At 36.1% G+C, this 115,343-nt stretch carries 92 protein-coding genes and 1 pseudogene (1 of these 93 running past the window's edge); 46 read left to right on the top strand and 47 right to left on the bottom strand.

Features of this window, described 5'->3' with window-relative positions; genetic code table 11:
- Window positions 1–1,561, bottom strand: the 5' portion of a protein-coding gene (locus BUB91_RS13015) for a bifunctional alpha,alpha-trehalose-phosphate synthase (UDP-forming)/trehalose-phosphatase (protein ID WP_073099728.1). The gene continues 644 nt to the left of window position 1, outside the view; only the first 1,561 of its 2,205 coding nucleotides appear in the window; it begins with the start codon at window positions 1,559–1,561; its stop codon lies beyond the left edge, outside the window.
- Window positions 1,562–1,670: 109 nt separating this feature from the next.
- On the opposite strand from BUB91_RS13015, the gene BUB91_RS13010 reads away from it, so the two are divergent.
- The gene (locus BUB91_RS13010; protein WP_073099727.1) at window positions 1,671–3,482 is read left to right on the top strand and encodes a glycoside hydrolase family 15 protein; all 1,812 of its coding nucleotides are present in this window, start codon (window positions 1,671–1,673) and stop codon (window positions 3,480–3,482) included.
- A gap of 62 nt (window positions 3,483–3,544) precedes the next feature.
- Here BUB91_RS13010 and BUB91_RS13005 read toward each other — a convergent pair whose 3' ends face one another.
- A complete protein-coding gene (locus BUB91_RS13005; RefSeq protein ID WP_073099726.1) occupies window positions 3,545–4,618 on the bottom strand; it encodes a hypothetical protein in 1,074 nt (357 codons plus the stop codon).
- Window positions 4,619–4,754: 136 nt separating this feature from the next.
- On the opposite strand from BUB91_RS13005, the gene BUB91_RS13000 reads away from it, so the two are divergent.
- From BUB91_RS13000 to uvrB, 3 genes are all read left to right on the top strand, one after another.
- Window positions 4,755–5,654 carry an ABC transporter ATP-binding protein gene (locus BUB91_RS13000; RefSeq protein WP_073099725.1) on the top strand — a complete coding sequence of 300 codons (900 nt, stop codon included), beginning with the start codon at window positions 4,755–4,757 and terminating at the stop codon, window positions 5,652–5,654.
- A 7-nt stretch (window positions 5,655–5,661) separates the two neighbouring features.
- A complete protein-coding gene (locus BUB91_RS12995) occupies window positions 5,662–6,492 on the top strand; it encodes an ABC transporter permease (protein WP_073099724.1) in 831 nt (276 codons plus the stop codon).
- Between the two features lie 151 nt (window positions 6,493–6,643).
- Window positions 6,644–8,644 (top strand): excinuclease ABC subunit UvrB, encoded by a 2,001-nt coding sequence (uvrB, locus tag BUB91_RS12990; protein WP_073099723.1) that lies wholly within the window; start codon window positions 6,644–6,646, stop codon window positions 8,642–8,644.
- Window positions 8,645–8,651: 7 nt separating this feature from the next.
- Here uvrB and BUB91_RS12985 read toward each other — a convergent pair whose 3' ends face one another.
- From BUB91_RS12985 to BUB91_RS12970, 4 genes are all read right to left on the bottom strand, one after another.
- Window positions 8,652–9,365, bottom strand: a complete 714-nt coding sequence (locus BUB91_RS12985; protein WP_073099722.1) for a LytR/AlgR family response regulator transcription factor — start codon at window positions 9,363–9,365, stop codon at window positions 8,652–8,654.
- A complete protein-coding gene (locus BUB91_RS12980) occupies window positions 9,358–10,260 on the bottom strand; it encodes a sensor histidine kinase (protein WP_241652610.1) in 903 nt (300 codons plus the stop codon). Before BUB91_RS12980 ends, BUB91_RS12985 begins: the two co-directional genes overlap by 8 nt.
- A gap of 341 nt (window positions 10,261–10,601) precedes the next feature.
- The gene (locus tag BUB91_RS12975; protein WP_073099720.1) at window positions 10,602–11,207 is read right to left on the bottom strand and encodes a DUF1684 domain-containing protein; all 606 of its coding nucleotides are present in this window, start codon (window positions 11,205–11,207) and stop codon (window positions 10,602–10,604) included.
- Between the two features lie 11 nt (window positions 11,208–11,218).
- Window positions 11,219–12,100, bottom strand: coding sequence for an AraC family transcriptional regulator (locus BUB91_RS12970; RefSeq protein ID WP_073099719.1), 882 nt, complete (start codon window positions 12,098–12,100; stop codon window positions 11,219–11,221).
- A gap of 103 nt (window positions 12,101–12,203) precedes the next feature.
- On the opposite strand from BUB91_RS12970, the gene BUB91_RS12965 reads away from it, so the two are divergent.
- Entirely contained in the window at window positions 12,204–12,551 is a 348-nt protein-coding gene (locus BUB91_RS12965; protein ID WP_073099718.1) for a DUF983 domain-containing protein, read from the top strand.
- Between the two features lie 55 nt (window positions 12,552–12,606).
- Here BUB91_RS12965 and BUB91_RS12960 read toward each other — a convergent pair whose 3' ends face one another.
- The 7 genes from BUB91_RS12960 to BUB91_RS12930 all read right to left on the bottom strand — a co-directional run bounded on the left by BUB91_RS12960 (window position 12,607) and on the right by BUB91_RS12930 (window position 24,158).
- Entirely contained in the window at window positions 12,607–15,852 is a 3,246-nt protein-coding gene (locus BUB91_RS12960; protein ID WP_073099717.1) for a S41 family peptidase, read from the bottom strand.
- 68 nt (window positions 15,853–15,920) lie between these two features.
- A complete protein-coding gene (locus tag BUB91_RS12955) occupies window positions 15,921–18,620 on the bottom strand; it encodes a prolyl oligopeptidase family serine peptidase (RefSeq protein ID WP_073099716.1) in 2,700 nt (899 codons plus the stop codon).
- A 225-nt stretch (window positions 18,621–18,845) separates the two neighbouring features.
- Window positions 18,846–19,331, bottom strand: coding sequence for a hypothetical protein (locus BUB91_RS12950; RefSeq protein WP_128759358.1), 486 nt, complete (start codon window positions 19,329–19,331; stop codon window positions 18,846–18,848).
- Window positions 19,332–19,483: 152 nt separating this feature from the next.
- Window positions 19,484–20,779, bottom strand: a complete 1,296-nt coding sequence (locus tag BUB91_RS12945) for a DEAD/DEAH box helicase (protein ID WP_073099714.1) — start codon at window positions 20,777–20,779, stop codon at window positions 19,484–19,486.
- Between the two features lie 215 nt (window positions 20,780–20,994).
- The gene (locus BUB91_RS12940) at window positions 20,995–21,855 is read right to left on the bottom strand and encodes a CPBP family intramembrane glutamic endopeptidase (RefSeq protein WP_073099713.1); all 861 of its coding nucleotides are present in this window, start codon (window positions 21,853–21,855) and stop codon (window positions 20,995–20,997) included.
- A gap of 24 nt (window positions 21,856–21,879) precedes the next feature.
- Entirely contained in the window at window positions 21,880–23,076 is a 1,197-nt protein-coding gene (locus BUB91_RS12935; protein ID WP_073099712.1) for a DUF418 domain-containing protein, read from the bottom strand.
- Window positions 23,077–23,105: 29 nt separating this feature from the next.
- Complete coding sequence (locus BUB91_RS12930) at window positions 23,106–24,158, bottom strand: serine hydrolase domain-containing protein (RefSeq protein ID WP_073099711.1); 1,053 nt, start codon at window positions 24,156–24,158, stop codon at window positions 23,106–23,108.
- Window positions 24,159–24,898: 740 nt separating this feature from the next.
- On the opposite strand from BUB91_RS12930, the gene BUB91_RS12925 reads away from it, so the two are divergent.
- The gene (locus BUB91_RS12925) at window positions 24,899–25,894 is read left to right on the top strand and encodes an NADP-dependent oxidoreductase (protein ID WP_073099710.1); all 996 of its coding nucleotides are present in this window, start codon (window positions 24,899–24,901) and stop codon (window positions 25,892–25,894) included.
- Window positions 25,895–26,026: 132 nt separating this feature from the next.
- Here BUB91_RS12925 and map read toward each other — a convergent pair whose 3' ends face one another.
- The 3 genes from map to BUB91_RS12910 all read right to left on the bottom strand — a co-directional run bounded on the left by map (window position 26,027) and on the right by BUB91_RS12910 (window position 30,686).
- Window positions 26,027–26,791, bottom strand: coding sequence for a type I methionyl aminopeptidase (gene map, locus BUB91_RS12920; RefSeq protein WP_073099709.1), 765 nt, complete (start codon window positions 26,789–26,791; stop codon window positions 26,027–26,029).
- 225 nt (window positions 26,792–27,016) lie between these two features.
- Entirely contained in the window at window positions 27,017–27,994 is a 978-nt protein-coding gene (locus BUB91_RS12915) for an acyl-ACP desaturase (protein ID WP_073099708.1), read from the bottom strand.
- A 241-nt stretch (window positions 27,995–28,235) separates the two neighbouring features.
- Complete coding sequence (locus BUB91_RS12910) at window positions 28,236–30,686, bottom strand: S9 family peptidase (RefSeq protein WP_073099707.1); 2,451 nt, start codon at window positions 30,684–30,686, stop codon at window positions 28,236–28,238.
- Between the two features lie 230 nt (window positions 30,687–30,916).
- Here BUB91_RS12910 and BUB91_RS12905 point away from each other — a divergent pair, with 230 nt between their 5' ends.
- The gene (locus tag BUB91_RS12905; RefSeq protein ID WP_073099706.1) at window positions 30,917–31,924 is read left to right on the top strand and encodes a 3-oxoacyl-ACP synthase III family protein; all 1,008 of its coding nucleotides are present in this window, start codon (window positions 30,917–30,919) and stop codon (window positions 31,922–31,924) included.
- 131 nt (window positions 31,925–32,055) lie between these two features.
- On the opposite strand, the gene BUB91_RS12900 is transcribed toward BUB91_RS12905, so the two are convergent.
- The 3 genes from BUB91_RS12900 to fahA all read right to left on the bottom strand — a co-directional run bounded on the left by BUB91_RS12900 (window position 32,056) and on the right by fahA (window position 35,186).
- Window positions 32,056–33,009, bottom strand: coding sequence for an acyl-CoA dehydrogenase family protein (locus tag BUB91_RS12900; protein ID WP_241652609.1), 954 nt, complete (start codon window positions 33,007–33,009; stop codon window positions 32,056–32,058).
- A 31-nt stretch (window positions 33,010–33,040) separates the two neighbouring features.
- Window positions 33,041–33,643: a nicotinamide riboside transporter PnuC gene (pnuC, locus tag BUB91_RS12895; RefSeq protein WP_073099704.1), complete on the bottom strand. Its 603-nt coding sequence runs from the start codon at window positions 33,641–33,643 to the stop codon at window positions 33,041–33,043.
- Window positions 33,644–33,893: 250 nt separating this feature from the next.
- Window positions 33,894–35,186 (bottom strand): fumarylacetoacetase, encoded by a 1,293-nt coding sequence (gene fahA / locus BUB91_RS12890; RefSeq protein ID WP_073099703.1) that lies wholly within the window; start codon window positions 35,184–35,186, stop codon window positions 33,894–33,896.
- A 109-nt stretch (window positions 35,187–35,295) separates the two neighbouring features.
- Here fahA and glyA point away from each other — a divergent pair, with 109 nt between their 5' ends.
- Entirely contained in the window at window positions 35,296–36,570 is a 1,275-nt protein-coding gene (gene glyA / locus BUB91_RS12885) for a serine hydroxymethyltransferase (protein WP_073099702.1), read from the top strand.
- 56 nt (window positions 36,571–36,626) lie between these two features.
- On the opposite strand, the gene BUB91_RS12880 is transcribed toward glyA, so the two are convergent.
- The 3 genes from BUB91_RS12880 to BUB91_RS12870 all read right to left on the bottom strand — a co-directional run bounded on the left by BUB91_RS12880 (window position 36,627) and on the right by BUB91_RS12870 (window position 38,760).
- A complete protein-coding gene (locus tag BUB91_RS12880; RefSeq protein WP_073099701.1) occupies window positions 36,627–37,070 on the bottom strand; it encodes a hypothetical protein in 444 nt (147 codons plus the stop codon).
- 95 nt (window positions 37,071–37,165) lie between these two features.
- Entirely contained in the window at window positions 37,166–37,765 is a 600-nt protein-coding gene (locus BUB91_RS12875; RefSeq protein ID WP_073099700.1) for an RDD family protein, read from the bottom strand.
- Entirely contained in the window at window positions 37,765–38,760 is a 996-nt protein-coding gene (locus tag BUB91_RS12870) for an alpha/beta fold hydrolase (RefSeq protein ID WP_073099699.1), read from the bottom strand. Before BUB91_RS12870 ends, BUB91_RS12875 begins: the two co-directional genes overlap by 1 nt.
- A 569-nt stretch (window positions 38,761–39,329) precedes the next feature.
- Here BUB91_RS12870 and BUB91_RS12865 point away from each other — a divergent pair.
- A complete protein-coding gene (locus BUB91_RS12865) occupies window positions 39,330–39,698 on the top strand; it encodes a metallophosphoesterase family protein (protein ID WP_073099698.1) in 369 nt (122 codons plus the stop codon).
- Window positions 39,699–39,763: 65 nt separating this feature from the next.
- Here the strand turns inward: BUB91_RS12865 and BUB91_RS12860 are convergent, their stop codons facing one another.
- The gene (locus BUB91_RS12860; RefSeq protein ID WP_073099697.1) at window positions 39,764–40,225 is read right to left on the bottom strand and encodes an Lrp/AsnC family transcriptional regulator; all 462 of its coding nucleotides are present in this window, start codon (window positions 40,223–40,225) and stop codon (window positions 39,764–39,766) included.
- 167 nt (window positions 40,226–40,392) lie between these two features.
- Here BUB91_RS12860 and BUB91_RS12855 point away from each other — a divergent pair, with 167 nt between their 5' ends.
- From BUB91_RS12855 to BUB91_RS12840, 4 genes are all read left to right on the top strand, one after another.
- Window positions 40,393–41,346, top strand: coding sequence for an NAD-dependent epimerase/dehydratase family protein (locus BUB91_RS12855; protein WP_073099696.1), 954 nt, complete (start codon window positions 40,393–40,395; stop codon window positions 41,344–41,346).
- 12 nt (window positions 41,347–41,358) lie between these two features.
- Complete coding sequence (kbl, locus tag BUB91_RS12850; protein ID WP_073099695.1) at window positions 41,359–42,546, top strand: glycine C-acetyltransferase; 1,188 nt, start codon at window positions 41,359–41,361, stop codon at window positions 42,544–42,546.
- A 203-nt stretch (window positions 42,547–42,749) separates the two neighbouring features.
- Window positions 42,750–45,764 carry a SusC/RagA family TonB-linked outer membrane protein gene (locus BUB91_RS12845; RefSeq protein ID WP_083557946.1) on the top strand — a complete coding sequence of 1,005 codons (3,015 nt, stop codon included), beginning with the start codon at window positions 42,750–42,752 and terminating at the stop codon, window positions 45,762–45,764.
- A 10-nt stretch (window positions 45,765–45,774) separates the two neighbouring features.
- The gene (locus BUB91_RS12840) at window positions 45,775–47,376 is read left to right on the top strand and encodes a RagB/SusD family nutrient uptake outer membrane protein (protein ID WP_073099755.1); all 1,602 of its coding nucleotides are present in this window, start codon (window positions 45,775–45,777) and stop codon (window positions 47,374–47,376) included.
- Between the two features lie 832 nt (window positions 47,377–48,208).
- On the opposite strand, the gene BUB91_RS12835 is transcribed toward BUB91_RS12840, so the two are convergent.
- The 3 genes from BUB91_RS12835 to BUB91_RS12820 form a co-directional block, all read right to left on the bottom strand.
- Window positions 48,209–49,522: a rhamnogalacturonidase gene (locus BUB91_RS12835; protein ID WP_073099694.1), complete on the bottom strand. Its 1,314-nt coding sequence runs from the start codon at window positions 49,520–49,522 to the stop codon at window positions 48,209–48,211.
- A gap of 186 nt (window positions 49,523–49,708) precedes the next feature.
- Entirely contained in the window at window positions 49,709–50,731 is a 1,023-nt protein-coding gene (locus BUB91_RS12830; RefSeq protein ID WP_073099753.1) for a LacI family DNA-binding transcriptional regulator, read from the bottom strand.
- Window positions 50,732–50,922: 191 nt separating this feature from the next.
- Complete coding sequence (locus BUB91_RS12820) at window positions 50,923–51,360, bottom strand: hypothetical protein (RefSeq protein WP_073099692.1); 438 nt, start codon at window positions 51,358–51,360, stop codon at window positions 50,923–50,925.
- A gap of 123 nt (window positions 51,361–51,483) precedes the next feature.
- On the opposite strand from BUB91_RS12820, the gene BUB91_RS12815 reads away from it, so the two are divergent.
- On the top strand, window positions 51,484–52,500 hold the full coding sequence (locus tag BUB91_RS12815) for an LLM class flavin-dependent oxidoreductase (protein WP_073099691.1): 1,017 nt from the start codon (window positions 51,484–51,486) through the stop codon (window positions 52,498–52,500).
- Window positions 52,501–52,560: 60 nt separating this feature from the next.
- Here the strand turns inward: BUB91_RS12815 and gloA2 are convergent, their stop codons facing one another.
- From gloA2 to BUB91_RS12800, 3 genes are read right to left on the bottom strand one after another with little or no spacing between them, the layout of a single operon-like run.
- A complete protein-coding gene (gene gloA2, locus BUB91_RS12810) occupies window positions 52,561–52,944 on the bottom strand; it encodes an SMU1112c/YaeR family gloxylase I-like metalloprotein (protein ID WP_073099690.1) in 384 nt (127 codons plus the stop codon).
- Between the two features lie 37 nt (window positions 52,945–52,981).
- Window positions 52,982–53,287 carry a DUF6122 family protein gene (locus BUB91_RS12805; RefSeq protein WP_073099689.1) on the bottom strand — a complete coding sequence of 102 codons (306 nt, stop codon included), beginning with the start codon at window positions 53,285–53,287 and terminating at the stop codon, window positions 52,982–52,984.
- A gap of 8 nt (window positions 53,288–53,295) precedes the next feature.
- Window positions 53,296–53,619 (bottom strand): YbaB/EbfC family nucleoid-associated protein, encoded by a 324-nt coding sequence (locus BUB91_RS12800; RefSeq protein WP_073099688.1) that lies wholly within the window; start codon window positions 53,617–53,619, stop codon window positions 53,296–53,298.
- Window positions 53,620–53,802: 183 nt separating this feature from the next.
- On the opposite strand from BUB91_RS12800, the gene BUB91_RS12795 reads away from it, so the two are divergent.
- The 5 genes from BUB91_RS12795 (at window position 53,803) to BUB91_RS12775 (ending at window position 63,460) form a co-directional block, all read left to right on the top strand.
- The gene (locus tag BUB91_RS12795) at window positions 53,803–55,884 is read left to right on the top strand and encodes a S9 family peptidase (protein ID WP_073099687.1); all 2,082 of its coding nucleotides are present in this window, start codon (window positions 53,803–53,805) and stop codon (window positions 55,882–55,884) included.
- Between the two features lie 85 nt (window positions 55,885–55,969).
- Entirely contained in the window at window positions 55,970–57,010 is a 1,041-nt protein-coding gene (locus BUB91_RS12790; RefSeq protein WP_073099686.1) for a cysteate synthase, read from the top strand.
- Between the two features lie 112 nt (window positions 57,011–57,122).
- Window positions 57,123–58,382: a cysteate-C-fatty acyltransferase gene (locus BUB91_RS12785; RefSeq protein ID WP_073099685.1), complete on the top strand. Its 1,260-nt coding sequence runs from the start codon at window positions 57,123–57,125 to the stop codon at window positions 58,380–58,382.
- 399 nt (window positions 58,383–58,781) lie between these two features.
- Complete coding sequence (locus BUB91_RS12780) at window positions 58,782–61,874, top strand: SusC/RagA family TonB-linked outer membrane protein (protein ID WP_073099684.1); 3,093 nt, start codon at window positions 58,782–58,784, stop codon at window positions 61,872–61,874.
- Window positions 61,875–61,891: 17 nt separating this feature from the next.
- Window positions 61,892–63,460: a SusD/RagB family nutrient-binding outer membrane lipoprotein gene (locus tag BUB91_RS12775; protein ID WP_073099683.1), complete on the top strand. Its 1,569-nt coding sequence runs from the start codon at window positions 61,892–61,894 to the stop codon at window positions 63,458–63,460.
- A gap of 84 nt (window positions 63,461–63,544) precedes the next feature.
- Here the strand turns inward: BUB91_RS12775 and BUB91_RS12770 are convergent, their stop codons facing one another.
- Window positions 63,545–64,687 (bottom strand): TlpA disulfide reductase family protein, encoded by a 1,143-nt coding sequence (locus BUB91_RS12770; RefSeq protein WP_073099682.1) that lies wholly within the window; start codon window positions 64,685–64,687, stop codon window positions 63,545–63,547.
- 186 nt (window positions 64,688–64,873) lie between these two features.
- Between BUB91_RS12770 and BUB91_RS12765 the strand changes: the two genes are divergently transcribed.
- Window positions 64,874–67,249 (top strand): GAF domain-containing protein, encoded by a 2,376-nt coding sequence (locus BUB91_RS12765; RefSeq protein WP_073099681.1) that lies wholly within the window; start codon window positions 64,874–64,876, stop codon window positions 67,247–67,249.
- Window positions 67,250–67,293: 44 nt separating this feature from the next.
- Here the strand turns inward: BUB91_RS12765 and BUB91_RS12760 are convergent, their stop codons facing one another.
- Window positions 67,294–68,499 (bottom strand): Pycsar system effector family protein, encoded by a 1,206-nt coding sequence (locus BUB91_RS12760; protein ID WP_073099680.1) that lies wholly within the window; start codon window positions 68,497–68,499, stop codon window positions 67,294–67,296.
- 57 nt (window positions 68,500–68,556) lie between these two features.
- On the opposite strand from BUB91_RS12760, the gene BUB91_RS12755 reads away from it, so the two are divergent.
- Window positions 68,557–72,267 (top strand): metallophosphoesterase, encoded by a 3,711-nt coding sequence (locus BUB91_RS12755; protein ID WP_073099679.1) that lies wholly within the window; start codon window positions 68,557–68,559, stop codon window positions 72,265–72,267.
- A gap of 32 nt (window positions 72,268–72,299) precedes the next feature.
- Window positions 72,300–73,871: a bifunctional GNAT family N-acetyltransferase/carbon-nitrogen hydrolase family protein gene (locus tag BUB91_RS12750; protein ID WP_073099678.1), complete on the top strand. Its 1,572-nt coding sequence runs from the start codon at window positions 72,300–72,302 to the stop codon at window positions 73,869–73,871.
- Window positions 73,872–73,875: 4 nt separating this feature from the next.
- On the opposite strand, the gene BUB91_RS12745 is transcribed toward BUB91_RS12750, so the two are convergent.
- The 4 genes from BUB91_RS12745 to BUB91_RS12730 form a co-directional block, all read right to left on the bottom strand.
- On the bottom strand, window positions 73,876–75,018 hold the full coding sequence (locus tag BUB91_RS12745) for a pentapeptide repeat-containing protein (RefSeq protein WP_073099677.1): 1,143 nt from the start codon (window positions 75,016–75,018) through the stop codon (window positions 73,876–73,878).
- A 65-nt stretch (window positions 75,019–75,083) separates the two neighbouring features.
- The gene (locus BUB91_RS12740; protein ID WP_073099676.1) at window positions 75,084–75,965 is read right to left on the bottom strand and encodes an SdiA-regulated/phytase-like domain-containing protein; all 882 of its coding nucleotides are present in this window, start codon (window positions 75,963–75,965) and stop codon (window positions 75,084–75,086) included.
- Window positions 75,966–75,969: 4 nt separating this feature from the next.
- Window positions 75,970–76,917: a mechanosensitive ion channel family protein gene (locus tag BUB91_RS12735; protein ID WP_073099675.1), complete on the bottom strand. Its 948-nt coding sequence runs from the start codon at window positions 76,915–76,917 to the stop codon at window positions 75,970–75,972.
- Between the two features lie 33 nt (window positions 76,918–76,950).
- Window positions 76,951–77,442, bottom strand: a complete 492-nt coding sequence (locus BUB91_RS12730) for a Dps family protein (RefSeq protein ID WP_073099674.1) — start codon at window positions 77,440–77,442, stop codon at window positions 76,951–76,953.
- Window positions 77,443–77,630: 188 nt separating this feature from the next.
- On the opposite strand from BUB91_RS12730, the gene BUB91_RS12725 reads away from it, so the two are divergent.
- The 19 genes from BUB91_RS12725 (at window position 77,631) to BUB91_RS12640 (ending at window position 93,866) form a co-directional block, all read left to right on the top strand.
- A complete protein-coding gene (locus BUB91_RS12725) occupies window positions 77,631–78,638 on the top strand; it encodes an SDR family oxidoreductase (protein ID WP_073099673.1) in 1,008 nt (335 codons plus the stop codon).
- Window positions 78,638–79,909, top strand: coding sequence for a nucleotide sugar dehydrogenase (locus tag BUB91_RS12720; RefSeq protein ID WP_073099672.1), 1,272 nt, complete (start codon window positions 78,638–78,640; stop codon window positions 79,907–79,909). The genes BUB91_RS12725 and BUB91_RS12720 overlap by 1 nt, the downstream gene beginning before the upstream one ends.
- Entirely contained in the window at window positions 79,896–81,020 is a 1,125-nt protein-coding gene (wecB, locus tag BUB91_RS12715) for a non-hydrolyzing UDP-N-acetylglucosamine 2-epimerase (protein ID WP_073099671.1), read from the top strand. The genes BUB91_RS12720 and wecB overlap by 14 nt, the downstream gene beginning before the upstream one ends.
- Before the next feature lie 132 nt (window positions 81,021–81,152).
- Window positions 81,153–81,770 carry a recombination mediator RecR gene (recR, locus tag BUB91_RS12710; RefSeq protein WP_073099670.1) on the top strand — a complete coding sequence of 206 codons (618 nt, stop codon included), beginning with the start codon at window positions 81,153–81,155 and terminating at the stop codon, window positions 81,768–81,770.
- Window positions 81,771–81,773: 3 nt separating this feature from the next.
- Window positions 81,774–82,892, top strand: coding sequence for a glycosyltransferase family 2 protein (locus tag BUB91_RS12705; RefSeq protein WP_073099669.1), 1,119 nt, complete (start codon window positions 81,774–81,776; stop codon window positions 82,890–82,892).
- 83 nt (window positions 82,893–82,975) lie between these two features.
- Window positions 82,976–84,307 (top strand): dihydrolipoamide acetyltransferase family protein, encoded by a 1,332-nt coding sequence (locus BUB91_RS12700; protein ID WP_073099668.1) that lies wholly within the window; start codon window positions 82,976–82,978, stop codon window positions 84,305–84,307.
- Window positions 84,308–84,463: 156 nt separating this feature from the next.
- Window positions 84,464–85,240, top strand: a complete 777-nt coding sequence (locus BUB91_RS12695) for a 3'-5' exonuclease (protein ID WP_073099667.1) — start codon at window positions 84,464–84,466, stop codon at window positions 85,238–85,240.
- Between the two features lie 3 nt (window positions 85,241–85,243).
- Window positions 85,244–86,194 (top strand): carboxypeptidase-like regulatory domain-containing protein, encoded by a 951-nt coding sequence (locus BUB91_RS12690; protein ID WP_073099666.1) that lies wholly within the window; start codon window positions 85,244–85,246, stop codon window positions 86,192–86,194.
- A gap of 3 nt (window positions 86,195–86,197) precedes the next feature.
- Window positions 86,198–86,812: a fumarylacetoacetate hydrolase family protein gene (locus BUB91_RS12685; RefSeq protein WP_073099665.1), complete on the top strand. Its 615-nt coding sequence runs from the start codon at window positions 86,198–86,200 to the stop codon at window positions 86,810–86,812.
- 16 nt (window positions 86,813–86,828) lie between these two features.
- Complete coding sequence (locus BUB91_RS12680) at window positions 86,829–87,170, top strand: Hpt domain-containing protein (protein ID WP_073099664.1); 342 nt, start codon at window positions 86,829–86,831, stop codon at window positions 87,168–87,170.
- Complete coding sequence (locus tag BUB91_RS12675) at window positions 87,170–88,417, top strand: competence/damage-inducible protein A (RefSeq protein ID WP_073099663.1); 1,248 nt, start codon at window positions 87,170–87,172, stop codon at window positions 88,415–88,417. Before BUB91_RS12680 ends, BUB91_RS12675 begins: the two co-directional genes overlap by 1 nt.
- Before the next feature lie 79 nt (window positions 88,418–88,496).
- Window positions 88,497–88,736, top strand: coding sequence for a 50S ribosomal protein L28 (rpmB, locus tag BUB91_RS12670; protein WP_009780710.1), 240 nt, complete (start codon window positions 88,497–88,499; stop codon window positions 88,734–88,736).
- Between the two features lie 23 nt (window positions 88,737–88,759).
- Window positions 88,760–88,942 (top strand): 50S ribosomal protein L33, encoded by a 183-nt coding sequence (gene rpmG, locus BUB91_RS12665; RefSeq protein ID WP_028375871.1) that lies wholly within the window; start codon window positions 88,760–88,762, stop codon window positions 88,940–88,942.
- 3 nt (window positions 88,943–88,945) lie between these two features.
- Window positions 88,946–89,098, top strand: coding sequence for a DUF4295 domain-containing protein (locus BUB91_RS12660; protein WP_073099662.1), 153 nt, complete (start codon window positions 88,946–88,948; stop codon window positions 89,096–89,098).
- Window positions 89,099–89,229: 131 nt separating this feature from the next.
- Window positions 89,230–90,183 carry a signal recognition particle-docking protein FtsY gene (ftsY, locus tag BUB91_RS12655; protein ID WP_073099661.1) on the top strand — a complete coding sequence of 318 codons (954 nt, stop codon included), beginning with the start codon at window positions 89,230–89,232 and terminating at the stop codon, window positions 90,181–90,183.
- Between the two features lie 82 nt (window positions 90,184–90,265).
- Window positions 90,266–91,270, top strand: coding sequence for an amidase family protein (locus tag BUB91_RS21305; RefSeq protein ID WP_241652608.1), 1,005 nt, complete (start codon window positions 90,266–90,268; stop codon window positions 91,268–91,270).
- A 5-nt stretch (window positions 91,271–91,275) separates the two neighbouring features.
- The gene (locus tag BUB91_RS21300; RefSeq protein ID WP_241652607.1) at window positions 91,276–91,905 is read left to right on the top strand and encodes an amidase; all 630 of its coding nucleotides are present in this window, start codon (window positions 91,276–91,278) and stop codon (window positions 91,903–91,905) included.
- A gap of 181 nt (window positions 91,906–92,086) precedes the next feature.
- Window positions 92,087–93,394 carry a 30S ribosomal protein S12 methylthiotransferase RimO gene (rimO, locus tag BUB91_RS12645; RefSeq protein ID WP_073099660.1) on the top strand — a complete coding sequence of 436 codons (1,308 nt, stop codon included), beginning with the start codon at window positions 92,087–92,089 and terminating at the stop codon, window positions 93,392–93,394.
- Between the two features lie 31 nt (window positions 93,395–93,425).
- Entirely contained in the window at window positions 93,426–93,866 is a 441-nt protein-coding gene (locus BUB91_RS12640) for a hypothetical protein (RefSeq protein ID WP_073099659.1), read from the top strand.
- Here the strand turns inward: BUB91_RS12640 and BUB91_RS12635 are convergent.
- The 5 genes from BUB91_RS12635 to BUB91_RS12620 form a co-directional block, all read right to left on the bottom strand.
- Window positions 93,829–94,839 (bottom strand): carboxypeptidase-like regulatory domain-containing protein, encoded by a 1,011-nt coding sequence (locus tag BUB91_RS12635; protein WP_073099658.1) that lies wholly within the window; start codon window positions 94,837–94,839, stop codon window positions 93,829–93,831. The genes BUB91_RS12640 and BUB91_RS12635 overlap by 38 nt on opposite strands.
- Window positions 94,840–94,912: 73 nt before the next feature.
- Complete coding sequence (locus BUB91_RS21565; RefSeq protein ID WP_317041347.1) at window positions 94,913–95,776, bottom strand: M16 family metallopeptidase; 864 nt, start codon at window positions 95,774–95,776, stop codon at window positions 94,913–94,915.
- 78 nt (window positions 95,777–95,854) lie between these two features.
- Entirely contained in the window at window positions 95,855–97,765 is a 1,911-nt protein-coding gene (locus BUB91_RS12630; RefSeq protein WP_317041346.1) for a M16 family metallopeptidase, read from the bottom strand.
- Window positions 97,766–97,768: 3 nt separating this feature from the next.
- Window positions 97,769–98,191, bottom strand: coding sequence for a mechanosensitive ion channel domain-containing protein (locus BUB91_RS12625; protein WP_128759355.1), 423 nt, complete (start codon window positions 98,189–98,191; stop codon window positions 97,769–97,771).
- Window positions 98,192–98,351: 160 nt separating this feature from the next.
- Window positions 98,352–100,823: a M14 family metallopeptidase gene (locus tag BUB91_RS12620; protein ID WP_073099656.1), complete on the bottom strand. Its 2,472-nt coding sequence runs from the start codon at window positions 100,821–100,823 to the stop codon at window positions 98,352–98,354.
- Window positions 100,824–101,131: 308 nt separating this feature from the next.
- Between BUB91_RS12620 and bshC the strand changes: the two genes are divergently transcribed.
- Window positions 101,132–102,736 carry a bacillithiol biosynthesis cysteine-adding enzyme BshC gene (gene bshC / locus BUB91_RS12615; RefSeq protein WP_073099655.1) on the top strand — a complete coding sequence of 535 codons (1,605 nt, stop codon included), beginning with the start codon at window positions 101,132–101,134 and terminating at the stop codon, window positions 102,734–102,736.
- A 33-nt stretch (window positions 102,737–102,769) separates the two neighbouring features.
- Here the strand turns inward: bshC and BUB91_RS12610 are convergent, their stop codons facing one another.
- The 6 genes and pseudogenes from BUB91_RS12610 to BUB91_RS20795 form a co-directional block, all read right to left on the bottom strand.
- A complete protein-coding gene (locus BUB91_RS12610) occupies window positions 102,770–103,483 on the bottom strand; it encodes a YqjF family protein (RefSeq protein WP_073099654.1) in 714 nt (237 codons plus the stop codon).
- Window positions 103,484–103,933: a sterol desaturase family protein gene (locus tag BUB91_RS12605; RefSeq protein ID WP_073099653.1), complete on the bottom strand. Its 450-nt coding sequence runs from the start codon at window positions 103,931–103,933 to the stop codon at window positions 103,484–103,486.
- A gap of 1 nt (window position 103,934) precedes the next feature.
- Window positions 103,935–104,774 (bottom strand): phytoene/squalene synthase family protein, encoded by an 840-nt coding sequence (locus tag BUB91_RS12600; RefSeq protein WP_073099652.1) that lies wholly within the window; start codon window positions 104,772–104,774, stop codon window positions 103,935–103,937.
- Window positions 104,775–104,783: 9 nt separating this feature from the next.
- Window positions 104,784–106,244, bottom strand: coding sequence for a phytoene desaturase family protein (locus tag BUB91_RS12595; protein ID WP_073099651.1), 1,461 nt, complete (start codon window positions 106,242–106,244; stop codon window positions 104,784–104,786).
- 7 nt (window positions 106,245–106,251) lie between these two features.
- Window positions 106,252–107,157 (bottom strand): MerR family transcriptional regulator, encoded by a 906-nt coding sequence (locus BUB91_RS12590; RefSeq protein ID WP_073099650.1) that lies wholly within the window; start codon window positions 107,155–107,157, stop codon window positions 106,252–106,254.
- Between the two features lie 200 nt (window positions 107,158–107,357).
- A pseudogene (locus BUB91_RS20795) lies at window positions 107,358–107,593 on the bottom strand (IS1595 family transposase); the annotation flags it as partial.
- A 155-nt stretch (window positions 107,594–107,748) separates the two neighbouring features.
- Here BUB91_RS20795 and BUB91_RS12585 point away from each other — a divergent pair.
- The 3 genes from BUB91_RS12585 to BUB91_RS12575 all read left to right on the top strand — a co-directional run bounded on the left by BUB91_RS12585 (window position 107,749) and on the right by BUB91_RS12575 (window position 109,290).
- Window positions 107,749–108,018: a hypothetical protein gene (locus BUB91_RS12585; RefSeq protein ID WP_073099649.1), complete on the top strand. Its 270-nt coding sequence runs from the start codon at window positions 107,749–107,751 to the stop codon at window positions 108,016–108,018.
- Between the two features lie 226 nt (window positions 108,019–108,244).
- Window positions 108,245–108,703, top strand: a complete 459-nt coding sequence (locus tag BUB91_RS12580; RefSeq protein ID WP_073099648.1) for a mobile mystery protein A — start codon at window positions 108,245–108,247, stop codon at window positions 108,701–108,703.
- The gene (locus BUB91_RS12575; RefSeq protein ID WP_073099647.1) at window positions 108,694–109,290 is read left to right on the top strand and encodes a mobile mystery protein B; all 597 of its coding nucleotides are present in this window, start codon (window positions 108,694–108,696) and stop codon (window positions 109,288–109,290) included. Before BUB91_RS12580 ends, BUB91_RS12575 begins: the two co-directional genes overlap by 10 nt.
- Window positions 109,291–109,294: 4 nt before the next feature.
- Here BUB91_RS12575 and BUB91_RS12570 read toward each other — a convergent pair whose 3' ends face one another.
- Entirely contained in the window at window positions 109,295–114,643 is a 5,349-nt protein-coding gene (locus BUB91_RS12570) for an AAA family ATPase (protein WP_073099646.1), read from the bottom strand.
- 515 nt (window positions 114,644–115,158) lie between these two features.
- On the opposite strand from BUB91_RS12570, the gene BUB91_RS12565 reads away from it, so the two are divergent.
- A partial coding sequence (locus BUB91_RS12565) for a helix-turn-helix domain-containing protein (protein ID WP_317041345.1) occupies window positions 115,159–115,343 on the top strand: 185 nt, incomplete at its 3' end.

Here is a 115,343-nt window from a genome sequence, read left to right as displayed (position 1 = left end):
CATCTTCAGGATTGTTGACAAAGGCTCTTAAAGTGCCGTCATAGTCCAAGAAAAGAATACGTTTATCTGCTTTTTTATAAGCATCAAACATTTCATCTTCCTGATCAGCACGCATACGTATCGCTTTTACAATATCTGATTTGTGAGCAGTGTCTTTTAGAGATGTCATAAAGTCGTTAGCCCATTTCTCTACGTTATATCTTTTTAATCGTTTCTGAAGGAATTTATTGCGTTTGATTTGCTCGGCTTCGGGCATTTCTATTGCTTGTTTCAAAGCATCTGCAATTTCCTCAAAATTATTTGGATTTATAATAAGTGCTTCACTCATTTCTTGAGCAGCACCCGCCATTTCACTTAAAATAAGAACCCCCTTTTTGTCGGTTCTGGTGGCAACATATTCTTTAGCAACGAGATTCATCCCGTCTCTAATAGGCGTTAGAAGTGCGACTTCGCAAGTGGTATATAAATCGATAAGGTTTTCAAAAGGCATTGAGCGGTAGAAATACCAGATCGGTGTCCAACTTACCGAGGCAAATTTTCCGTTGATACGGCCTACCAGTTCATCAACTTCTTTTTTCAGCAATTGATATTGTGGGACGTTAGATCGAGACGGAACCGCCAACATAACCAGACGAACTTTCTCTTTAAACTCCGGATATTTTTCAAGGAAATACTCATACGCTCTGATGCGATTCGCAATTCCCTTACTGTAATCAAGACGATCTATAGAAAGGATCATTTTTGCATCTGGCGTAGAATCTATATGTAGATCCAGGCGGCGCTGTAATTCTGATTGATTCTTTGCAGCGTCGTGTTTTGCTGCAGCTTCAGAAAACTTATCATAGTCAATACCCATTGGGTACGAGTTAACCGTTACAATACGATCCTTGAGTGTGATTTCATTAAAGCTCACTTCGTGTCTTAAAATACGCGAAACCGAACTTAAAAAGTGACGCTGATAATCGTAAGTATGAAAACCGATTAGGTCTGAACCTAATAAACCTTTTAAAATTTCTTCTCTCCACGGAAGCGTTCTGAAAACTTCATAAGAAGGAAACGGAATGTGTAAAAAGAAACCAATTTGTACATCTGGTCGCTCTTTTTTAATAAGCGCAGGAAGCAGCATCAACTGATAATCGTGAACCCAAACCGTATCACCCTCTTCAATATTATCAAGTACTACCTCAGCATATTTTTCATTCACTTCAACATAGCTCTGCCAACTTTCCTTTTCAAACTCGGTATACTCCATAAAATAATGGAAAAGTGGCCAAATAGTACGGTTGGAGAAGCCGTAGTAAAAGCCGTCAATATCTTCTTCTGATAATGAAACAGGAACACATTGTTCTTTAATTGTGGCATCTACAACCTCGTCACGAAGGTCCGCGGGAATCTCTTCTTCGGTTAGACCGGTCCATCCAATCCATATTCCGTTACTGTCACGGTGAACAGATTTCATTCCGGTTGCTAAACCGCCAACACTGGGAGTGGCTTTGATTTTTTTATTGTCGATTTGTAATTGTAAAGGCAGTCTATTTGAAATAATGATAGTTTTACTCATAAAAACAGGTAATCGGAAGGTTAGATTTTTTGTTAATGCTTAAATTTCGGAAAATCGAAGCGGTTACACTAGCCGTTTAATAGAACTTTAGAACTTTTTAAAAACTTTCATGGATAATTTAAACTACGGAATCATAGGAAACTGCAAAAGTGCAGCCTTAATATCAGATAAAGGATCTCTAGATTGGTGTTGTCTTCCCATTTTTGACTCACCTTCAGTTTTTGCAAAATTACTGGATGAAGAAAAAGGAGGATCTCAGAGTTTTGAAGTAAGTGAGGATTATGAGATTTCTCAAAAGTACATGTGGCAGACTAATATTTTACGCACCATGTATGATAACGGGACTGATGCTTTTGAGGTATTTGACTTTATGCCGCGTTATGAAAAAAGAAGTGGATCTTTTTATGCTCCGCCAGATATCATCAGATTTATACGTTTAGTAAAAGGAGCTCCTAAGTTTGTTTGTAATTACGACCCTAAGTTGGAGTATGCCAGCGTAAAAACGATAACCGTAAATAAAGGGGAATATATAGAAAGCTATACCGATGACGGTAAATACGATTCACTCTATTTATATACTAATCTTGAAAAAGAGCATATTCTCAATAAAAAGGCCATAACATTAGACGGAAATGCTTTTTTGTTGATGTCTTATCACGAGAAGTTGATGGAGCAAACGTTAGACCGTGCGTATCTTAAATTTCAGCGTACTAAGGTTTATTGGATGAACTGGAGCGAAGTGACTACCAAATATCCGCTTTATCAGAATGAGATTATGCGTAGTGCGCTAACCTTAAAAGCACTGACTTTTGAAAAATCTGGTGCTGTGCTTGCTGCTGCGACAACCTCATTGCCAGAGACTATTGGCGAAGTGCGCAACTGGGATTATCGTTTTTGCTGGGTGCGTGATGCTTCTATGGTAATACGCGTTATTTCTAATCTGGGGCACACAAAATATGCACATAATTTCTTACAATTTATTATAGATACGTTGCCCGATAAGGATGAGAAAATGCAAATTATGTATGGTATTAATGGCGAAAAGAACCTTGTAGAATATACATTAGATCATCTTTCTGGTTATAAAAATTCTGCACCGGTACGTGTAGGAAATGCGGCGTACATTCAAAAGCAAAATGATATCTACGGAATTCTGATGGAAGTTATCTATCAGCAATTCATTCAATTTGAAACCACACTAGAGAACAGCGAAGAGCTTTGGACGGTTGTATTAGGAATCATCAAAATTGTAAAACAACACTGGAGAGAATCTGATAAAGGAATCTGGGAATTACGTACAGAAGATCGTCATTTTACATTCTCTAAACTCTTGTGCTGGGTTGCGATAGACCGTGCTATAAAAATAGCCGAAGTTTTGAAACGCCACCGTAATTTGGAAGAATGGCAAGCACTGCGAACAGAGATTCATGATGATATCTGCGACAATGCCTGGAATGAAGATATGCAAGCTTATACCCAGTATTACGGTTCGAAAGATTTGGATGCTTCTACCTTACTCATGGAACAGTACGGTTTTATAGATGCTAAGAATCCACGTTTTGTATCAACAGTTGAAGCTACAGAGCGCGAACTGTGTAAAGACGGTTTGATGTATCGTTATAAGAATGAAGATGATTTTGGTGAGCCTAGTTCGTCTTTTACTATTTGTACATTCTGGTTTATCGACAGTTTATTTAAAATAGGGGAGCGCCAGAAAGCGATAAAATACTTTGATCAGTTGTTGTCGTATAGCAATCACTTAGGGTTGTTTAGTGAGGATATTGATTTTAAAACCAAGCGTTTGCTGGGTAATTTTCCGCAGGCATATTCACATTTAGCCTTAATTGAGACTGCTACTAATTTTGCCAAGTATGGGGGGGAAGAGGATGACGAGATTCATTTTAAACCGATATTGTATTAATAGCTATGAAAATAGAAACAAAAACCCCGTACCTGCGGGGTTTTTGTTTTTTATGGCATTAATTAGTATCGCGCTTCCATAATACGCTTCATACTTACATCTTCATAATTACGCTTGACAAAAGCCAGAGCAGTTTTTACAATTTGACCCATAGATTTTGCACGCTTAAATTTCATGTCCATCGTGTAGTCGTATAATTGACTGCGTAGTTGTTTCAGGTTTTCTTCAGAAGAAATTTTGTCTTGAGTCATACATTTCAATAATCGACGTAAGCGGTTTTTAGAAGTGATGATTCGTTTTGCGAGTACAGCACGCTCTTCTTCACGGTATTGTTCTATAGATTTATCTCTAAGTCGGTTAGAAACCAGTTCTACCATTCTAAAGTTTTCTTTAAAAATATGGGGTTTATATACTTTAAAGTTTCCCTCATAGGCTTGCTGATCAAAATCAATCGCACGTATTTTATATTTAATATGATCAAAATCATGCGTTGGGATCACGACGTAATTATACGATCGCATATCACCTAAAAGCAGTATCATACAGCGCTCGTTAAATTTTACAAATTCTTTAGCCAGCTGGGCTTTACCTACATCATCACAATCTTCCAGATAATCAGAAATAAAAACATCACCGGGAATACCCACAATATGTTCTTCTATAAGTGTGTCTTTATAAACCAAAAAGTTGATGCGGTTGGGAGACAAAATATGTTCTAGATCCAAGCCATAAATGCGACTGGCATCTGCTTTTTTTACATAGAAATAAGTATAGTTGTCATTAAAAATATTATTGACTTTTATGCGGAAAGGCTTCGAGTTACCAAAGGTGCAATAGTCAATTGCCGTAACGCTTAAGAAGGGCAATACATTTTCATTACCATCAGAATGTAAAATGGCATAAACACGCTTAAGACTTTCTTCTATCTCTTTGCGTTCATGTTCCGGGTAGTATACACTAATCCATAACGTGTCTTTATCATTTTTATCGTAAATATTTATTCCACCGGAAAAACGTAACAGATCATCATAGAAAACAGGGATTTGTGTAGCTCTGTTGTACTTATTCAAATATTCCTGAAGCTTCTCACCAATAGGATAGGTGGGCTTTTTGCGCGACATTAATTTCTCTTCCATAGACTGCTTATTTATGCTCAAACTAAGATTTTTTGTATCGAAAAAAGCAAAGTAGAGTTGTAAAGGTACTAATGTGATGTAACAAAATAACGGTTCTTCCGTCTTGTTACTGAACGTTAATTCTAAAAATACGCTTTTGGAAACAATTCTTACACTAAATAATCTAACCAAACATTACGGAAAAGTAAAAGCGGTCAACGACTTGAGCTTTACTATTGAGAAAGGCAATGTCTACGGTATTCTGGGCCCTAACGGAAGTGGTAAATCTACAACGCTGGGTATGGTGCTTAATGTTGTTAATGCTACCTCCGGCGATTTTAAATGGTTTGATGGGAGTGATACGACGCACCATGCACTTAAAAAAGTTGGAGCCATTATTGAGCGACCTAATTTTTACCCGTATATGACTGCTGCTCAAAACCTCGAACTGGTTTGCACGATAAAAGATGTTGATCCCGGTAAGATTGAAGAAAAGCTAGAAGTTGTTCATTTGCTGGATAGAAAAGACAGTAAGTTCAGCACTTTTTCTTTAGGGATGAAGCAACGTCTGGCAATCGCTTCAGCTTTGCTTAACGATCCTGAAATTTTAATTCTTGACGAACCCACTAATGGTTTAGACCCTCAGGGAATTCATCAGATTAGAGAGATTATAAAGAATATTGCCAGTGGCGGAACCACAATTTTACTCGCTTCGCATTTACTTGATGAGGTAGAGAAAGTATGTTCTCACGTTGTAATTATAAGAAAAGGAATTAAGCTTTATGCAGGACCTGTAGATGAATTGAATGCCAGTCACGGCTTTTTTGAGTTGCGTTGTGAAAAGCAACAAGAACTCATAGCAGCTCTGGAAGGTCATCCTGATTTTACTTCCGTTAAAGAAGAGAATGGTCTGGTGACCGGATTCCTTAAAAATCCACTTTCTGCGGAAGCATTGAATACATTTTTATTCAATCAGGGATTGGTGCTCTCGCATATGGTTAAACGTAAAGAAAGCCTCGAAGAACAATTTTTACAACTTACTGCCAACCTAAACTAAGCCATACATGCTACGATTAATAACTATAGAATTTTATAAACTAAAACACAGCCGTTCTTCAAAAGTGCTGAGTATCGCTTATTTTGTGATTTTATCATTTATAGCGCTTATCGCTTCGATAGAATTTAATCTTGGGGATTTTCAGATACGTATAGCAGATCAGGGAATATTCAACTTCCCATTTATTTGGCATTTTAATACTTGGGTGGCAGCGACACTTAAGTTCTTTTTAGCGATTGTGATCGTTTCGATGATCTCTAATGAATACAGCAATCGTACTCTCAAACAAAACTTGATTGATGGGTTGAGCAAGAAAGAGTTTATGCTCTCTAAGTTCTATACGGTTGTTGCTTTTGCTTTGCTCTCTACCTTGTTTATTTTTATAATGAGTCTTATTCTGGGATATTCGTTTTCAGACTATACGGAGTTTAGCATTGTAACCCGAGAAATGGAATTCCTACTGGCGTATTTTTTCAAGTTGGTTGGTTTTTTCTCTTTTTGTTTGTTCTTGGGAGTTTTAGTGAAACGTTCTGCTTTTGCATTAGGCTTTTTATTTGTTTGGTGGATTTTTGAAAATATCACCTATGGTATTCTGAGATGGAAAGGAAGTGCTGAAGTAGCCGATGCCATCGTACAGTTCTTTCCTCTTGAAGCAATGAAAAACCTGATTAATCTGCCTTTTCAACGTTTAAATTTTATTGAAACCGCAGCTAACCAATTACAAGCAGATATCGCTATTGATTATGCAGTGCATTGGTATGAAGTAGCAATTGTTTCTGTGTGGATATTTCTGTTTATTTATGGTGCTTACGCTTTGCTTAAGAAAAGGGATTTATAAACGGATTGGCATTAAACTTTAAGTTAATCCTAAGATTGCCGGACTTTAGCTTGAGCCTCAAATAGTTTAATTTTACACTATAATCGTGTTTCAAAATCTTTAGGTAAAGCTGAGGTAATGGAGTCAGAATCAAGTTTAAAATTGCTATACTGTGAAATTTAAGATACAATCAGAATTTAAGCCTACAGGAGATCAGCCATCAGCTATCAAGCAGTTAGTAGGAGGTATTGACGCAGGCGAGCGCTATCAGACTTTATTGGGTGTTACGGGGAGTGGTAAGACCTTTACGGTGGCAAATGTTTTGCAAGAAGTGCAAAAACCAACCTTAGTCTTAGCTCATAATAAAACACTGGCAGCACAGCTTTACAGTGAGTTTAAAGCATTTTTCCCAGAGAATGCGGTTGAATATTTTGTGTCTTACTATGATTACTACCAGCCGGAGGCGTATATCCCAACATCAGGAACGTACATAGAAAAAGATCTTTCGATAAATGAGGAGATTGAAAAATTGCGACTGAGTACAACTTCATCTTTACTATCCGGGCGTCGCGATATCATCGTAGTAGCTTCAGTTTCTTGTTTGTATGGTATCGGTAATCCGGTGGAATTTCAAAAGAACGTTATTGCGTTGGAGCGTGATATGGTGATATCACGAACTCAATTACTAAAACGTCTTGTTCAAAGTTTATACAGCCGTACTACCGCTGAATTTAACCGGGGTAATTTCCGCATAAAAGGAGATACAGTAGATATTTATCCGGGTTATGATGATCATGCATTTAGAGTACATTTCTTTGGTGATGAAATCGAAGAGATCGAAGCTTTTGACGTAACTACAAATGAAATTCTTGAAAAATACGACCGCCTGAATATTTACCCTGCAAATATGTTTGTTACTAGTCCGGATGTACTGCAAGGTGCAATTGATCAGATTGGTTTTGATATGGTGAAGCAGGTAGATTATTTCAAGGAAATTGGTAAACATTTAGAGGCAAAACGTCTGGAAGAACGAACCAATTTTGATTTAGAAATGATTCGTGAACTCGGTTATTGCAGCGGGATTGAGAACTACTCGCGCTATCTGGATGGGAGAGAGCCTGGAACACGACCGTTCTGTCTTTTAGACTATTTTCCTGATGATTATATGATGATTGTTGATGAGAGTCACGTAACCGTTTCTCAGGTAAGTGCGATGTATGGCGGTGACCGTAGTCGTAAAGAAAATCTGGTTGAATATGGTTTTAGACTTCCGGCGGCGATGGATAACAGACCGTTAAAATTTGAAGAGTTTGAAGCCTTGCAAAATCAGGTGATTTATGTGAGTGCAACACCGGCAGATTACGAATTGCAAAAATCTGAAGGGACTTACGTTGAGCAAATCATACGGCCTACCGGACTGCTTGACCCCATTGTTGAAGTGCGTCCCAGTTTGAATCAGATAGATGATTTGATTGAAGAGATACAAAAGCGGATAGAGAAAGATGAACGTACGTTAGTAACTACACTGACTAAACGTATGGCAGAAGAACTTACTAAATATTTGACGCGTGTTGATATCAGAACACGTTATATACATTCTGATGTTGATACGCTGGAGCGTGTAGAAATTATGTCTGATTTACGTAAAGGAATTTTTGATGTTCTAGTGGGAGTGAACCTTTTACGTGAAGGACTGGATTTACCTGAGGTCTCTTTGGTAGCTATATTAGATGCAGATAAAGAAGGATTTTTGAGAAGTAATCGTTCGCTAACACAGACTATAGGTCGTGCTGCGCGAAATATAAACGGACTTGCGATTATGTATGCTGATAAGATCACCCGAAGTATGCAGGAGACTATAGATGCTTCAGAATATCGCAGACAGAAGCAGATTGCGTATAACGAGAAACACGGTTTAAAACCGATGGCGATTAAGAAGTCGCTGGTTAGTGCTTTGGCTAAAAAGGAAAAATTCAAGTTTGAAGCTGAAGAACTTACTAATATGGCTGCAGAGCCCAACACGGCTTATATGAGTAAACCAAAGTTGGAGCAATTGATACGCGATACCCGTAAGAAGATGGAAACTGCTGCAAAAGAGCTCGATTTTATGGAAGCTGCAAAATTACGCGATCGTATAAAATCGTATCAGGAGCAGGTTAAAGAGCTGACATAAACTACTCCTATTTCGTCAAAAATTTTAGAACTGAATCTCGATAGCTACGGCTTATAGGGAGTGTTTGCGACTTAAGTTCTATATGTTCTGCGGTGTAAGCTTTAATCGCTGAAGCAGCAATGATAAAAGAGCGGTGGATGCGTATAAATTGGTTTACCGGTAGTTTTGCTTCAAAATTAGATATGGTTTCCCGGGTAATGTGGGTTTGAGTTTTAGTGTGTATTTTGATATAATCGCTTAGACTTTCAACATAAAGAAGTTCGTTGAAATCAATTTTGATCATTTTACGGTCAGAACGTATAAACACAAAATTGTTGGCGTCTTCCTCTTCAATTATCGATTCCTTTTGGTGTTGCTCAACCTCTTGGCCTACACATTTATAAACGGCTTGTAGTAAGCGGTCCAAAGAGATAGGTTTCAGCAAATAATCCACCGCCTGAAGTTCAAAACCTTCTACAGCATACTCGCGGTGCGCTGTTGTAAAAATGAGTTTGGTTTCCTTTTGAACGAGTTTCCCTAGCGACAAACCTGAAACTTCGGGCATATTGATGTCTAAAAAAATAATGTCTACCGCATTTGTCTTTAGAAAATACAGTGCTTCTACCGCATTTTTAAATTCTTCCTCAATATGTACTAACGCGATATTTTTGAGATGAGTTCTCAGAATTTCGCGCGCAGTGGGCTCATCATCAACAATTATGGCTTTGAGTTGTTTACTCATGAAGATCGATGTTTAATGCTGCAACAAATCCGTTTTTGAATTGCGTCGTCTTTAATTCGTAACGCTTTGGAAATAAGAGATCCAATCGTTTTCTGATGTTTTCTAAACCGATACCGTTCTGCTTATTTTCAATATTTTCAGTGATTGCTGTATTTTCAATTCTGAAATTTAAATGCGAATCTGAAACTTCAAAATGGATTCTGATTTTTAGTTTTCCGTTTAGGATATTCCCGTGCTTAAAGGCATTCTCAACAAACGGAATAAAAAGCATTGGAGGTATGCTGCAATTTTCTTTAATTTCATTTTTATTAATAGTAACATTTAACGTACCCTGAAAGCGAATTTGTTCAAGACTGATATACTCTTCTATATGATCTAATTCTTGTTGAAGCGACACTTGCTTTTCTGAAACCTGATATAAAATATAATCAAGCAAATTAGAAAGTTTTAGAATAATCTCTGGAGTTTGAGCAGATTGTTTTAGCGCAAAACCATAAATCGTATTGAGTGAATTAAATAGAAAATGCGGGTGAATTTGCTTTTTGAGATAGCTCAGTTCTTGTTCTTTTATGTGGAGTTGCGCGTCTAAAATCTTATTCTCTAAAGCCTTATTTTGGGTAAGTGTATTGAAGTTATGATTCAATATATGAATGAAACTCACTATACCTACCACCAGATAAATCAGTATGAGAATGAAAACTAGATTTCTGCTCATCATAGGAGTGTCTTCAACTCGAAGGTTAGAGATGAAAATAAAACTACCTATCATTATTACAGTTACTAGAAAAGCTGTAAAAATCAACATATAAACTGCATATAAACCGAAAAGCCAATAGCGTTTTTGCAGTAAGAATTTTGGGATTAAATAGTAAACTGTTGCGTATGTTGTAGTCATGGTTAGTGGCAGCAATATGCTTGAAAACCAGGTGACATACAGCGTATTATTTGTATTATAACTGAAGAAATACATATAAAAAAACCAAACACAAACCCATAATAGACAGTGGGATGCAAATAGTTTAGTTTGATTAAATTTGAGTAAATCCATCACTGCAAGATGCTAAAAATTATCAAACATCAATTCGCTTTTGAGACGAATGACCGTTTTAAGAGGGTTTTTTGCAGGATGGCTCTCAATCAAAAAAGCTAAGCTAGAACCTGTACTTCTTTTTAAATTTTAAATTAGATTTTACAAATTTTGAATTGATCACCAGAACTGTAATGAGACAGAAAGTTTTAATGCCCTTCCGGCCCATAAATACCTGCTTTTATTTCTGTTTTTAGATCATTGTCTTCCGGAGGAATAGGGCATGAGTAGTTTGGACTATATGCGCAAAACGGATTATAAGCCTTATTAAAATCAATGATAATCGTTTCTCCTTCCGGAATTTTCAAATCGATATACCTACCGGCTCCATAAGTCTCTACACCACTGGTGTAATCGGTAAAAGGAACGAATAAATAATCTTTATATTCTTCCAGTTCTCGTAGTGTATGACTTTGATAAATAGGAAGTTTGAAATGCTTTCCATTTAGTTTAAATTCAGCAATTGCATAAGTGTCGTATTTTTTTAGTGCGCCTGACGAGGTAGGAAATTTGATAGTTTTTGGCTTTTTAATTTTTACAAACTTTGCCACAACTTTATAGGTTGAATCAATAGGATAGAATTGATGCCCCTCAAATTTTTTTTGTTCTTCAGGTGTCAATGGAGATTCCTCTGGATTAACGTATTCCGCATTTAAGTCTTTTTGAAAATCGAGAATTTCAGATTCGTAAGTTGTTTGTGCAGATGCAGTTCCTCCAAGAATTACAATTAAAGTTGATAGGAATCTCTTAATCATAGAAAATGCTTTTAATGGGAATATTTGTTTTTGAAAGATAATGGAGTTTGTTTTGTTTTTGCTTTAAAAATACGGGAGAAATAAGCATAATCCTCATAATCTAAAATTTCGGAAATTTCAGTTAATGAATTTTCGGTATGAACAATAAGTCTTTTTGCCTCTAATAGCGTACGTTCTTTAATTAAACCAGTTGTGGTTTTATTTAGTATAGTTTTTAAAATGCGGTTGAGGTGTTTGGTTGTGATGTTTAGTTTTTCAGCATAAAAAGAAGCTGCTTTTTCACTTTTGAAGTATTCTTCTAGAAGCTTTTCAAAAGCTCTTAGTGTAGCACTGTAAGTACTAGATAATTTACTTTTTTCTTCTTCCTTCTCTGTTGAATAAATACGAGAGAGATCAATATAAGCAAGATTAATCAGGCTTGTGATTTTTTCTGTTTTATAGTTGTTTTCAGATCTGTATTCCGTGTAAATCTCTTCAAATCGAATTTTAATTTTAGCTGTTTCATTTGAATTTAAGTTTAGAACAGGCGAATTATTTACAGAATAATAAAACGGAAAATTTTCAAGCCGCTGTTTTGAAAAAGATACTTCAAACAGCTCTAGGCTGTGAAAAAATATATAGCCCTCAGGTTGTGAATCAAATTGCCAAAAGTGCGTTTGACCCGGATTTAAGAAAAAAACAGAACCGGTCTGAATAGGGTATGTTGCAAAATCAATCTCATGTTTTCCTGAGCCTTCCGTAAATAAAACACACAAATAAAAGTCGTGTGTATGCGGTTTATGAACCAAATTTTTATTGCTAATTATGTGGTTCGCAAAGTCATTGGCATAGAGATCTGATGCATTAAATTTACGTTCAAAGGTTTTAATATTTAAAACAGGGATTCGTTTCATAAAGGTTTAATAATGTCTTAAAAGTACAAAAAATGAAGTCTTAGCTGTAAGTCTTTTAATAAGAGAAGCAATTAATTTTGCATAGTCTTTAAAAGATATTACTATGAGTTTAATTAATATACTAAAGTTTAAATGTCCCAAGTGTAAAGAAGGAGCTATTTTCAATTCAAATCATCAGTTATTTTCATTTCATGTCCCAAAAATGCATACTAGATGTGATAAATGTAACTTGAAGTTTGAGAAAGAATCCGGTTTTTTTATCGGAGCAATGTATGTGAGTTACGGGATTACAGTAGCTGAATTCCTTATGGTTTTTATAATTTTCTATTTTGTACTTAAGGTTTCGTTATTGACCGCTTTTATGGTAGTAGTGGGGGTGATTATTTTAGCAAGCATCCTTAATTTTAAATTGGCCCGTACTTTATGGATTTATCTTTTTTATAATAAATAGCTAACATATAAAGCCTGACCATTGGATCAGGCTTTATAACACTTAAACTTGAGTTTTAATCTCTTGTTTTATTTGGATATGTTGGAGTACTCAACTCTTTAGGCGGATTTTCTTTCAGCTGTTTTAAAATAATATCAATCGCTTTTTCTAATTGTGGATCTTTACCGGAAATTACCTCTTTTGGTGTTTGTTCTACTTCAACATCTGGAGGCGTTCCTACATTTTCGATTCCAAAACCATCTTCATTATAAAAAGCTACGTTTGGAGCCGTTACAATACCACCGTCTATAAATTCCGGATATCCCAAAACACCTACGAGACCGCCCCAAGTGCGTTTACCTACAAGTGTTCCCAGCTTGTTTCTTCGGAATAAATACGGTAAATAATCCCCGCCAGAACCGGCTGTTTCATCAATAAGCATGACTTTAGGCCCTTGTATAGAAGCGCTGGGCGCTTTCATATCCTTACCGTATCTAAAGTTCCAATAACTCTGCATTGGCTTGTTGAGTAGGTCTATGACATAATCAGCCAGTTGACCACCGCCATTAAAACGCTCATCTACAATAATTGCTTTTTTAGTAGCCTGAGGGTAAAAATACCGCTTAAAATATTCGTGTCCTCCTGTTGCTGTGTTGGGCACATAAACATAAGCGACCTGACCGTTTGTGGCTTCATCTACTTTTTTGATATTACCTTCTACCCAATCCCGGTTTCTTAAATCGCGATCAGAAGCAATAGTTGTGACTTCTTCATCGTGGGCATTAGAACCGTTTGCATTTGCAGATAAGGTAAGCGTAACCAATTTACCGGCTTTATTTTCAAAAAAACTATAAAGGTTATCTGCTGCTGTCACTTCTTTTCCATCTACTTTAATGATATAATCACCTACACTAGCCTCTATTCCGGGTTCGGTAAGTGGAGAACGCAGATCTGGATTCCAATTGAGGCCACCGTATATTTTTGAAATTTGATACCGATTGTTTTTTACGACATAATCAGCTCCCAGTAAACCACCGCTGATACTTTTTTTCTCCACTCTATTATCCCCGCGATAATCAAAACGGTGATGTCCTACAGATAGTTCAGCAAACATCCAACTCATTACGCGATACAGATCACTTTTTGCAGCAACATCAGGGATGAACCCTTCATATTTATTTTTCATCGCATCCCAGTCTACACCGTGCATTTCAGGATCGTAAAAGTAATCACGGTTCACACGCCAGGCTTCATTAAAGATGTTTTTCCATTCTTGTTTCGGATCAATTTTAACCTGAATACCATCTAAATTTAAGGGAGCCTTATCAGCTTTTTTTCCAAGGTCAGCAACAAACCAACTGCCGGAATTGGCATACAGCATTTTTTCGCCGTTGGCGGAAATTTCATAGGAGTAGGTTTCAAGCAGTTCTTCATCTTTTTGTTCAGCAAGATTATAGAGATGCATAGTAGTTTCTCCATCGTGAGAAGGATAAGATAAGTAATATAGCATCCCTTCTTTTGGCACTGATAGCGAACCAAATTGTCCCGTTCCCACAGGTACCGAAACCATACGATTCATAATCCCATCCCAGTCTATTTTCAAAGAAGGAGTTTCTTTCTTTTTTTCCTTTTTTTCTTCGGTCTCTTTTTCTTTTTCAGCAATAACTTCAACATCATTTTCTTTAGCAAAAGGAGATTTCACTTCTTTTTGTAAGGTTATTAAATAGAGTGCATTTGAAGATTCCATATCCTGATTAGACTGATCAAACCAATTCACAAGGGGACCGGCATCTGTAGAAGCAGTGAGGTACAAATATTTCCCACTAGGGTCAAACGTAGGTTCAGTGACATTGGAGAGTCCGTCTGAAATAGGATAAGATTTGTTTTCGCTAAGCGAAAAGATATAGGCTTGCTCAAAATTGGTTTCGGTAATCAAAGTATAGGCTAACCAGTTAGAATCTCCAGACCAGCTTCCGAAAAGATCCCGATAATCTGCCGGCTGATACAAAATGTCTTGAGCAACTTTTTTTGTTTTTCCGGTCGCAACTGTCGTGATATACAGATTTCTTCCATTGTCTACGTAAGCTACTTTTTTACTGTCTGGAGACCAGTGCAAATAAGCATAAAACCCGGTGCCGTCTAACGCTATAGCTTTAGCCTCTTCAACACTGTTCTGGTCTTTTATGTGCAAAGCATATTCACCACTTGCATCAGAGAAATAAGCGATAGATTTGCTGTCTGGTGACCATTTTGGGAAGGTTTCGTGAACGCCAGGAGTTTCAGTTAAGTTGGCGACGTCTCCTTTTTCTGCCGGTACAGTAACAATTTCTCCTCTAAAATCTAGCACAACACGAGCACCAGTAGGCGATATCGCTGCACTGCGCACATAACTGCTGCCGCTTACAAAGCGTGGACGCAGCTCGAGCAAATCTGTTGCAATACCGATTTTTAGTTTTTCTAAGCTTTTTGTTGAGGGGTTGAAGGTGTGTAAATATCCAGCTTGTTCGAGAATAATTGTTCCGCTTTCAGATACCGAAACATCTTGTAAGCCATAGTCTTTAAAGTCGGTTAATTGCTCAACTTGTTTGGTATTGATATCATAGCTGTGCAGATTAAATTCTCCATCTCGATCGCTTCTGAAATAAATCTGATCCCCTAAGAATTCCGGTTGGGTGTCGTTACTTCCTGAAGCCGGTTTTGGGATTTCTACAATCTCCTGATTTGCCGTATCAAAAATAAAAATACGACTTTGTGTACCGCCGCGGTAATGTTTCCATTGATTAAAACGGTCGGGTATGGGGGTGTAGGCGATGTATTTTCCGTCATTAGAATAACTCGCCCAGAAGGCATTTGGAATTTCTAATTCTGCTGCCTGACCGCCACTAACAGGAACGGTAAAAAGTTCGGTATATCTATTGGTGAAAATGGCTCGTTGTGATGCAAAAAGCACATGCTTGCCGTCTGGGGTAAAGTCTCGCACATAATCTGGATACGGATGCCAGGTTAAACGGGTGGGAACACCACCTGCGGTGGGAACCGTAAAAACATCCATGTTTCCGTCATATTCTGCGCTGAATGCGATGGTTTTACCATCAGGTGAAAACACCGGATTATACTCCACACCTTCATCTATGGTAAGCCGTCTTGGTTGTGAGCCGTCTTTATTGGCAACCCAAAGGTCTTCTGCATAAATAAAAGCAATATGATTTTTACTGATTGCCGGTTCGTCTAACAAGCGCGTATCTGTTTGATTGATCTGACTGACACCACTTAGAGAGAGGAGTCCTGTGATTAGACTAAAGATTTGATTTTTGATTTTCATATTTTGATTGATTTACCCGATAATCGGGATTAAAAAATTCTTCAAAGTTTATCCGATATTGTTTATAGTTACTCTTTAACAACTCTAAAACCGGTGTGCTTACTGGTTACAGGTTCTGTATTATATGGATCTGCAAAGTCATAAGCACTATAATCGTAAGTTCCATTAAGACTGTATTCTGCTACATTTCCACCCAGATCATATAGTGTTGCATCCTCTATACTTACTCCCTCGTGCATGCCTACAGGTTGTAGTAGGCTGATCGTAAGCGTTTTTATTTTTTTGGTTAACAATGCAGCATCTTCAGGGGTGAGATCATATCCCGCCCAATAATTAAGATTATTCTGTTTATCGATGTTTTTAGCTGCTTTTTTCTGAAGGGCTTCAGCTTCTTTAGCGTCTGGTAATCTATAGGTCTCCCCGGTAAGCGTAGAAAGCCACTCGGTATAGGATTTTGCAGCAACTGATGTGGTTTCCACAGGATAATTCTCTTTACCTGCTTCAAAAGTAAACTCCGGTTTGAAGGCTTTAAACTGCGCATTGGTAACTTCAAATCTTCCTAGACTGATGCTGTCTTTTTTTAATGATACGGTTTCAGGGATGAGGGTTGCTTCAGCTAAAACTCCGTACAGACCATTTTCTTTTTCAGCAGCTTCCAGTTTTAAAGCAGCTGCTAACGGACTCTCTTTTTTAAAGGCTTCGTTATTTTCCGGTTTTTTATCAAATAGGTAGGTGTCAATCCAAGCAATTTCTTCTTTCATTTTACGCAACTGATGGGTGATCTTACTCAAACCGTGAGGTTGATCGGGAAACCATAAAAATTTAACCGGTGTTTCACCTACTTGCTGCAAGCCCCGGTAATATTCCCAACCCTGATCACGGGGTACGGCACGGTCTTCACTACCGTGAAAAATGATCGTAGGAGTCTTTATTTTTTCGATCTCAAAAAGAGGAGATTTTATGAGGTAGTTTTCGTTATAAGGTTTGCCACCTGTATCATCCCATGGAGCACCACCAAAATAACTTTGATCAAAACTCACCCCAAACTGACAGGTCCCAAAATCTGAAGTCCAGTTTACATCACCGGCTCCTGGAGCGGCTACTTTAAACATATCAGGATATTTTACCGTTAACATGGTGGTAATAATCGCACCGTTAGACCAACCCATTGTTCCCATTTGTTCACGATCTACTTTGCCTTCTTTAACGAGTTTGTCTATTCCTTTAGTGATATCTTCTAATTCGGGTTCATAATAATTGCCTTTTATCGCTTCGGTGTATGCTAAACCGTGATTGGTAGAGCCGTGGTAATTGGGCATCAAAACAAACATATTTTTTTGTGTCAATATTGAAGGGTAATATGCCCAGCTACCCGACCATTCATCGATATCCTGACTAGAGGGGCCACCGTGAATATTTAGCATTAACGGATATTTTTTTCCAGCCTCATAATTATTGGGATAATATAAAATACCCGTCACTTCATCGCCGTTATACCCCGTCCAAGTCATCACTTCACTTTTCGGCATGTATTTCTTTTCCAATTTTTTGTTAAGGGTTATAAAAGTGGTTTCATTAGCAGTTTTATTCTTTTTGAGATCTGCGATAAAATACTGTGGCAGTTGAGATGCAGTAGAATAGGTGTAGATAAGTTTTGAAGCATCGTCTGCAACCGCATCAACAGATACATGTTCATTTTTTGAGTCAAAATCCATTTCAGATTTAGACCAGCTCGAACCTTTTTTGGTATAATAAGCAAGTTTCATCGTAGCTTTATTGGCGAGAGAAACCAAAACATCGTTAGCTACCACGGTGAAGCCTCCGCCTAAACCCAGATCCCAGTCGAGTTCTATTTTTATTGCTTTCGCAGAGGCGATATCGTAGAAATACAATTCGGTTATGCCGGCACCATTCCATTGCGGATCTGAAGAAAAACTGGTTGTAAAGTAAAAACCACTATCATCACCGGAAAAGCTGACGTTGCCCACCGGAAATTCAAACTCTTGTAGAATTTGTTTTTGTTCGCCTGTTTTTAAATTCATCAAATAACTATACGGGTCTTTTTGTGCATCAGCGCCATAACTCAGGCTGCGGGTCATATTGTAATAAAGCCACTCGCCTTTATGTGAAAGTTCAAAGCTGTTGATGGGTTTTGGGTTATTTGTGATGCGGGTGGTTTGTTTTTCTTTAAGGTCAAATGCATAAATATGATTGGGTTGCCAATGCAATGAATCTTCAATAACTTCTACATCGTCTTCTTTTTCTTCGGCTTCCAGATCGTAAAGGGTTTTACCATCTTTAGAAATAAAAAACAGCGTGTTTTCATCTTTAAGCTTAATAGCGGAAATGCCGTTTTTAAATTCCTGTATTTCTTGAGCTTCACCACCATAAAGACTGAGTTTCCAAAGTTTTTTACCTTTGTCTCTACTACTTAAAAAGTATAGCGATTTACTGTCTTTAGCGAACACTGCATTGTAATCGTTCTCCTCACCTTGGGTGAGTTTTATAGTCAGAAACGTATCATCTTTTTTAACATTAAGGTGAGTTAGATACAGGGTAGAAATAAATTTGTCTTTTTTCTTTACCGGTTCACGCTTGGTCCAGATCACCTTGGTCCCATCTGGGGCGAAAACCGGAGAGCGCATAGCTTCTGTATTGATTATATCTTCAGGTGTCCATAATTTTGGATCCTTCTTGTCTTCTTGGGCAAATAATTTACCGATTGATAATATGCAGATTAAGATTGAGAAGAATAGTTTTTTAAACATATTTGAATAATTGATATAAAAACAAATTTTGATTTCTTGAATTTACTAAATAATCGAGATTATTAGACACCAAGGCTTGCATAAGGGAATTTACTAAAAAGCCCGTTGTTTTTAGTACAAACCGCTTTATTCAAACAAAAAAGTCCGTTGAAAATAAATTCAACGGACTTCTAAATTTTAGAATAGTTTTTTCAGAAAAGATCAAAATAAGGAGTCCTTAACTGATTATTCTTCTTCGCTTGATTGCTTTAAAGCCTCTTGTTCAGCTTCAATAGTTTTCAATTCTGTTTTAATTTGATTGAGTCGCGCAGCAATTTCTTCGTTATTGACCTCCATATCGGTAAGTTGCTGCTCCATTTGTGTTAAGCTGATGCTGTCTGACATAAAATAGGCTTTGAGTTCGCTATGGCTTTCAATTATGCTTTTCAGTTTTTTTAACGTTTCAGACTGCTGTTTCAAAAGCATCTGATGTTTTTGCAAGTCAGCCATCGCGATAGAGTCGGTTTCTTCTACATCCTTAAGTTTTTGACTTAAGGTTCTTGTATCTGTTTTTAGCTGTTCATGAGAAACTATCATCGCATCATGAACGACCTCAAGACTATCGGTATGCATAACAAACTCTAAGTAATTTTCGTGAAAAGCCTTGCGTGTATCATCACAGCTTAAGCTTAGGGCAGCAACCAAAATGCCGGTAATAACTATCTTTTTCATAGAAAAATTTAACATTGAATTGAAGATTAAATTTAAAAAAGAATATGTCGTAGTTGCTGTTAAATAATCGTTAGATTTTGAGGTATACTCATAAAAAAATCCGCTACAGTTAAACAGGAACGGATTCTATAATAAAACTTCAATAATACGGCTTATTCAGACTTAGGCTTTGAGTTGAAACGCTTATTAGGCCTTCCTGCTGTTTGCTTTTTAGGTCTGCTGCTGCTGTTTTGACTTCTGTTTCTGTTTGAATTACGGTTGTTGTTTTTAGGTCTTGAATCCTGACTGGACTGAGATTCTTCATCTGCAGGATCTACTAAAAAGGGGTGCTCTGCAATAACGTGAATTTTTTGTTTGATGAGTTTCTCAATATCTTTTAGATACGGACGCTCATCTTGAGCGCAAAAACTAAGAGCAATTCCACTTGCTTTTGCACGACCGGTACGTCCTATGCGATGCACATAAGTTTCCGGAACGTTAGGCAAATCATATTGAATCACCAATTCTAATTCTGAAACATCAATACCACGAGCAGCGATATCAGTAGCTACTAAAACCTGGGTTTTTCCATCTTTAAATGCACTTAGTGCTTTTTGACGAGCAGCCTGTGATTTGTTACCGTGAATGGCAGCCGCATTGATACCGGATTTATCTAAGATCTTTACAATCTTGTTTGCACCATGTTTGGTTCTTGAAAATACCAGAACAGTTTCGGGATTTTCGGTCTCAATAAGGTGTTCTAATAATTTAGCTTTACTCTTTTTACTCACAAAATAAACCGACTGGTCTACGCGTTCTGCAGTTGGTTTCTCAGGAGCGATACTTACTTTTTCAAAGTCACCTAAAATCAACTTTGATAAATCTACAATGGCTTTTGGCATCGTAGCCGAAAAGAATAACGATTGGCGTTTGTGAGGTACGAGTTTCAGCACTTTTTTAATGTCGTGTATGAAGCCCATATCGAGCATCTGATCTGCTTCATCAAGTACCAAATATTCGATGTCTTTTAAACTGATAAAACCTTGTTTTACCAAATCGAGTAAGCGTCCGGGAGTTGCTGTCAATACATCAACACCTTTGCGCATCGCATTTACCTGAGCAGCTTGTTTTACTCCACCAAAAATCACAGTATTCTTTATACCGGTATATTTGCTGTATTCGGTGACGTTATCGTCTATTTGTATGGCGAGCTCGCGAGTTGGTGTAATGATCAAAGCTTTGAGCTTTCGGCCGCCTTTACCTGAACCAATATTGTCATAAATCTGTTGCAGGATAGGAATGGTAAACGCTGCCGTTTTACCGGTACCCGTCTGTGCCGAACCCAATAAGTCTTTTCCCTTAAGAAGTACCGGGATGGCTTGTTGCTGAATAGGAGTAGGGTGGGTGTATCCTTTATCGGCAAGGGCCTTAAGGATAGGGTCTATAAGACCTAATTCTTTAAATGTCATAAATTCTAATAAGCGGCAAAGATACGGTTATTTTAAGCACCTCTGTGCTATTTAACTTAAAATACTGGTATTTAATATATTGAGTGTTTTTGGATAGGGTTTTCTAAAAAATTAACCAAGATTTCAGTGCATCCCAATTGGAAAAAATGAGATAGCCAATGATGAAAGCAATACCTAGTAAAAGGAGTTTTTTAGAATCTGGGTTTTCGGTATTCTTATTGGATTGCGACATTGTTTTTAGTATTCTTTTGGTAATAATAAAAAATAGCTGCTATAGCGATAGCTTGAGCAATAATGGATATATACGAACCTTCAAAGCCAAAAGCGCCGCCGTTGAGGTTGTTTGTTTCTATGATTTTAAAGTTGATCAAGTTATAGAAGTTTTGGCCGCTTACATTAAAACCATACAAACCTTGAAATAAATTCCAGCTCCAGTGCAAAGCGATTGGAAACCACAGGTTTTTAGTGTAGGTGTATGAAATGCCCAGCAAAATTCCTGCAAGGAAAATATTTAAAAGTCCAAGAGCACTTACATTAGGATTAAACCCGTGAGCAAGTGAAAAAATCACTGCGGAAATAAGCAGCGCCACATATTTATTAAACGAGAGCATCAGATTACGTTGTATATAGCCTCTAAAGATGCTTTCTTCTACTACGGCAATGATGAGAAAGAAGAAAACAGAAAGGAGCAACTCTTTAAAGTCAATATTGAAGTTTAGAAAAACCAGTTCGTTTACAGCATACAAAATACCATAGCCTAAACTCATAATAAGCAGCCCTAAAAGCAAACCCATTGCAAACTCCTGTAGTCGGTTATTGGTTTGAAAACCCAGTTGTATGAAGGGTTTTTTATCTACAAAGCGCATAAAAATCCATAGAATTAGAAGCGTACCTACCAAGTCAAAAATGTGAATAATCAGACTTTGAGTTGTGGTTTTAGTTTGTGTGGAATCTGTAAAATCTACTTCAGCGACGATCATCCCCAGAAGTTGAAAGATTCCAGCGCAAAAAAAATAGGGTAGGATAAACAGTAAAATACGTTGCCAGCCTTTAAGTCTTGAGGTTTGTTCAGTCATTTTCTATTTTTTAAAAGAATATTATTAATTAGAAATAGGAATTAATTTCTTGTAAGTAAGACAGCGCCAAAGCCATTCTAAAGGTCCATATTTGAAGTGCTTTAGCCAGATTTTGCTCAGCACTATCTGTATAGCAAAAACGATACTAGGAATTATAAGTGTTTCTATTGGTCTCAGAGTCTCATATAATTTGAAACCTATTGAAGAGAACAGCACAACACCTATTGCGCTTTGTAGTATATAGTTTGTCAATGCCATACGGCCAACATATTTTAGCGGACTTACTATTTTTTGCCAAGGCGTGTAATACCAGACCCACCCGATGAGCCATAGGTAAAACAGCCCCATAGCCACATCACAAATAACCATCAACTTGATGAACAGTGTGCGTATGATTTCAGTTTTATAGCTGTTTAGATTAGTTAGCACCTCTAAAAAAAGTACCCGGTATACATTGGTGATCAAAGCGAGTAGAAGCATCGGTTTTTTGATCTTTAGCAGGAACTGATCAAGGCTGTATATGATTTTATTTTTACCTAAAAACAATCCCAAAAGAAACATCGATAAAGCGACAGGAGCGAGAAAACCAAATAACATTGGGAGATTGGTTAGATATTCTAACGAACGCAACTGAACGCCTTCTAAATAGGTTCCGGTTGTGATTATACTATTGATTTTTCTGCCGTCATAATCGCTTAAGTAGGTAAAAGGCTCAAAATGAATAGCATTAAAAAGACTTTCCAGAAGGAAATCGTAAAACGGAAAGCAAACTAAAAGTACTGCAAGCGTAACCAGTATTTTATTGGGCAGCCTGATAAAGGCCATTGTTAATAAACCTAATAGTGCATAAAGGTGCAACACATCACCCGACCAAATAAATACGATGTGTAAAATACCAAATAAGAAAAGAAAGAACATTCTACGTGTTAAGAACCCTGTTATGGGTTTGTGCTCTTCCTTTCGTTTTAAAACTTGTATCGCAATCCCCAGTCCAAAGAGTAAGGAAAATATGGGAAAGAACTTGGTATAAAAGAAAAGCTGCAAGATTTTTTGAGTGATGAGGTCTACAGGTGCTGTAAATTGGGCAAGGTATGCATCCTGATTGATAAATGTGGAATGCATAATTACAATATTCACCATAAAAATTCCCAGCACAGCAAAGCCACGATATATATCTAGTATTTCAATGCGTGTGTTAGGTTTTGTAGGAAGCGTGCTCAATATTTTTCAGTTTTTGCAATGCTTTAAAACTACTCGTTTTTATTTGAAGACTCTTTGTTTAAAATTTTCACTACCCTGCTGTACATAACCTCTGAAAGATTCCAGTTATAACCTTCAAAATCTACAGTATTAGTAAATTGAATCACTACTGCGTCCAGCTCTTTATGGTATTTGGCTATGGTCTGATAACCGGGCACCAAGCCGGTATGCTCGTAGTGGTATAACGAATCGTAAATCTTTTGCTCTTCTTCATCCTTAAAAACCGAACTGTCATTCAATGCTCTAATGAAACCTCCCAGATCAGCAGCCGTGGATAGCATACAATCATTATCATCTGTTTTCAAATCCTGGGGATACCCCACATAATACCCGCTCATCACCCGATCTATATCTACATTGTGAATAGAACCATACGTATTGTTGAGTTCAAGAGGTATTAAAATTTCCTTCTTGATGTAGGCAAAAGCAATCTTACCGGTAAGCTTCTGAATGAGTTCGTGCAACAACAAATAATTGGTATTACAATATGCTGTATCGGTATCAGGTTTAAAATCTGCCGGCTGATCCAGAATAAGCGCCAGTCGGTCGCGGTTGTTATTTTTTGGTGTTGCCCAATACAGATGTGTATCGGTATAATTAGGTATTCCGCTGCGGTGTTGTACCATCATCCTAATGGTAATTTCCTCTGCATATTCTATACGGTCTGCCAACTCCGGAAAGTAGTGCGCCAGTGTTTGATCTAAATCCAGCAGACCGTCGTGTGCCAATTTACTTATGGCAACTGCAGTATACAGCTTATCTACACTCGCAATTTTAAATAAAGCGTCTGCTCGTGCCGGTTGTTTGGTTTCACGATTATGCGTGCCCGCAGTATACCAGGCAGGAGCATTTCCGGTTTGATCTACATATACGATAATACCGTCAAAGCCGTATTCTTGAGCTTTATTAACCTGCTCTTGTATAGTGTCTGGCAAAGGTTTGATCCAGGCGGTTACAAGAGGCCAGGGGACAAAATATAAGGAGATGAGGGTTCCGGCTAAAAGCAGGATCCTAATAATTGTTGTCGTACGTTTAGAAGCCATTGGGTTATGCTGGTTTATAACCTATTGGTTTATAAAGAGATGGATTTGTTGCAAATTATAAGAAGTTGCTTTAGGATATTTAAGAAGCTTGTATGGTATAATCTATACATCTCAAAAATAATTGTGTGAGAGTAAATAGTTAGGTATAAGTGGGTATTCTATGGTTTGGAGGAGTAGAATTTTACAATATCAATAGATAACTAGATAATTGTTCATTAGAGTTGTGTTAACATTAGTTTATTTTATGCGGAAGAATTTCGATTACCCTCCCAGTTTGATTCGTGTTTTATTCGGTAAACGACGCAGTTTTTAAAAACTGTACAGAATTAACCCAAAACCCCTTCCGAAGCATACCCGAAGCAATACCGAAGGAAACTCGAACGAGACTCGAACGAAACCTCCTTCGGGTTAAGATGCATAATTGACCGTTTTTGGGGAATAGTGACGTTCTTTAATAAGTTGTTTTTTGAAGAAAATGATTATTTTACTACTACTTAAAGATTTCTTGTCGAGTAGATTTTAGTTTTTAATAAGAGTTTTCTGAATACAATATACTTGCTTTCAAATTCTGATTTTTTTCTAATCAAAAACTACAGAGACCTTTCTAAATGCAGTGGAAGTAGAGAGTCTCAAAGTCTACGTCTTAGCATAAATTCAAGTTTGACGTTAAATACATATTAAAGTACTTAAATAGGATTTGATTGAAATCCTGTTGGCTATTTTTGAATAAAAAGAACGTTATGACACAGACTATTTTATTCAATAAGAGACCAGAAGGAAAACCTACATTAGACAATTTTAAATTTGTAGAAGAATCCGTTGAGGAGCCCAAAGAAGGAGAATTACTGGTAGAAGCACGTTACGTATCAGTAGATCCTTATTTGAGAGGTCGTATGAATGATACCAAATCTTATGTGCCACCTTTTCAGGTAGGTGAGCCTATGACTTCTGGAGTGGTTGCAGAAGTGATCACTTCAAAAAATGAAAACTTTAAAGCCGGAGATTTTGTTGCTAAAGTAATGCCTTGGAAGCAACAGCAAGTCATTACTACAGCTGATTTACAAAAAGTAGCTGCAAATCAGGCTCCACTTTCTGCTTATTTGGGTGTTTTAGGAATGACCGGATTGACGGCTTATACCGGACTAATGGAAATTGGGAAGCCTCAAAAAGGAGAGACGCTATTGATTTCAGGAGCTGCCGGAGCTGTGGGAAGTATCGTAGGTCAGCTTGGTAAAATACTAGGTTTACGTGTGGTAGGAATTGCGGGAAGTGATGAGAAAATCGATTTGTTGCGGCATAAATTTGGTTTCGATGCTGGCATCAATTATAAGGAAACATCAGCTATTAAAAAGGCCATTGGTGATGCTTGTCCTGATGGTGTTGATATTTATTTTGATAACGTAGGAGGTGATATTTCAGATGCTGTATTTTATCATATTAATAAATTTGCACGCATCATTAATTGTGGAGCTATCGCAGTATATAATAAAACTTCTATACCTCAGAGCCTGAGTGTACAACCCTTTTTAATTAAAAATAGTGCGTTGATGCAAGGTTTTATAGTCTCTAATTATGCATCTAAATTTGAAGAGGCTATAACGCAATTGGCACAGTGGTTACAAGAAGATAAGTTGGATTATTCTGAAACTATTGTAGAAGGTTTTGAAAATATACCACAAGCCTTTTTAGATCTTTTTGAAGGTAAAAATAAAGGAAAAATGGTGGTTAAGGTTTAATCTCCACTAGTAAATAATACAGAGTTTAAAATGCTCCGAGTCTCAACAACTATTGAGACTCGGAGCATTTTTTATATGTATTATTGAATAAAGAATTTTTGTTTAGGCAATATTCAGATAGTCCAACTCAACTCAATTCCAGATACCATTAGCCTGAGTCAGGATTACAGGAGCAGCATCGGTAATTAAAATGGTATGTTCGTGCTGGGAAACATAACCGCCTCTGTTTCCTACAAGTGTCCATCCGTCATTCAATTCTACAGCTGTATTAGATCTGGTAGAAATGAAGGTTTCGATAGCTACAGTAGTATTCTTCTTAAAGCGTTCGCGATTGCTGCGTACCCGATAGTTTAATATGTTATCAGGTGCTTCGTGCAGACTTCTTCCTACACCGTGACCGGCAAGGTTTTCAATGACCTTAAAACCTTTCTTCTTAGCTTCAGTTTCTATAAGATGGCCAACGTCTGCAATTTTAACACCACCTTTAATACGATTGATTGCTTTTTGTAGAATGTATTTAGATGCATTTACCAGCGGCTGATGGTTGTTTAGATCTTTCCCCAATACAAACGAGCCTCCGTTATCTGACCAGAAGCCATTGAGTTCTGCGGAAACATCTATGTTAATCAAGTCTCCTTCTTTTAAGATGTTCTTTTTAGAAGGAATACCGTGAGCAGCTTCTTTATTAATACTGATGCACGTATAGCCCGGAAAACCATACGTCTCAAAAGGAGCTGACTTTGCGCCGTACTCTTTCAAAAGCGTACCACCATAATCGTCCAGTTCTTTAGTAGACATTCCAATTTTTGCATAATCACGCATTAGTTTAAGTGTTGTGGCAACCACTTCACTTATTTTTTGCATTCCTACTAATTCAGATTCTTTGGTAATAGACATTATCTTGATATTTAGGTTCAAATATATGTTGAAAACTTGTATTTACTCGATAATCGAGATTTAAACCTGCTTACTTCCGAGTCTTGTCTCAAAACTAAAAATGTTACTCCTATAAATGCCTCGTGGACTTGCCCCGAGGTAATTTACAATGTAAAGGTAAAGCATAAAAAATCCTCGATAAACAGTGTTTAACGAGGATCTATATTTTAACTGCTCTTAAGTCTATTAGTTTGCAATCCATTTAAAGGTGTAGTCGCGTTTAGGAACTACAATACGTTGCGAGATACGTTCCAAACGATCAGGCAGGTTCATTAAGTAGTCACGTGCACGCTCACCTTTATCGTTAAGACCTTTGATGTCATTAATTTTCCAATCGGTTACCAATGATTTTAAGATAGTTATATAATCTTGTGTCGTATAAACCATAGAACGTTGTGCAGCATCAGAAAAATGCTCCCACAGTTCACCTATCTGCTGACCGCTCTCGCGTAAAAACATTGCCGGCATTACAATTTTGTTACGCATCATAGCTTCAAAAGCCATCATCATCTCACTAGGATCCAGTTCAAAAATGCGACGCACAAACTCCATATAAGCTGAGGCGTGGCGTGCTTCGTCTTTTGCTATGGTATTACAAATTTTAGCTAGTTGTTTGTTTCCCGCTTTACGAGAAAACGAGGCTACACGTCTGTGCGATACATTGGTAGCCAACTCCTGAAAACTGGTGTATACAAAGTTTTTATATGGATCCATACCGGTACCAATATCAAAACCATCGCTGATGAGGTATTGTGAGCTGACTTCCATCTCACGCATATTTACACGCCCGGATAGGTATAAGTATTTATTTAAAAGATCACCGTGGCGATTTTCTTCAGCTGTCCAGGCACGCACCCACTTAGACCATCCGTTTCCGTTTACTTGATCTACACCTTGCACACTCATCAACCATGATTCATAAGTAGGAAGGGCCTCTTCAGTAATGGTATCACCTACCAATACGGTGAATAAGTCGTAATCCATCTCGCGGCAAAGCTCTTGAATTTCTTTGACGTCGTCAATGAATTCAGGGTTTGTAGCGTCTGGAAGCATATCTGTAGGCTGCCAGTTTTCTTCAACAGATTTGAGGTATTTGCCTATCAGTTCATCCATAGACTTTCCTATGGTTTGCATGACTTCGAGACGTATATTATTTAATTCCATGGGTTTTATGCTAATCGTTAAATGACATATGTAGGGTTTGTGCTTAAAAAACGCTTAAGCATCGTGCGTAAAGGTAGCAGTTTTAGACGGTATGTACTTTAAATGCTATAAAATCTTACTATGCGTGCATAGTACTAAGTGTTCAAGTTCTTTTTTTAATTGTATAGCCTATAACTTTCAATCTCAGATAGTAGCTTTGCATTATGATCTTTGACCACTGCCTCTGAGACTGCTTGCTTAACTATTGTTTAATTTCTTCTTGTTTATTAATTTCACTTATATCTCGATTTTTTACATATTTTTCTAACCATTGATCTTGTTCCCACAACATATGTAGAATAGACTCTTTGGCTGCATAACCGTGACTCTCCTTAGGTAACATCACTAATCGTGCCGTAGCGCCTAATCCTTTTAACGCATTAAAATAACGTTCACTTTGTAAAGGATACGTGCCACTGTTGTTATCGGCAACACCGTGAACGAGAAGTAATGGAGTTTTCATCGTATCTGCATGCATAAACGGACTCATGTTATAATAAATTTCTGGAGCTTCCCAGTAGTTACGCTCTTCAGACTGAAAACCAAATGGCGTCAACGTACGATTATAAGCTCCGCTACGGGCAATTCCGGCAGCAAAGAGATTAGAATGAGATAATAAGTTTGCGGTCATAAATGCGCCATAGGAATGCCCACCTACTGCTACCTTATTTCGGTCTATATATCCCAGTTCATCAACAGCATCAATCGCAGCTTTTCCATTAGCTACTAATTGTTTGATGAAGGTATCGTTAGGCTCAGTATCTCCTTCTCCCACGATTGGAAAGGCTGCGTCATCAAGTACCACATAACCACGCGTTACCCAGTAGACTAACGATCCGTAATAGGGATAGGTAAACTCGTTAGGGTTTGTTGTAGTTTGAGCAGCGCTGCTTTTGTCTTTGTATTCGCGTGGATATGCCCATAGTAACATCGGCTTTTTCTCTTTTTTCTCCATATTATAACCTACCGGAAGGTATAAGGTTCCGGAAAGTTCTAGTCCGTCATCACGCTTATATGTAATAAGTTCTTTATGTACATCCTGAATACTCTTAAACGGATTCTCAAAATCTGTGATTTGCGTAAGGTTACTCGTGTTTAGATCACGCATGTAATAATTAGGATATTCCGTTGGCGCTTCAATACGTACCAGTATCTTTCCGGCCTCGATATCTAGAGCTTCCTGCAAGTTCTCTAATTTGTCAGTATATTCAGATTCGTAAATTCTTTCGGTTTCCTGCGAAGCTAAATTCAATTTATCTATAAAAGGAAACTGTCCTTTATCACTAAAACCGTCTCCCATCAAATACGCGTTTCCGTTAACCAAACTTAAAACACTACGACCATATTCGTTTTCTTTAGTTACAAAATTCCCAGGATCACTGTATGTGTCCTGATAGTTTCGATCACTGATCACGGTACCGGAATTACTTCCGTCAGACGGATTAAATACGTAAGTTTTTGTATTTCGTGTATTCCACCAGCGGTCGTAGACCACTGCAGTAGAGTCATTACCCCATATAATTCCGCTGTAGCGGTTGATGGTTTTTACCACAGTTTTTGCAGGGCTGGTAAATGGCGCGTCTTGCATATAAACCTGATCCCGGAATGGAACATCTACTTCAGGATCTCCTTTATCTAGAGCTTCTGCCCAGACCAAGGTTGCCGGTTTGTCTGCACGCCAGTTTAACGAGCGTTTTCCCGTTTGTGTAGCCATAAACCCTTGTGGTAATTCTTCAATAAGTGGAACCTCATTGACGAGTTTTACTTCAGTTCCGTCTTTTTTATAAACGGTCACGGTTTCGGGAAAGCGATAGTAGGGCACGATATACGAAAAAGGTTTGTGAATGGTAGTTGCCATAATATATTCACCATCTGGAGAGAACGAAATGTCTGTAAACATATCTGCTGTGTGCCAAATCGTAGCAGTTCCGTCTAAATCTTTTTTTACCAAAACCGAAGTTGCTAATTGTTCAAAATTGAAAACATCATTAGGATTTTGAAGTAAATCCTGATAAGTTCGGTTTTGTGCTTTAGAACCGTCACTGGTTGATATAGTAGGTCCGGTAGGTACAGCTTCAGCGGTGTTGATCAACTCTTTTCGGGTAGCCGGAATCATATTCAGCAACAGACTTTTTCCGTCTTTAAACCAGCTGATGGGATTACCCATATTCGCATTCAATGTAGCTTCGGTTAATTTACTTACGGAAGCCTTCTCCAGATCCAGAATCCATACTTCAACGCCAGAATCTGTGGTGTTGGTCAATGCCATTTTACTTTCGTCAGGAGACCAACTGAAATTACTCAGTTTAGGATTTTCGGGTAACCCGGAAATATCACGGGTCTCAGTCTCGATAACATCTTTAATTTTCACATTGTTATAAAATGTAGTTCTGCTGCCTATATTGGTTTTTGGGTTGATGCGTAACCCGCCCAGACGGAGTTCTTCTTCAGACAATTCGTCTATGGTTTTGTAGCTATCGCGGTAGAGCAATAACATCGTGTCGCCATCAGTATTCATAACGACCACCGGAGCCCGAGGCACATCTACGAGATCCATAATTTCTTTAGGTGGCTTTTGATAATCAAGATTTACCTGAGCAAATACTGAAGATGTCAACAGTAGCAAGAGACTGAACAGCTTAATTTTTTTCATAGCTTGTGTGCTTGTTTTTAATGGATTTTGCAGCTTTCAATTCAAAAAAATAGAAGCTGTATGACTTGTTGTAAGTTACAGAAAATATAGTAAAGCTCGTTTCTTTTGTTATGCGCGCATAGCTAAATGGGAATACTTTAAAGCATTTAAAAATGGAGAAATAGTATATTACGCTATGTTTAAAAGCTGTTATATGACAGTTCCTTATTTCAATTAGATTTTATTAAACTATGTATAATTCTCGAATTGCCGGAATGGGTGCTTATGTTCCCGAAAATGTGGTTACCAATGACGATTTGTCTCAAATTATGGAAACCAATGATGCTTGGATTCAAGAACGCACGGGTATTCAAGAACGCCGTCATATTAAAGAAGGAGATGGTAACAGCACTGCTGTAATGGGCGTGAAAGCGGCAAAAATTGCTTTAGAGCGCGCTAAAATGACACCTCAGGATATTGATATGGTTGTTTTTGCGACTTTGAGTCCAGATTATTATTTCCCGGGTTGTGGAGTGCAAGTTCAGCAAATGCTGGGGATGCGTACCGTACCGGCGTTAGATGTGCGTAATCAGTGTAGCGGTTTTGTATATGCGATAGCTACTGCAGACCAGTTTATTAAAACCGGAATGTATAAAAATATTCTGGTTATTGGTTCTGAAAACCACAGTGGCGGACTGGATATGACCACACGTGGTCGTAGTGTTTCGGTTATTTTTGGAGATGGAGCAGGAGCAGCGGTGTTGACACGAGAAGAAGATAACAGCAAAGGGATTTTATCTACGCATTTACATAGTGAAGGAGAACACGCACTCGAACTTTCATTAAAAGGTCCCAGCACCATGGAGTGGGTGCCCGAACTGATTGAGAAAAATCCACAAGAGGATATCCCGTATTATCCGTATATGAACGGACAGTTTGTGTTTAAAAATGCGGTTGTGCGCTTCGCGGAAGTAATTAATGAAGGTTTAGAGAAAAACAATCTTAAAGCGGAAGATATTGATATGTTGATTCCGCATCAGGCGAATTTGCGTATCTCTCAATTTGTACAGAAGAAATTTGGGTTATCAGACGATCAGGTGTTTAACAACATTCAGAAATACGGTAATACCACAGCAGCTTCAATCCCAATAGCATTAACCGAAGCTTGGGAAGAAGGAAAAATAAAGGAAGGTGATACGGTGGTCTTAGCTGCTTTTGGTAGCGGATTTACTTGGGCGAGTGCCATTATCAAGTGGTAAATCCCCTTAACCCCCGAAGGGGGAGTATTAAAGTAAACTACCTCCCGGGTATTAAGACCTTGGCGGTTCCAATTAAAAAGAGAGCAATTCAATTACTCTCTTTTTAATTCTAAATTACTAGGATTTACTTACTACCGCGTAAAAATATGATGCTGCGTTGCCGTAAAGTAATCTCTAAAAACCTGATTGAGCGGATGCTCTTTTCTCGCAGCTCTTATACCTAAAAGTGGATGCAAACTTATGATTTGACCACTAAGTTGTTTTACAGAACCAGAGGCTGTTTGATGAATTTCTGAAATACGTTTGAGATGAATTGTTTTTTCTGATGCGGTCTGTTTTTCAATTTCAGCAGCGATAGTAAAGAGTTGGGTTTCTGCCTTATCGAGATTTTCTTTAAAAATTTTAAGCTGTTCTGATTCTAGAATATTTACAGCTTCTTCCAGGTAATGCAACCCCATACCGATGTAATTGATCCAAAGTGTCAAATCTGCAAACACGCTAAAGTTGATTTTAAAAATAGCATGTGGTAGCTGAAACTCATTATAGATAAAACTGTTATCCTGATGCGTACGGTATTTTTCTACTGAAAAGGAACACGTAGCGGTTGCCTGTAATCCCATCGTCTGCCAATCGTCAATAACAGTCACCGCTTGTTTAGGAATCACAAAAGACCTGAACTGTGCTGAACCATCATTATTTAAAAGTTCCTTGCCTTTTTTTGTGATTTTTGCGTTTAGCGTAAAGTGGGTGAGATACGGAGCGCCGGTTCCGTATTTCCAGGTTCCGTTAAGGATGTAGTGATCGTCAGTTTTTTCAGCAGTGCCAAACATACCACCGCTTCCGCCTAAAATTGTGTTTCCGGTTTCTGTAAGAAAAACCCGCTCAGCAGTTTCGGGCTTCAGGTTTCCTATAAAATAATTTGCACCGCTACATAGCGTGATTGTCCAACCCAAACTACCGTCTATTTGTGCGAGTTCTTTCAGTTTGTGTAAACCTTCTGTAAGGGGAAGTTCGAGTCCATTATAGGCTTTCGGTACCCAAATATTCCAAAGATTTTCTTCAGCAATCCATTTTAATAATTTCATATTAAAAACAGATTGATTGGCGCAATGTGTTCTAAGATTCTGCCAGTTGTACATTTGATTCTTGTTTAATGAGTGCTCTCCATTTTAAATATCCCAATGTGCCCACAATAAATAGGAATACCGTTAAGCCGGCGTAAATGTATAATTCTTTATATATGAGTAAGGGAATTGAGATGATATTGCTGATGTTGAGGTAAATCCAATTTTCAATTTTCCGTTTTGCCATCAGCCACATTCCCGCCCAGGCAAAAGCACTCACAACAGCGTCTAAATAGGGTACATCTGAGTTGGTATGTCGCGTGAGCCAGTAGCACATTAGAATAAAGCAACCGGCAACAATGCCTAGTGCTTTAAGATGCTCGTTGCGGGTAGAATAAGCAATGGGCGCTTCTTGTTTTTCTTTGCCAAACTTCCAATACAGCCAGCCATAAATACTCATCACAAGATAGTAGAGGTGAAGTAAAATATCAGCGTAGAGCTTAGAATGGTATAGCACCCATACACTGATGAAGATACTAATGATGCCAAAAAGATAATTGTTGACGTTGTTCTTACGGGCGAGTAAAACCTGAGTGATACCAAAGCCGGTACCAATCCATTGCAGCCAGACAAAATTCATAAAAAACTCCTCCATTGTAATCGATTAAAAATGTATTTAATGAGGAGATGAACCTTAAAGTAGAAGCACAAAAGTTGTGTCGCACAAAATCCCTACGCCAGTACTAACCGGATCAGGTGTGAGGTAAAGCCTCTGGGTATCATCTCAGCCTACTTTTATTTGAGTAAGCACCCCATTTATGGTTGTAAAGTTAGGTGTATACCATTAAAAAAACGCCCTAAAATCATAGAGATTTAGGGCGTTTTTAAGAAGTCTTTTAAGAGTATTATTTTTTCTTCGGTTTAAATACCGGAAGTATTTTTGTGGAAATTTCGCCAAAACCAATGCGGGCAGCTCCGGTTTTTTCACAATGTCCGCGTACAATCACGGTATCTTTATCTTCAATAAATTTACGGTCACCACCTTCTTTCAATTTAACAGGTTTAGAACCCTTCCAGCTCAGTTCTAACATAGAACCATAAGACTTAGGAGTAGGTCCTGAAATGGTACCACTTCCCATCATATCTCCACTATTTACCGGGCAACCGTTAATGGTATGATGCGCCAGTTGCTGGCTCATATTCCAGTATAAATGTTTAAAGTTTGATTTAGAAACGACTGTTTCTTCTTTATTTTCAGGCTTGATGCTAACTTCAAGGTTGATATCAAACGTCTTTTTTCCTGTAAATTCTAAATACGGAAGGACTTCTTTTTCCGGCTTTGGGCTTGCAGTTCTAAAAGGCTCTAAAGCGTCTAAAGTAACAATCCAAGGAGATACCGAAGAGGCAAAGTTCTTTCCTAAGAATGGTCCTAACGGAGCATATTCCCAACGCTGAATGTCGCGGGCACTCCAATCATTAAATAATACAAGACCGAAAATGTATTCTTCTGCTTGATCAGCAGGAATAGGTTGTCCCAATTCGTTTGCGTCTGTTGTAATGAATGCCATCTCCAGTTCAAAGTCTAACTGACGTGAGGGACCAAAAATAGGTTGGCTCGCACCGTTAGGCAACTTCTGGCCTTGCGGTCTGTGAACCGGTATCCCTGAAGGTATGATAGAGCTGCTGCGCCCGTGATAAGCAACCGGCATGTGCAACCAATTAGGCATCAACGCATTTTCAGGATCGCGGAACATCGCACCTACATTAGTAGCGTGTTCTTTACTGCTGTAGAAATCTGTGTAATCCCCTATTTGTACAGGCAGTTGCATTTCTACCTCATCAAGTGCAAAAATAACCGTATCGCGATGATCGGGGTTATCTCTTAGATCAGGATTACTTTCTTCAAAAATTTCAGAAATACGATTACGTACGGCACGCCATGTTTTGCGACCATCGGCAATAAAGTCGTTTAGGGTATCCTGTAGAAAAATATCGTCGGTAAGCGGTATACCCTCAAAATAGCCTAGTTGGTGTAGTGCTCCCAGATCTATTGCAAAATCTCCAATGCGTGTACCTATTGTAATGATATCATCACGAGTTAAAAACACACCAAAAGGAATATTTTGAATAGGGAAATCTGTTTGCGCAGGCGTTTCCAGCCAGGTTTTACGTTTAGGATCGTTAGTCTTTGAAGGCATATATTTTTAATAAAATGTTAGTAAATGCTCGTTTCAAATATAGAATTAAAATAGTACCAACCAATTCTAATGATTACTTTTGCACCTAATTTAACAAACTTTATAAAGCATGCAACGGGATACTGAAATCTTTGATCTTATTCAGGAAGAAAAACAACGTCAACTTAATGGTTTAGAGTTAATTGCATCAGAGAACTTTGTCAGTGAGCAAGTTATGGAAGCTGCAGGCTCTGTGCTTACCAATAAATATGCAGAAGGGTATCCCGGAAAGCGTTATTATGGGGGCTGTGAAGTAGTAGATGAGGTAGAACAAATCGCGATAGACCGCGCCAAAGAACTTTTTGGAGCAGCATATGCTAACGTACAGCCACATTCTGGTTCACAAGCAAATACTGCAGTTTTTCACGCAGTGATGAAACCGGGAGAGACTTTTTTAGGTTTTGACCTTTCTCATGGAGGGCACCTAACACACGGTTCTCCGGTAAACTTCTCAGGTCGTTTATACAATCCGGTATTTTACGGGGTTGATAAAGAGACCGGATTATTAAATTATGATAAGATCGAAGCGCTTGCTGTGCAAGAAAAACCAAAGATGATCATTGCCGGTGCATCTGCATACAGCCGTGAGATTGATTATAAGCGTTTCCGTGAAATCGCAGACAAGGTAGGAGCGATCCTTATGTGTGATATGGCACACCCTGCCGGTTTGATCGCAAAAGGAATCATCGGTGATCCGGTACCACATTGTCATATTTGTACAACTACAACACATAAAACTTTACGCGGACCGCGTGGTGGTTTAATAGTGATGGGTCAAGATTTTGAAAACCCATTTGGTATCAAATTAAAGAACGGAAACTTGCGTATGATGTCTTCTTTATTAGACAGCGGAATTTTCCCCGGGAATCAAGGTGGACCTCTAGAGCATATTATTGCTGCTAAAGCAATAGCTTTTGGAGAAGCACTTACTGATGATTTCTTACATTATATGGTTCAGGTGAAAAAGAACGCAGCTGTAATGGCTGCTGCCTTTGTGGAAAAAGGATACGATATCATCAGTGGAGGTACAGACAATCACATGATGTTGATCGACCTTAGAAATAAAGATATTTCCGGTAAAGATGCTGAAGAAGCTTTAGGAAAAGCAGACATCACCGTTAATAAGAATATGGTACCTTTTGATACCCGATCTCCATTTGTAACTTCCGGGATGCGTATAGGTGTTGCTGCGGTAACTACCCGTGGATTAGTAGAAGCTGATATGACTAAGGTTGTTGAGCTTATAGATGCAGCTTTAATGAACTTTCAGGATGATGATAAACTAGAAGAACTTGCTGGTCAGGTAAACGAGATGATGGGAGACCGTCCTTTGTTTAAACACTAAGCCTGTTTTAAACTAGAACTAGAAAGAGCCCGAAGCTTTTGCTTCGGGTTTTTTAGTTATAGGATTTCGGTAACGGTAATTTTTTGATCTCTAAACCTAATAGTTTCTCCGATTTGAGTTCCCGTTAGTAATTCGCCAATAGGAGAAGCACTCGAGATACAATACACATTTCCGGTTTCTAGCTTGAGTTCGCCATATGGGATTCCAATAAAGTAATTCGCTTTATCGGTAAGCACTAAGCTACCTTCACCTACCAGTGTATTTGGCGTCATACTGATTCGGTTTAAAACCTCTTTTTGTTTTTCAACCTGATCCATCTGTCCCTGTGTGCGTTCCATTTCTTGCTGAATCATTTCAACACCGGTTTCATATTTATCACCGGCACTGCTTTTACCATCGCTTTCACGGGATTCAATAAGGCTGGCTTTAGTCTCTTGTAGTTGAGTAAGTTTAGCGTTTAAACGCACATGTAATTCTTGAATAAGTGCTTTCTTTTGCATGTAGCAATTTTGTTTTTTAAGGCGGGCGAAATTAGTCTAAAAGCGCATAGCTTGTTCTATTTTTTTCGCAGTAGCGGGATATTTTTTGTGAATTTTCACTTTTGTTCTTTTATTACCTTTGTATTCGAGAATCTATCGTGAAAGCCATTTTTAGTCACTAAATAAGAGAGTCTGTCGAAGGGTATTAATCGGCATAAACTACGGATGAGAATTGTTTTTCCGTCAGGCTTGTTTCCTTGTTCGGTTACAACAATAGTTTTAGTAACATATTTACCTGCAGTTTTCTGAAAGAAATATTCTGACAGCCCGTAATAAGCTAAAAATATCAGAAGCATCATTCCATAACCTATAGCCATTAATAAGTCATTATTTGAGGTCACAAAAACCGAATCAAGAGCCAGACTGGCGGTTAAAGCCAGTAGTAAAAAAACAACAAAGTCAATGATAAAATTGACAAAGCGAACCCCAGAGCTGCTCACATAATCCTGTATTTCTTTTACCGCATCATTATCTTGTGCTACAGCCTTAACCAGATTAGCCATTTGCAGTTTGGAGATCTTTCTACGCGAGAGTTCGTCTTCTGCGACTTGTACAGCTTCAGGTTCATATTTATGCACTTCAACTGTGACAATCTTAACCAGTTCTTTATCAGAACATTTTTTCAGTTGAGACAAATAGGGTTTTTCCTTGCTCATTATTTTTTCAGGAATTTTTTTAAAGGTGCGATAAATTTAGGAAAACGTTCAATATGCGGCAGGTGACCGGTATTCGGGATTTCTACGAGTTCGCTGTTGGGTATTTTTTGTTGAGTAGCTTTTCCCAATTCATTATAAAGTCCCATTGTTTTACGTACATCTTCTGATACCAAGGGTTTGCCCAAAGCCGTGCGGTCGCGCGTTCCGATAATGAGTAAAGTAGGTACGTGTATTTCACTAAATTCATACACTACCGGTTGGGTAAAAATCATATCGTAAGTAAGCGCAGCATTCCAGGCAATGGTCTCGTATTCAGAATTAAGCGTCCAACCTGCTAAGAGATTTACCCATTCATCATAAGCAGGATCCCAGTTTCCGTCATAATAGCTTTCCAGTTGGTATTTTTTAATAGAAGCATACTCTTTTTTAAGTTCGTTTTTATACCACCATTCCACAGGTTTGTAAGGAACTTTCAATTTCCAGTCTTCCAGACCAATCGGATTTTCTAAGATCAGTTTTTCGGTAGTTTCAGGAAACATCAGCGCAAAACGTGTAGCGAGCATGCCGCCCATAGAATGCCCCAGAACTGCTGTTTTCTCAACACCTATACTGTCTAAAACTGTTTTGGTGCTCAAAGCTAATTGCTGAAAGGTGTAGTGAAAATGATCAGGTTTAGTAGATTTTCCAAAGCCAATCTGATCCGGTACAATTACACGGTAACCCTCCGCAGTCAATGCCTCAATCGTAGTTTTCCAGTAAGCACCATTAAAGTTTTTACCGTGGAATAACATAATATTTTTACCGTTGTAATGGTTCGGTTTAACATCCATAAACGCCATCTCCAATGCTTGGTTTTGTGCATTTACAGTAATAGTTGAAACCGGATAGGGATACTCATAATTGGCAAGTTGCAGATCTAATAATTGCAATTCAGATTCCTGAGCGGCGAGGAGTGAAGTTGCGAGAATGAATAGGGACAAGAGGAGGTTTTTCAAAACTTTATTTTTTAAGATTTCTTAATTCGAGATATTCAAGGTTACTAAATTTAAAAGCCCTGTTCAACACTTTAATAAATCTTTAAACTATAACGGGAGAGTGTTTTTTTTCTGAAATATTTTAATGTACAGTGTTATGAAATAGCAAGCTATAACTCGCTGTAAATCCCTACAACTTTTTGCGCTTACCGGAACAACAATCTTGACGATGCCTAAAATTTTATGGAGTTGCTCTGAAGAAAAAAAGACATCGGTTCGTTTTGGGACTCTATACCCAAGATGGAAGAAGCGATTGCAGAATAGAATAATCAGAATCTTGATTTTTTAATTCATTTCATTTAGGAGACTTTAAAGATCGGGGTACTGATGCAAAACCTGAAGATACATTGTGATTTTTAAAAGATATCGAAGCTGTTTTTCAGCAATTCAAAGGATCCAAATACCACGCGTTGGGCAATCACGATGTGGATAGTATTTGCAAAGCGGAATTCTTAAATCACATTTCAAATAGCAGACACAAACACGCAAAGAATTAGTACTTCTATGATTCAGAGAGTTTTCATTCTATTGTGCTTGATGCCAATTATGACGCTGAAGGAACCGATCATTTCTTTGCAGAAGGCTCCGATTGGGAAAATGACAATATCCCGGAAGAAGAATTAGCGTGGTTACGTGATGATTTAGCTCAAAACAAAAAACCTACTGTTGTTTTTTGTCATCATCCACTTTATGAATTCTATAAAGAAGGTTCAAAATTTCATGTGACCAATTTTGCAGAAGTTCAGCAGATATTACAAGAAAACAGTTGGGTTGTAGCTTGTTTGCACGGGCATGTACATAAAGAAGATGTAAGTATCATAAACGGGATTACCTACATTACTAGACTGGGAATGGTTGATTTTTCGGGTATTGAAAACAATGCATTTAGTATTGTTTAGGTCTCAGAAGATGGACTTAAAATTGAAGGTTATAAACGCTCCAGCAGCTCAGATTTTAAATGGTCTTAAATATCAATTGCCGTGGTTGCATAGATTTCCTTTAGAACAAAATAACTTTCCAAAACTCCTATATTAGCTATCTTAGATAATTTTGAACGTACAAACTCATGGTACATCTCGAGACTTTCTAGATGAATTTTCAGGAAGAAATCAACCTTTCCGGCCATATGATAACATTCCTGTACTTCAACCAATTCTTTGATCTGGCGTTCAAAGGTGTCGATAAATCCTTCATTGTGATAGCGTAGCGAAACCATACAAATCGCGGTTACTGGTCTGTTGAGCTTTTTCTTGTCAAGAATGGCTACATAATTTTTGATATACCCTTTCTTTTCCAAGCGGCGCACGCGTTCATAAACCGGGGAAGCCGTTAAATGCAATTGATCTGCAATTTCCTTAGTGGTAAGTTTTGCATTTTCCTGCAAGATTCTTAAAATCTTTAAATCGGTTTCATCAAGTAGTTCCATATTCAGAAAAATTTACTGATTGTTCTAGCTTAAATAAGATTTGAAGCAGTTTTAATCTTTTAAAGTGATTTTTTAAAGATAAAAATACTTTATTTTTTTGATTTAACAGATAATTAAAGGGTTTCGGGATGCTGCTTTATACTTTTATACTAATAAAACTTTCAGTCATGAAAATATTGATTACAGGAGCTTTTGGTCAGTTAGGAACCGCTTTAACAGAAGCATTGATCAACACGTATGGCAGTAAATCTGTTATAGCAACAGACTTAAACGTTCGAGATACGTTTAGTTGTGAAACCTTAAAACTTGACGTGACCAATCTTGAAGCTCTGGATGAAGTTGTGCGTACACACCAGATTACACAAATCTATCACTTGGCTGCAGTTTTATCTGCAAAAGGAGAATTAGAACCACTCAAAACCTGGGATCTTAATAATTCAACTTTTTTCAATGTTTTAGAAGTAGCGCGTTTAAACGAGGTACGTAAAGTATTTTTCCCAAGTTCTATTGCTGTTTTTGGAGCAGATGCGCGTAATCAAATTACTTCTAATGACTTTCCGCTAAATCCAACAACGGTTTATGGGATTAGTAAAGTAGCCGGAGAGCATTGGGCGAGTTACTACAACGCAAAATATAATATGGATGTGCGTTGCTTGCGTTATCCAGGACTAATAAGTTATCAGTCTCTTCCGGGAGGTGGTACGACAGATTACGCAGTTGATATTTTTCATAAAGCGGTAAATGGTGAAGATTTTGAGTGTTATTTGAGTAAGGATACTCAATTGCCTATGCTTTATATGGATGATGCAATTGATGCAACCATCCGTCTAATGGAAGCTCCTAAAAAAGCAATCACTCGTGTAGGGTATAATATTCAGGGAGTGAGTTTTTCTCCGGAAATGATAGCAGAAGAGATTCGTAAAAATATTCCTAAACTTACAGTAGTATACAATCCAGATAACCGTCAGAAAATAGCAGAAAGCTGGCCCATAGCTTTAGATGATACTCCGGCACGTATGGATTGGGGTTGGGAGCCAGAATTTGATTTAAAGCGTATGACCGAAGAAATGTTATACAGATTGGCTCAAAAAAAAAGAACTAACGCATTTATGCACGCTTAAAAAAACAGACTCATGTTTACATCAGTTAGAGAAAGTATACAACAAGAATTAGAAGAGATAAAAGAGGCCGGTCTTTATAAAGAAGAGCGGATTATAACCACACCTCAAAAAGCAGAAATAAATACTGAAAAAGGAAATGAAGTACTCAACTTTTGTGCAAACAATTACCTAGGGCTTTCTTCTCATCCAGATATTATTGAAGCGAGTATTGATACTTTAAAAAGCCATGGCTACGGGATGTCTTCTGTACGTTTTATCTGTGGAACGCAGGATATTCATAAAGAACTGGAGCGTAAAACTGCAGAGTTTTTAGGGATGGAAGACTGTATTTTATATGCAGCAGCTTTTGATGCAAACGGCGGTGTTTTTGAGCCGATTTTAACAAAAGAAGATGCAATCATATCAGATGAGTTAAACCACGCCAGTATCATTGATGGAATTCGCTTATGTAAAGCCATGCGTCACCGTTATAAGAATAATAATATGGAAGCGCTTGAGGAAGAATTGAAAAAAGCTTCCGGAGCGCGTCGCAGACTTATTGTTACCGATGGAGTTTTCTCTATGGATGGTACTATCGCCCAACTGGATAAAATCTGTGATCTTGCAGAAAAATACGATGCAATGGTGATGGTAGATGATTGCCATGCGACTGGTTTTATAGGTGAGAATGGTAAAGGAACGCACGAATACAACAACGTGATGGGGCGTATTGATATTATTACCGGTACTTACGGAAAGGCTTTAGGTGGAGCTTCTGGTGGATTTACAGCTGCCCGCAAAGAGATTGTAGATATGCTGCGCCAGAAATCAAGACCTTATTTGTTCTCAAATACATTAGCGCCTGCAATCGCTGGAGCTTCAATCAAGGCGATTGATATGCTGAGTGAATCAGGAGGCTTAATTAACAAAGTGCAAAAAAATGCAATGCGTTTCAGAAATGAAATGACTGAAGCTGGATTTGATATTATCTCCGGTGAGCATCCTATCGTGCCTATAATGTTATATGATGCAAAAGTAGCTCAGGAATTTGCTGCTCGTCTTTTAGATGAAGGTATTTATGTAGTTGCATTTTTCTACCCGGTAGTTCCTAAAGAAAAAGCGCGCATACGTGTACAGCTTTCTGCAGGTCATAGTGATGCACATATAACAAAAGCAGTTGCTGCTTTTATTAAAGTGGGTAAAGCACTTGGTGTAATCTAATAGTCGTAAACCTTTAATAAAAAAAGCCTCATTCTTTAAAGAATGAGGCTTTTTTTATTAAAATACACAGATAAGTATATTTTAATATTATGTTAATTTAATATAATGATTGGGTAACATATGGGTTAAGAGTGAGTGTACGTATTGATATTTTCGAAAAGAATTAAAAATTATCAATCAACAGTTAAATCTAACTTAATGTTATGACACATTCACAAATCAATTTAACTCGGTATTTACGGCTTTTACTCTTGCTTTTGCCATTTATAGGTTTTAGTCAAAAGCAAATTTCTGGGACAGTTGTAGATGATCAGGGTATACCTATTATAGGAGCTTCTGTGATAGAGAAAGGAACCCCAAATGGAACGACAACAGATTTTGATGGAAATTTTGATTTAGAAATAGCTCAAGATAATTCAGTAGTTAAAATCTCATATGTTGGTTTTATTACTAAAGAGGTTGAAGCTGGATCTTCTTCTGTTTTAAATATTACTTTAGAAACAGATACACAAAGTTTAGAGGAAGTAGTAGTAATAGGTTATGGTACTCAAAAAAGAGAAGAAGTTACCACAGCAATTGCTACTGTAAAATCTGAGGATTTCAACCCTGGTTTGATACAAGATGCCGGAGATCTTATCAAAGGTAAAGTTGCCGGTCTAAGCATATCTAATGGTTCTGGTGATCCATCAGCTACTTCAAATGTTTCTTTAAGAGGGGTTTCTACACTGCAAGGGAATACCCAGCCACTTATTTTGATTAACGGCTTACCGGGGAGTTTAAATAGTGTAGCTCCTAACGACATTGCAAGTATAGATGTTTTAAAAGATGCTTCAGCTTCAGCAATCTATGGTACGCGAGGAGCTAATGGAGTTATCTTGATAACAACAAAAAGCGGAAAAGTAAATACGAAGCCTAGCTTATCTTATTCACATTATGTTTCTTCTTCACAATTTACTAGAAAGGCAGATTTTCTAGATGCAGGAGATGTACGCAGGTTACGTGCAGACGGTGTTAATTTGCCACAGTATAATGACTTAGGATACGAGACAAATTGGCTTGATGCAATTACTCGAACGGCGATTACACAAAATCACAACCTTACATTTAGTGGTGGTGGTGATTACTCTACTTATAGTGTAAATACTAATTACCTGGATCAGCAAGGTGTGTTTAAAAAATCTTTTAATGAAGAGTTTAGAATAGGAGCAGACCTTACGCATAGTATGTTTGATGGTGTTTTGAAATTTACAGCAAGTTTTCTGTCTGGATCTCAGGATATAGGAGCTTTAGGTGATGGTGCATCTTTTGATAGTAGAATATACAGACAAGCATTAATACGCAACCCAACAGATCGTATTTACAATGATGCCGGAGACTACGTTCAAGATGGTACAGTTTTGCAGTATGTAAATCCCGTGAGTATGATTGATTTGACAGATGGAGATATTCAGAGTGACTGGGTTCGATTAAATGGAAATATCACTCTAGAGCCGGTAAAAGGCTGGGTAAATAACTTGTTTTTAGGTAGTAATAGAAATACTAATCTTAGAGGCTTTTACGAAGCAAAAGAATATTTAGGGTATAACGGAGATAGTAGAAATGGTTTTGCTTCAAGATATACCAGTAAGAGCAAAACAGATCTTTTAGAATTTACTTCAAAGTATAATAAGTCATTTGAAAATCACTCTTTTTCTGTATTAGGAGGTTATAGCTATCAGTATAATATAAATGAAAGTTTTTATGCAACAAATAGAGATTTTCCTACAAATGCGTTTGGCTATAATAATTTAGGACAAGGGCAAGGTCTTCAAAATGGATTGGCTAGTATGGGAAGTGCTAAAGACGATAATACCCTTGTAGGGTTCTTCGGTAGAGTTTCATATAGCTATAAATCCAGATATAACTTATTAGCAAGTATGCGTAGAGAAGGTTCTTCTAAATTTGGAACTAATAATAAGTGGGGTGATTTCCCAGCTGTTTCTGTTGGTTGGAATATTAGCAGAGAAGAGTTTATGGAAAATGCAGATTTTGTAAACAATTTAAAATTACGTGCCGGTTATGGTGAAACAGGTATTATTCCTGGTCAATCTTATTTATCTCAATCTTTATTTTCGTATAGCTCTAGAGCTTATTTAAATGGTGAATGGATTAGAGGACTAACTCCAGATTTACAAGGTGGTAACCCTAACCCAGACCTTAGATGGGAAGTTTCTCGCGAATTTAATGTTGGTCTTGACTTTGCATTTTTTAATAATAGAATTAATGGTAGCTTAGATGTGTATCGTAAAAGAACTAAAGATCTTTTATTTGATTATAGTGTGCCTACTCCTCCTAACCTTGTAGGTATAACAAAAGCTAATGTTGGAGAGATGCAAAATCAGGGGTTTGAATTGTTATTAAATGTAAACCCTGTAAAGACTAAAGATTTTTCTTGGGATGCTAACATAACCTTATCTCATAATAAAAATGAGTTAGTAAGTCTTTCTAATGACCTTTACCAAATTGAAGGAAATTATATCAATTATGGTACCTTAAGTGAACCTGTTTCTCAAATTACGCATCGTATTGAAGTAGGACAGCCTGTTAGTCAATTCTGGGGTTTAAAGTCTGTAGATGTTGATTATTATGAGGCAAGAGATGCTTTTGGAGAAGGTAATTACTGGACAATAGAGCTTCCTGATGGAAGTAGAGTGCCATGGGATAATGCTTTAGATACAGATGAAAACAGACAATTTCTAGGTAATGGTATACCTGCATATAATATAGGTATTACTAATACTTTTAAGTACAAAAGCTTTGACTTAAGCTTTGTATTTACAGGAGCTTTAGACTTTCAAATACTCAATGCTCAGCGTGTCTTCTACGAGTACCCACATATTCCTTACAATGTCTTGAATTCAGCTTTTGATCCTGTTTATGGTAAAGATGTAACATTGAGCAATCAAATAGGGCAAAAGTTTGTGAGTTACTATATAGAAAATGGAGATTATCTTAAGCTAAACAATGTGACTTTAGGGTATAATTTCAATACTACAAACTTGGATGTTGTTGATGCTCTTAGATTATATGTATCAGGAAATAATTTAGCAATCATTACAGGTTATTCTGGTATTGATCCTGAAATAGACCGAGGTTCTGTGTTAACTCAAGGGACCGATGATAGAGATAAATACCCAAGCACGAGAACTTTCACGCTAGGACTCAATGTTAATTTTTAAATCGTTGATTATGAAATTTATAAAAGATATTAAAGTTTGTTTATTGTTTTTTGGTTTGACAGCAGTAAGCTGTACAGATCTTGATGAGACGGTTTATAGTAGTATAACTGCTGAAGGGACTACACTTACAGCAGATGATTTAGATGCTATTATAGTGCCTCCTTATGCTTCTCTACGAGATATTTATTGGGGATGGGATGGAATGTTTGATGCATATGAGGAGTCTTCAGATCTAATTGTAACTCCTGCTCGTGTAGGAATAGGTTGGGGTCAGCAGTATGTTAATATGCACCAACACACTTGGCTTTCAGATTTATCTCATATAGAAGCTTTGTGGAGTAGAACTTATAGTAGTATTAACCAAATCAATAGAGCTATATTACAGATAGAAGGTCTTGAAAATAAAGAAGTAACAGATGTGTATTTAGCAGAATTGAGAGGAATGCGTGCTATGTGTTATTATATTTTATATGATAATTATAGGAATATACCGCTTGTAAAACGTTTTGATTTGCCAGAAGGATTTTTGCCAGAACAGAGCGATAATAGAGAAGTCTATGATTTTATAGTTAATGAACTAGAGGAGGTAATGCCGTTGTTAAGTACAGATGGTCAAGGAAGCTATGGTAGGTTCAATCAATTTGCTGCAAAAATGACTTTAGCTAAAATGTACATTAACTCTGAAGTTTATATAGGTGAGTCTAAGTGGGAAGAAGCTATAAGTGAGGTGCAGGATATTATAGATAGTGGTGAGTTTAGTTTGACTCCAGAATTTTCAGATGTTTTTGCATTAGATAATGAGAATTTAGTAGAGGCTATTTTTGCAATTCCTTATGATAATATTGAAGCTAGCGGTTCTTATTTGGCCTTTAAAGCACTTTATGGAAAAAGTAGAGAAACATTTGATTTAGCAGGATCTCCTTGGGGCGGTAGTGCTGCAATTCCTCAATTTATTGATACTTATGACGAAGATGACGCACGTTTAGAAACAACTTGGTTGGGAGGATTACAATATTCAAGCTCTGGAGCTCCTATATTACTTGATGAGAATGATCCTAATAGCCAGTTAAATTATACTAATTATATAAAAAGTGTAAATGAAGCCGGACCTACAGAAGGTTATAGATTTGTACGTTATGAAATAGGTTCAGGTGTCGTGGCAACTTATGGAACAGATGTTCCTTTTTATAGATATACAGATGCTTTAATGATTAAAGCAGAATGTTTATTGCGTTTAGGAAGAGCTGATGAAGCGGCTAGTATTGTTTCAGAAGTGAGACAGCGAGCTTTTAAAGATTCAGATCCATCTAAAGCAGTTGTAACCGGAGCAGAATTAATGCAAGGAAGTACATATGAGTACGGAAAATATGAAGATGGTGAAATCACAAATTATGAAGGTGGAGATGATATCGAGTATGGTAGATTCTTAGATGAGCTAGCTTGGGAATTTGTAGGAGAACATCATAGAAAACAAGATTTGATTCGATTTGGAGTTTACACCACAAAATCTTGGTTTTCACATTCTCCTAATGGAGATTTTAGAAAAATATTTCCAATACCATTAAGTCAAATGCAGACTAATTCTAATTTGGATCAAAATCCTGGATATTAGAAAAACCGATACTTAATTTTAGAAAACCTCATTCCACTAGGAGTGAGGTTTTTTTATTTTTAAACAATTTGTGTTACGTTTTTTAGCAACCTACGTCTGATGCTCAAAGTTTTATAATTATTTGATATAGAATGAATTGTTTTTCTTTTTTGGCTAAGACTTTTTTAATCAATCTCTATTTTTAAAAGAGCGAGAAAAAATACTAGCAATGCTCTAAAACAAATTATGCTTAAAAAAACAGAAATAGAGTTGCAGCATTTTATTTCTCATTTAGGTCTTGATTTAGACGAAGTTTTAAATAAAGATATTTTCTGCCAGATACTCAGAGGTTTTACGTCAAAAGGTACATAGAGTATAAAAGATGTTAATAATGCGGCAATTGAGTCATATGGTTTCTCTCGAGCCGAATTTTTAAAGATGACTATAAAAGATGTTCGCCCAAAAGAGAAAATTCCTAAATTAATAGATGTTGTATTGCGCAATATGCCTTATTAATAGATACCTTCTTAAGGTCATACACCGCAAAGAACCTTCTTTTATACCGATGCTCAAAAAGCGCTTGAATTGATTGCAGAAAAATCTGAAGCACATAAGTTCTTAATTTATATACATATCAATATGCCTAAAATAAATGGCTGGGATTTTCTCAAGAGGATTGAAATGCTAGAAAATACTACTCGTTTTAAAAGTATCCTTAGTGACTTCTTCTGTAGATGAGATTGATAAAAAGCGAGCAGAACAATTTGATCTGGTCGAGGCATATGTAGAAAAGCTTTAGATAAAAATACAATCTACTCACTGAAAAACCTTATAAAGTCGTTTAGGGAATTAACTAATCCTCATCGATTTTCAAGTTGTTCAAAATAAGATTTTCTATAGATTCTGTATTTTCTAATTGACCGTTAGACGTTTCTAGTTTTATGTTTTCAAAAGTGAAATCAGATAACTTATACTGATCTGAATCTACGATGTTAAATCCTATCTCACAGGTTAATTTAATGTTTTTCATCTTGATATTGTGAGCATATGATTTAATCATACTCTCTTCTCCCTTTAAATTGAAAAATTGAGTCCAGGGTTTAATAAGAATCATACTTCTTACACTTCCTTTTATATCTTCAATCGTAATATATTCATACGTCTGTGGCGTATCAGGACGCATTTTAAGCCAGAAAATACGATGCGCACTATCTATTGTGCTTCGGCGAAAAATGATGTTGTAATTGTGTATAGATTCGCTTCCACAGGTAAGAGCACTATGGCAAAAACCATACGTGTTATCTTCGATGATGATGTTTCGGTTTTCACCATTATTTGGATCTTCATCAGCGTGCGGACCTTTGCCGCCTTTTAAGGCTACAGCATCATCGTTAACTGCCATATAACAGTTTTTGATCAGCATATTTTGACATGCATCAATATCAACAGCATCTGTACTGGGGGCTTTTACAGGCTCTTTAGGGGAAGTGATTGTTAAGTTCAAAAGCTTTACATATTCACTTTTGTAAAAGTGAGTCGTCCAGAAAGGAGAATTTTTCAGTTTAATATTTTCAATCTGCACATTTTTGCTGTTAGAAACATAAACCAGTCTGGGGCGCATTTCATCTTTATTGGTACAATCAGGATTCCATTCGCGGCGTAACCAGAAAGCCTTCCAGTAGCGCAAACCATTCCCGTCAAGGGTGCCGTTTCCTGAAATCGTAAAACCGTCAAGATTATCTGCATTTACAAGTGCCGGAAAGTACGTTACACTTTCCCCTTCAATACGAGTCATAACTACGGGGAAGTTGCTGATGTCATCACTTCCTTTTAAAACTCCGTTTTCTTCTAAAAATAAATGCGTGTCTTGTTTAAAGAAAAGCGATCCACTTAAGAAAACACCTTTAGGCACTACAATAACACCGCCTCCATTTTTGGCAGCAGTATCAATAACTGCTTGAATTTTTTTTGTTTGAACCTGTGTACTGTCATTAATCACACCATAATCGGTAATCACATAGTGCTTCCCTAATTTATCGATATTTACTCCGTCTGTATTATGAAACCAGTCCGGTATCACCGTACCATCCGGGAAACGGTCTTGCCCATATGCTACGGAATTAATTATTACAACTAAGATCAGGAGACTTTTTATAAGTGTGTGCATAGAATCTTTTAATTCAATTTTTATAAAAGTATTTATATATATCGATATAGTTATCCTGCTCTATCCTGAGTTTTAGAATAGTTGTTTAAATAAATGATTATAGACTGCGTTATTAGTTTTAATGAAAAAGCAACAGAGGTATCTCTTTTGAATCAATAAGAGCTGAATAAAATCTTTAATAGTTGATTATTTTTTAGAAGAAGATTCACGCTCAACTAGTGTACCCTCTAAGACCAGTTTGACAGGTTTTGGCTTTTCTTTATTTTTTAGCTTATTTAGTAAAATCTTCATAAGCTGATTTGCCATTTCATCAACAGGTTGAGCAAACGCGCTAATAGTAGGGGAGTACATCTCAAAAAAACCACTGTCGTCAAAACTGATAATACCTAGTTTATTAATAAGCTGAGGGTCTATTTGATGAATAGCCTTTAGACCGCTTTGTGACAAGTAATTCGTAGCAAAAAATAAAGCGTCAATGTTTTTATTCGATTTGAAAAAATCCTTCATTTTTTCTCTTGATGCAACGACGTTTGATGTGTTGTAAGGGAGTTTAAGAATTTGGGGTTCAAAACCAGCATTTTCAATAGTAGCTCTATAACCAGCCTCGCGATCATGCATTTGTATCTGGTCTAAATCTATAGTTATAAAAGCAATATTTTTATATCCGGAATCAATGAGGTGTTGTGTAGATTGTTTTGCACCTTCATAGTTGTTGATAATTACATAATCTGCTTCAAGCTCAGGAATCTTACGGTCAAAAAGAACTACAGGAACTTCATTTTCTAACAAATAAGAAATTTCTTTTTCTATCCCTGGTGGAGGTACTATTATAAAACCATCTACTTGGCGTTCATGAAATAGGTGAATAAGTTCTTGAGTACGTTTTACATTGTTTTCGGTACTGCAAAAAAGTACCCGGTAATCATTTTTATAACAGATGTCTTCTATGAGTCTACCTACCTTAGAAAAGAAGTGATTGCTAATATCTTCAACCATAAAGACTAAAACTCGAGTACTTCCGGTACGTAGGCTTCTTGCAACAAGATTAGGTTTGTAGTTTATTTCCTTTAAATAGGTTTCAACGCGGGCTATTAATTCTTTAGATATTTTTTTTTCTGCTCCTTTACCATTTAAAACAAAGGAAACAGTTGTAGTTGAAATATTTAAAACTTCGGCAATGTCTTTAAGAGAGGGTCTTTTTTTTTTCATAAACATAAAATGTTGAGATCATTTTGTTTCGAATCTAAAAATACCAAAAAAAACCTCATATAAAATGTTTGATTTTTTAAATGTAAATATTACAGTAAATCGTTTCAGTCGTAGTAAGGACTTGATTTGTAGGTTTAAAAATAAATAGTGATATAGGACTTGTAAAAAATAATAGGTTTTAGCTTTAAGTGTTAATTTATACATTTATCTTTTTCAAGTTTTATAGTTCCGTCATAGGTTAACGAGGTTGTGTCTTCAAAAGTAGCTACGCCAGCTACATCTTTAATGTTGCCAAAGCCTTCCGTGAGTACGCCATTCTCAACTTTAAAAGCAACTTCTCTAATGCTTTGTTTTCCTTCAGATAAAAAGGTATAGACTCCTAGAATAATATTGTTTTCAAGAGTTCCTTTGAAGCTCCCGGAGTTGCGGTCTTTTTCTGCCCAATTATAAATCAATGTGCCTTGCACAACAGGATCTACTCTTGTAATTCTAAAACTAATGTTCGTTCCATTTTCATTATAGCCATAGCAGGCAACTTCAAGAGGGAAAGATTTATCGGTAATTTTTTTCTCTTGTTTACAGCTTGTAATGAGTGCTGCGATAAAAAGGATTGTTAAAAAATTTTTCATAAAGTATGTTGAATAAAACCTAAGGTTTTTAGTTTAAATCAATTACAGACTTATCACGCATTATGAGCTGATAATCCTAGTAAATTGAAGTAAGGAAATTACAAATTTTAGGACTATATCGCTATGAAAGCTATAAATAAGAATGATTTATCAAGTACTAAATACTCAGTTTTAGATTTGGTACCCATAGTAGAAGGAGTAGATGCTCAGGAAGCAATTAAACGTAGTGTAAACCTGGCTCAACATACAGAACAATTAGGTTTCCATAGATTTTGGATCTCTGAACATCACAATATGGAAAGTTTGGCAAGTGCGGCACCTGTTATTTTGATAGGCCATATTGCTCAACAAACAACAAAGATTCGTGTGGGTTCTGGTGGTGTAATGTTGCCTAATCATGCTCCGCTTGTGGTGGCAGAACAGTTTGGTACCTTAGCAACACTCTATCCTAATCGTATAGATCTGGGTCTGGGTCGTGCTCCGGGTACAGACCAGCGTACCGCGATGGCTCTTCGGAGGTATCAGCAGGAAACGGTACAAGATTTCCCTAATAACATAGACGAACTTCAAACCTATTTATCTGAAGAAAATAGTACTGCGCCAGTACGTGCAACTCCGGGTGAAGGTTTAGATATTCCTTTATATTTATTGGGTTCAAGTACATTTAGTGCGCAGCTAGCCGGAAAAAAAGGTTTACCATATGCTTTTGCAAGTCATTTTGCGCCAACGCATTTACACGATGCGCTTAGATTGTATCATCAAAATTTTGAAGCTTCTGCACAGTTGGACACCCCATATACTATGGCTTGTGTTAATGTCATTGCAGCAGATACTGATGAAGAAGCAGAACGTTTGGCAACGAGCGCAAAGCGATTTATGCTGGGAGTTATTAGAAATACCAGAAAACCACTTTCTCCACCTGTTGATTCTATGGCCGGAGAATGGACAGAATTAGAGCGTATGCAGATTGAGCAAATGATGCATTATAGTTTTATAGGCTCTCAGGAAACAGTAACTAAGGGTCTGGCTCAATTTAAAGCCGAAACGCAAATAGACGAATTGATTATTATTTCGCATATTTATGATCATCAGGCCCGATTGAAATCATACAAATTAGTAAGTGAGATTTTTACTCGATAATCGAGATTTAAATGTTTCGAGGCTTGCTTCAAGATGATTTATAGAAGCGCTGAAGCAAACTTAAATTTCATAAAGTTCAAGTGGGAGTTCATCGGGGTCGGCAAAAAATGTAAAGCGTTTGCCGGTAAGTGCATCAACGCGTATGAGTTCAGTTTTTACTCCTTTTTGATTTAATTGTTTTACAGCAGCCTCAATATCATCAGTAGCAAAAGCTAAATGCCTTAAGCCGCAAGCCTCCGGTCTTGATGTTCTTTCTGGTGGATTAGGGAAGGAGAATAATTCAATACGATATTCACCATTTAAAGCCAGATCGAGCTTGTAGGAGTTTCTGGCTTCGCGAAAAGTTTCAGTAATAATCGTAAGCCCTAAAACTTCAGTATAAAACTTTTTAGACTTTTTATAATCAGAACAGATTATCGCAATATGATGAATGTGTTTTAACATTTTGTATTGGTTTTAATAGAAAGCCTGATGAGAAAGTTTACCACTGGCAATCAATAAAATCGGTAAGCATATGAAACAGGAGACCAACAGCTACTACGCGAAGCTTCGGAACAAAAAATAGGGCAAAATACGCGCCTATTGCCCAATATGAATGCAGTGGATGAAAATTTATGCTGCACCGCTCCGGATCAAATATAGGTGTAGCCAATAAATGATCTAGATCAACAAGCATCGTTAAAAGCATAATGAGCCACGCTTTTAGCCAGTTTTCTCTAAAAAACACCCAGGCGATTAACCCGGGTGCTAATAAGTGTAAACTATAATGTACGAGCGTTTGTAGCAAACTCGGTTTTATTTAAACATATCAAGACCGGGAATGTCTGGCATACCTTCTTTTGCAACTGCGGCAAGCTCTTGATCATAACTCGCTTTTGCTCGTGATAAAGCTTTGTTAAGCGTCAAAATAAGATAATCTTCTAACTGTTCCTTATCTTCTAGAAGTTCGTCTTTAATATCAATTTTCTTAACCGCACCGGCAACACTTACTGTAACGTGTAGTAAGTCATCGCTACTATTCTCATCAATATAAACCGTTTCTAAACGTTTTTTTGTGTCTTCGGCTTTTTGCTGGGTTTCCTTAATTTTTCCCATCATGCCCATCATATCTCCAAACATAATCTGTATTTAAATTGTTAGTCTTCAAAAGTACAAAAACTAGTATTTAAAAAATCTTAGGAGTATTAACTTAAATAGTAGTTTTCCATATAAATAATGAAGCTTTACAAAGCTATTTTAAATGAAAATTCAGTTTAATTTATTTTAAAAAATGTCTGAGATTACCCGTATTTTTGCGCCCTTATGAAAAATGACACACAATCTTTAGATACGCCGCTTTTGCCACCAGATGCAAAACAAGTTCCACACGAGTTAGAGAAGCACGGCGATATACGAATAGACGAATATTACTGGATGAATGAGCGTGATCATCCTGATGTGATTGCTTATTTGGAAGCAGAGAATGCGTATTATGAGCAGATGACCGCACATACAAAGCCTTTGCAACAAAAGCTTTTTGAGGAAATGAAGGCGCGTATTAAAGAAGATGATGAGAGTGTGCCTTATAAGTACAACGGTTATTGGTATTATACCCGTTTTGAAAAAGGAAAGAACTACCCTTTATATTGTAGAAGAGAGGAAGTGATGACCGCTCCAGAAGAGGTTATGTTTGATAATAATGAGATGGCAGAAGGTCATTCTTATTTTAAGCAGGCGGGCTACTCTATTTCAGAAAATAATGAAATTGCCGTTTACGGGATAGATACGGTAAGTCGCAGACAGTATGATTTGCAATTTAAAAATTTAAAGACCGGCGATATTTACCCGGTAGTAATTAAGAATACTACAGGAAGAGCAACTTGGGGAGGCGATAATAAAACGGTTTTTTATACCCGAAAAGATCCGCAAACACTGAGAAGCAGTCAGATTTTTAAACACGTTTTAGGAACCGAAGCATCAGATGATGTTATGGTATATGAAGAGTTGGATGAAACCTTTGATGTAGGTATTTTTAAGTCAAAATCCCGTAAATATATATTCATAGGAGCTTCAAGCACGTTGACCAGCGAATACAGATATACCGAAGCGAACGGCCCCGGTTTTGAGTTTAAAGTTATTCAGGAACGTACGCGTGGTTTAGAATACGGAGTGTCTCATTTTGGGGATTATTTTTATTTGGTGACCAATAAAGATGAAGCGACCAATTTTAAATTGGTAAAAACACCGGTTGCTAGTCCGGCGATGGAGAATTGGGTTGAAGTAATTCCGCACCGCGAAGATACCTTGCTTGAAGATATTGAGATTTTTGAAGAATATCTTGTGGTAGAAGAGCGTAACGGTGGTTTGAATAAAATAAATATCAAACGCTGGGATGAGACTGAAGATTACTATTTACCTTTTGATAGCGAGACCTACACGGTTTTTGCGAGTATAAACCCAGATTTTGATACAGAATTGCTTAGGTATTCTTATAATGCTTTAGATACGCCGCCTTCTGTGGTTTCCTTCAATATGCGGACTAAAGAAAAGAAGATTCTAAAAGAGGTTGAAGTTTTAGGGGGGAATTTTGACAAAGATAATTATGAGTCGAAACGCATCTGGGCGACCGCAGATGATGGTACTGCAATACCCATTTCTATTGTTTATAAAAAGGGAATTTCTTTAGATGGAAGTAATCCTTTATTACAATACGCATATGGGAGCTATGGCATTACCACAGATCCTGCTTTTTCAACCTCAAGATTAAGTTTACTAGATAACGGATTCATTTTTGCCATAGCCCACATACGTGGTGGTGAATATTTAGGCCGAAACTGGTATGAAGATGGAAAGTTGCTTAAAAAGATGAATACGTTTACAGATTTTATTGCCTGTTCGACTTATTTGATAGAACAAGGCTATACCAATTCAAATAATCTATATGCGTACGGAGGATCAGCCGGTGGTCTACTTATGGGCGGTATTTTAAATATGGCTCCACAGCTTTATAATGGAGTAATTGCAGCCGTTCCTTTTGTAGATGTAGTAACCACAATGTTAGATGACAGTATACCGTTAACAACTTCAGAATATGATGAGTGGGGAAATCCTAATGATAAAGAATATTATGACTATATGAAATCGTATTCTCCTTATGATCAGGTAACAGTGCAAAATTACCCCAATATACTAGTTACGACTGGTTATCACGACAGTCAAGTACAGTATTGGGAGCCTGCAAAATGGGTTGCACGTTTGCGAGATAAGAATATAGCAGACACTAAAATTTACTTTGAGACTAATATGGATGCGGGTCACGGTGGGGCTTCAGGGCGTTTTGAAGCACTAAAAGAAACCGCAAAAGATTATGCCTTTTTGATTGATTTAGCAGGAAAATCAAAGTAATTCCAAATATTTCCTGTAAATTTGCAAGGTTTTAAATAACGGTTTTAGGAATTACTAAAAGAGTACTCGAAACGATAATTCTTCTATGAAAGAACACCTTAACGTTTATAATGACGTCCTTCAGCTGGTAGGTAACACCCCCTTAGTACGCCTCAATAGAATAACAAAAGATCTTCCGGGATCTTATTTTGCAAAGGTTGAAGCCTTCAATCCGGGTAATTCTTCTAAAGATCGTATTGCACTTTATATTATTGAGGATGCAGAGCGTAAAGGAATCTTAAAGCCTGGTGATACAATTGTAGAAACAACATCGGGTAATACCGGTTTCAGTATTGCGATGGTGAGTATTGTAAAAGGGTACAAATGTATTCTTGCCGTTAGTTCAAAATCTTCAAAAGATAAAATTGATGCGCTGAGAGCAATGGGAGCAAAGGTTTATGTTTGTCCGGCAAACGTAAGTGCAGACGATTCCAGATCATATTATCAGGTTGCAAAACGCATTCATAGCGAAAACAAAGGTTCTGTTTATATTAATCAATATTTTAATCAGTTGAATGCAGATGCCCATTATGCATCTTCAGGTCCTGAAATTTGGGAACAAACCGAAGGTAAGCTAACGCACTTTGTTGCTTGTAGTGGTACCGGAGGAACAATATCAGGTACAGCAAAATATTTAAAAGAGAAGAATCCTAATATCCGTATTTTAGGAATTGATGCCTACGGAAGTGTTCTTAAAAAATATCACGAGACTCAGGAATTTGATAAAAATGAAATTTATCCGTACCGTATAGAAGGTTTGGGTAAAAACTTAATACCTACCGCAACGAACTTTGATGTGATAGATTATTTTGAAAAAGTTTCTGATGAAGATAGTGCGCACACCGCACGCAGAATAGCAAAGACTGAAGGTTTATTTGTAGGATATACAAGTGGAGCCGCAGTACAAGGAACCATTCAAATGGCAGCTGCAGGAGCATTTGATGAAAATTCTAAAGTTGTAATTATGTTTCCTGATCATGGTAGAAGCTATATGAGTAAAATCTATAGTGATGACTGGATGAACGAACAGGGTTTCTTTGACGCAGAAAATGAAGTGGGTGTAGATAAAATTGAATTTATTAAGTAAATCCTGAAATGAGTTTTTTCAGGAAATTAGTTATAAATGATTAACCCTAAATTGGTAAGAAAATAGCAAAGAATAACAAAAAGACAGTTTCTTTTTGTTTGAATATTGATGTATGAGAGACTTATTTGACAAGATTTATAAGGACAAAGGTCCTTTAGGGAAATGGGCAGCACAGGCAGAGGGATATTTTGTATTCCCTAAATTAGAAGGGCCTATTTCAAACAGAATGAAATTTCAAGGTAAAGATGTTATTACCTGGAGTATTAATGATTACTTAGGGCTTGCTAATAATGCAGAAGTTCGTAAAGTAGATGCTGAGGCAGCTGCTGAGTACGGTTCTGCTTACCCAATGGGAGCTCGTATGATGAGTGGTCACACCTCTCTGCACGAACAATTACAGACTGAACTGGCTGCTTTTGTTAAAAAGGAAGCTGCTTATCTGTTAAACTTTGGTTACCAAGGGATGGTTTCTACTGTTGACGCATTAGTAGCTAAAGATGATATCATTGTTTATGATGTAGATGCTCACGCTTGTATTATAGACGGTGTGCGTTTGCATATGGGGAAACGCTTTACCTATAAGCATAACGATATTGAAAGTATCGAAAAGAACTTACAGCGTGCGACAAAACTTGCAGAACAAACAGGAGGGGGAATTCTTCTCATTTCTGAAGGTGTTTTTGGAATGCGTGGTGAGCAAGGTCGATTAAAAGAAATCGTTGCGCTTAAAGAAAAGTACAACTTTAGATTATTTGTAGATGATGCACACGGTTTTGGTACATTAGGAGCTACAGGTGCAGGTGCAGGTGAAGAGCAGGGTGTTCAAGATCAGATAGATGTTTACTTTGCAACTTTTGCTAAGTCTATGGCAAGTACCGGAGCTTTTATAGCAGCAGATCAGGAAATCATAGATTATTTAAAATATAACCTACGCTCGCAAATGTTTGCAAAATCTTTGCAGATGCAGTTGGTAGTAGGGGCACTTAAGCGTTTAGATATGTTGCGTACTATGCCAGAGCTTCGAGAGAAACTTTGGGAGAATGTAAACGCATTACAAAACGGACTTAAGAAACGTGGTTTTGATATAGGTACTACGCAAAGTTGTGTAACTCCGGTTTATCTTAAAGGTAGCATTCCTGAGGCGATGGCGTTGGTAAAGGATCTACGTGAGAACCATGGTATTTTCTGTTCTATCGTAGTTTATCCTGTCATTCCTAAAGGATTAATTTTATTACGCTTGATTCCTACAGCATCTCACACATTAGAAGATGTAGAAGAGACGTTAGATGCATTCTCTTCTATTAGAGAACGTTTAGAAAATGGTACTTACAAAAGATTATCAGCAGGAGTTCAAGCTTCTATGGAAGCTTAATCCTAACGATATATTTTGAATTAAAAAAAGCCTGACCCTTAAATGGATCAGGCTTTTTTTAATTACTGATCTTTGTTAGTTTTCTGAAAATTAAGCTTCTAGTTTAAAACGGATTAAGTCATAAAAGTGTGTGAGGTTTCTTCAATGGTTCTGTCAAATCTTTGAACTTATTCTTTATTCTTTGAATAAATAGCTTGTTAAACTTTATAAGAGACTTATAGTTTTAAAAATACATTAATTCAGTTAACAGAGTTGACACGTGATTTGTGGTGTATATCGTGTTATTAACCTACTCATAATTGTTATATGTCGAAATTGTTTCTTTTAACACAAATTTATAGACACCTTTAAGTTGTATTAAGTTTTTCATAACAATTAATTAACTCAAAATTTAACAACATGAATGTGAAGGTAAAGTACATACTTGGGTTTGTTACATTGCTCTTTGTGCAAGGGCTGATGGCGCAAACCATTACCGGTACTGTAACAGATAATACCGGTGTTCCGCTTCCCGGAGCGAATGTCATTGAAAAAGGTACCACTAACGGTGCCTCTACAGATTTTGATGGTAACTACACTTTAGAGTTGACTACTTCAAATGCAGTAATTACATTTTCATCTTTAGGTTTCTTATCTAAGGATGTCACTGTAGGTAGCCAGACCGTTATTGACATCCAGATGGAAGAAGATGCTCAACAATTAGGAGAGGTTGTGGTAACAGCTTTAGGGATTAAGCGAGAAAAGAAAGCTATCACATATTCTGCTCAAAATGTTGAAGTAGATGAAATATCTGAAGCTCGTTCTTTAAACGTTGCAAATTCTCTTTCAGGAAAGGTTGCCGGACTTAATTTTTCGACTACTTCAAATGGAGTAGGAAGTGCGTCTCGAGTTACCTTACGTGGTAATAGATCATTAACAGGTAATAATCAGCCATTATATGTGGTAGATGGTGTGCCTATTAGTAATGGTTCTGGGAGTAGGAATTCTAATATAGATACAGGAGGTACAACACAACCTGATGGAATTGCAAATATAAATCCTGATGATATCGCAAGTATTAGTGTTTTAAAAGGTCCATCTGCGGCTGCACTTTACGGAACTCGAGCGAGTAATGGTGTCATTGTTATTACTACAAAATCTGGTAATGGTGCTCAAGGAACACGTATTACTGTTTCATCTAATTTTATGGCTTCTTCAGCTTATAATCTTCTGAATTTACAAAATCAATATGGGCAGGGTACTAACGGTGAGTATGTGTCTAACTCAAGTTCAAGTTGGGGTGGTAGATTAGATGGTAGTCAGGTTGAAGCTTGGCAACTGGTAAGAAATCCTGATTATGAAGGTCCTGCGACATATGCATACGCTCCGCAACCGGATAATGTGATAGACTTTTTTCAAACAGGTTATAATTTAGCTAATACATTATCTGTAACTACAGGAACAGAAAAGACACAAGCTTATTTTTCTTACACTAATACTACTGCAGAAGGAATTGTTGAAGGAAATAAATTGAATAGACATAATGCTAACTTGCGCTTAAATAGTAAACTTACTGATAAGTTATCTTTAGATGTGAAGACTAATTATATTGTTCAAGATATAGATAATCTATTGAGAACTGGTGAAGAGTCTGTGGGAACATCAGCTTATTTATTGCCTCGAAGTATTCCTTTTAATGAATACAAAGATTTTGAATACGTAGATGCTGCAGGACAATTGCAAACTAACTATTTTATAGATGAAGTAGGTGCTCCTGGAGGAAACCCTTATTGGTCAGCATTGCGTAATGACGACAGAACAGATAAGAGAAACCGTTTTATAGGTTTAGCATCTTTAAAGTATCAATTTACTGACGCATTGAGTTTACAAGTGCGTACAGGTATTGATGATATGACAAATAAGACTTTTAGAAATAGGTATGCAACAAATGCCTTTAATAATAATTTAGGAGGATATAGTGAGTATTATGAGACTGTAAGAGAGTTAAACTCTGATGCACTTTTATCATACGATAATAAGTTTGGTGATTTTAGCTTGAATGTGAATTTAGGAGCAAATATTTTAAAACAAACGTCCTCTTCTCTAAATTCGGGAGGTACTTTAAGTAAGCGTAATTTTTTTGCTTTAGCTAATGTTGAAACTATTAGTTCTACCTCAGGAAAACGAGAAAAGCAAATCAACTCAATCTATAGTTTTGCTCAGTTAGGATATAAAAGTATGTTATTTTTAGATGTAACTGCCCGAAATGACTGGTCATCTACTTTACCAAAAGAAAATCGCTCATTTTTCTACCCATCTATAGGTATTTCTGGCTTAATTTCAGAAATGACTGAATTACCAGAGTTTATATCTTATGCTAAAGTGAGAGCTTCTTATGCAGAGGTTGGTAACGACACAGATCCTTATCAATTAAGTCCACAACTTTCTTACATAGGAGGTAATGGCGGAATGCTTTATTCTCAAACTACAGCTGCAAACCCTAATTTAAAACCTGAAATTTCAAACTCTGTAGAATTTGGAGCTGATTTTAGATTTTTAAAAAATAGACTTGGTGTTGATTTTACCTATTTTAAAACAAATACTAAAAATCAAATTTTTAGTATAAATACTCCAGAGTCTTCAGGATATTCAAATGCAATTGTTAACGGAGGAGAGGTTCAAAATAGTGGTATAGAAATTTCACTTACTGCAACTCCAATTGAGACAGATAACTTCTCTTGGGATATTTTAGCAAACTATGCGTCATATGATTCTGAAATCAAATCGATATTCGAAGGAAGAGATGAGCTTGTTTTAGGTCAAGGTAGACTTGTTAGAAGTAAGGTAGTTAAAGGAGGTCAATATGGAGATTTATACATTCAAGGTTTTCAAAGAAATGATGACGGTGAGATTATAGTTAATTCTGCCGGTATACCACTAGCAACAAATAGTTTTGATGTTTATGGAGGAAACTTTAATCCAGATTGGACAGGTGGACTTAAGAACACCCTTAGATATAAAGAATTTTCATTGAGTTTCTTAATTGATATGAGAATAGGTGGTGAGGTAATTTCTTATACACAGGCTAGACAAGCAGGATTGGGGGTTAATGAGATGACTCTTGAAGGAAGAGAAGATGGTTTAGTGGTAGACGGTGTTGTAGCTAATGAAGATGGTACATTTTCACCAAACACTACAAATATTACAGCAGAGCAATACTGGACTGCTATAGGTCAAAGAACGCCAATTGCAGAGCCATTTATTTATGATGCAACAAACATTCGCTTGAGAGAATTGGTATTAGGGTATGCAATGCCTCAACGTTTATTAGAAAACTCTCCATTTAGAAGTGTGAATATTTCTTTAGTAGGAAGAAACTTATTTTTTATTCTTAATGAGGCAAAATACTTTGACCCTGAGCAAGGTGCAGGTACTGGAAACCTTCAAGGTATAGAGTCATTTAATATCCCTTCTACAAGAAATTATGGGGTAAGTGTGAAATTTGGATTTTAAAAAAAAAAGAAATTATTATGAATAAATATTTAAACATAAAGACAACAGCTGTTTCTCTATTAGTCGCATTGGCTGTAGGGTGTACAGGTGATTTTGATGAGATCAATACAAATGATAATGCGCTAACAGAAGATCAACTTGATGCAAGTCTTGCTGGGCCAGCTTTCGCTTCGGCTCAATATGCAGGGATCCACAATGGTTCTTATTCATCGCCAGGGGTTGATGATCAAGGAACATGGGGTATTGCTACAGGAATTATTTCTTCCACCTTTGTTCAGTATATGAATACTGGTTATAGTACAGATAGAAATGCTTTTGGAGGGTTTGAGTCTCGAGGATGGTTGCGTTTCTATACCGTAGCTGTGCCTGCGTTACAAAATGCAATGAAAGCTGCAGAAGGAAATGAAGAAGCTCTTGCTATACTTAAAATATGGAAAGTGTTTATGTTCAACCAGATGACAGATCATTACGGTCCTATTCCATATACAGAAGCGGGTTCTGGTGCAGAGAAAATAGCTTATGATTCTCAAGAAGCTATTTATGAAGACTTTTTCGTACTACTTGATGAAGCTGATACTATTTTGAGTGCATCTTCTGAAGCAACTTCTGCATTATTTCAAACTTCAGATCGTATTTACGCAGGTGACGTAGAAAGCTGGAGAGTTTTTGGAAACAGTTTACGTTTACGTTTAGCACTTAGAATATCTGATGTTCAACCCCAAAAAGCACAGGAACAAGCAGAATTAGCTGTTGCTAATGGTGTTATGCAAAGTAATGATGATAGTGCATTTTTTTCAGTGAGTGAGATTACTCCAAACAACTTGAATATGATCGTAAACAGTTGGGGGTATTTTATGACCGCTTCAATGGAAAGTATTCTAAAAGGATATAATGACCCTAGAATGGAAGTATGGTTTGCAAAAACTGAAGATAGCCTATTTATTGGTCAGCCAGCAGGAGGTTTAAATGATGAATTTGGAACGACTAAATTTTCTCCGTTTAATGAAGATGTTTTAGGTAATGATTATAGAAACACTAAAGACATAGAAATTCTTATGGCTTCAGAATGCTATCTGAATAGAGCAGAAGGTGCTTTAAATGGTTGGAATATGAGTGGAAGCGCTGAGGATTTTTATGAAACAGGAATTGAGCTTTCTATGAACCAATGGGGTGTAGATGATGCTGAAGCAATAGATAATTACATAGGGGGAACTTCTACTCCTGTAGTACCTATTATCACAGATCTTTATCCTGATCTAGACTTGTATACTCCACCGGTAACATTACCTGTTAGTTGGGCATCAAGTGAGGCTGAACAGCGTAATCAAATAGCAGTTCAAAAGTATCTTGCTTTATTCCCTGAATCTTGGGAGACTTGGGCTGACTTGAGAAGAACAGATCAAGAAGTTGTTTATCCACTTCTAAACTCAGATAATTTAGATGCTGGAGTTGGTACAGAATTAATGAAACGTGTGATCTATGTGACTAATGAAATTTCTTCTAATGGAGAGGCTGTAGATGCAGCAGTAGAATTATTAGATGGCCCTGATACTGGAGGAACTAGACTTTGGTGGGATGTTAATTAAATAGATATCTACTTTATAAAATAATACAAAAAAAGCCTTGAACATTTGTTCATGGCTTTTTACTTTTAAAGAGCACTTGGAATATTATCCTTCGCCTAAAAGTTCTTGCATTTTAGAAACAAGAGCTTTTCCTCTTAAATTCTTTTCAATAATAGTACCTGTCGCGTCTATTAGATATGTTGCAGGTATTGCTGTTACTCCATATTTACGAGCAATAGGATCTTGCCATTCCATAAGGTTTGACACGTGATACCAGTTCATTTTGTCATTTTCTATGGCTGTAAGCCATTTGTTTTTGTCTTTTGCGCGATCCAAAGAAACGCTTATGATATTTAGGCCTTTATCGTGATACGTATTGTAAACAGAAACCACGTTAGGATTTTCCTGACGACAAGGCTTGCACCAGCTTGCCCAGAAATCTATAATTGTATACTTAGAACCCATTGCATCAGCTAAAGCTAATTCTGAACCATCTGGAGTAGGAGCGGTAAAAGCAGGAGCTTTATTACCTACTTCTGCTTGTGCAGCAGCAGCTTCTTGAGATTTTAATTTAGCAATCATCTCATTCAACTTAACTCCTTTGTCTATTTCTTTAAGTTTTGCATCTAAGCTTTCAAATAATTCTTCAGCTTTATCAGCTTCAATAGCACGTGTACCAACTAAATCAGAAAGAATAATAACACTTACAAATTCCCTAGGATGTTCTTCAATTAATTGAATGCGTCTGCGCGTGTCTGCATCATTAATGGCTTCAAACTCATTACGGATTATGGTAACTTTAGAAGTGTCTCCACTTTGCATTGCTGCCATTCCTTCTTCTTGTAGTTTTTGCTTTTCTTTATTTGAAGCAACCACATCATCATAATAGAGTTTAAAAAAATCATTTTCAGCTCCACCGTTTATTTCAGAAGTATATAAGCTGTCTTTATATGCTTTTACAGTAATTTCTTCATTTTCAGCAATAAGAATAATATTTCCTTTAGCACCTTCAAATGTAAGAACCATCATTTCGGGAGCGCTAACTGGTTCTGGGTTAAAACTAAACTTCCCTTCTTTGATCACTGTAGTGTCAATGTTTTTCAATTGATTATTAGCGTCAATTTTTTGCAAGAAAACATTCGTGCCATTATTGATGTCAGGTGTTGTACCATCAATCTTAAAATCGGGTTCAGAACCGCATGATATAACTAAAATTGCTGCTGCAATTAGTAAACAAAATTTATTCATTCTTTTTTCTAGATTTAGTTGTGGTGCAATATACGTGATTTTAAGTTTTTTTAGAATATATGTCAGGCTTAAGAAAAGGGCGTGATATTTGACACAAGGTACTGTAAGTTTAAACCTATGTTAAAGACAAACTAATAGTAACGGGTTGACAACTATTTTAGTATTTTGAATTGTAAGAATAAGGATATGGAAGATTTACAAGAATTTCCACTACAGGTAAAATTGAGTTTCGCTAAGGTTTTAGAGATGCTCAAAAAGCGTATGCACCAATCTCAAAATGAAGTAACTAAGAATTATTTGAAATCTATTTTGGATTATGCTGAATCTTTCCCGGAACTTATAAATGGTATTGAAGATCCTGAAAAAATTGATGAATATCAAGAGATTCTTAGTACTTTACTTGACAATCTTTTTCCTGCAGCCTTAACAAAAAATGAAATTAAGGCAGCAACTATTCCTTTTAAGAATAAGATATTTAATCCTACACGCAGATTTGCTTCGATAATAGAAGATGCAGGAGAGGATTTTGATCTTACCATAAGAAACCTAGATCCTAATTATTCTTATATAATAGGTTGTGTGATCATATTAAATAGTTACTATAACTATGATATTGATTTTAAGAGACCTATGTTTTATGAGATTCCAGATAAAAATGGAGTAATTCGTACGTATAGAGCTTCTATGAATGCAGATTTCACATTTTGTGAACCAACTGAAAATTCTATTGAAATTACTCAGGAAATTGTAGATAAGCTTATTGAAAATGGTGATAATGTTGATTTATGGAAAGAATATTTTCCACCACAGAGCTGGATTCTAAAAGGGCTTACAATCTTAAATCTTACAGATGTTACCGTAGATGATTCTATATCTGACTTAAAAAGCACTTTGCTTTCTAAAAGGAATTTGAAGCAGGGAAGCACTGCAAAACAATTTCAGAGCATTTTCAGTTCTATATTTAATATTCCTGACTTACGCGTAGGTTTTACTGAGTTTGATAAGGAAGAAGATTATTTTAAGAGAATGAGTGGAGGTGATGCAGCTAGTTTTATTCTTAATGAAGAAACTCGGTCTGATTGCCGTCAAAGTATGTGCGATTGCTCTTATAACACTTTGATTCACGATAAGAAATATTTTGTAATTCCTGATGTTGAAGATTATGCAAAAAAGAATGAGAACGAGGTTCTTGCTCAAAATTTACTAAAACAAGATATTAAAAGCTGTATGCTTGCACCTATAACAATGGGTAATGAGTTGCTTGCGGTTTTAGAACTTGTATCTTCAAAACGTAATTCGTTACACAGTCTAAACGCAACTAAATTAGATGATGTGATGCCTTATATCATTTCTACTGTAGAGCGTAAAAAGTTTGAAGAAGAAAATAGAATAAAGGCAGTTATTCAAAATGAGTGTACGAGTATTCATCCTAGTGTTTTATGGATTTTTGAAGAGGAAGCTAAGCGCTTTATAAGTAATCAAAATGAAGGTAAATTTGCTGCATTTAAGGATATCGCCTTTGAAGATGTGTACCCACTTTATGGGCAGATTGATATAGTAGGTTCTTCTGATGAGCGTAATAAAGCCATTCAGCAAGATATATTGATTCAGTTGGAATTGGTTCACGGCATTCTTGAACTTGCATTAGAATCTAACCCAATACCAATCTATGAGCAGGTAAAGTTTAGAATTCAGGAATTTACTGAAGAGATAAAAGAGAGATTAAATGCCAATAGCGAAAGTGAAGTTTTCGCATTGCTTCAGGAAGAGGTAAATCCTTTATTGAGTCATCTTAATACAAAAATTCCTGAGCTCAAAAGAGAAATTGATAACTATAAAAAATCTATAAATAAAGATACTGGTTTGATTTACCGAAATCGTAAAAATTATGATGATAAGGTTCAGTTGATCAATCAAAATCTGGCAACCTTTTTAGATAGAAAGCAGCAAGAAGCACAGCAGATTTTTCCGCATTATTTTGAACGCTATAAAACTGATGGTGTAGACCACAATATTTATATCGGTGCATCTATGACACCTAAGGAGAAATTCAACAAGGTGTATTTATACAACCTTAGATTGTGGCAGCTTTGCACTATGTGTGAAATGGAAAATCACTTCTATCACAAACAAGAAGGAATAGAGTTACAATTAGATGCAGCATCCTTGATTCTTGTATTTAGTACGACTTTGTCTATTAGGTATAGAATGGATGAGAAGAAATTTGATGTTGACGGTACGTATAATGCACGATATGAAATTATCAAAAAACGTATAGATAAAGCTCTTGTAAAAGGAACAGATGAGCGTATAACTCAAAAAGGCAAAATAGCCATCATTTATTCTCAGGATGCTGATGCAGAGGAATACACGCGCTATATCAAATACCTACAGCGTAAAGATTATCTAGGTTCTGAAATAGAATACCTAGAGCTTGAAGATGTACAAGGCGTAGTAGGGTTGAAAGCTATACGGGTAAATGTTTTATATACTTCAAAACTACCACGAAGTAATGATGAAGAAACGATTACTTATGAAGACTTAATGGAAATTTTAGATTAAAATAAAAGCCTTGAAATTTTCAAGGCTTTTTTAGTTTATACTAATTACATCATCCAGAATGCGATGATAAAACTTATTACCGAAATGATAATTCCTATCATAAAAACGGTATAGGTTTTTCTAAGCAGCATATATTTTTTATTCAAAACAACACCTAAAAGGTATAAATCTTTAGTAAGCGCCTCGTAGATATAATCTTTATCATAGATGATCTCATTAATAGCCCACTGATATTGATCATATTTCATTTTGTGAAAATTCCCAAAGAATAAAATATTCACTTGTTTTTTCTTAACCTGTTCTCTTGTAAACTCTCCAGAAGTGACATTAGGTCGTGTAGAAAGTATAGACATAATTATTGAAGCTACACTAAATACAACCAGTACAAGTGTTGGTATCAATAAATGACGATTACTTGGTGCATCTAATTTGGGAATCATATTAGATAAAGCCAGCGAGATAATAATAGCATTTACTGAAAGTAAGATGTTTGCCTTTGTATCTGCGATATCACTTAATTTGATGTGGTTTCTTAGAGTTGTACGATACAGTGTTTGCACACCACGATCAGGACTTTCATCTTTAAATTTAGCCTTAAGCTTAGCTTTAACTTCTTCCTTACGGTATTTTTTCTTCTTTTTCTTTTCTTTTTTCAGCAAAGAGATGAGGTTTTCATCCTTTTGGTTTTTCCAGTTTCTGGCAGCATAATCTGTATAAAATTTATGCTTATGAGTAAACATTTGTATATTTTCTTCACGCCATTCTGAAGGAGTAAACTTTTTGGTTTCTGTTAAGAGTAATTCCTGTCTTAAAAATTCACTAGTTTGAGCGTAATATTCTTTAGCAAAGTGAGAATTATCAGCATCTTTTAAAATGCGTTCAAGCTCATTTTGAGGTTCTTGACCCATTTTTGTTGAAGCGATAAGTTCTACAACTATTTGTTGGGTCTCATCATCAACATTTTCTTTTTTCATGTAATCTTTAGCAATCTCAATACTAGCTTCTTCATGACCATCACGAGTCTTGGTATAGCCTGTATCATGAAGCCATGCAGCAAGAATTAGCGCATCTTTCTGTTTAACATTAATTTGAGAATTTTCGGCTATTTCTTTAGTACTTTTAACAACTCTTACAGTGTGATTATAATTGTGATAGAGATAACTGTTAGGAAGTTTTTTCTTAAAAAGTTCTAAAACAAACTGATCTGCTTTTGAAAAAGATTCTTGTATTTTTTCTGCTGTTTCAGCCATGAATTTTTGTTATTAAAGTAAGGAAAAGTACGAAAAAGAATTCCCAAAATTATTTTCATGATAAAAAATAACATACTTCTAACACTTGTAATCTGCTTGTTTCTTTCGGCTTGCGCCACATATACTTCCAGATACAAAGAAGGTGTTGAACAAGGAATTTATCCTTCAGCAAAAAAAATAGATCGTACTTTTTATTTACTAGGTGATGCCGGTAATTCTGAAATGGGGCAAAGTACCGAAGGGATTAAATTATTTAAGAAGTTTTTAGATAAAGCAAATGATGATTCATCATTTGCTATTTTTTTAGGTGATAATATTTATCCGGTAGGAATGCCTCCTGAAGGAACAGAAGAGCGCCCGCTTGCTCAACACCGTGTTGATGCACAGGTTGAGACTTTTGATAATTATGAAGGTACACCTATATTTATTCCTGGAAATCACGACTGGTATAATGACCATTTACACGGCTTGAATAGAGAAGAGGAATATCTGAAGAAAATAACGGGTTTAGATGATGTTTTTTTGCCAAAGGACGGTTGTCCGTTGGTGAATTATGATATTAATAAATCGGTTCATATGATCATTTTAGATACACAATGGTATTTGGAGGACTGGGATAAAAGCCCGGAGATTAATGATAAATGCGATAATATTAAAGATCGGGAGAAGTTTTTTATTGAGTTAGAAAATGAGATCAAGAAAAATCAGCATAAAACTTTAGTAATTGCAATGCATCACCCAATGTTTACCAACGGTGTGCATGGTGGTAAGTTTGCTTTAGATAAACATTTATACCCTTCTCAACAGAAAATTCCCGTACCTATTTTAGGTTCTTTGGTGACTCAGATTAGAACACAGGGAGGAGTCTCTAAACAAGATCGTTTTAACGAGAAGTATAATGAGTTAATGAAGCGCTTACGTGTGTTAGCTCAGGGACATAATAAAATTATTTTTACGTCTGGACATGAGCACGGCTTACAGTACATTGAGCACGATGAGGTTAGACAAATTGTTTCAGGATCTGGTTCTAAATCATCTTATGCATATTTAGGTAATGATGGATTATTTAGTTCAGATTACGAAGGCTTTGCTCAATTAGATATTTTTGAAGATGGTTCGTCATGGGTTCGTTACTACGGCACCAATCAGGAAACCGGTGAGCCTGAACTATTTTTTCAGAAAGAGATTTATGGTCCTGATAAAATAGAAGACTATTCACATATACCAACAGATTTTCCTGCTACTGTAAAAACTTCAGTTTATCCTACAGAAAAAACTGAGCGTTCAGATTTTTTTGAAAGGGTATGGGGAGAGCACTATCGGGAAGTTTATGGTAAAGAAGTGACAGCGCCAGTAGCCTTATTAGATACACTTTATGGAGGTCTTGAAGTAATTAGACCGGGTGGGGGACATCAAACTGTTTCTTTAAGACTTAAGGATAAAACCGGTAGAGAGTATAATATGAGGGCTTTGCGTAAAAGCGCTGTTCAATTTTTGCAAAAAGTAATTTTAAAAGAAAATGCTGATGTAGAAGAGGACTTAGAAAATACCTTACCAGAATCTTTGATTCAGGATTTTTACACTTCTGCGCATCCCTACGGAGCTTTTGCAATCCCGCGTTTGAGTGAAGCTTCACAGGTTTTGCACACAACTCCTCGTTTATATTATGTGCCAAAACAGCCTGCTTTAGGTTTGTATAATGAAGATTATGGTGATCAACTCTATATGATTGTTGAGCGACCGGCTAAAGAGTACGGTGGAGAGACTTTTAACTATCCTGATGATATTGAGAGTACAGATGATATTCTTAACAAATTACGCAGTGATGAATCTAATGTGGTAGACGAACCTACTTATATACGTGCCCGTATGTTTGATATGCTTATAGGTGATTGGGACAGGCATAACGACCAATGGCGTTGGGCAGAATTTAAAACTACAGATGGTGAAGATGTTTTTGTGCCCATTCCTAGAGATCGCGATCAGGTATTTACCAATTTTGATGGAGCAATTCTAGATGTTGCCCGCACTTTATTTGGAATGGCAAAACAGTTTCAGGTTTATGATAAGAATCTGAATGATATGAAGTGGTTTAATAATGCAGGTATAAAACTTGATCGTGCTCTTGCACAGCAGTCGGGAAGAGAAGTCTGGTTAGAGCAAGCGAGCTACATAAAAGAACACGTTACAGATTCTGTTATAGAAGAGGCGTTTACAGATCTTCCTCCAGAGGTTAGTAATGGTCAATCTATACAGGATATCAAAGAAAATTTAAAAGGACGTCGCGATAATTTGGTAGAAATAGCAGGATCATTTTATGATTATTTGGTAGAACTACAAATGGTTGTAGGTACAGATAAAGATGATTATTTTGAAATTACTCGTGAAAACAATCAGACTACGGTAAAAGCTTGGCGAATAAAAGATGGAAAGCAGGCAGACCTAATGCATGATCGCACTTATTTTTCTAACGAAACCAAACAGCTTTGGATTTACGGTCTTGACGACGATGATGTTTTTGAGGTAAATGGAGAAGGAGATAACCCTATTTTTACCCGAATCATCGGTGGGCAGAACAAGGATATTTACCGCATTAAAAGTGGGAGAAAAATTAAAGTTTATGATCACGAGAGTTTACCTAACACTATTGAAGAAAAAGGCGGAGCGAATTTTAGGCTTACAGACGTTTACGATTACAATACTTATGATTACCAGAAACAGATTTTACGATCTAATGTTTTAACACCGGCATTTGGATATAACCCAGACAATGGAGTAAGTATAGGATTGTCTGATACATATACTGTAAATGGCTTTAGACAAAATCCTTTTTCACAACAACACCGCTTCAATGTGTTGTACTATTTTGCAACAAGTGGTCTTGATTTTTCGTATAAAGGAGAGTTTGCTGGTATTATGAATGATTGGAATCTGGTTTTAGCGGGTAGATATACAACGCCTAATTATGCCAAAAACTTTTTTGGCTACGGAAACGAATCAACTAATAATGATGATGAATTTGGAATGAACTTTAACAGAGTTCGGTTGAGCCGCATAGAGGCTTCTGCAGGACTTTTACGTAACTCTGATTATGGAAGCACTTTTTCGGTAAATGCAAAATTTGAAGGAATAAAAGTAGCAGATAATTATCTTAGGTATATTGATATTGTAGATATTATAGAGCAAGAAGAGCGTAAGTATTTTGCGACTTTTGATGCCGCTTATGAGTACCATAGCAAAGATAATACTCTTGCACCTACGCGTGGAATGGATTTCGTACTTAATGGTGGCTTTACAAATAATCTTACTGAGACCGGTAGACGCTTTGCTTACTTGAATCCAAGTATTGGTTTTTACAATGCAATAAGTACAAATAGAAAATTAGTGCTTAAGACTTCAGCGAGTGGTCAGTTTAGATTTGGTGATAATACCGAGTTTTATCAAGCAGCAACTTTAGGGCAAAGAAACGGGTTACGCGGTTACCGTTTTGATCGTTTTGCCGGTGAGCGAGCCTTTGCGACTTCAGGTGATTTAAGATATGCTTTCAATACGTTTAAAACTGGATTTTTACCTTTGCAGATAGGTGTTTTTGGAGGATATGATTTGGGTAGAGTTTGGTCAGATTTTGATAATAATTCAGAGCAATGGCACGACTCGTACGGTATAGGTTTCTGGGTTAACAGTGCAGATGCGTTGAGTGGTACTTTCAATCTTTTTAAATCTAGTGAAGGCTACCGCGTTTCATTTGGATTTGGTTTTAATTTTTAGAATTAATTTTTTCGCCGTTAGGCAATTTACATATGAAGGAAATAGAAAATATTGACAATACTGAAGGTTTAGAAAAGCGCGAACGCGTAGACACAATCAATCTGGAATACCTCAAGGTTAAAGACTATGAGGAGCTTAAAGAGATTATGATCGCTGTGTATCCCAATATTACAGATTCCTATTGGAAGAAAAAAGATATTCAGAAACTGATATCGATTTTTCCGGAAGGTCAGGTTGTGGTAAAAGTCAATGGTGAGATTGCCGGTTGTGCGCTTTCAATCATTGTAGACTATGATAAGTTTACAGATACGCATACGTATATGCAAATCACAGGTGACGAGACTTTTAGTACCCATACACCTAAAGGAAATGTGCTCTACGGAATAGAAATCTTTATTTCACAGCAATACCGTGGGATGCGTATAGGTCGTCGTTTATATGATTACCGTAAAGAATTGTGTGAGAACTTGAACTTAGAACGTATTGTTTTTGGCGGAAGGTTGCCCAATTATCACCAGCACGCTAAAGATCTTTCTCCTAAGGCTTATATTGAAAAAGTACGGGCTCGTGAGATTAATGATCCGGTTCTTGATTTTCAACTGAGTAATGATTTTCATGTAAAACGAATCATCACAAATTATCTGGAAGGAGATATGCAGTCTAAAGATTATGCTGCACTCTTGGAATGGGATAATATTTATTATCAGAAACCCGTAAAAAAACCAAATGCGATTAAAACCGTGGTGCGTTTAGGCTTGGTTCAGTGGCAAATGCGTACCTATAAGAATTTTGAAGAACTCATAGAGCAAGCTGAATATTTCATCGATACTATTTCAGGTTATCGCTCTGATTTTGCATTGTTCCCAGAGTTTTTTAATGCGCCGCTTATGGCTGCATACAACCATCTTTCTGAGCCTGATGCTATACGTGAACTAGCGAAATACACAGAGCGTATAAGAGATCGTTTTTCTGAGCTATCGGTAAGTTATAATATCAATATCATTACGGGGAGTATGCCATATATTGAAGATGGTACGCTATATAATGTAGGTTTTCTTTGCAAACGTGACGGAACGATAGAGAAATTTTACAAACTGCACGTAACTCCTGATGAGGCAAAAGCTTGGGGAATGAGTGGGGGAGAAGTGCTGAAAACCTTCAATACAGATTGTGGTAAAATAGGTATTCTTATTTGTTATGATGTAGAATTCCCAGAATTAAGCCGTTTACTTGCAGATGAAGGTATGGATATTCTTTTTGTGCCTTTTCTTACAGATACCCAAAACGGATACAGCCGTGTTCGCCATTGTGCACAAGCAAGAGCGATTGAAAACGAGTGTTATGTAGCTATTGCAGGTAGCGTAGGGAATATTCCTAAAGTGCATAATATGGATATGCAATTCGCTCAAAGTATGGTTTTAACGCCTTGTGATTTTCAGTTTCCAACAAATGGAGTGAAAGCTGAAGCTACTCCGAATGCTGAGATGATTCTTGTAGCAGATGTTGATCTTGACCTTTTAAAAGAACTGAATCAGTTTGGTAGTGTGCACAATCTTGTAGATCGCAGAAAGGATCTATTCCAACTAAAATGGAAGAAAAAGTAGTATTTTAATTTTTGATTGGGAGTAATTGATAGTCGTTATCATCAATTTCTACCACTTCAAAAGTTGAAAACAACCAGTCTCTTTGATCTATATTCAATTGTTGCAACACATCTCGTTCAAAGGTTTTGTGGACTCTGGCGTTTGTGAAATCTGCATCTAGAATTTTAGATTTTAGCAGACTAACATTTCTCAAATCAGCCATTTTTAAATTAGCGTTTTGCAAATTTGCATAATCCAGAATAGCGTTCGTAAAATCTACACCTTCAAGATTAGCCTTGTTGAAACTGGTATACGTAAGATTTGTGTTGGTTAGATTAGCATTATTAAAGTCTGCATTTTCAAAATCGGTGCCATTAAAATTTGAGTTTCTTAAGTCTGAATAAGAAAGATCAATGTTTAATAGATCATAACCTTTAAGTGAAATATTTCTCAATTCTGCATAGGTAAAATCCAGACGCTCTATAAGTTTTCCGTTCGTTCGGGTTCTGGTTGTGCTGTTGAGGTTAACACCGGTTTCTAAAAGAGAGATCAGCAGATAACCACGTTCTGGACTGGTAACGTTATTTATAAGACTGTCGTTTTCGAGGTATTTGTAAGGTTTCAGCATTTTACTCAATGCAATGAGTCTTCCTGCTGTAGCATCGTCTATTTTATTTTGAGAACTACCGGCAACATCATGGCTAATTTCTTTCAGCATATTATCCATTATTAAAAGCGTCTGACCGCGGCGGTCTGCTTCTTGTAAATAAGTTTGCTGATCTAAACGCGTATTTTGTTGTCTAAACATTTGGCTTTGTCCGGTAATCAAGGTGTTTTGTTTAGCGAGATAATAAGTCTGAAAAATTAAAAGGATAGAAGGTAATACAGCTGTTAGAATCAAAAGAAAGCCCACGCGGGTAAGTCGTATAATAATACTGCTCAATAATTCTGAAATAGTTTCTCTAGAGACGCGCTGTTGTTGCGCCATTTCATCTAAAAAACGCTCAATACTTTTTTTAAGTTGAGCCCCTAAGATCATCCCGGAAGAGCGTTTAAGAAATGTCCAGCCGAGTTTACGGCGTTGCTTTTTCTTAGAATCTTGCTTGTTGAGTTTGGCTTTTAGCTTTTCGTTTTCGGCTTCAAGTTCAGAAAGGCGTTCTTCAATCATATTTTTAAAGTCTGACAATGCTTAAAAATACTATAAACGAAAAGCTTTTTAGAATGTTGTTGCTCCTAATTAAAGCGTGTTTTTTTGTTTAGGGAATATTCATAGAGATTACCGCCGGTTTGAGCTCTGCGTTCATCTACGATATATAAAGTTGAATCATTTTTAAAGGCAATACCTTCTTTTGGAGAGGTATAATCAAGATCGTAAGTCTCAATTTTTCCGGAGAAAAAGTTTTCTCCTTCAAATTGCGAAAGCATAATAACTTTGTCTGAAGTAAGCAATGCGATTCGATCACCTTTTGGAGACATTGTAACACCTGTTATTGCACATGTATTGAGGTCATCACAAACGAAATATTGGTCAATTAGCTGAGCCTGATAATTACCAGGGCGAGCAGGTAATTTATAGACTTTGGTGATTCCATCAAAATGCCGACTTCTATTACGCGTAAACATATAGAGATTCTCTTCTTTATAGAGCAAAGCTTCTATATCAAAATTGAGATTATTTAAATCTGGCGGATAATCTTTTTGATCAGAAAGCTTAAACGTAATGCGTTTTGCTTGCAGAGTATCTCTGGAGGCTGCGAGACTTGCAAAATTCTGAATGATATAAATGAACTGATCTTCCCGTTCATTTTCATTATTTCCGGTATCAGAAATGTAAAGTGTACCCTTCGGATCTGTTGTTAAATCTTCCCAATCTTCATTAGGCGCATTACTAATAACGATTTCCCGCTGAATGTTTCCGCTTCCATCTAAACCATAAATATGATTGGGATTTCCGTGATCTGTTGCAGTATAAATTAATGTGTCATTTTCGAAAAGTGCTAAGCCGGAAACTTCCGCGAGATTACGAGCTAAACCACCTTTTTTATCCAGTTTTCCATAATCCTGACAACTGCAAATAGAAAGGATTAAAGCAAAATAAAAGATAGTTTTATACATAAGGTTAAGCCTCTGAAGATTGAACATCACCAGAGTTGGCTATAGTTATAGTCTCTGATCTGAATTTATTTTTACCAAAGTCTAATGTGCGTATTGGGAATGGAATATTAATGTCATTAGCATCAAATGCTTTTTTAATTGCAATAATCGCCTTGTCTTGAGCAATTAGCATATCTCTTCTTTTTGAAACAGGAGCCCAAAATCGTGCTACAAAATTGATAGAACTATCACCAAATCCTTCATAATAAAACTCTATCTCTTCTTGGATTTGTTGGTCAAATGTATTGGTTAAAGTTTCAAGTGTTAGCGCTTTTACTTTTTCTAAATCACTTTCATATCCCACACCACAGTTAATAAAAACTCGTGATCTTGCTGTTTGACTCCAGTTCTTAAATGGAGAATCTACAATATTAGAGTTAGGAACAATAACATAATTGTTGTCAGACTGTCTTAAGGTTACATTACGTAGGGTAATTTCTTCAACTATACCTGCGTAGTCGTTAGTTTCTACCCAATCGCCTAATTGAAGTCGTGGCATAAAACTTAAAATAACTCCACTAAATGTGTTATTTAATGTTCCTTGTAAAGCCAAACCAATAGCTAGACCTACAACACCCGCACCAGCTAAAACAGAAGTTAGAACTTTGTCTAGGTCCATAATACCTAATGCAACGAAGAAACCAACTAATACCGTAATAGCAAAGGCTGTTTGACCAGCCATTACTTTTATAGAGTCTTGCCCAACTCCCCTCATTAAAATTGTTCGAACAAATCTCGAAACATATTTTGCTATAAACCAGAAGACGGCAAAAACCAAAACTGCAACAATAAAATTGGGTAGTTTTAATATTAAACTCTCGCCCCAACCTTGAAGTTTATCTATTAATTTGTAAAGGTCAAAACCCAAAAAAGTTAAATCAGATTTTGATGCGGCTTCTTGTAATATTAGCATATTAAATGGTGTGGGTTAATTATGTTTTATAAGTTACGATTTTTTGTGGTTTGAAGTTTTGTTCATTCTCCATGAATCTAACATCCAACTTGTTTTTTCTAACTCTCTAATGTAAGCACCTAATAAATCAATAGTACCCTCGTCACCACCTTCGTCTGCAGTTTTAACTGTTGAGCGCATTTGCTTTAATAACAAACCGTGGTCATCTAAAAGAATTTTAACCATTTCAACATCTTTAATCTCACTAGAAGCTTCTTCAATACTAGATAATTTAAGATAATCGGTAAGATTACTTATAGGTTGGTAGCGTAAAGTTAGAATTCGTTCTGCTACTTCATCAATCTTGATTAATGTATCAGTATACATTTCTTCAAATTTTGCATGAAGGTCAAAGAAGTTCTCTCCAATAATATTCCAATGGAAGTTTCTGAGTTTTTGATAATATAAATGATAATCAGCAAGAAGAATGTTAAGTTGTTCTACTGTAGCTTCAGTTTTTTTGGTATCTAAATTGAGGTAATTCATGACTTTTGTATAGTAATTATTTATATACATCAAATTTACTATTGATTTTTCTTAGACACGAATTACTTAATCCGTTTAGTAAAAGTTTAACTGCAAAAATTAAAAGATGTTAAAAACTAAAATTAAGTTAAATAAAAGTTAAATGTTTTTAAGAAAAAATAATATATTAGCGGTCTGAACCCTACTTCATGAAAACTACAAAATTTAATCAGTTGAAAAATAAGAATGTGTTAGTAACAGGCGGCTGTGGCTTTATCGGTTCGCACTTAATAAAAGCACTTCTTGAACAAGGAGCTAAAGTTAAATGTCTAGACAATTTATCTACGGGTAAATTCGTCAACATTAAAGAGTTCTATGAACATTCATCTTTCGAATTTATAGAAGGTGATATCAGAGATTTTGATACGTGTGCCAAAGCAATGCAAAATTGTGATTATGTAAGTCATCAGGCAGCTTTAGGATCTGTTCCCAGAAGTTTGAAGACACCGTTGAACACCCATAGTGTTAATGTTACAGGATTTTTAAATGTTATTGAAGCAGCGAGATTAGCCAAAGTTTCACGGTTTGTATTTGCAGCAAGTTCTTCAGCATATGGTGATAATGCTAATTTGCCAAAAATTGAAAGTGAGATAGGCAGACCTTTATCGCCTTATGCAGCTACTAAGCTAGTTAATGAAATTTATGCAGGAGTTTATAAGCAAAGTTTTGGTTTTGATAGTATAGGCTTACGCTATTTTAATGTTTTTGGACCAAAGCAAGATCCTGATGGAGCTTATGCAGCAGTAATACCTAAATTTGTTTCTACTTTATTACAAGGAAAGTCTCCTGTAATTAATGGTGATGGTTCTTTTTCTCGAGATTATACCTATATTGATAATGTTATAGAAGCTAATTTATTGGCGTTAACCACTCCAAATAAGCACGCATTAAACGAAATTTATAATATTGCTTACGGAGAGCGCACCACATTAGTTGAATTAGTAAATTTGTTGAAAGAACGATTACTCAATTATGACAGTTCGTTAGCTCAAATTAAACCTGAATTTGGACCTGAGCGTCCGGGTGATGTACCGCATTCTTTGGCTTCTATACAAAAAGCTAGAAATTTATTGGGATACAATCCGCAATGCGATATATCTGAGGGCATAACGAAAGCTATTGACTGGTACTATGAGAATTTGAAAATAAACACTTAATGAATATTGGAATTATTGGGCTGGGTTATGTGGGTTTACCACTGGCACGCTTGTTTGCAACAAAATATGCTACCACCGGCTTTGATATCAATTCAGATAGAATTCAACAATTAAATACAGGCTTTGATAAAACCGGCGAACTTGAAACAGTGACTTTAAATGCTGTTTTAAAAAAAGAGCAATCCAAAGAGTTTGGACTATTCTGCACTGCTGAGCCTGATGATTTAGCAGATTCAGATATCTATATTATTACGGTTCCTACACCAATTGATGAGAATAATAATCCTGACTTGTCTCCTTTGATAAATGCGAGCCAATTGGTTAGCAAATACCTTAAAAAAGGAGATGTTGTGATTTATGAGTCTACAGTTTATCCCGGAGTTACCGAAGAGATTTGTATTCCAATTTTAGAGAAAGAAACTGGGCTTGTTTATAATAAAGATTTTTACGCAGGCTATTCTCCAGAACGTATTAATCCCGGTGATAAAACCCATACAGTAGATAAAATTCGAAAAGTGACTTCGGGTTCTACGCCTGAAATTGCTACTAAAGTAGATGAGTTATATGCTTCGGTGATTACTGCCGGAACATATAAGGCAGTTTCAATTAAAGTTGCTGAAGCTGCAAAAGTGATTGAAAATTCGCAACGCGACATCAACATCGCTTTTGTAAATGAACTTGCTAAAATCTTCAACCTGCTGGATATAGATACTAACGCAGTTTTAGAAGCTGCCGGTACAAAATGGAATTTCCTTCCGTTTAAGCCTGGTCTGGTAGGAGGACACTGTATAGGTGTAGACCCTTATTATTTAGCTCAAAAAGCAAAACAAGTGGGGTATCATCCCGAAATTATTTTAGCCGGAAGAAAACTGAATGACAGTATGGGGCCTTATGTAGCATCTCAGGTCGTTAAGCTGATGGCTCAAAAGGATATTAAACTGAAGAACAGCCGAATTTTAGTATTAGGAATCACGTTTAAGGAGAATTGCCCGGATGTTCGTAACACACGAGTCATAGATATTATTACTGATTTAAAAGAGTACGGAGCCGAAGTTTCAGTCTACGATCCGCTTGCAGATCCCGAGTTGGTTAAGAAAGAATACGGCTTTGAATTGCTGAATAATTTAGAGGCTAAAAAGTTTGAAGCTGTTGTTCTGGCTGTTGCACATTTTCAATTTGAGCAAATAGATTTTGAGTCTTTGAAAGCTGAAAATGCCGTTGTCTATGATGTGAAAGGATTTTTAAAAAACGGAGTTGATGGCAGGCTCTAAACAAAAAAAAATACTTTTTATTTTCGGCACACGCCCCGAAGCTATAAAGTTGGCTCCTGTGATTAAGTGTTTTAAAAGTGATGCTTATTTTGAAACACGTGTTTGTATAACGGCTCAGCATCGCGAAATGCTGGATCAGGTTTTAGACTTTTTTAAAATCGAAGCAGATTATGATTTGGATTTGATGAAAAAGAATCAGGATTTATTTTCGCTTACCGCAAGAGCCTTAGAAGCTTTAAAAGCGCCATTAACAACCTTTAAACCAGATCTTGTTTTTGTACACGGCGATACCACAACCACAATGGTTGCTAGTTTGGCGGCTTTTTATGCCGGCGCCAAAGTGGGACATATTGAAGCTGGTTTGCGTACCTTCAATAAGCAATCCCCATTTCCAGAGGAAATTAACCGCCAGTTAACAGGGCGTATCGCAGATTTTCATTTTGCACCTACCGAAAAATCTAAGAACAATTTGTTAGCCGAAAACATCCAAGAATCTCAGATTTTTATAACTGGAAACACCGTTATAGATGCCTTAGAAGAAACCGTAAAAAGGGTTTCTCAGAAAATACCGCAGTGTGCTGAAACTATTCCATTCGGTTCAAAGAAAGTCATTTTGATCACGGGTCATCGCAGAGAGAATTTCGGTCCCGGAATGCGACGTGTCTGTGAGGTTTTAAAGGAAATTGTAGAAAGGCGTCACGATGTGCATTTGGTTTATCCGGTGCATTTAAATCCGAATGTAAAAAATACCGTTCACGAGATCTTGGGGAATATTGAAAATATTTCGCTCATTGAGCCACTCAGTTATCCTGATTTTGTCTGGATGATGAATGCTTCTTATTTTATCATAACCGATAGTGGCGGGATTCAGGAAGAAGCACCGGGATTGGGTAAGCCGGTTTTAGTAACACGAGATACTACAGAGCGTCCTGAAGCGGTAACCGCAGGAACCGTGAAATTGATTGGTACAGATTCGACAAAGCTAAAAGCCGCAATTTTAGAACTTTTAGATAACGCTGAATCTTATAAAAGAATGAGCAAGGCTCACAATCCATATGGTGATGGTAAAGCCTCTGCACGCATTCTTAATGCGGTAAAACAGAATTTATAAGATTACTCGATAACTGAGATTACTTCAGAAGAATTAAGTTTTAACAAGTTTTCTTAAGCTTTTTATTCCGTTTAAAATCTTTGTTACCTTTACCCGACAAGCGGAGTTAAACCGCTATTCTTTAATTTTTCTATGGAATTTTCATCAAAACTTTTAGAGCAGGCAGTTTACGAGATGTCTCAATTGCCCGGAATTGGGAAGCGTACGGCTTTGCGCTTGGTGCTGCATTTGCTCAGACAATCAGAAAGTCATACCGAGCATCTAACGCAGGCGCTTACTAAATTGCGAACTGAGATTAAGTTTTGTAAGAATTGCCACAATATTTCTGATGTAGAGCTGTGTGAGATTTGTTCAAATCCTAATCGAGACGCATCATTAGTTTGTGTGGTAGAAGATGTGCGTGATGTAATGGCAATAGAAAATACGAGTCAGTATCGCGGGCAATACCACGTTTTAGGCGGAAAAATATCTCCTCTTGATGGAATCGGTCCGCAGGATTTAACGATTCATTCTTTAGTAGAAAAAGTAAAAGCAGGTGAAATAGAAGAGATAATTTTTGCTTTAAGCTCAACGATGGAAGGTGATACCACAAATTTTTACATCTACCGTCAGCTCGAACAATACAAGATTAAAACCTCTACAATCGCTCGCGGTATAGCTGTGGGTGACGAGTTGGAGTATGCAGATGAAGTAACTTTAGGTCGCAGTATTCTCAACCGTATTCCTTTTGAGAATTCATTAAAGAATTAGCCTGTGAAGCTATCGGTTATAATTCTCAACTACAAAACTCCTTATTTTCTACATCTGTGTTTAGAAAGCGTTCAACGTGCAACAGCGAACCTAGAATCAGAAATTATAGTTATCGATAATAACTCTCAAGATGAGAGTATAGAACTCGTAAAAACTTATTTTCCTGAAGTCTTTTTGATTGAGAATCAAGAAAATCTGGGGTTTTCAAAAGCTAATAATTTAGGTGTCAAACAAGTAAATGGCGAATTCATTTGTATTTTGAATCCTGATATGGTTGTGCCTGAGAATTGTTTTGAAACCCTATTAGAATTTTCAAATGATAAAAGAGATTTGGGCGTAGTTGGAGTAAGACTTATTGATGGTACCGGTACTTATTTACCCGAGAGTAAAAGAAATATTCCCAATATCGAAGTTGCCTTTCAAAAACTAACCGGCGACACTTCTAAGTACTATGCAAATCAATTAGCGCAAGATGAAGTTGGTGAAGTTCCGGTTTTGGTAGGTGCATTTCTATTTATGAGAAAGGCTGTATTTGAGTCTATCGGTAGTTTTGATGAAGACTACTTTATGTACGGGGAGGATATCGATTTAAGCTATAAACTGACTCAAAACGGTTTTAAGAATTATTATTATGGTCAATTAACGGCATTGCATTTTAAGGGTGAGAGTACGATTAAGAATAGAAAGTACCAAAGAAGATTTTACAAAGCAATGCAGATCTTTCAGAAGAAGCATTTTTCAAAAGGCAAATTTGTAGATGGTATTATTGTTTTGGCTTTAAAATTGCTTGCTGAAACTAAATCAAATAAAAAATTAAAACTGGAAAACGGAGACACAGAAAAAAACATTTTTTGGGTATCTGAACAATCAGCAATGCCGGAAGCTTTTCGTATTAAAAATTATAAATCCTTAAATGTCATAGCATTTAAGGATTTATCGCAGTTGCAAAACACTTCTGGAACTGTGATTTTTGATTTGCAAGATCTTAAGTTTAGCGAGGTTTTACAAAGCATTCAGTTGTTAAAAAACAGCAAAAATAGGTTTCGCATAAGACCTTCAAATTGTAATTTTAGCCTAGGAAGTGATACTTCAACGAGTCAAGGAGAGCTCTTGAAATGGTAGTTCTTAAATGATATAAAGCGAAATACGTTTATTTTTATTAATTTCGCAAAAATATAAAGTAAACAAATAATTATTTTGATAATATGGCAAAATTTGAACTGAAATTACCGAAAATGGGAGAAAGCGTCGCTGAAGCTACTGTGACAAACTGGCTCAAAGAGGTAGGGGACACCATTGAAATGGACGAGCCGGTTGTTGAAATTGCCACAGATAAAGTTGATAGCGAGGTTCCTAGTGAAGTAGAAGGCGTATTGATAGAGAAACTTTTTGAGGCTGATGATGTGGTTCAGGTGGGGCAGACTATAGCAATTATTGAAATTGATGGAGGTTCTTTAGATGAAGAAACAGAACCAGCACCCAAAGAAGAACGTGTTGAAACTGATCACAAAGAAGGGCAAGAGACTGAAGCAGTTGCAGAGGATGCTGAACAATTTGTAAATGCTGCAAAAGAGACTACTGGGGCACCGGCTATTAATAATGATGGAGATCGATTTTATTCTCCTTTAGTTAAAAATATTGCGCAGCAGGAAGGTATTGCTCAGGATGAATTAGATAAAATTTCTGGTACGGGTCTAGAAGGTCGTGTTACGAAAGACGATATTTTAAAATATGTAGAAGCTCGTAAATCTGGTAAAGCTTCAGTTACAACAACAAAACCAGAACCAACTAAAATACTTGAAAAACCAGCACCAGTTAGTGTAAATGATGAAGATGAAATCATTGAAATGAGCCGAATGGGCAAAATGATTTCAAAACACATGATGGCTTCTGTGCAGACATCGGCGCACGTACAATCGTTTATAGAAGTTGATGTAACAGCGATCTGGAAATGGAGAGCGCGAATCAAAGATGATTTTCAGAAACGAGAAGGTGAGAAGCTAACGTTTACTCCGATTTTTATGGAAGCAGTGGCAAAAACCATACGCGATTTCCCAATGATCAATATCTCTGTTGATGGTGATAAAATAGTTAAGCGTAAGAATATTAATCTGGGTATGGCAGCAGCTTTACCCGATGGAAATCTTATTGTTCCGGTTATTAAAAATGCAGATCAGCTTAATCTGGTAGGTATGGCAAAAGCTGTTAACGATTTGGCTTCGCGAGCAAGGCTAGGTAAATTAAAACCAGATGACACGCAAGGCGGAACATACACGGTGACTAATGTTGGAACTTTTGGTAGCGTGATGGGAACACCAATTATCAATCAGCCGCAAGTGGGGATTTTAGCTTTAGGAGCGATACGTAAAGTTCCTGCTGTTATAGAAACTCCGGAAGGTGATTTTATAGGTATTCGTCATAAAATGTTCTTGTCTCATTCTTACGATCACCGTGTCGTGAATGGAGCGTTAGGGGGGCAGTTTGTACAGCGAGTTGCTCAGTACCTTGAAGCTTGGGATGTAGACAGACAAGTATAAGTTTTAATGAAATATATTAGAAAGACCTTCCTGATTCAGGGAGGTTTTTTTGTTATTATAAATTGAACTGAGCCTTTTCAATTAGAAGGGATAGATTTTTAAAAAGTTAGAGTATTTGCCCTAGGTAATTGTATTTTTGTAAAAATTGAACAACCTATGAATTTAAACCTATCCAGACCCATTTGTTTTTTTGACCTTGAGACAACAGGGATTAATGTAGCTCAAGACCGTATTGTTGAAATATCTGTTCTTAAAGTTTTTCCTGACGGAAAGGAAGAAAAGCATACTTGGCTTGTGAATCCTACAATTCCTATTCCGGCGGAAACAACCGCTGTACATGGTATTAAAGATGAGGATGTTGCTGATAAACCTACCTTTAATGAACTCGCAGTAACAGTTCATAACCTCATAAAAGATTCAGATTTGGCTGGTTTCAATTCCAATCGATTTGATATTCCGCTTCTTGCAGAAGAAATGCTTCGTGCTGATGTAGATTTTGATATGAAAAATCGTAATGCAATAGATGTACAGACGATTTTTCACAAAATGGAACAGCGTACGCTTAGTGCTGCTTATAAATTTTATTGCGATCAGACTTTAGAAGATGCGCATAGTGCAGAAGCAGACACCATAGCGACTTATGAAGTACTCAAATCACAGCTAGACCGTTACACAGATTTAGAAAATAATATGAAAAGTCTGGCGGAATTTAGTGCGCGTAAGAGGTTTGCTGATTTTGCCGGTTTTATAGCTTTTAATAAAGAAGGTGAAGAGATTTTTTCTTTCGGAAAACACAAAGGAAAAAAAGTAGAAGATGTGTTAGAAAATGAACCCGGATATTTTGGCTGGATTCAAAATGCAGACTTTCCACTTTATACTAAAAAAGTACTTACCGCTATTAAACTTAGAAAACTGAATACCAAATTGTTTTAGACGATGTTTAAAAGAGCAGCATTCGTTTTAGTTCTTTTTTCAGCAATTGTTCACGCGCAACATTTCAATTTTGAAGGAAGTGTACGGGATGCTGAAACGAAGAAAGGAATTCCGTTTGCTACCGTATTATTTCAGAATATTAAAAAAGGAACCTCCGCAGATAAAAAAGGAGTGTTTAAACTGGCAGTTGATGAAAATCTAAAGAAAGAATTGGTTTCTATTAGCTGTGTAGGTTATGAGTCAAAATTTATTCGTTTTGATGAGTTAAAAGATGCTATCGTTTTTCTAAATCCTAAGATAGATGAGCTTGATGCAGTAAAGCTCTATGAAATGCGTCTAGAGCATAAAAAGCGTATCAACCCTTTTAGAGGCAGGCAAGTTGTAGGATTGGGTAATTTTAGCGGAGGTGCTTACCCTTCGGCTCTGGCACGATATTATGAGCGTCCGGATGGGTTTGATAAAGCCTGTTTTTTAAGCGAAATTAAAATCGATTTTTATAAACGTTTAGGTATACCAGATAGTGATGCAAAATTTAGGTTGCGCATACTTGATGTTGCAGCTGATAAGAAGCCGGGGAAAGATTTATTAAGTTCAGATTTTATTTTAACTAAAGAAGAAAGAGATCGCCAAATTTCACTTGATTTAAAACATTACAAACTTCAAGTTCCTGCTGATGGCTTTTTTATAGTTGTAGAACATTTGTTTATTGAGAGCAACAGATTTACGGAAACAATTTCAGTAAAAGTGAATGATTCTGTAGGAATTAAACAATATCAAGTAGAGCGGTATGCGCCAATTTTTAAAGGGATTGAAATACGCGAAAGTGAGGAGAAAAGTCGTTGTTATTACAGCGGTATTTCCGGCTGGAAACCTATAAATTTATTAGATACAAAAAGCAGTGTTTTGCAAGGGAGATTTCCGGCACCAGCTTTTAAATTATTATTTACAGATTAGCTTATGAAAATCATTTGCATTGGTCAGAATTACAGCGATCACATTAAAGAACTCAACAGTAAACCTTCAAGCGAACCTATGTTTTTTTTAAAACCAGATTCTGCAGTTTTATTAAAAAAGCATCCGTTTGTGATACCAGAGTTTACAAATGAGGTGCATTATGAGGTAGAGCTTTTAGTTCGTATTAATAGATTGGGTAAATACATTCAGCCTAAATTTGCGCATAAGTATTATGATGAGATAGGCTTGGGGATTGACTTTACCGCTCGTGATTTGCAAAGGGAGTGTAAAGAAAAAGGGCATCCGTGGGAGAAAGCAAAAGGTTTTGATGGTTCTGCTGTTTTAGGAGACACATGGATTTCAAAAGAAAACTACAAAGATTTAAAAAATATTAATTTTCATTTAGAAAAAAATGGTGAAATTGTGCAGAAGGGAAGTACTGCAAATATGATTTTTGATGTCGATACGTTGATTGCGTATGTTTCTCAATTTATGACTCTTAAAATAGGAGACATACTGTTTACAGGAACACCTGCGGGTGTTGGTCCTGTTGCGATAGATGATAAACTGACCGGTTATTTAGAAAATAAGCCCCTATTTACCGTCAATATAAAATAACCCAAATTATAAAAATATGCCTACTCATTACGATTTATACCAGCTTGAAGATATGTCTGGCGGGGATAAAGAATTTATGAAAACTGTAGTTGAAGCTTTCTTGATTGAGATCCCACCAGATTTAGAGAGCATGCAACTTGCCATAGATAATGACAACCATAAAATGGCCTATCAGTTTGCTCATAAAATGAAACCAAATCTAGAAATGTTTGGTATAGATCTTATCCGTGAAATTTCAGCGATGGAGCGCTGGGCAGATAGCAATAAACCTACATCAGCTATCAGACCACAACTCAATACGATTGTAACTATGGTTAACGATGCAATTGCCGAGATGCGCAAAGACTGGAAAATGTAATGAGAGCACACATCATAACAATAGGCGATGAGATACTCATTGGCCAGATTGTAGATACCAATTCAGCTTTTATTGCAAAGCAGCTAGACAAGATAGGGATTGAAGTTCGCGAGATTTCTTCTATTTCAGATGATAAACAGCATATTTTAGATAGTCTCGCTTCCGCAAAAGAAAGTGCCGAAGTTGTAATTATCACCGGAGGTTTGGGACCTACAAAAGATGACGTCACCAAACATACGTTCTGCGAATTTTTTAAAGATCATTTAGTTGAAGATGCAGCGGTGCTTCAAAATATAGAACGCATTTTTAAGCATCACGTCAATAGACCTATGTTGCCTGCAAATCGCTCGCAAGCACTTGTACCGAGTAAGTCAACTGTTTTGATGAATAGCAATGGCACAGCACCTGGTATGTGGATGAAAGATGGTAATGCGGTTTTTATCTCGATGCCTGGGGTTCCTTTTGAGATGAAAGCTTTGATGACTGATGAGGTCATCCCAAGATTACAGCAAGAATTCAGCAGGCCATTTATCGTTCACAAAACCTTGCAGACTTACGGAATGGGGGAGAGTGAAATTGCAGATAAAATTGAAGATTGGGAGAATAAATTACCAAAAGAAATTAAACTCGCGTATTTACCAGCTTTAGGAAAAGTGCGCCTTAGGCTTTCTACAAAAGGACCCATTAAAGAAGTGTTGGATCAAAAGCTTGAGGAGCAAATTATAAGCCTTCATAAGCTGATAGGGGATATCATTGTAGGTTATGATGACGATGAGCTAATAGAGACCGTTATCGGGCGTTTATTTGTTCAGAAGGGTAAAACCCTTGCTGTTGCAGAGAGCTGCACAGGAGGACAGATAGCTTCGGCAATTACAGCAATATCTGGTGCTTCAGCATATTTTAAAGGTGGAATGGTTACATATGCGACACATTCTAAAGTTGAATTGCTTAAAATAGAGCAGTCTGTGATCGATGAGTATTCTGTTGTGAGTGCTCCGGTAGCAGAAGCTATGGCTTCTGCTGTTAAAAACTGGTATAAATCAGATTATGCAATTTCCACAACCGGAAATGCGGGTCCCTCAAAAGGAGATTCTGATGCAGAAGTGGGTACCGTTTTTATTGGTCTAGCAACGCCAGATGGTGTATTTTCTCAAGAATTTAAGATGGGAAGCCAGCGGGAACGAGTGATTTCTAAAAGCGTGACTAAGGCTTTTGAACTCCTTCAAAAAGAAATTTTAAAAAACTAGTATTTTAAGTTGGTCAACTTGTTTTAGTTGTGTAAATTTGCACCCTGTTTTTCAGTAACACATTATAAAGTTTAGAATCATGTCAAGAGTTTGTGAGCTTACGGGCAAAAAAGCAATGGTAGGAAACAATGTTTCTCACGCGATGAATAAAACCAAGCGTAAATTTGATGCCAATTTAATCAAAAAACGTTTTTATATTCCGGAAGAAGATAAGTGGATTACATTAAAAATTTCTACAGCCGCTCTTAAAAATATAAATAAGAAAGGAATTACTGCTGTGCTTAAAGAAGCACGTGCAAAAGGCTTTCTTACTAAGTAATAACGGTATAACGATTAGGAATTATGGCAAAGAAAGGCAATAGAGTACAGGTAATTTTAGAGTGCACAGAGCATAAAGCTTCTGGGAAACCAGGAACTTCTCGTTATATTACCACTAAGAACAAAAAGAACACCCCAGATAGAATGGAGTTGAAGAAATTCAACCCAATCTTGAATAAAATGACTGTTCACAAAGAAATAAAATAAGACATGGCAAAGAAATCAGTAGCAACATTACAGACCGGTTCAAAACGTTTGACCAAAGCCATTAAAATGGTAAAATCTCCTAAAACAGGAGCTTACACTTTTGTGGAAGCTGTTATGACACCAGAAATGGTTGGAGAGTTTTTAGATAAAAAATAAGACATTCTAAATGTTTATACGTAGCCGTTACACTTTGGTGTAACGGCTTTTTGTATTTTTTAATTTCAACGGTTTTTAAATAGCACTAAAGAGAATACCTTTGTGTTGCTAACCAATGCATCCTGAATACGATGAGTTTTTTCAAAAAAATATTTTCAAAAGAAAAAAAAGAAACTTTAGACAAAGGTCTGGAGAAAACAAATACTAATTTTTTAAACAAATTAGGGAAAGCTGTTGCTGGTAAAAGCAAAGTTGATGACGAGGTTTTAGATAATCTTGAAGAGATTTTGGTTTCCAGTGATGTAGGTGTAGCCACAACTATTAAAATCATAGATAGAATTGAAGAACGTGTAGCGAGGGATAAGTATTTAGGTACAGAAGAACTCAATACGATTTTGAGAGAAGAAATCGCTGGTTTGATGAGCGAGACCAACTTTGGTGACGCTACAGACTTTTCAGTTCCTGCTAAGAAGCCTTATGTGATTATGGTGGTTGGTGTTAATGGTGTAGGTAAAACGACTACCATTGGTAAATTGGCTTATCAGTTTAAAAAGCAAGGTCTCAACGTTGTTTTGGGAGCAGGTGATACGTTTAGAGCAGCTGCTATTGATCAATTACAAATCTGGGCAGATCGTGTAGATGTTCCTATTGTAAAACAACAAATGGGAAGCGATCCTGCTTCGGTAGCCTTTGATACGGTACAAAGTGCTGTTAAGATGGATGCTGATGTTGTTATTATAGATACGGCAGGACGCTTACATAATAAAGTAAATTTGATGAATGAATTGACTAAAGTAAAACGCGTAATGCAGAAAGTTATTGACGACGCTCCAGACGAAGTTTTATTGGTTTTAGATGGTTCTACAGGTCAGAATGCTTTTGAGCAGGCTAAACAGTTTACAGCAGCTACAGAAGTAACTTCATTAGCGGTTACAAAACTAGACGGAACAGCAAAAGGAGGTGTTGTAATTGGTATTAGTGATCAATTTCAAATTCCGGTAAAATATATAGGCGTAGGTGAAGGGATTGAAGATTTACAAGTATTCAATAAAATCGAGTTTGTAGATTCCTTTTTTAGGGTCTAAAATTCACCAAATCGTTTTAAATATAAAGGCATCCATGTTTATGAGGTGCCTTTTTGTATTTTAGGAGTAAAATTAAAACCCTATGAAACAATTTTTACTCGTTTGTATCTTGCTCATATTTTTCTCGTGTAAAGAGGAATTAAATACCAATACTCAGAAAAGTACAGAAATAAAAACGGACAGTATTCAGGAGCGTGAATATGCGGTTCTAGATTCTAAAGTTTTGGATACGTTGGATTTGTGGAAATCATTCAATTTTGAGGTAAAAATGTTTCTCAAAACTAAATACGATAAGCTAAAACCTCTGATTTTTGAAAAAACGATTCCCGAAATTCAGCAAGCTGTAGCAGATGGTAAGCTTACCTATGAAGAACTTACCTTATTTTATTTAAGCCGAATTAAAAAATACGATCGCAATAATGAATTGTCTTTAAATTCAATTATTGCGTTAAACCCAAAAGTTTTAGACGAGTCAGGTGAACTGGATGCAAATCGACCGAAAGAACTTGATTTATACTCAATCTACGGAATGCCGGTTTTATTGAAAGATAACATCAATGCAGCCGGAATGCCAACTACTGCCGGGGCGGTTGTCTTTGAAAATAATAATACTGGTGATGCTTACATCACTCAGAAATTAAAAGAAAATGGCGCTTTAATACTTGGCAAAGCAAACTTGAGTGAATGGGCTTATTTCTTTTGTGGTGACTGCCCGAGTGGATACTCTGCAGTAGGCGGACAAACCTTAAATCCGTACGGAAGAAAAATTCACGATACCGGCGGCTCTAGTTCAGGAAGTGGTGTTTCTATGGCGGCTAATTTTGCTGTTGCGGCTGTAGGCTCTGAAACTAGCGGTTCTATATTGTCACCATCGAGTTCAAATTCAGTTGTAGGTTTAAAGCCTACTGTAGGTTTACTTTCCCGTGGCGGAATTGTGCCTATTTCAAGTACGCTAGACACTCCCGGACCGATGACACGCTCGGTGATTGACAATGCGATTATGCTTCAAGCAATGACAGGTTTGGATTCTGAGGATGAAAAAACTGTAAGCTTAAATGCCCCGGAAACCAACTATATAACGCGCTAAAGAATTTGAAGCCTGAAGCATTCTTAAAAGAAAAGCGCTTAGGATATTACAAAGGCTATGATGATACGTTGTACGTGCTGGCAGTGCAAGCCTTTAAAAAAGCTGGAGCAACTTTAGTTGAGTTGAAACGACCTGAAATTGATTTGCCGCAATTTGTACGGGTTTTAAATCTGGATATGAAAACTGATTTACCTGCTTATATCTCAAAATACGGTTCTGATAAACTTTCAGTAAAAGATTTAAATGAAATTACTACCTACAATAAGCAAGATTCGCTAGTCAGAATGCCATATGGGCAGAAATTACTTTATGGTGTTTTAGCAGATTCTGCATCTACAGAAGAATTCACAGCAATTAAAGATACCTTAGAGCGCAACGGAAGACAGTTCTTTGACGAATCCATCAAAACTAATAATCTGGATGCAGTGCTTTCAATCAATAACTATATGGTAGGTTATGCGGCGGTAGCAAAATACCCGGCGATTACGGTGCCAATGGGATATAAAGAAACCAATCAGCCGATGGGGTTAACGTTTATCGCGCCTACATTATCTGAGGCAAAATTATTAGAATTAGCTTTTGCGTACGAACAAATTTCTAAGATGCGTAAAACACCGGTTGATTTTGATGAGTAAAATTTTATAATATGAGTACCTAAGCCAAGAATTTAGTTACCCGTATAAGAGCAATTCAGTAGTAGCACTATAAGTGAGCTGAAAAGTAACGATCTCATAATTAGACAGTTTAAGAATCATCTATTTTAAGGTATAAAATCCTCAAAACACCGTATCTTTGCGCCCCAAAATAAAGAGCATTATGCGTACTAAAACCCTTAAGAAGAATAAAATAAACGTAGTGACTTTAGGTTGCTCAAAAAACGTTTATGATAGCGAAGTTTTAATGGGACAATTACGGGCAAATAACAAAGAAGTTGTTCATGAAGAAGAAGGCAATGTCGTGGTGATCAACACTTGTGGTTTTATTGCTAATGCTAAAGAAGAATCGGTTAATACGATTTTAGAGTACGTTCAAAAAAAGGAAAGCGGTATCGTAGATAAGGTTTTTGTAACCGGTTGTCTTTCTGAACGCTATAAGCCCGATTTGCAAAAGGAGATTCCAGATGTAGATCAATATTTTGGAACTACAGAATTACCCGGATTATTAAAGGCTTTAGGAGCTGATTATAAGCATGAATTGATAGGAGAACGTTTGACAACAACTCCAAAGAATTATGCCTATTTAAAGATTGCTGAAGGTTGTGATCGCCCGTGTTCGTTTTGTGCGATCCCGCTGATGCGCGGTGGTCATAAAAGTACACCGATAGAAAACTTGGTTATTGAAGCCGAAAAATTAGCTGCAAACGGAATCAAAGAACTGATTCTTATTGCTCAGGATTTGACCTATTACGGTCTTGATTTGTATAAAGAACGCGCGCTGGCAAAACTTCTACGCGAGTTAGTGCAAGTTGAAGGTATCGAGTGGATTCGCTTGCATTATGCATTTCCTACCGGTTTCCCTATGGATGTGCTTGATGTGATGAATGAAGAGCCTAAAGTATGTAATTATATCGACATTCCGTTACAGCATATCTCTACTAAGTTATTGAAGTCAATGCGTCGTGGGACGACTTATGAGAAGACGAATGCGTTACTGCATACCTTTAGAGAGAAAGTACCGCAAATGACCATTAGAACTACGTTGATCGTAGGATATCCCGGCGAAACTCAGGAGGATTTTGAGTTGTTGCGCGATTGGGTTAAAGAAATGCGTTTTGAACGTTTAGGTTGTTTCACCTATTCTCACGAAGAAAATACACACGCTTATAATCTGGAAGATGATGTTCCTGAAGGTGTAAAAATGGAACGTGCTAACGAGATTATGGCCTTGCAATCGCAAATCAGTTGGGAGTTGAATCAGCAGAAAATAGGCAAGGAGTTTCGTATTGTAATTGACCGTAAAGAAGGAAATTATTTTGTAGGTCGTACCGAATTTGATTCGCCGGATGTTGATAATGAGGTTCTTATTGATGCGACGCAACACTATTTAAAAACCGGTGAGTACACTTGGGTAAAAATCACCGAAGCTGAAGATTTTGATCTTTATGCAGAGCCTGTAACTAGATAATAGTTATCTTTAGGAAGATATATTCTAAAAGATGAAAGCAATAACTTCTAAATTACACAAAAAGCAACGCAATTCTATGCTGATTTCTGGTAGTGTATATTTGGTTTTTGGTTTAATTCAAAAATACTTCGAAACTGATAATACTGTCGGTTGGGGCTATGTAGTAATTGGTATTATAATGCTCACATTTGTAGGATATCAAATTTATACTAATAGTTTATTTTCAGTGATTAAGTGGGACAATCATAAACTGACATTAAAAGCCCCTGAGCAAAAACAAATCGTTTTTACACGCAATGCGATCAAATCAATCAAATTGACTGATAAAAGTTTAACGATAAATGCAGGTATGGGGAATGGCGAAATGCTAGATCTTAATTATTTTAAACCTGAAGATTTAGAGTTTTTTAAGAGTGATTTTGTTCAGCAAGAAACTACTCAGGCTGAAGTTTATAATCTAACGGAAGCATAAAGGCAAATCTTCTTGTAGACATTGCACCACCCATAATTACAGCACTGGGAGGTGTGTGATTTCCAAAAGCATCAATAATAAAAGGTTGATTGGTTTGAATAGCTGATTGTTCATTATTATTGTATAGTATACTCAATTTTTCAACAAGCAGTTTTACATAGGTTTTTTCTAAAACTTTTCTAAATTCAAAATGCAAATAGGGGGGCGCTTCAAATTTATCATAGAATATTCTGAAACCATTTTCGTGTAACTTCTTTTGAGCTAATGAACGCATAAAATGAAGTGTAGATCCCGAATAGGAATCTTCCCGGTTTTTAATGTATTTCCTGCGCTTTTTCTTTTTCAATTCCTGATAAAAACTAAAACCTTCGTAATAAACCATATTTACAAACTGCATTCCTGAACTCAGACTTTTTTCATAATTCACATAAAAGTCATTCAAGGTATAGTTTACCGTATATCCCAGATGCTTGTTTTCAATAATTAAGGGCTCGTTAGCCCAAGCGGTAAGTTTTAATTGAGACGGACTGTAATGTAGTTTGAGTGCTTCAGGATTGTGTATCTTACATTTTAAAGCTTCCTGTGAGCGACCTAGAAATTCACGCATAAAAACTTTTAATTTACGTTCTCGAGTCCAAGGATCGGTTTCTAGAAATACCTGGTCCAATTGCTCAGTCATTTCTTCTAAATAAACCGGAGGCATCTTTCCGTTAGTATTTAAATAGTTGTTGATGTAAACCGGTGAATAGCCCATCATCGTAATCACTAACGGACTCTTAATACCTTCTTGAGCAGAAATGGAGTAGTGGCCTTTTTGATTAGTAATCGAACCTATTGTTGTTCCGTCAAAATAAATACTAACAGCTTCAAGAGCTGTTGAGTCTTTAGCACTGTAGACATAACCGCTAAGTTTCTGTTGCCCAAAAACAGTTACAGAAAGAAACAAACAAATAAAACTAAAATAGATACGCATAAAAACAAAAAAAACTATTGTTATAGTTATAAAACTACAACAATAGTTTTCAATATAGATACGTATGCTATTTTTATTTTTTTAAAGGTTTTTGTGGCTCTAAATTTTGATTAACCAGTTGTACTTCAAGTCCTAATTGTTTAGTTTTTTTGAGCTGTGTTTTTGCATCTCCTACAATTACATATACGAGTCTATTAGGGTCAGTATATTTTTTAGCGAGGCTTTTAATTTGATCAAGCGAGATGGTTTTCATCGTTTCTTGCTGTTTTTTGATATAATCTGGTTCAAAATTCAGCGTAGCGATTTCACCTAAATAATTCAGCTTAGCGCCGGGAGTTTCAAAACCACGGGCTCCACTTTTTAGAAAATAACCCTTACTAAGTTCAAGATCATCTTCATTATATTCTGTTGCGTAACTGCTCATTATTTCGCGTATAAGTTCTGTACTTTCAGCAGTTACATTACTTCTTACTCCACTACTTATCATAAATGGACCGGGTAGCGCAGAACCTTCAAATCGAGAACGTACACCATAGGTATAGCCCTTAGTTTCTCGAAGTATTTGCGTAAGCTGACTAGCAAAACTACCGCCTCCCAGGCGATAATTCATGATTTGTGCCGGTAGATAATCTGGATCATTAGCCGCTAAAGCTATATAGCCAAAACGCAGTTGAGATTGTTTAGCGCCAGGTATGTCTAAAAAATAAACGATAGGTTCTTGAGGGGCTTGCGGTATTTCTGGAGTAGGTATTTTTAATTCTTTTGTCTTCCAGCTTTTTTCGATTTCATCAAAAGCTTTTACAACTTCAGTTTTAGAAATAGCTCCTACAATTTCAACACTGGTAAAATTGGGAGCATACGTTTCGTAATATTTTTTTAAATCTTCAAGTTCAATCGCTTCTACAGATTGAGTATTGCCTAATAAATTTTTAGCCAAAACGTGATCTTTACCATAAATAGCTTTTGCAAAAGTCAAATTAGCAATGCTGGCTGGATCTGCTTTTTGTTGTTCAAGCTAAGTAAGCACTTCTTTTTTCTGCAGTTCAAACTCTGTACTGTCCCATCGAGGCTGCAAAAGAATTTCAGTAAGAAGTGTCATTGTTTTGCTGAAATTCCGCGCAAGCGTATTTCCTCTTATCGTCGTGTTTTCCTGATCGGCAAATACATAAACCGAAGCTCCCAAAAGATCTAGAGCTTCTTCTAATTCAGCCGTAGTTTTAAGTTGAGTTCCTTTGGTTAATAAACTTGCAGTAAGATTAGCAACGCCACTTTGATTTTCAGGTTCGGTAAGTTGACCACCTTGCATAGTAAATGCAAAATTGACCAGTGGCACTTCTTCATTCTCAATACCAAGAATTTCCAGTTCGTTTTCTAATTCTTCTGTCCATACATCAGGGACTTTAAGTTCTGGTGTATTTCCGTAGGGAGGTTCAATAGTGCGGTCGAAAGATGAAGGCGTACGCTCATACGCTGCGGCTAAAGACGGATCAAAAGTTTCTTCAGCACCGTTTACGATTTGTTCTTCTACAACTTCTGCTGGTTTAGCATTAGCCAGAGCAAGGTTTGCTTCTCCTTTAGGAACAAAACTGGTAGCAATATAATTTTTGCTTTTTATATATTGATTATAAGCAGCTTTTACATCTTCTACAGTTACTGCCTGAATTTGCTTAATATCTTCATTGATGTAACCGGGGTCACCGGCAAAAATTTGATAGTGTGCTAGCTGAAATCCTTTTCCTAACACACTACTCATCCCGTTGTAAAAACGAGTTTCTTGTGTTGCTTTGATACGTTCTAAATCTTCTTCAGCGATACCATTTGCTTCAAAATCATCAAATGCTTTTTCGATACCTGCTTTAACAGAATCAAGTGATACACCTGCATTTGCTCGTACGCTCAAACTCACTTCTCCGGCAAGTTCTGAGCCGCTATAGCGCATTATGGGATTTGTAGCTAACTGCAAGTCGTCAATTAAAACTGAATTTAAGGGAGCTTTTTTACCTTCTGAAAGATAGGTGGCTAGAACATGAAGTGCATAGCTGTCTTTACTGTAATCTGCTGCAGCCGGCCAGGTAAGTGTTAGCTGTGGTAATCTTGCAAAATTATCTTCGTAGAATAGATTTTTAGTTTCGGTTAACGTAGGAATATTTTTTTCTAACGGAGCCACTTCTTCTCCCCGAGGAATTTCTCCAAAATACTTGTCAACCCACTTTTTAGTTTCGGCTGTATCAAAATCACCAGCGATGGTTAACGTCACATTATTTGGCACATACCAGCGGTTGTAAAAGTCTTTTACATCTTGTAAAGTAGCATTTTGTAAATCTTCTAATGAACCAATAACCTGCCAGTTGTACGGATGATTTTCCGGATATAAATTTTTATGAATAACAAAGCGTTCGTGGCCATAAGGACGGTTGTCATAGCTTTGTCTTTTTTCATTTTTTACAACCTGTTTTTCTTTTGCTAACACCGGTTCAGTAACGGTATTTATAAAATATCCTAGCTTATCAGCTTCGGCCCAAATCATTTTTTCAAGAGCATCATTTGGCACTGTCTGAAAATAGTTGGTGCGATCTCGATTAGTAGAACCATTTGCGCCGCTACCGCCCACACGAGCACTCATTTTATCGAGTCCACCTTTACCCAAATTTTCAGACTCTAGGAATAACAGGTGTTCAAAAAGGTGAGCAAAACCGGTGCGACCTTCAATTTCACGAGCAGAACCTACATGAGCAGTTAGTGCAACCGCGACCACGGGATCTGATTTATCTTGATGTAGAATAACACTCAAGCCATTATCTAGTTTGTATTCTTCAAATTCAACTTTGAAATCAGTTTCAGTAGCTGGTGTTGTTTCTTTGTCTTTTTCATTCTGGCAAGCGATAAAAGTTGCTGCCAAAAAATATAAACAGAGTAGTTTTTTCATAATTTAATCAAGGGCAGTTTCTGTACCTGGTGCGTTTTTATCTTCTTGTTCTTCTTCCATTTTTTTTACTTCTTCAAAAAATTCTTCAGGCTTCATAATCCGCATGGTTTTTTGAACAACTATCGTATTCGCTAAGGTATAGACGTGATTGTCTTTATTACGGAGGTGTAGAAAGAAAAGTGTTATATTTTCTACTTGTCCTGACATAGGGAAATCTTTATCTACGATTTCTACATAATCACCAATTTTCAATGGGTGATTGAAAAAGAGAATCAAGCCTGAAGTTATGTTGCATAGTAAAGACCATTGCGCAAAAAAAGCAACGCCCAAAATTGTAATTACTGAACCGATACCTGCAATTACATCAGAGCTTGAAAGTCCCCAAACAACTACCATAGAAAACCCCAATAACAGAAAAAAAAGCATATTGAGTATTTTGAAAGTAATTTGTTTTCGGGTAATGTCAAAATTTGCTTTTTTATAGCGCCGTATGACTAGTTTTGAAACCACATATCTTATAAGCAACAGAATAACTAGGAGAACAAAAGTCTCAATTAATTTAAATTGAATTTCAGGTAAAATCACGTTAATCTCTATAGTTGTTAGGGTTATTTAAAAATAGGGCATTTACAAAAAATAATTTTCCGTTTTGCCAGAAAGCTCTAAAAAGAGGATCGTCTACCATATAGGTTAAACTCCCTCGCCCCATAGGTTCTACGCCAAAAACAAGACTGTTCTCTAGAGCCTTTAAAGCATTTTCACCTGCGTAGCCAGAAACACTCTCCGGATTATCAGTTAAGTAGGCAACATTGTAACCCTTATCTAACAAAGCGTATGCATCACTACCTATTTTTAAAGTATAATAGGTAGTGTTGTATCCAAATGCCAGCGGATGTGTGTTATCTATTTGTGTTTTGAATATACTACCGCTAATGAGTTCTGTAGCCCGTGAACTTTCGCGCTCTGCGTAGGGAATCAATTTATTAACAATGGTATCTTCTTCTTTTACAGGTTCTGACTCTTTTAAAGCAAAACCATCTTTATCGCTAAAGGCTTTTAGCGCATTGTCTATCGCGATTAAATTTCCGCCGCCGCGAACCCAAGATTTTAATAGATCTAGGCTGCCCTCATCAAAACGATATCTACCACTAGGTAAAACCAAAACATCATAATCAGTAAGGTTTACACGACTTAAGTCTTCGGCTAAAATGGAAGTAACGGGATACTTTAATTGTTGCTCAAAAAAGTGCCAAGTTGCACCATAACTCAGGGAAGAAGTTTGCTCTCCACTTAAAACTGCAATTTTTGCTTTATTGATAAGTTTTACTGAAGACGAACCAAAATCTGGTCCTGCTGATGCAAAACTGGTTTGTACAGCGGTCAATTTGCGTTTAAATTGATTTGCTATAGTAATTAATTCAGAATCAAATTCAGTCGAATTATTGTCGCTTCTGGTTATGATTAAAGAACCGTTAGGATAATCTATTCCGCTATTTGTAAATGCTTTTTCAGAAAAACGAACCTTAATATTTGCTTGAAGCAGAGCACTTAAAAATTTAGCATCCTCCATACTATTCCACTTAGAAATATAGCCTGCTGCATTTTTTGACATTGTATTACGCTCAGAAGCTAAAGGAACTGTAGTGGTTTCAGAATTAGCTTTTGTACTTGCAACCGCTTCTAATCCGTATGCATACGGTAAACTCCAGGCCGTTATATCATAAGTAAGCGGAGTAGACAAAGCAGCTTCAGGCTCAAAAAGTACGTGAACCAGTTTGCCTTTGGGTTGATCTGTACTCACGACCAGAGCCTGATCATAACTCATTTTCCCTTGTTTTTTAGAAGTATACTTATAACCACTTGTCGTCCCAGATAAAGCAAAAGAATACTCAATACTGTGCGTATCTAATAATTCGGCTAAGGCAGCAAGATGATCGCTTTCACCGGTAAGAGTGAAGTTTTTATAAGAGACATCAGAATTGCTGTAATACTTTTTAAATTCAGAATTAAGTCTGTCTACATTATTAGCTGCCATTTCAACAGTAGAAATACCAGTTGTAAAATGGTGTGCTACACGATCTACTAATGTTAGAATGGTGCCGTCTGCTTTTTTTATACCTAATCCTGCACGGCCACCGCCTGCTTGTTCATAAGTCATACCTATAGAACCGGTGTAAGTAGGGTAGGTATCACCATAACTTGGGTAAAGTAAATCGAAAACTTCTCGGGTGAAAAACAACCAACCGTTTTGATCAAAATACTTTGCGTGGTTGGTTCCTATTTCTTTCTGAAATTGAAACTGAAAAGGTGTGATTATCTGGTGATAAGGCTCTGCTGCTGGAGCAAAATAATACGGATTATTAATGCCTTGTTCGTGAAAATCTACATGAATATGTGGCAACCAACTGTTGTAAACTTTTAAACGCTGGCGGGTTTCTTTTTGAGTTGCCCAAGCCCAATCGCGGTTTAGATCAAATAAGTAATGGTTTGCTCTACCACCCGGCCACGGTTCGTTATGCTCTGCAGCATCAGGATTGGTGTCGTATGGTGTCGCTTTTACCTTATTGTACCAATTTGTATAGCGGTCTCTACCGTCAGGATTGATACAAGGATCAATAATAACAACGGTATTCTGTAACCACTCTTTTCTAGTAGTGATCAATTCGTAGAGCGTAAGCATAGAAGCTTCTGTGCTACTCGCTTCATTACCATGTACATTATAACTCAACCAAACAATTGCTTTATCTGGATTTGCAGATCCATCCTCAATACCAGCATTTTTAAGTTGATTGGTTCTTATGGTTTCAATATTTGCTTGGTTTTCTGGATTGGTGACTATGGCATAGGTTAGGGATCTGCGTTCGTTAGTTTTACCATATTCTTGATAGGTAACCCAATCAGAGTTAGCAGCTACATACTCAAAATAGGATACAACATCTGCGTGTCTAGAAAACTCTGTTCCTATTTTGTATCCTAGAAATTCTTCAGGAGATTGCAGAGATTGAGAGAAACTTAACGTAGTAAAAAGTAGGGTAATTAACAGTGTAAATTTGTACATACAATAATTAGGTTAGTAACAGTCTTTTGGCCAAGTCCAAAAAACATTTATAAAAGCATATTTACTTAGATGAAAGCCTTTAAATAATTAAATTTCGATTATCGAGCGAATAGTAAAGCTACTAAAATTGTGAGTAAGTTGGTCTCTATGAATTAACGTAAATTTGGGCTGTAGAAGTGGGCTATTCTTTTATTTTTGCTCTCGTTGCGAAATCTAAAATTTGACTGCTAATAATTACCCTGAAAACTAGTTTTTGACGATTAAAGCGATAATTTTTGCGGAATCGTTGATATTGAAAAAAGAACTCCATGTCAATTCATAAAATAGCATATAAAGAAACCGGATACTTTTCTAAACTCATCTGTGATTATCTTGAAGAGCATGAGAGTCTGAATCAATTTTACGGCAATTTTCCGACTTTGGAGAATTTTAAAAAGCAGCTAGAAGCAAAATCTTTTTCTCAAGAAAAGCGTTCTGTTCTAGTTTCCGCTTTGCAAAATCAATATAAAAATCTGGAGCTAGGAGAAGCTGTAGAATCAGCTATTGAGCAATTAGAGCAAGAGAATACATTTACCGTAACTACTGGACATCAGCTTAATTTATTTACCGGACCGTTATACTTTTTATATAAGATAATTAGTACCATCACGCTTTCGCGAAAGTTAAAAGAGGCATACCCTGATCATAATTTTGTTCCGGTTTATTGGATGGCAACGGAAGATCATGATTTTGACGAAATCAATTATTTTAGACTTCACGGTAAGAAAATACAATGGAATCGCGAGGATATTCAGAACAATGATAAAGGAGCAGTAGGTGCCCTTAAAACCGAAGGTTTACAAGAGGTATTTAATCTTATTTGTGCAGAATTAGGAAATACACAGTTAGCAAAAGAGCTTTGTGATTTGTTTGAATCTGCATATCTTAAATACGATACGCTAACCGAAGCGACACGTTATTTAGCGCATCGTATTTTTAGTCAATACGGTCTTGTGATCGTAGATGGCGATGATCATCAGTTAAAGTTGGTTTTTGCTCCTTATATGAAGCAAGAAATATTGGAGAATAAAGCCCATAAAGCTGTGAGTACGCAAGCAGAAAAACTGGAAAAATCGGGTTATTCTGTACAAGTTAATGCAAGGGAAATCAATCTCTTTTATCTTTCAGATGGTATTAGAGAGCGTATTATAGAAAAAGAAGGGCGGTATTTTATAAACGACACTTCAATAGAATTTTCTAAGGAAGAATTACTGGCTAAGCTAGAGGAAACCCCTGAAGCATTTAGCCCTAACGTGATTATGCGTCCTTTATATCAAGAGGTTATTTTGCCCAACTTGGCATATATAGGTGGAGGCGGAGAGATCGCATATTGGTTAGAATTGAAAAGCTTTTTTGATGCGGTTGAAGTTCCGTTTCCGATGTTGATGGTGCGCAATTCTGCATTATTAATTACCGAAAAGCAACAGGAGAAATTAGAAAAACTCCATGTTTCTATCGAAGATCTTTTCTTAAATCAAAACGATCTTGTCAATCGAAAGATCAGAAAAATATCTAATATAGATGTTGATTTTAGTCCGCAAAAAAAACATCTTGTAAAGCAATTTGAGGATTTGTACACGTTAGCATCAGAGACGGATGCTTCCTTTTTAGGCGCTGTAAAAGCTCAGGAAGTAAAGCAGCTAAAGGGGCTGGACCATCTTGAGAAACGCTTGCTTAAAGCCCAAAAGAAAAAACTTGGCGATCACGTCAAGAGATTAACCGATATTCAGAACGAACTCTTTCCATTAGAAAACTTACAAGAACGCATAATGAACTTTTCTGAGTTTTATCTGGAGTACGGTTCAGATTTGATTCCGCAGTTGTTTGATTCCTTAGATCCTTTAGATTACAAATTTACGGTAATCACTAAATAGAGGTAGTTAAAAACCCAGGAGTCTTAAAGAAGTTTACGTTTTAATCAGCTTTTTACCTTCAATACTAATAGCAGAACCTTCCATACATTGAACAGAATCAGGATCACGTGAAGAAAGTCCGTCAAACAGAGATCCGTAAATTTTTCCGAAGTCAAAGACTATTTCATAATCCAGAACTTCATAGGCTTCCCAAATAGGGTGACGAACTTCGTATTCCCAAGTTTGAGTATCACTTTTTTTGCTATATCCCCAAAAATGTTCTGTAATAAATTCGGTTATACCACCGGGTTTATATTTGTGCGTTTTAGGAGCTGTAGCAACTTGAAACAATTGCCAGTTTTCTTCAAAGTCTAATCCATAACTGAAGAAATTTTCCTCATCAGTAAGATCATGTTTGTAATGCATCTTAAAAACACTATATTGCTCATTGTATAATGTATTTGCAACCCAAGCTATAGCCGGTTTTCTAACGATTTCAGATATGAAAACGGTACCGCGCTTCCAGACTTTACCATCAAAATACGTTACATAAAATCTAAGATTAATTTCTTCAAATCTTTTGTGAAAAGGGATTGTAATACCTTTAAGTTTAACATCATCAAATAAGAAACCCACAAGACTAACGTAACATTTACCTTCATAAAAATCAAGTTTTGTATGTGCAGGCACATAAGGCTTGAGAATTTCAGGGTCTATGGCATAATTGGCGAAACAAAGCTTTTTCCAGGAAGCGGTTAAAAAACTCATTTATTTTTTGAAATATTTTAAAGGAGGGGCAAGCATTCCAAAACATTCTCCTTCTTCTTTACCTAAATGTTTGTGGTGAATTTTATGAGCTCTTCTAATGCCTTTTGCGTACCAGTTATTGGCATTTCTAAAAAGTTTAAAGCGCTGGTGAATGAATATGTCGTGAACCATAAAATAAGCAACTCCATAAGCGAAAATTCCAAGTCCTATAGGTAAACCTACCCAGACGTTTTCATATTGCCACAGTAAAAAGCAACCTATACTTACTAATGCATAAAAGATGAAGAAAAAATCATTACGTTCCCACCAGGAGCCGTGATCTTTATGGTGATGATCTTTGTGTAAAGACCATAAAAAACCATGCATTACATATTTATGAGTAAACCAAGCCATAAATTCCATAATGCCAAATGTGAGCAAGAAAACTAAGATCCAGATTAATGTTTGCATTTTAAATAAGGTTTAATCTATATTTTACATAACTGCGTGCCAGTAGAGACGCTTTTACATAATTAGGGACACGTATGCGTGCGTTTTTTATCTCCAGAGACGGAGTGTTTTTTAATTTGAGCAATAATTTTCTGTAATAACGGTATGCGGTATAAACACCAAATTTTGCTTCTACAGGCAATTTACAAATACCAGCAAGACCTTTTGCAAAATCAGCTTCGATTTCTGCAATGATTTTTTGTTTTGAAGCTTCGTCTAAAGCATTTAGATTGGTATTAGGAAAATACGTTCTGCTCAACTCCTCGTGATCTGCCTTAAGATCTCTTAAGAAATTTACTTTTTGAAACGCAGAACCCAAGCTTTGCGCACTTTCTTTTAGTTCATCATATTTGGCTCTGTCTCCTTTTACAAAAACAGTAAGGCACATAAGCCCCACAACATCAGCAGAACCATGAATATAATTTTTATACTCCTCTTGTGTTAGATAGTTACTTTTTGAGAGATCTAGGCGCATACTGTTCATAAAAGCCTCTACAAGATGTTTTTCAATCTTATAACTGTGAAAAGTGTGCTGAAACGAGTTCAGAATTGGGTTTAAACTAATTTTGTGTTCAAGCGCGTGTTCCAGATCATTTTCAAAGCGCTCAAAGAGTTCTTTTTTATTATAATCATGAAAGGTGTCTACGATCTCGTCTGCAAACCTTACAAAACCATAAATGTTGTGAATGTCCTTCCTGATACTCGGCGCAAGCATACGGGTAGCTGTAGAAAAGGAAGTGCTGTAGGAGCGCGTCACCGTTTCTGAACAAGCTAAGGATACGTTGTCAAAAATTTCTTTCATTTCTTTTTCTTAGTCTTTTTTGGTTATCAAACCGGCCACTAGTTTACCGGAAATCAGAGCAGGAGGCACTCCCGGTCCCGGGACAGTGAGTTGGCCTGTAAAGAAGAGGTTATCAACTTTTTTACTCTTGAGTTTAGGTCTTAAAAATGCGGTTTGTAACAAGGTGTTTGCTAATCCGTACGCATTTCCTTTATAGGAATTATATTCTTCAACAAAGTCATTTACACAAAAGGACTCCTTAAATATAATATTTTTTTTAACAGATTGACCTGTAAGTTCTTCAAGTCGATTTATAATTATTTCAAAATACTGCTCCCGTTGCTCTGGTGAATCATAAACTCCGGGAGCTAATGGTATTAGGAAAAATCCTGCCTCTTTACCTTCTGGAGCCATACTGTCGTCTGAAATAGAAGGAAAGTTTGCGTAAAACAAAGGTTCGTCTGGCCATTCAGGCTCATCATAAATTTCACGGGCATGTTTTTCAAAATCTACATCAAAAAATAAGGTATGATGATTTACACGCTCTATCTTTTTATCAAAACCTACGTAAAAGAGTAGGGAAGAAGGTGCAAACACCTTTTTATCCCAATATTCTTCAGAATATTGTCTCAAGTTTTTAGGAAGTAAAGTTTCGGTGTGATGATAATCAGCCCCACTGAGAACAATATCAGCTTCAATAGTTTTACCATTGACTTCAATACCCGTAGCTTTTGAACCCGATGTGCGAATGCGACCAATGGTGCTATTTACATGTGTTGTCACGCCTAGACTTTCCGCTAAATTAACCATTGCGGAAACAACAGCATGCATTCCATTTTTAGGGTGGAATGTGCCAATACCAAAATCAGCATAATTCATAAAACTGTAAAAAGAAGGTGTTTTATCTGGCTTTGCACCTAAAAATAAAACCGGAAATTCTAAAATGGAAACCAGTTTTGGATTCTTAAAAGATTTACGAACATCCTTACTTATCGTACTAAAAAAGCTTCCTATTTTTTTAATCGTAGTTGGAGTTACTAGTTCAAGAGGAGAAACCCCGGGACGATACACTAAGTCTTTAATAGCGACATTATAATTAGAACCGGCCTCATCTATAAACTCTTGTAATTTTAAAGCGCTACCCGGCTCTATACGCTCAAATGTGGCTTTTATTTTTTCTAAAGTATCCTCAATAGTGATGTATTCATTTTTATCAAAATATACACTATAAGCTGGACTCAATTTTTCTAGCGAGTAGTACTCTGAAGTTTTCTTACCAAAATCTTCAAAAAACCGATCAAAAACATCAGGCATCCAGTACCACGATGGTCCCATATCAAAGGTAAAACCCTCACGTTTAAATTGTCTTGCACGACCACCCAGGCTGCTGTTTTTTTCGTAAATACTTACCTGATGTCCTTCTTTAGCTAAATAACAAGAAGCTGCAAGAGCAGAAAAACCAGAACCTATAATTGCAATTTTCTTAGCCATAAATATTTTAGTTCAGTAGCGTCATAAACGCATCTATAGATTTTATAAGTTTTACATTATCAGGCATTTTAGCCTGATCAACAGGTTGTATGATTCTTCCTAAAAGATATAGCGGAATATCTTTTTGACCAATATCTTTATTAAAACGTTTAGCGAAATTAGCTACCGTTGTATCACAAGGATTAACCGTGAGGTATGACACAAAATAACACTCTTTCTGAGTTGTAGCTAAATATTCTAAATCTTCTATTTGAATATTTTGTCCTAAATAAACAGACTTATACCCGTGGGATATAACCTCAAAATTAAGATACATTAAAGCTAAATCGTGAATCTCATTCTCAGGAAGGAAGAGAACAAATAGTTTATCACTCGTATCCTGCACTGAATTTTCTAAGCGTTCCGTATGGATTAATATTTTTTGTTTAATCAAATTAGAAATGAAATGTTCATGAGCAGGATTGATTACTCCAGATTGCCAGAGTAAACCTATATTTTCTAATAAAGGAATGAATATCGTAAAAAATATTTCTCTAAAGGTTAAAGACTTTTGTAGGCTAGTATAAGTCTTACTAAACAGGTGTAAGTCAAAATTCATCATCGCAATTTTAAGCGAATTGATTGCGTGATGATTAATACCCAGATCGTCTTCTTCTAAAATATTTGAAACAAGTGTTGCAATCTCCTTATTAGAATACTTTGCAATTTTTGAGATTTTATAATTATGGTCTAATAAAAAAGTGACATTTAATAATTTCTGAAGATCACCCAAAGAATAGGTGCGAATATTGGTTTCTGTTCTATTAGGCTCGAGTAGATTGTATCGGCGTTCCCACATACGTATCGTATGCGCTTTTATGCCACCAAAGCTTTCAAGATCTTTGATGCTAAAAGAAGTTTTTACTGTATTCATAAATTGATTGTAGTCGTTCTCAAGTACTCAAATTTAATATTTTGTTTAAAAGAATTGTCTAGATCTTCAACAAAATAGAAACTTTAGCATTGTGTTAAGAAATACGGCAATGGCAATCTTTTTTTTAAAGCAGGTTATATTTTTTGTATGTCCGTTTAATGTCCATTTTCTGTAATGCTTACTATCACTAACCTGTCAAATATTTTGTCTTCAAAATACCTGGATTGTCTATCTATTTTACCGTTATCGATGTCTTCCAATACGGTGCTTTCAGCCATTACCATAACATTGGACTTTGTCTTGCTGCCACGACCGGCTTTCTGAGTTTGTAAGCCATCGCCCCCACCAGTTCATAGCATTTAAAACCAAGTTGTCGTTGGATCTCCTTACGGGATAATCCTTTCTTAGTAATGCTTAAAAGGAAAATGGTTTTGTAATTAAGGATTTTGTTACTTATGAAGCAAAGTCAAAAGAGGTATTACAGCGGACTTTTATTGATGCGGTGGAGGATTATATGGGCAATAGTTGAAAATGTTACTAGGAATAATTCAGATATATTTATAACTTGTATCAAATCAAAAAGTTATAATTATGGCTAAGAAGGAATTTGATGCTTCCTGCTTTATGAATTTAGAAAATATTGAAGAGCTGGATGAATTTGACGACAATTCAGATATCGAAGATTTAACGAATGCAGTTATGGACGTTTTTAAAACGCCTATTCTATTAAGAACTATGGCAGCTTTAATTGAAAAAGATGCAGATAATTCATTGAAGATGATGATGGCCAAAGAAATTAATTATCGAATGATGCAAATTTTAAATGAGGGAGATTCATCCCGTCATACGTTAATAAACTAATGGCACCTATTAACAGTTCGGATGGATAAATCGCATTATCCGTTTTTATATTCTAACATTTTTTAGGGTACAAATTTTTAAGCTAAACACTCTGTAATTGTATAAAGTCAGGCTATTACCTGACTTTATATAGTGATTAGTAAGGTTATTACCTGACTTTAATTTTATTTTGTCAGGTAATAACCTTACTTTTGGTTTTGTAAATATCATGTGATACTCTTACGTTATGGATAAAAAGAAGCTACAATTAGAACAATTAGACCGTAAACTGAAGGCATTCCATAAGGCTAGTAATATGCCTGTTCCACCAACGGGTTGGATTAAAGCTATACGGCTTTCATTAGGGATATCTCTACAGCAATTAGCAGATAAATTGACCATTACAAAACAAAGTGTAAGGGAGATAGAAATTAGGGAAAAAGAAGGGAGCATTACTTTAAAAAGTTTAAAAGAGACTGCAAATGCCCTCGATATGCAATTGGTATACGCTTTAGTACCTAAAGACGGTACATTAGATGATTTAATAGAACGTAAGGCCAAAGAACTCGCTTTAAAGATAGTTTCTAGAACATCTAATACAATGAGGTTAGAAGATCAAGAAAATTCAAAAGAACGTCTTAAAAAGGCCTTAGCAGAGCGTGAAGCCATTATTAAAAAAGAAATGCCTAAAACCTTATGGGATTAAATTTAGAATACATTGATGGTCAGACTCCTATTGATGAAGAAGAAAAAGAAGGTTTGCGTATTGAAACCATTTCAACAAAAGAAGAACTGGACGAATTTGAACAATTGAATATTGAAGAGGCGTTGCAATGGGTTTTTGGTAAAAAGTTTAAAGCTAATCAAGTCTTTACAGAGAAGTTTATCTGCGATTTACATAAACGAATGTATGGCAATGTTTGGGACTGGACTGGCCAGTTTCGAAAAACCGAAAAAAACATAGGAATAGATAAACATCAAATCCCTATGCATCTCAAGATGCTTTGCGATGATGCTCTGTTTTGGGTGGAAAATGAAACCTTTGCACCGGAGGAATTAGCTATTCGCTTTAAACACCGTTTGGTAAGCATACATTGTTTTTCTAACGGTAATGGACGTCATAGCCGTCTAATGGGAGACATTATAATTGAAAAACTTTTTGGTGAAGAGCCTTTTTCCTGGGGAGCCGGTAATCTTTCTAAAGCTAATGATACCCGTGCTTCTTATTTAAAAGCGGTGAAGCAAGCTGACCTTAATAAGTATAAAGCTTTATTGGAGTTTTGTCGATCTTAAGTTATTATAGTATTTCTACATTTTTTATTCGCTCAATTTTAAAGTGTCTTTCAGCACCTCTTAAACTACAATCTGCCTTTAATATTTCAATATATCCTGAATGACTTTTTTTGATTATCATTTCTAGATTACTTAAAATTCGCTCACTTTCTTGTCCTTCTTTATTTTTGTATAAAACTTTTATATTCTTTTTCTCCGCTATGGCTTTCTGTATTAATGATTCAATTTGCCGAGTGTCAAAAGGTATTTCTAAATTTTTTTTGGGGTTTATTGTTTTCCATTCTTTTTCATAATTCGAATTATCTAGGGCTTTACCTGTTGCTGAAAAGCTTTGATAAACAAGTCTTTTTATGTTGTTCAATTGTTCAATTTGAAAAATTTCATATTTCAAATTTTTATAATCTTTATAAATTACTTTATTTCCTTTGGCAAACAAATATTTATGGGATGTAACGTTTTCAATTAAATGTGCTTTGAATTTTTTAATACCCTTTTCTTCAAAATATAGCCCAAGTATATCATCTTTTTTGGCAATTTTAAGAAAAGCTAAAGATGCTTGAATATTAAAGCCATTTTGATATATCTTGTTGATTTTTTTTGTAAGTAAATTTGATATTGAAACCTTATTTAAATGTCCATTTGTGTAACCTAGAAGTAAATAACCATTTTTGTCCTTTTCATATAATGGTAAAGAGTATATTGAAGTATCACTTTTATTTTTTTCTAAAGTATATGTGCCCACAGCTTTTAAATTAAAAAACCGCAATATTTTATCTTCTTGGGATTTTTCTATTTTATTTATAGACTTCTTGATCTTTTCATTTTGATGATTTAAATCATCTTCCAATTTGTCAATGAAAGACTTATGTGTATATGAAGTTGTTTTTTGTTGAATTTCCTCTCTAGGAGTTTCATTAAAAACTTTGGCAATTGGTATTACTTTATCTTTTTTGGTATATCTTTCAATGAAATTGACCATTTTTTCAATTTCTGTACTTGGGCTTCTTTTATAAGCAGAATATAAAACTCTATATACTTTCCAACCAACACGCTCTAAAAACTCTTGTCGTTCAACATCATATGCAACATCCTCTGGAAGCGAATGAAATGGATCTCCATCACATTCAATAGCAATCATCTTTCCATTGTTTGACACCACAAGGTCAAGTTTGAAATTTACATATGTTTCTCTTTGAATGCGATGATTATAAAAGGTTTCATCCTCTTTCACTTTATATTGTGGTTGAATAAATTGATAGCCTTGATTTATCAAGTCACTTGTTATATCATATTCAAACCAACTGTCAAAGGGTTTTGGAATATTATATAAATTTCTTTCATTTTCATTATCGGGTAGTTCAAATGGTTTGAGTTCTTTAGTTTCATTGTAGAAAAAGCTTAGAATTTTTAGTCTAAAATCATTATTTCTTAGGTTTTCAGATTTCACCGAGTGAAACAAAATCATTTGTTCTTTTGCTCGGCTTAGGGCAACGTTTATTTTCTTAAAATCATCCTTTAGATTTCCATCATCAACAATAGACCTAGGTCGAGCTTTTTCAATTCCCTCATTTTTAAGTTTTTCATAATCTAATGCTACTCCTAATGAAACGAGCATAACATCTCTTTCATCCCCTTGAAATTTTGGAGAATCTTCTATGATTAACTTAATTTCATCAAGCTTATCTCTTCCAAATAATTCTGATAAATCTTCTTTAATGTCTTTAAGTTTTTCAGTGTGTTTTACTAAACCTAAACTAACAACACCAATAGTCTTATTTTGATAGATTGGATTATTAATGATTTCAATTAAATGCTTTTTAATTGACTCAATTTCGGTATAAACAATTTTATCCTCTAAAAAACTATTTTGAACAAAAACAGCTTTTACAGGTACAAGCCTATTCACTGTATTTATCTGTTTTAAAGGCTTCAAAGAGTTTTCATAAAAATTATATTTTGAAAACTCAATAATTTCTGAAACGCATCTAAAATGTTCTTTTAAAGCTAAACTAGAAGAGCCGGCTGCCTTTTTAGATAATGAAAATAAACTTTCATCACTTCTTATTTGTATTCTGTTATCTCCTAGAAACTCTAAATACTTATTTTTGATTGACTGAAAATCATTGTCGTTTGCACCTGTTAAAGCACTAGGAGAAGTTTGTTTATCGTCTCCTACAATTATCATGTTTTTAGCATAATAACCTAAGATTAGACTATTAAAATCAAGCTGACTTGCTTCATCTACAATAACGCAATCAAAGACTTCTGGTTTTGTACTTACCGAATTTAAAACATCATTAAATTTCATTACCCAACAAGAAAGTTTGTTACTTATTTCGGCACTATTTTTTCTTGCTAAAACTTGGAACTTAACTTTATCTTTTATTCCTCTGCTTCCTTGATATAAATTTGTTTTATAATCTTCAAGTAAGTTAATAAACTCATTAATTTGATTTGAATCGAATTTACTTTTAAAGTTGTTTTTTGCTAAATCAAATAATATTTCAGATTTCTGTTCATAAATTCTATCATTTATTTGACTTAACTTTTCTTTAGTTTTTTGCAAATCAATGATTTCATTCTGTTTAAAATATTGATTTGCATGTGCAAATTCAAAATTTTCCTTTGTGATTTTTTCAATTGGTATTTCGAGCAGAAACGGAAGCGTTTTGGGTAAAATCTTTTCAATAAACGATTTTGAATTGTTAAACTGATTTTCTTTATCTGCTTGTTGTAAAGTGTCTTCTAATTTTGTTTGAAATTCTTTAAATTTTACTGTTTCCGAAATGTTTTCTAAAGGAATAAATTCACTAAAATCATTTAAAAGATTTGAGTTTAAAAACGTATTACTGACAGCTTTCAAAGTGCTTATGTCTTTTTTTGCACTCAGTTCTAAATCTTTTAATTTTTCTAAATCCTCCTTATATGAAACTGAAGTAGTATAAATTTCTTCAACATTTGAAATTTCAATATTAAATATCTTAGAAAAATTGATGATGTCTTTATCCTTTTGTAGAAGGTCGACAAGCGAAAAATTTCTTTCAACTTGCTCAATAGCAGTATTTAATAACTGGCATTTTGAAGATAAATCTGAATCTTCATTGATTACAATATCAAATCCTGCTTTTGTAATGTTGTTTATGTTTGAGCTTATTTCTTGGATTTCCTTTAGATAAACTTTTAGTAAGTTTAAAGATGTTTTGTTGTCACAATTTTTAGAATTAAGAACAATATTTTCTAGGTAACTTACTTGTTTGTATTTTGCTTTGAATTTTGCTAGAAAACCTATTTTTTCCTTCCCACTTTCAATTTGTGCCAAAAATGATTCAATATCACGAAGATATTTAGAGGAATTTTCTACTATTTCAGAATATTTTAAGTTTGAATTAATATCGGCTACATTTTTATTCTTCTTTATTAATTTGTTTTTAAGTTGGCTTATTTGCTGATAACTATTAATTATTATATCTGCATTACTATATTTTTCAGTAGTTTCGGTAACTGAATTTAAGTCGATTTTTAGAAGTTTAGATTTTGAAATTTCATCTATATCCAAATGACTTTTTAGTTTTTCAATTTCACTTGTTCGGTTTAAATATTCAGTAAAATTAAAGTCATTTATTTTTTCTAAAATGGATTTGAGGTCAAAATCTATTGATTTTAAGATTAAATTATCAAATGAATATAACTGCTTATAAGTGTTTATTTCCTTCTTTATTTTAACAAAGGCATTAATTATTTCTAACGTAATTTCATCCTTTATCCAATTCCAATTTTCATCATTTTTAGATTGAAATTTATCCCATAATCCATAGCTTCTTAAATCTTTAAAACTATCGTTTAAGGAAACTTCATTGTATTCTTTCTCTAAAACTTTATGTATTTCCGATTTATATTGTAAATACTCTCCTTTTAATATGTTAATATTTGAAATTTTCTTTTCAATATTTAAGTTAAAATCATCTATAAGAATTGATCGGATATTATTTATGCTTTTTTCAAGGGAGAACCTAGTTTTATCAACTTCTAGTTGGATTTTTGTGAAAACTAAGTCATCAAAATTCTGAGGAATTTTATCTAATAAGGATTCTAAAGCTTTATCCGTTTGTGCAGTTACTAATACTCTTTTGCCTTGTGCCAATAAAGAACATAATATGTTCACGATAGTATGTGATTTTCCTGTGCCTGGAGGACCTGTAACAACAGTAATTCTGTTTTTTAGGTAGTTGTCGTAAATTTGTTTTTGCTCTTTGTTATAGGGTAGTGGGAAGAAAACAGAAAAATCTTGTTCTGCATTTAAGTTGGTATTGTTTTCTTTATGTTCTTCATACAATTCGTCAATAAAATAATTTGGCTTTACGTGTGAATTTGTATGTGCATTTTCGGGGTTTCTTATTAATAAATTAAATAGTTCAGCACTATTTTCATCATTTTCATTTTCTTCAATTATTCCTTTTGTAAGCTTGTCGAAAAATCGAGGTTTTTGTTTCTTAATATTTATTGAAGGTGAGAAAGTAAATTTGAAGGAATCAGTATTGACTGTATCAGACAATGGTTTTGTAATTATACTTTCAAAAGTAGAGTTTTCAGATATTTGCTGTAAGTTTTTTGCAATTAAATCCTTAAACTTTTTGTCGTAAATATATTGAAAACCATTTGTTTCAATTTCTTCCTCAAATCTGTCAACAATGTTGCTTAATGCGGTTTTCTCAATTGGTAAATTGTTTAAAAAAAAGAAATCGACATAAGGTTTTTCAATTTCAGAAAATGATAGATTTATTTTATTTGTTATTGTTAACTCAATTTTTAATGGGAAATGGAAAAGGTGTTGATTTGTTTTTGAAATACTGCTTGTTTTTCCATTACCTTGTTTAGAATGTTGAATTAAGCCAACACTTAAAACGATTTCAATATTAGAATCATTTTTAATGTCATTATAGGCTCTATATAGTTTAGAATATAACGCCTTGTTTCCCTTATATCTCTGGATTTTACTAGTTTCTTTTGTTCCAAATTCTGAATTTTTAAAGGAAATCAGTTCATTTTCGTCTTCGCTTTCAAATTTATTTTTTGCGTCATTAAATTCGATTATTCCAATATATTCGTTTGGGATATTTACTTCAGGCTTTAAGGGTTTATCAAGCGATAATATATTTGACTTGATATTTTCATAATCTCCAATGAAAAAATCGGTTAATGTAGTTTCGCAAAGATTGTCATCAATTAACATTTCAATTTCATCAAGCCAAATGAAACTGGGTGCAACTGTTTTCGCAAAAATGTCCTTAACTCCACGCTCCAAAAGTTTTTTATACTCTTGCAGAAAAGTTACGTAGCTATTTAATATGTTCATTTGTTTTACTTATACAACTGTTTCAGGTTCATTTTAATCAGTAATTTAATAATTAATCATTTTTAATAATTACAGATTTCCTCATTAATAACTTGTTGATTACTTGTAGTTTTAATGACACTTTAAATCTAAGGATTATTTACTTTTAAAGACTCAGTAACACTTTATAAGATTTAATGGCATTATTTCAAACTGTTCAGCTTTATTTTAATCGCTATTAATTTAAAAGTTGATAAAAGGCTTCGCCACGTGATATGTAGTCAATTAATATGGAAAAAGAAACAAATGATGATTACGTCAACGATTGGGCCTTTAACGATGGTTTCACCAAGCACGTGCATATTAGTCAAGCAAAAAGTGGGCTAAACGGATATTTCTGTTTAGGCTGCAAAAATCGGGCATAGTATACCACCTTCGCCGGGCTAAAGTGAACCACCTAAATCGGGTCAATGTGAGCCGTCTTCGCCGGGCCAAAGTGAACCACTAGAAAGTCGATTCTATTTGTAAAAAGTCAAATGTCTTTTTTTGCTAAAAAGACGATGGCCAATAAACAAATAGATATGCGAAAAGTAAAACAGATATTCAAGCTCTACAGCGAGGGCGTAAGCAAGCGGCAGATAAGTTCAAGGTTAGGCCTATCACGCAACACCATTAGCAAATACATTGCTTTTTTCAAGCGCTACCAGCTTACAGATTATGA

It is taken from the genome of Leeuwenhoekiella marinoflava DSM 3653 (assembly GCF_900129005.1).
Lineage (GTDB): Bacteria > Bacteroidota > Bacteroidia > Flavobacteriales > Flavobacteriaceae > Leeuwenhoekiella > Leeuwenhoekiella marinoflava.
The sequence above is the reverse complement of the archived record's forward strand: the minus strand, read 5'-3'. Positions and strand labels throughout refer to the sequence as shown.

What these genes read in the sequence shown, in the direction of transcription:
- BUB91_RS12880 (WP_073099701.1), bottom strand. Translation starts at nt 37,070, where the DNA reads ATGCAAAAGAAAGCACTTATTCAAGAATTACATGTGCGTTTAAACGCT.
- BUB91_RS12640 (WP_073099659.1), top strand. Translation starts at nt 93,426, where the DNA reads ATGAAAGCAATAACTTCTAAATTACACAAAAAGCAACGCAATTCTATG.
- gloA2 (WP_073099690.1), bottom strand. Translation starts at nt 52,944, where the DNA reads ATGTTAAAACACATTCATCATATTGCGATAATCTGTTCTGATTATAAA.
- rimO (WP_073099660.1), top strand. Translation starts at nt 92,087, where the DNA reads ATGCGTACTAAAACCCTTAAGAAGAATAAAATAAACGTAGTGACTTTA.
- BUB91_RS12620 (WP_073099656.1), bottom strand. Translation starts at nt 100,823, where the DNA reads ATGTACAAATTTACACTGTTAATTACCCTACTTTTTACTACGTTAAGT.
- recR (WP_073099670.1), top strand. Translation starts at nt 81,153, where the DNA reads ATGGAATTTTCATCAAAACTTTTAGAGCAGGCAGTTTACGAGATGTCT.
- BUB91_RS21305 (WP_241652608.1), top strand. Translation starts at nt 90,266, where the DNA reads ATGAAACAATTTTTACTCGTTTGTATCTTGCTCATATTTTTCTCGTGT.
- BUB91_RS12775 (WP_073099683.1), top strand. Translation starts at nt 61,892, where the DNA reads ATGAATAAATATTTAAACATAAAGACAACAGCTGTTTCTCTATTAGTC.
- BUB91_RS12635 (WP_073099658.1), bottom strand. Translation starts at nt 94,839, where the DNA reads ATGCGTATCTATTTTAGTTTTATTTGTTTGTTTCTTTCTGTAACTGTT.
- BUB91_RS12945 (WP_073099714.1), bottom strand. Translation starts at nt 20,779, where the DNA reads ATGACATTTAAAGAATTAGGTCTTATAGACCCTATCCTTAAGGCCCTT.
- BUB91_RS12905 (WP_073099706.1), top strand. Translation starts at nt 30,917, where the DNA reads ATGTATAATTCTCGAATTGCCGGAATGGGTGCTTATGTTCCCGAAAAT.
- BUB91_RS12590 (WP_073099650.1), bottom strand. Translation starts at nt 107,157, where the DNA reads ATGAATACAGTAAAAACTTCTTTTAGCATCAAAGATCTTGAAAGCTTT.
- BUB91_RS12685 (WP_073099665.1), top strand. Translation starts at nt 86,198, where the DNA reads ATGAAAATCATTTGCATTGGTCAGAATTACAGCGATCACATTAAAGAA.
- BUB91_RS12750 (WP_073099678.1), top strand. Translation starts at nt 72,300, where the DNA reads ATGAAGGAAATAGAAAATATTGACAATACTGAAGGTTTAGAAAAGCGC.
- BUB91_RS12725 (WP_073099673.1), top strand. Translation starts at nt 77,631, where the DNA reads ATGAAAACTACAAAATTTAATCAGTTGAAAAATAAGAATGTGTTAGTA.
- BUB91_RS12855 (WP_073099696.1), top strand. Translation starts at nt 40,393, where the DNA reads ATGAAAATATTGATTACAGGAGCTTTTGGTCAGTTAGGAACCGCTTTA.
- BUB91_RS12960 (WP_073099717.1), bottom strand. Translation starts at nt 15,852, where the DNA reads ATGAAAATCAAAAATCAAATCTTTAGTCTAATCACAGGACTCCTCTCT.
- BUB91_RS12630 (WP_317041346.1), bottom strand. Translation starts at nt 97,765, where the DNA reads ATGAAAAAACTACTCTGTTTATATTTTTTGGCAGCAACTTTTATCGCT.
- BUB91_RS12815 (WP_073099691.1), top strand. Translation starts at nt 51,484, where the DNA reads ATGAAAGCTATAAATAAGAATGATTTATCAAGTACTAAATACTCAGTT.
- BUB91_RS12690 (WP_073099666.1), top strand. Translation starts at nt 85,244, where the DNA reads ATGTTTAAAAGAGCAGCATTCGTTTTAGTTCTTTTTTCAGCAATTGTT.
- BUB91_RS12600 (WP_073099652.1), bottom strand. Translation starts at nt 104,774, where the DNA reads ATGAAAGAAATTTTTGACAACGTATCCTTAGCTTGTTCAGAAACGGTG.
- fahA (WP_073099703.1), bottom strand. Translation starts at nt 35,186, where the DNA reads ATGCCTTCAAAGACTAACGATCCTAAACGTAAAACCTGGCTGGAAACG.
- BUB91_RS12925 (WP_073099710.1), top strand. Translation starts at nt 24,899, where the DNA reads ATGACACAGACTATTTTATTCAATAAGAGACCAGAAGGAAAACCTACA.
- pnuC (WP_073099704.1), bottom strand. Translation starts at nt 33,643, where the DNA reads ATGGAGGAGTTTTTTATGAATTTTGTCTGGCTGCAATGGATTGGTACC.
- BUB91_RS12980 (WP_241652610.1), bottom strand. Translation starts at nt 10,260, where the DNA reads ATGACTACAACATACGCAACAGTTTACTATTTAATCCCAAAATTCTTA.
- BUB91_RS12910 (WP_073099707.1), bottom strand. Translation starts at nt 30,686, where the DNA reads ATGAAAAAAATTAAGCTGTTCAGTCTCTTGCTACTGTTGACATCTTCA.
- BUB91_RS12790 (WP_073099686.1), top strand. Translation starts at nt 55,970, where the DNA reads ATGAAAGAACACCTTAACGTTTATAATGACGTCCTTCAGCTGGTAGGT.
- BUB91_RS12845 (WP_083557946.1), top strand. Translation starts at nt 42,750, where the DNA reads ATGACACATTCACAAATCAATTTAACTCGGTATTTACGGCTTTTACTC.
- BUB91_RS12985 (WP_073099722.1), bottom strand. Translation starts at nt 9,365, where the DNA reads ATGAGTAAACAACTCAAAGCCATAATTGTTGATGATGAGCCCACTGCG.
- BUB91_RS12755 (WP_073099679.1), top strand. Translation starts at nt 68,557, where the DNA reads ATGATAAAAAATAACATACTTCTAACACTTGTAATCTGCTTGTTTCTT.
- BUB91_RS12795 (WP_073099687.1), top strand. Translation starts at nt 53,803, where the DNA reads ATGAAAAATGACACACAATCTTTAGATACGCCGCTTTTGCCACCAGAT.
- BUB91_RS12745 (WP_073099677.1), bottom strand. Translation starts at nt 75,018, where the DNA reads ATGATTGAAGAACGCCTTTCTGAACTTGAAGCCGAAAACGAAAAGCTA.
- BUB91_RS12830 (WP_073099753.1), bottom strand. Translation starts at nt 50,731, where the DNA reads ATGAAAAAAAAAAGACCCTCTCTTAAAGACATTGCCGAAGTTTTAAAT.
- BUB91_RS12975 (WP_073099720.1), bottom strand. Translation starts at nt 11,207, where the DNA reads ATGATTAAGAGATTCCTATCAACTTTAATTGTAATTCTTGGAGGAACT.
- BUB91_RS12955 (WP_073099716.1), bottom strand. Translation starts at nt 18,620, where the DNA reads ATGTTTAAAAAACTATTCTTCTCAATCTTAATCTGCATATTATCAATC.
- BUB91_RS12930 (WP_073099711.1), bottom strand. Translation starts at nt 24,158, where the DNA reads ATGGCTTCTAAACGTACGACAACAATTATTAGGATCCTGCTTTTAGCC.
- BUB91_RS12860 (WP_073099697.1), bottom strand. Translation starts at nt 40,225, where the DNA reads ATGGAACTACTTGATGAAACCGATTTAAAGATTTTAAGAATCTTGCAG.
- BUB91_RS12760 (WP_073099680.1), bottom strand. Translation starts at nt 68,499, where the DNA reads ATGGCTGAAACAGCAGAAAAAATACAAGAATCTTTTTCAAAAGCAGAT.
- BUB91_RS12585 (WP_073099649.1), top strand. Translation starts at nt 107,749, where the DNA reads ATGGCTAAGAAGGAATTTGATGCTTCCTGCTTTATGAATTTAGAAAAT.
- BUB91_RS12730 (WP_073099674.1), bottom strand. Translation starts at nt 77,442, where the DNA reads ATGAATTACCTCAATTTAGATACCAAAAAAACTGAAGCTACAGTAGAA.
- wecB (WP_073099671.1), top strand. Translation starts at nt 79,896, where the DNA reads ATGGCAGGCTCTAAACAAAAAAAAATACTTTTTATTTTCGGCACACGC.
- BUB91_RS12950 (WP_128759358.1), bottom strand. Translation starts at nt 19,331, where the DNA reads ATGAAAAAGATAGTTATTACCGGCATTTTGGTTGCTGCCCTAAGCTTA.
- BUB91_RS12570 (WP_073099646.1), bottom strand. Translation starts at nt 114,643, where the DNA reads ATGAACATATTAAATAGCTACGTAACTTTTCTGCAAGAGTATAAAAAA.
- BUB91_RS12900 (WP_241652609.1), bottom strand. Translation starts at nt 33,009, where the DNA reads ATGAAATTATTAAAATGGATTGCTGAAGAAAATCTTTGGAATATTTGG.
- BUB91_RS12740 (WP_073099676.1), bottom strand. Translation starts at nt 75,965, where the DNA reads ATGTATAAAACTATCTTTTATTTTGCTTTAATCCTTTCTATTTGCAGT.
- BUB91_RS12680 (WP_073099664.1), top strand. Translation starts at nt 86,829, where the DNA reads ATGCCTACTCATTACGATTTATACCAGCTTGAAGATATGTCTGGCGGG.
- BUB91_RS12735 (WP_073099675.1), bottom strand. Translation starts at nt 76,917, where the DNA reads ATGCTAATATTACAAGAAGCCGCATCAAAATCTGATTTAACTTTTTTG.
- rpmB (WP_009780710.1), top strand. Translation starts at nt 88,497, where the DNA reads ATGTCAAGAGTTTGTGAGCTTACGGGCAAAAAAGCAATGGTAGGAAAC.
- ftsY (WP_073099661.1), top strand. Translation starts at nt 89,230, where the DNA reads ATGAGTTTTTTCAAAAAAATATTTTCAAAAGAAAAAAAAGAAACTTTA.
- BUB91_RS12580 (WP_073099648.1), top strand. Translation starts at nt 108,245, where the DNA reads ATGGATAAAAAGAAGCTACAATTAGAACAATTAGACCGTAAACTGAAG.
- BUB91_RS12780 (WP_073099684.1), top strand. Translation starts at nt 58,782, where the DNA reads ATGAATGTGAAGGTAAAGTACATACTTGGGTTTGTTACATTGCTCTTT.
- BUB91_RS12595 (WP_073099651.1), bottom strand. Translation starts at nt 106,244, where the DNA reads ATGGCTAAGAAAATTGCAATTATAGGTTCTGGTTTTTCTGCTCTTGCA.
- BUB91_RS12695 (WP_073099667.1), top strand. Translation starts at nt 84,464, where the DNA reads ATGAATTTAAACCTATCCAGACCCATTTGTTTTTTTGACCTTGAGACA.
- BUB91_RS12875 (WP_073099700.1), bottom strand. Translation starts at nt 37,765, where the DNA reads ATGAGCAAGGAAAAACCCTATTTGTCTCAACTGAAAAAATGTTCTGAT.
- BUB91_RS12940 (WP_073099713.1), bottom strand. Translation starts at nt 21,855, where the DNA reads ATGACTGAACAAACCTCAAGACTTAAAGGCTGGCAACGTATTTTACTG.
- BUB91_RS12765 (WP_073099681.1), top strand. Translation starts at nt 64,874, where the DNA reads ATGGAAGATTTACAAGAATTTCCACTACAGGTAAAATTGAGTTTCGCT.
- rpmG (WP_028375871.1), top strand. Translation starts at nt 88,760, where the DNA reads ATGGCAAAGAAAGGCAATAGAGTACAGGTAATTTTAGAGTGCACAGAG.
- BUB91_RS12820 (WP_073099692.1), bottom strand. Translation starts at nt 51,360, where the DNA reads ATGAAAAATTTTTTAACAATCCTTTTTATCGCAGCACTCATTACAAGC.
- BUB91_RS12660 (WP_073099662.1), top strand. Translation starts at nt 88,946, where the DNA reads ATGGCAAAGAAATCAGTAGCAACATTACAGACCGGTTCAAAACGTTTG.
- BUB91_RS12800 (WP_073099688.1), bottom strand. Translation starts at nt 53,619, where the DNA reads ATGTTTGGAGATATGATGGGCATGATGGGAAAAATTAAGGAAACCCAG.
- map (WP_073099709.1), bottom strand. Translation starts at nt 26,791, where the DNA reads ATGTCTATTACCAAAGAATCTGAATTAGTAGGAATGCAAAAAATAAGT.
- BUB91_RS12970 (WP_073099719.1), bottom strand. Translation starts at nt 12,100, where the DNA reads ATGAAACGAATCCCTGTTTTAAATATTAAAACCTTTGAACGTAAATTT.
- BUB91_RS12675 (WP_073099663.1), top strand. Translation starts at nt 87,170, where the DNA reads ATGAGAGCACACATCATAACAATAGGCGATGAGATACTCATTGGCCAG.
- BUB91_RS12965 (WP_073099718.1), top strand. Translation starts at nt 12,204, where the DNA reads ATGAGTTTAATTAATATACTAAAGTTTAAATGTCCCAAGTGTAAAGAA.
- BUB91_RS12720 (WP_073099672.1), top strand. Translation starts at nt 78,638, where the DNA reads ATGAATATTGGAATTATTGGGCTGGGTTATGTGGGTTTACCACTGGCA.
- bshC (WP_073099655.1), top strand. Translation starts at nt 101,132, where the DNA reads ATGTCAATTCATAAAATAGCATATAAAGAAACCGGATACTTTTCTAAA.
- BUB91_RS12625 (WP_128759355.1), bottom strand. Translation starts at nt 98,191, where the DNA reads ATGCTTTTTTTTCTGTTATTGGGGTTTTCTATGGTAGTTGTTTGGGGA.
- BUB91_RS12995 (WP_073099724.1), top strand. Translation starts at nt 5,662, where the DNA reads ATGCTACGATTAATAACTATAGAATTTTATAAACTAAAACACAGCCGT.
- BUB91_RS12835 (WP_073099694.1), bottom strand. Translation starts at nt 49,522, where the DNA reads ATGCACACACTTATAAAAAGTCTCCTGATCTTAGTTGTAATAATTAAT.
- BUB91_RS12915 (WP_073099708.1), bottom strand. Translation starts at nt 27,994, where the DNA reads ATGGAATTAAATAATATACGTCTCGAAGTCATGCAAACCATAGGAAAG.
- BUB91_RS12610 (WP_073099654.1), bottom strand. Translation starts at nt 103,483, where the DNA reads ATGAGTTTTTTAACCGCTTCCTGGAAAAAGCTTTGTTTCGCCAATTAT.
- BUB91_RS12605 (WP_073099653.1), bottom strand. Translation starts at nt 103,933, where the DNA reads ATGCAAACATTAATCTGGATCTTAGTTTTCTTGCTCACATTTGGCATT.
- kbl (WP_073099695.1), top strand. Translation starts at nt 41,359, where the DNA reads ATGTTTACATCAGTTAGAGAAAGTATACAACAAGAATTAGAAGAGATA.
- BUB91_RS12770 (WP_073099682.1), bottom strand. Translation starts at nt 64,687, where the DNA reads ATGAATAAATTTTGTTTACTAATTGCAGCAGCAATTTTAGTTATATCA.
- BUB91_RS12575 (WP_073099647.1), top strand. Translation starts at nt 108,694, where the DNA reads ATGGGATTAAATTTAGAATACATTGATGGTCAGACTCCTATTGATGAA.
- BUB91_RS12840 (WP_073099755.1), top strand. Translation starts at nt 45,775, where the DNA reads ATGAAATTTATAAAAGATATTAAAGTTTGTTTATTGTTTTTTGGTTTG.
- BUB91_RS13005 (WP_073099726.1), bottom strand. Translation starts at nt 4,618, where the DNA reads ATGGAAGAGAAATTAATGTCGCGCAAAAAGCCCACCTATCCTATTGGT.
- BUB91_RS12700 (WP_073099668.1), top strand. Translation starts at nt 82,976, where the DNA reads ATGGCAAAATTTGAACTGAAATTACCGAAAATGGGAGAAAGCGTCGCT.
- BUB91_RS12785 (WP_073099685.1), top strand. Translation starts at nt 57,123, where the DNA reads ATGAGAGACTTATTTGACAAGATTTATAAGGACAAAGGTCCTTTAGGG.
- glyA (WP_073099702.1), top strand. Translation starts at nt 35,296, where the DNA reads ATGCAACGGGATACTGAAATCTTTGATCTTATTCAGGAAGAAAAACAA.
- BUB91_RS13010 (WP_073099727.1), top strand. Translation starts at nt 1,671, where the DNA reads ATGGATAATTTAAACTACGGAATCATAGGAAACTGCAAAAGTGCAGCC.